This window comes from Pseudomonas sp. WS 5078, assembly GCF_012985745.1.
Classification (GTDB): Bacteria; Pseudomonadota; Gammaproteobacteria; order Pseudomonadales; family Pseudomonadaceae; genus Aquipseudomonas; species Aquipseudomonas lundensis_A.
Window position 1 is genome coordinate 112,038 of record NZ_JAAQWX010000006.1, and the last position, 113,352, is coordinate 225,389.

Sequence of the window (113,352 nt, forward strand, 5' to 3'; positions counted from 1 at the left end):
TGGTGCCCGATTACCGTGGCCGTATGGACGTAGCCCTGGACATCACGGCCGCCGAGCCGCCTGACGTGTTCAACCACAACCTCGAGACCGTACCGCGCTTGTACAAGGCTGCGCGTCCGGGCTCGGATTACCAGTGGTCGTTGACATTGCTGCAGCGCTTCAAACAAATGATGCCGCATATCCCGACCAAATCCGGCCTGATGCTGGGCCTGGGCGAAACCGATGAAGAAGTCATCGAAGTGATGAAGCGCATGCGTGAGCACGATATCGACATGCTGACTCTTGGCCAGTATCTGCAACCGTCGCGCAGCCACTTGCCGGTTCAGCGTTTCGTGCACCCTGACACCTTTGCCTGGTTCGCTGAGGAAGGTTACAAAATGGGTTTCAAAAACGTTGCTTCCGGACCGCTGGTTCGTTCGTCGTACCACGCGGATGAGCAGGCCAAACTGGTCAAAAACATGCTGGTCAGTGAGTGACTCCATGAATAGCCGGTTCACCGCGCAGGTGTCTTACAAGGCTCACTGCGCGGTGCCCGCGCTGCGTGCTGGCGGGGTGATCGGCCTGATCGCCCCGGCAGGCCCCGCCGAACTCGATCTTCACCTTGCCACCCAATGGATACAGGCACGCGGTTATCAACTGCGGGTCTTTCCGGGGGTATGGGAAAAAGACGGTTACCTGGCGGGCGCTGATACCACCCGACTGCAGGACCTGCACGACGCCTTTGCAGATGACTGCATTGACGCGATTTTATGCATGCGCGGCGGCTATGGCAGCCCGCGTTTACTCGATGGCATCGACTTCGAGTGCCTTAAGCGCCATCCCAAACCGTTTATCGGCTACAGCGACATTACGGCGCTGCACCTGGCAATCACCCGTTATGCAGGCTTCGTGACTTTTCACGGGCCGATGCTTAATGCCGACTTGTTGGGCAATAAACAGGCGCCGACTGAAACCTCACTGCTGGACATGATCAGTGGCCGACAAGCCGCCGTTTTGACCCATCCCGCCGCCTTTGCGTTGACCACCGTGGCGCCGGGTGTGGCCAGTGGGCGATTGCTGGGCGGCAACCTGGCCATGATCTGCGGCACGCTTGGCACCGCATTCGAGCTGGACGCAGACGGCATCATTTTGTTCATTGAAGACGTTAACGAACCGCTGTACCGGATTGATCGTTTGCTGACCCAGTTGCGGCTGGCAGGCAAGTTGGCACAGGTTCGGGGCGTATTGGTGGGGGATGTGGCCGGGGTGGACCCTCAGGCGTTGATGCGACTGATCGGGCAGGAACTGGGGCCTCTGGGTATCCCAGTACTCGCTGGTTGGCGCAGCGGGCATTGCGACCCGAACCTGACCTTGCCAATGGGCGCGCACGTGCGTCTGGATGCAGATAAACAGCAGTTGGTGTTAGAGCAGGACGTCGTTTCCATCGCGCCGTGACCCTCTCCCTGGGGGAGAGGGTCGGCCTGAAAGCCGCTTATTGTTGGCGCAAACTCTCCAGCAACTTGTGCGAAGGGTAGCCATCAGCGGGCCAGCCCAGCGCTTGTTGCGCGCTGCGAATCGCCTTGCGGGTATTTGCCCCGATAATGCCGTCAGCCTTGCCTGCGTCGTAATTGCGGTTGCTCAGTAACGTTTGCAGCTCGACGCGTTCGCTGCGGCTGAGTGGGCGCTCATCTTTAGGCCAATCACCTTTGATGACGCCACCGCCATTAAAGCGCTCAGACAGCAGGCCCACAGCCAGCGCATAAGATGAAGAGTTGTTGTAGCGCAGGATGGCACGGAAGTTATCCAGCACTAAAAATGCCGGTCCCCTGTACCCGGCGGGCAGCAACAAAGTGGCGCTCAGTTGTTCTGAGCCGCTTGCAGTCACAGGCACCTGAACCCCAAGCACCTGCCATTCGCTGACACTTTTACGCACCGTGCCGTCCGCCAATGCGTAGTCAAACCCGCTCGGCAGGTCGACTTCAAACCCCCAAGGCTGGCCTTGTTTCCAGCCGGAGCTTTGCAGGTAGTGGGCCGTGGAGGCCAGCGCGTCTGCCGAACTGTTCCAGATATCCCGACGACCATCGCCGTCGAAATCCACCGCATGGGTTTCATAGGTGGTGGGGATGAATTGGGTCTGGCCCATAGCCCCGGCCCATGAGCCGAGCATTTTCTCGGGCGAGATATCGCCTTCTTGAATGATCTTCAGCGCAGCGATCAGTTGGCTTTGGGCGAACTCCGGGCGGCGACCTTCATACGCCAGTGTGGCCAGGGAGCGGATCACCGATTTGTTGCCTTGAAAGGTACCGAAGTTACTTTCCATGCCCCACACCGACACCAGTGCCTGACGATCAACACCGTAGCGCTGTTCGATACGGGTCAGCAGCTCGGCATTTTGCTCCAGCAATCGCTGGCCATTGCGCACGCGCAGCGGAGAAAGGGCGCCGTCGAGGTATTCCCACACCGGGCGGCTGAATTCGGGCTGGCTACGGTCAGCCTTGATGACACCCATGTCGGGGGTGATGTCTTTGAAGGCGTTATCGAAAACCAGCGGGTTGATCCCGGCCTTCAGGGCTTGCGCACGGAAGTTGGCTTGCCATTCGCTGAAGCTTTGGGCGGGCTGGATTTCAAGGTTGTCTGCAACTGGCGCGCTGGTAATCACCGCGGGCGCGGGAGGCGTCACAGGCAGGGGTTGAGCATCGGCTGCGGTGGGTTTCTCTGCGCAGGCGACTAAAAGGATGACGCTGGAAGCAGCAATCAGTTGGCGCATCGGCCAACGGCGTTTATGACTTAAGGGCATGCGCAGGTCCAGGTAATGCGAATCAGATGCAGACCTTAACATTCCCGCCGTCAGGCAGCCAGAAAGTAAAAAGCCTCCCGGTCTCTCGACTGGAAGGCTTCGCGGCGGTAGCTGCCTTTGCCTTTGGCGGGGCGTTCCTGACGGCTGCGGAACAAGGGTTGGGCGACGATGGATTTGGCCTTGTTGGGGCGCTTGCTCATGGCAATGATTCTCGCTGGGTTGAACAAGCGCAAATCATCGGCCAGATTGTTTGATCTGTCCAGCGGGTGTTACGTGCGGGCGTTGACAGGCACCTGGGTGCTTTTACAGCGGCTACCTAGAGCAGTTGGTTATTCCGCTGGCAAATTCAGACGTTGCCCACACATCAGCAGCGCTAATCGGCTGAGGCTGCTCCAGGCAGAGCCTGCGGCTTGCCCCTTGATCTGTGCATCGATGCGTTGCGCGTCCATCAACAGTTGCGCCCAGCGCTGCGCCGAATAACGTTGCAGGGCTTTGCTCATCAGCGGTTTACGCTTGTCCCACACGGGCGGGCGTGCCTGGCTGAACGCCTTGTCCAACGGAGTGCCCTGGCTGTATTGCAGGGCAATGTTGGCCAAGACCCGTAGCTCGCGAGCCAGCGCCCAAAGGATCACAGGTGGCTCGACGCCTTCACCGCGCAAGCCTTCCAGCATGCGCAACGCATGGGCTGCCTCACCGTTGAGCACCGCGTCCACCAGCCCGAACACATCAAAACGGGCGCTGTCGGCTACCGCGGCTTGCACGGTCTCGACAGTGATCTGGCCATCTTCAGCCATGAGTTTGAGCTTTTCGATTTCCTGAGCGGCTGCCAGCAAGTTGCCTTCCACCCGTGCGGCAATCAGTTCCACTGCATCATGGGTCGCCGCCAGTCCTGCCTGCGACAGTCGCTGACGAATCCATTGGGGCAATTGATTCGCGTCCACCGGCCAGATCTGTACGAACTGAGTGTGGGCGCCTTCAATCAGCGCCTTGCCCCATTTGGTTTTCTGCGCGCTGCCATCGAGTTTTGGCAGGCTGATCAGCAGCAGGGTGTCTTCTGCGGGGCGCGAGCAATATTCGATGAGGGCTGCTGCGCCTTTGTCGCCGGGCTTGCCGGACGGCAATCGCAACTCTAGCAAGCGTTTTTCAGCGAACAACGACATGCTTGCGCCTGCCTGCAGCAACGAGCCCCAGTCGAAACTGGCGTCGGCACTGAATACTTGACGCTCATCAAACCCTTGTTGGCGGGCGTTGCTGCGGATGGCGTCTGCGGCTTCCTGACACAGCAGCGGGTCGTCGCCGCTGATGATGTAGACGGGCGACAGGCTGCCTTGCAGGTGTTTGGCGAGTTGGGCGGGGGCGAGTTTCATAGGGCTTGATAGATGACGGGGCGCCTGAGCGCCCCGCATACTTTATTGCTCAGGGACTTCGAGGGGCGACTGCTGAGGGATCGCATCTTGCGCCTGACGTGCAGCTTCGATGGCCTGGGCTTCAGCCTTGGCTTTCTCATCAGCCACTTGTTGCAGCTTGGCCAGTTGCTCAGGAGTCAGTTGCTCCAGGCGCAGCACCATCTGTTGCACCAGCTCGCGACGCATTTCAGTGTTGACCATGGCCGCTTCCTGGCCAGAACCGGTGATGTTGCTGCTGTCTTGCAGGTAGACCTTGTGCACTTCGATCTTGTTGTTGAGCAACGGCAAGTTGTGATCGCCACGGATTTCGTAGTTCAGCACTTTGGTCAATTCGTATTCCACCGAGCCACCGTTGCCGGCATAGCTGGCAGCGCGCTGGGTGTCTTGCTCGTTGGTGAGGATCAAGTGGTAAGGCGCAGCGGAGGTGATTTTCACGCCGCTGTTTTCCAGCACTTGTCGCAACTCACGCACGGTATCGCCGTAAGCGTTACGGGCTGTTACGTCGAGTTCGGTAATCGACAGCTGATTGGTGCCGGTGCCACGCAGCTGAAAACCGCAGGCGCTCAGCAAGACTGCGAGGCCCATCACCAGCAAGTTGCGTTTGATCATGTGTTGCTCCCCTTGAAACCAGATGGGCCGACGGAGCGGCCCGGAAGGTTTTGTTGGGCGCCCGCACTCAAGGCGGGCGCCTGTTCCAATTTAGCTGGCGACGATATTAACCAGTTTGCCCGGCACGACGATCACTTTACGGATGGTCAGACCATCGGTGAAACGCAGTACGTTTTCGTTGACGCGGGCAGCCGCTTCAATTTCTTCACGGCTGGCACCGGCAGGCATTTCGATCTGGCCGCGCAGTTTACCGTTAACCTGAATCACCAGTTGCAGCGTGTCCTGTACCAACGCGCTTTCGTCCAGCGTCGGCCAAGGTGCGTCGATGATGGCGCCGATGTGACCCAACCGATTCCACAGCTCATGGCTGATGTGCGGGGTGATCGGAGCCAGTAACAGGGCAACGGTTTCCAGGCCTTCCTGCAACAGGGCGCGGTCTTGCTCGGTAGCTTGCGGGGCTTTTTCCAGGACGTTCATCACGGTCATCACTTGCGCAACGGCGGTGTTGAATTTGTGGTGCTGGCCTACGTCCTGGCTGGCTTGCTTGATGGCCTGGTGAATGGCGCGACGGATGACTTTTTGATCGTCATTGAGCGAGCCGATGTCCAGTGCAGCGGGCAGGCCCTGACTGACGTGAGCTTGCGCCAGACGCCATACACGCTTGAGGAAACGGTGCGAGCCTTCTACGCCGGAGTCCGACCATTCAAGGCTGGCGTCAGGTGGCGACGCGAACATCATGAAGAGGCGGCAGGTATCGGCGCCGTACTGCTCGATCATGTATTGCGGGTCAACACCGTTGTTCTTGGACTTGGCCATTTTTTCAGTGCCGCCAATTTCAACCGGCAGGCCATCGCTGATCAGCTTGGCGCCGATGATTTTGGCCTTGCTGTCACGCTCCAGCTCGACGTCTGCCGGGTTGAACCAGGTCAGGGCGCCGTTGGCTTCGCGACGGTAATACGTTTCTGCAATCACCATGCCTTGGGTCAGCAGGTTCTTGAACGGCTCGTTGGAGCTGACCAGGCCTTCATCGCGCATCAGTTTGTGGAAGAAGCGTGCGTAGAGCAGGTGCAGGATGGCGTGCTCGATACCGCCGATGTATTGGTCGACCGGAAGCCAGTGGTCGGCAGCGGACTTCTCGACCAAACCGCCCTCATAGTGAGGCGAGGCATAGCGTGCGTAGTACCACGACGACTCGACAAAGGTGTCCATGGTGTCGGTTTCACGCTTGGCCGGCGCGCCGCATTTCGGGCAGCTGCATTCGTAAAATTCCGGCATGCGGGCCAATGGCGAACCGGCGCCATCGGGTACGACGTCTTCAGGCAAGACGACCGGCAATTCGTCTTCCGGCACCGGTACGTCCCCGCAGCTGTCGCAGTGAACGATCGGGATCGGGCAACCCCAATAGCGCTGACGGCTGATGCCCCAGTCGCGCAGGCGGAACTGGGTGCGCGATTGGCCCAGGCCTTTGGCCGTCAGGGCAGCTTCCATGGCAGTGAAGGCTGCGTCGAATTCCAGACCGTCAAACTCGCCGGAATTGATCAGTGGACCGTGTTCGTTGTACGCGTCCTGCCAAGGCGCAGGGGAGGCGTCGCCCGCGCTGGTGCGAACGACCGACTTGATCGGCAGGCCGTATTTGGTGGCGAATTCGAAGTCGCGCTCATCGTGCGCCGGCACAGCCATTACCGCGCCGTCGCCGTAGTGCATCAACACATAGTTGGCGACCCACACCGGAAGTTTCTCGCCGGTCAGCGGGTGTTCAACGAACAGCGAGGTCGGCAGGCCCTTTTTCTCTTGGGTCGCCATGTCGGCTTCTGCCACGCTGCCGCCTTTGCATTCAGCGATAAACGCTTGCAGCTCGGGGTTGGACTGCGCCGCCTGAGTGGCCAGCGGGTGCTCGGCAGCCACGGCCACGTAGGTGGCGCCCATCAGGGTGTCAGGGCGGGTGGTGAAGACCTTGAGTGTGCCTTCTTCGCCGATGGAGTCGACGTCGTAAGGGAACTGGACTTCCATGCCGCGGGATTTGCCGATCCAGTTGCGCTGCATGGTCTTGACCTGTTCAGGCCAGCCCGTCAGCTCGTCGAGGCTTTCAAGCAGCTCATCGGCATATGCCGTGATCTTGAAGTAGTACATCGGGATTTCACGCTTTTCGATCAGCGCACCCGAGCGCCAGCCACGGCCGTCGATCACTTGCTCGTTGGCCAGAACGGTCTGGTCCAGCGGGTCCCAGTTCACGGTGCCGTTTTTACGGTAAATCACGCCTTTTTCGAACAGGCGAGTGAACAGCCATTGTTCCCAGCGGTAGTAATCCGGCTTGCAGGTGGTGATTTCACGCGACCAGTCAACCGCCAGACCCAGGCTGCGCAGCTGGGTCTTCATGTATTCAATGTTTTCGTACGTCCACTTGGCCGGAGCGACGTTGTTCTTCATCGCGGCGTTTTCAGCCGGCATGCCAAAGGCGTCCCACCCCATGGGTTGCAATACGTTCTTGCCGAGCATGCGCTGGTAACGGGAGATCACGTCGCCGATGGTGTAGTTGCGCACGTGCCCCATGTGTAGCTTGCCGCTCGGGTACGGGAACATCGACAGGCAGTAGTAGGTTTCCTTGCCTGGATCTTCGCTGACTTCGAAGGACTTTTGGTTGTCCCAGAATGATTGGGCGGCGGCTTCTATTTCACGGGGCTGATATTGTTCGTGCATGGCTACTTGTACTGATAAAGGGTGGCCTAATCCTCTTCAACATACGGCCGGCTATTGTGTTGCCCGGTCAAGTTGGAGTAGGGGTTACAGGAAGTCCCGTAGCATACATGACCCCACTCTATCGAGGGAAACCCTGATTGCCTCGTCCTTCCGTTGGTCGCTGCACCGCACCGGTTTTGTGCGCGCGACTAAGCTTGCTCTCAGGGGAGATTGATTTCCTTCAATGAGGTGAACGGATGGCAAAAACGCAACGCAAAGCAACAACGTCAAAGGTGTATGAGCGTTTGATTAATCGTTTGGATGTGGCTCTTGATTCAGCGAAAACGGCAGAGCAATTACGTAACGAACACCCTGTCGAAGTGGAATTGCGAGGCTTGAGTCATGCAGAACTGGAGTTGATTAACGCGTATTTAAACCGGAGCGAACGCGAGGTGGATAGACGTTCGCATGGCAGCAGTTTTGTGCAGCAAACCCCAGCGGCAGCCAATGTCATCTGGCTGAAGGATCGGGTCAGGCAAGCCAAGGGCTAGAGCGGCCTTTTCTTCCGTGAGCCCGTGATACATGTGAGTGGCGTCACCTACGTGTCCAGGGTTGATAAAACAGGCGTTTATGTTCAAGTCACTCACGTGCCTGTTGTTGCATCGGATCAACCCCCTTAGGCTTCGGGCATCTTTGGAGATGCTCGATGCCTATTCGATATTTCGTTAAACAATTGCTTTTGCCGCCCGGCATTCTCTTGGTGATCCTTGTGCTCGCGTGGTGGCTGCGTCGTTCGCGACCGCGATTGGCCGGGGCTTTGTTTGCCGTGGGGATCGGTGGCTTCTGGTTGATGAGCCTGCCCGTGGTGGTGCAATGGAGCGCCCGCGCATTGGAGCGTGAGCCGGCACTGGCGCAAAGCGAGTGGTCGTCCTTGGCCACGCGTGCCGATGCCATTGTCGTACTGGGTTCCGGTCGCGAGCGGGGTGACCCCGCTTGGGGCAGCGATCAACCAACGGGCACAGGGCTTGAGCGTCAGCGCTATGCGGCCCGACTGGCCAAGGCTTCCGGGTTGCCGCTCTTGACCACTGGCGGCCTGCATTACGGGACGCCGCCGAGTGAAGCACAGTTAATGGCTGACTCCCTGCGCGATGATTTCGGCGTGGACGTACGCTGGAAAGAAGAGCGCAGCCGCACGACGTGGGAAAACGCACAAATGACTGCCGATCTCTTGCTGCCTCAGGGCATCAAGCGCGTGGTTGTGGTCACACAAGCGTGGCACATGCCGCGTTCGGTCTGGAGTTTCGAAAAGGCCGGGTTTGAAGTCGTACCCGCGCCGGTAGGCTTTTTAGGTCGTGACAACGCACGGCCTTTGGGCGGCTGGATGCCAGAATTCAAATCGATCTGGCAGTCCGGGCAATTGCTCAACGAAGCAGTAGGCCAAGTGGCTTACCCATTGTTTTATCGTTGATGGCCAGTGACGGATGACAGGCGACTACAGGGGGCAGTGCCTGCAGTCGCTGACGGGCGGGTCAGGCGTGCGCGTCACACCGTCTTGGCGATCCGGCTGGTAATCAGGGCCCAGCCGATCAACACCCCGCACAGGATGATCAGCGGCCATGAACGCCATTGCAGGTACGGCGTGAGGTTGTGCATCGGTACGACTTCGCCGTACAGGATCCCCTGTTCGAACTGTGGAATTTGCGCCGTGATTTGCCCATAAGGGTTAATCAGCGCGGTGACGCCGTTGTTAGTTGCCCGGATCATCCAGCGGCCGGCTTCGAGGGCGCGCATCTGTGCCATCTGCAAATGTTGCAGCGGACCAATCGAGGTGCCGAACCAGGTGTCGTTGCTGATGGTCAGCAGCACATCGCTCTTGGCCGCCAAACGGGCGGCGAACTCCGGGTACACCACTTCGTAGCAAATAAACGGTGCGATCTGATAGCCCTTGGCCTGCAGCAACGTCTGGTCCGCAGGCCCGCGAGCGAAATCGGACATCGGCAGGTCGAAGAAAGCGATCAGCCCGCGCAACACATCCTGCAACGGCACGTATTCGCCAAACGGCACCAGTTTTTGTTTCAGGTACGTGCCATCCGCTTCGCCCACGGCTGTGATGCCGTTGAAGAAGCGCGGTTCATGGCGTACTTCCTGACGGATCGGCACGCCGGTTATTAGCGCTGAGTGCCGATCGGCAGCAAAGCGGCCCATCATCGACAGGTAGCCTTCGGCGTTTTCCTTGAGCACGGGAATCGCGGTTTCAGGCCAGACGATCAGATCGACCCGTTTGGAGTTGAACGTCATGTCGCGGTACAGGGCCAGTTGTGCATTCAACTGCGCCGGGTCCCATTTCATGCTTTGTTCGATATTGCCCTGAATCGCCGCCACGCTCAGCGGATCGCCCGAAGGGCTGGTCCATGCATGGTGCTTGAGGGCCATGCCGATGCACCACGGGCCGACCAGCAGCACGGTACCCGCCGCGATGAAAGCTTTGCGTTTAGCCTGAATCAGGCGTGGCAGGTTGCACAGCAAAGCGGCGGTGAGCGCCAGCGTAAAGGAAATCAGCCACATGCCGCCCAGCGGCGCAAGCCCGGCCAAGGGGCCATCGAGCTGGCTGTAACCGGAGTAAAGCCAGGGGAAACCCGTCAGGAACCAGCCGCGGAAGGCTTCTTGCATTACCCACAGTGCGGCGAAGGCCAGTGCGTCAGCCAGCGGCGCTTCGTTGCGGCGAATCCAGCGTGCCCATAACCATGCGGGTAAAGCGAAGAACCAGGCAATGGCGGCTGTGAATGCCAGCATCAGCAGGCCCGCCAGCATTACCGACGCGCCGCCAAAGTTGTGAATGCTGTAGTAGATCCAGCTGGTGCCCGCGCCAAACAGCCCGAAGCCGAAGCACCAGCCTCGGCCTAGCGCCTGGCGAGGCGACAGGTCACGCAGGCCGAGGTAGAACAGGGCCAGGGCGACCAGTGCCAGCGGCCAGATGTCATAGGGTGCCAACGCCAGGGTGGTCAGTGCGCCGGCTACCACAGCCAGCAAGTTACCGGGCCAGCCGGGGGAGGTTATCCAGCGCATTTCAATCCTTGGTGTTGGAGGTTTAGCGGGCGATAGGCGTCAGGCGAATCAAGTGAATACGGCGGCTGTCAGCATTGAGGATGCGGAAGCGGTATGGGCCGATTTCAGTGGTTTCGTTACGTTTTGGCAAGTGCCCGAACGCACTCATGACCAGACCGCCAACGGTGTCGAACTCGTCGTTGGAGAAGTCGCTGTCGAAAAACGCGTTGAAGTTTTCGATAGGGGTCAGGGCCTTGATCAAGAAATCACCGCTTGGCAGCGGCTTGATGTAGCTGTCTTCTTCGACATCGTGCTCGTCTTCGATGTCGCCAACGATCTGTTCCAGAACGTCTTCAATCGTTACCAGGCCGGCCACGCCGCCGTACTCATCAATGACGATGGCCATGTGGTTATGGTTGGCCCGAAACTCGCGTAACAACACGTTAAGGCGCTTGGACTCGGGAACAAACGTCGCCGGACGCAGCAAATCCTTGATGTTGTACTTGTCGCCGTTCTCTTGAAGGATCAGCGGCAGCAGGTCTTTGGCCAGCAACACGCCGAGCACGTCGTCGTGGCTTTCGCCGATCACCGGATAGCGCGAGTGCGCAGCGTCGATGATCGCCGGGAGAAATTCGCGGGGTGTCTGAGTCGCCTTGATGCTGATCATCTGCGAGCGCGGCACCATGATGTCCCGTACTTGCAGGTCAGCCACTTGAATGGCGCCTTCGACGATGGCCAGCGCTTCGCTGTCCAGCAGTTTGTTCTGATGTGCTTCGCGCAGCAGCTCAAGCAGCTCCTGACGGTTTTTCGGCTCATGGGCAAAGGCCTGGGTCAGCTTACCCAACCACGACTTTTGCCCGTTGCTCGATCGGTCTTCGCTCATAGCGATTTACTCGTATCCCTTGGTAGTTTCAGTGGTGTTAATCAGTTTTCGTCGTCTGCATACGGGTCAGGATGACCCAGTTCTGCTAGCAACGTTCGTTCCAGTGCTTCCATTTCTTCTGCTTCGTCATCGTCTATATGGTCGTAACCCAGAAGATGCAAGCAGCCATGAATCACTAGATGGGCCCAATGGGCCTCAAGTTCCTTACCTTGTTCAGCGGCTTCGCGCTCAACCACGGCGACACAGATCACCAGGTCGCCAAGTAGCGGGATATCGAGGAATTCGTCGGGCACATCGGCCGGAAAAGACAGCACATTGGTGGCGTAGTTTTTACCGCGCCATGTGTTGTTCAGTTCACGGGCTTCCTCTTCGTCCACCAGACGGAGGGTCATTTCCGAGTCGGCGGTGCGTTGGCGCAAGGCCAGTTCGCACCACTGGCGGAACTGGGCTTCGTCCGGCGTGCAAGCCTCGGTCGCCCTTTGCAGGTCAAGCTCAAGCATCGTGGCGGTAATCCTTGGCGGCTGGCAGAGCGGCCAGTTTGTCGGCAGCTTCCTGCTCGTAGCGGCCATAAGCCTCCACGATGCGTTGCACAAGCGGATGGCGCACGACGTCTTTGGACTGGAAATGCGTAAAGCTGATGCCCGGTACGTCCTTGAGCACTTCAATGACATGGTTGAGCCCGGATTTGGTGCCTTTAGGCAGGTCGATCTGGGTAATGTCACCGGTGATCACGGCGGTGGAGCCAAAGCCGATACGGGTCAGGAACATCTTCATTTGCTCGACAGTGGTATTCTGGCTCTCGTCGAGGATGATGAAGCTGTTGTTCAGCGTACGGCCGCGCATGTAGGCCAGCGGCGCGACTTCAATGATCTGGCGCTCGATAAGCTTGGCGACGTATTCAAAGCCGAGCATCTCGTACAGGGCGTCATATAAAGGACGCAGGTACGGGTCGATTTTCTGCGACAGGTCGCCAGGCAGGAACCCGAGCTTTTCACCCGCTTCGACAGCCGGGCGGACCAGCAAAATGCGGCGGATTTGCTCGCGCTCAAGGGCGTCCACAGCACAGGCCACGGCCAGATAGGTTTTACCTGTGCCTGCCGGTCCGATACCGAAGTTGATGTCATTGCCCAGGATTTCTTTGACGTAGCGCTGCTGATTGATCCCGCGAGGGCGAATCATGCCCTTTTTGGTGCGCAGCGAAACGCTGGGATCGGCCACGGGATTGCTGGCCAGATCTTCGACGGCAGATTCTTGCAGGAACAGATGCACCATGTCCGGCGAAAGCTCGGTCGCTTTGGTTTCGCGGTACAGACGGCGCAGCAGCTGTTCTGCCGAAGAGGTGATTTTAGGGTCGCCGATCAATTCGAATTGATTGCCGCGGTTGCGGATTTCGATGGCCAGACGCTGTTCGATCAAACGTAAATGCTCGTCGAAAAGCCCGCACAGATTGGCGAAGCGGCGAGCCTCAAAAGGCTCGAGGAGAAAACGATGTGGTTCGATGGGTGCGTTCAAAGTCGTTTTTAGCCGCCCTGAGGCAATTGAGATGGTTTGAAGGATAACGCTAGCAGGTCATGGACGAAAGGGCTTACTGATACCACGTAAAATCTGTAGTCGCTGACGCCCGCTGTGAGTGCGCGCAAGGCGTAAGCACACCTTTAGCATCGAAGGCCGTGAGGATCCTGGGTCAGCGACTACAAATAGGTTCAGTTCAGCAGCGAGCCCCGCAGCGAGTGGGGTTGAGCGGCATCGATATGCACATCGGCAAACTGGCCAATCAACTGCGGGTTATCGCAGCGGAAGTTGACGATGCGGTTGTTCTCGGTGCGCCCTTGCAGTTCGCCGGGGTCTTTTTTCGAGTAATCCGTCACTAGAATCCGCTGGACGGAGCCCACCATTTGTCGGCTGATCTCGAAGCCTTGCTGGTTGAGGCGATGTTGCAAAGCATTCAGACGCTCCTTCTTGCGCTCTTCTGGCGTCTCGTCAGCCAAATCGGCGGCCGGGGTGCCCGGGCGCTGGCTGTAAACGAAGGAGTAGGAGAAGTCGAAGCCGACGTCTTCAATGAGCTTCATGGTTTGCTCGAAGTCTTTTTCTGTTTCGCCCGGGAAGCCGACAATAAAGTCCGAACTGATGCAGATGCCCGGCACGGCTGCCCGCAACTTGCGCAGCTTGGACTTGTATTCCAGTGCGGTGTGGTTGCGCTTCATTGCCGACAGAATGCGGTCCGAGCCCGATTGCACCGGCAAATGCAGGTGCTTGACCAGTTCCGGGACTTCAGCGTGAGCCTGGATCAGGCTGTCGGAGAACTCCAGCGGGTGTGAGGTGGTGTAGCGAATACGCTCGATCCCGTCGACGGCAGCCACCACGCGGATCAGCTCAGCCAGATCGGCCAGACGACCGTCTTCGGTCAGGCCGCGATAGCCGTTCACGTTTTGTCCGAGCAGCGTCACTTCACGGACGCCGTTTTCGGCCAGGTGGATCACTTCGGCCAGTACATCGTCGAATGGTCGGCTGACCTCTTCACCGCGGGTGTAAGGCACCACGCAGAACGTGCAGTACTTGCTGCAGCCTTCCATGACCGAGACATAGGCGCTTGGGCCATCGATGCGCGGTTCCGGCAAATGGTCGAATTTTTCGATTTCGGGGAATGAAACGTCGACTTGCGGCAGCTTGGTGATGCGCGCCGCATCAATCATTTCAGGCAGGCGGTGCAGGGTCTGCGGACCGAACACCACGTCCACGTATGGGGCGCGGTCCCGGATCGCCGCGCCTTCCTGGCTCGCCACGCAGCCGCCGACGGCAATCACCATTTCCGGATTGGCCAGTTTCAGCTCGCGCCAGCGGCCCAGTTGCGAATAGACCCGGTCCTGGGCACGTTCGCGGATGGAGCAGGTGTTGAGCAGGATCACATCAGCGTCTTCGGCGCGCGCCGTGACTTCCAGGGCCTGATGTTCACCCAGCAGATCGACCATGCGTGAGCTGTCGTACTCATTCATCTGGCAACCGTGGGTTTCGATGTAAAGCTTCTTGGCCATGGGTGTTCATCAAGTGGTTCAAAGAACCGCGCATTATAGGGGGCATGACCGTTGCTTCCTAGCGCTGTGCGTCTGGAGGCTATGCTATAGTTCGCGCCCTCTTTTATACCTTCAGATGTTTACCCGCCCACCATGACCAAACGTGAAGCTCCAATCTACAAGGTGATTTTCCTCAACCAGGGACAGGTGTTCGAGATGTACGCCAAACAGATCTATCAAAGTGATCTGTGGGGTTTCCTGGAGGTAGAAGAGTTCGTCTTCGGTGAGCGCACGCAAATGGTCGTCGACCCGAGTGAAGAAAAACTCAAGGCCCAATTCGAAGGCGTGGTGCGCAGCTTTGTGCCGATGCATTCGATCGTGCGCATCGACGAAGTAGAACGCCTGGGCACGCCGAAAATCAGCGAAGCGCGGGGCGTAGGCAATGTGATGCCGTTCCCGTTTCCGATGCCGGAGAAGTAAAGCTTCTGCTGGAATGGCAGCTTCCTTCCTCTTGTAAAGCCTGGGCGCTTTCAATGCGTCCAGCGTCGGTGCAATCGAATACGAAAGCAATTTGCAGCGGATCCTGTGTAACGGGTGGATATTAATGTTCGCCGTACAAGGAGCGGCCGGTTGAGTTGTTATATAAGAATATGCCTATTGATATTTAGTACTCGTCCGGCGGGAATATTTATCGCTGTGACGCTGTTTGAGCCTATTCTTCGATTGTCTGTTGCGTGGTCGTTGTTTGGTCTTCGCACTGTCAGTGTTTAGTGTGGTGGCTCTCAGAGTGCGTTGTTAAACGTCAACGCAAAATGATCGCTGCATGGGGTGTCGAAGATGCGCTATGAAGAACACATGCGCCGCGCCTTTTTTTCTCTCACCGTTAGCCGGTTTGCACCTTATTGCGGCATTACTTTTTTACTCGCTATGGTTGCCCATAATCAGGGAAGTGATTTGGCATTTGTCGCGTATGTGTTGGCTGTTTACTCAGTCGTGGCGGTGATGATCTCTATGTCCCTGGCAGCAACGGGTAATTTAATTGCCGGGCATGTCGATAGCCCACTCGAAAAAAAGAGTCTCTTCCGTGGAGGTTTCAGTGCCTCAATAGTGATGGCCTCTTTGGCGCTCATTATTAGCTGTGCGATTTACAGGCTAGCGGATTATTTACCTGGTGCTCGCATGGGGGCTGATAAAGTGGCAGCGTTATCCTCTATCTATATAGGGGCCATCCCTCTATTGGTCATAAATACGTTTCTTCATTTTTTTCATGAGGCAAGTGGCGCTGCACGACGGTGTTCGATGATTAAGGCAGGTGTAACAGTTTGCGCGTGCGCGTATTTGTGTGGGGTGTTATATGTCGTTAAGGGCGACTCTTTTATCTATTGGGCGATGGGGTATTTTTTGCTGAATGAAACGCTATTGCTGATCGCTTTGCTGCGATTGTCGACACGGCGTGAACTTGGTTTCTCACCCCTTTACTGCAAACGCACTATGAGGAATGTCGCGGTGCTGGGTATACCTATAGCACTGGGGATGGCAGGGCAGAAGTTGTATTTTTTCTTATTGAATGAAAGGTTGGCGGGCTTGATGTCAGTGCTGGTGGCTCAGTTGTCGGTGTATATGTCAATGATCGGTTTTATCATGATTCCTGTTATTGCTTACTGTCAGGCACACAGTCTTTATATCAGTCGGTATGCTGAGAAAAGTTCGGGTTCCTATATAAAAGGTCAGCTAGGGTTGATGGTCGTGATGGTGGTAGTGCTTGGCGGGTTGTTGATGGCAGGCGACACGCTTTTCTTTTGGGTGGGAGGGGAGGTGGTGGTATTTGATCGTGAGGCCTTTCTGTCCACCAGTGCCCTTTTTCTTACGGCCTCAGTCCTTTCCCTCAGCACGTCTCATCTGCGCGGGCTATGCGACACCCTGGCGCCTCAACTCATGATGAATGTGGTGATGCTAAGTGTGTTAGTGCCGATCATTTACTTCGTCAATGCGGGCTCTGCGGATATCCATTTCTATCTTCGATTGCAAAGCGCAGGCCTTCTTGCAGGATTCATACTCCTTCAGCTACGTATCCGGCAGAAACACCTAAAAATCCTCAAGCCAAACACCGCTTGAACCTCAAGGCAGCGGTGAAAACGGCGAGCGGGCGTCCGTTGATTGCAGTTCCATCAGGTACTTGCGGAAGATCTGTCCCAGCACCTGGGTCGCGGTCTCGAGCTGGTCGCGCGGCATTTGCTCGGCCACCTCGTCGGCGGTGTCCAGCGCATCTTCTGCGCCGTTCACGGCCGCCATTTTCAGCACGATGTACGCCTGAATATTGTTGGCCGGTACGCCTTCACCCTTATAGAACATGGTGCCCAGTTTGAACTGAGCCATGGCGTGGCCTTGCAGCGACGCTTGTTCGAAGTAGCTGAGGGCTTGATTGAGGTCGCGCTTGGGGTTGTTGACGTCGTAGTAGAACTCGCCCAACTCGTATTGGGCTTCTGCATCCCCGTTTTTCGCAGCTTGTACGCACGCGCCAAGCGCCTCTTCCAGATTCTCTGGCTGAGTATTGAGGGTGCAGCGACCCATCGCCGGGATCAACAACGAGTTACCGCCTGCCTGAGCAAGCAACGGCTGTAGGAGCAACAGGCAGCCCATTGCAAGGGCGCGGCCGGTGCGGTTCATGGGAATCGACGTACCTCTGAAAGACGGGCGGGCCCGACCAAGGGATGTATAGGCGCGCATTATGAAATAAGCCGAGGCAACCTTACAAAGTCTTTACTCGTTTTTCTGCTGCGCGAACGTGATATCGGTTGATTTAAGACGATTTTGGACGAGTGGGTTAAAAGATCAGTGCATTACGGACATAAAAAAACGACAAGGGCCACAACCCTTGTCGTTTTTGCGGATCACTTCAGTGCGGCGAATGCGCGTTCTGCGGCGTCCAGGGTCAGCTTCAATTCGGCCTCACCGTGGGCAATCGAGGTGAAGCCCGCTTCAAAGGCACTCGGCGCCAGGTACACGCCGCCTTCGAGCATCAAGTGGAAGAAACGCTTGAACAGGTCGGCGTCGCTGGCCATGACGTCGTCAAAGGTGACGATGTCGTCCGCGCCGCTAAAGTACAGGCCGAACATGCCGCCTGCCTGGGTGGTAACGAATGGAATGCCCGCAGCATCCGCACGTTGTTGCAGGCCGTCGAGCAAACGCGTGGTGAAGTCAGTGAGTTCAGCGTGGAAGCCAGGGCGGCTGATCAGGCGTAGCGTGGTCAGGCCGGCGGCCATGGCCAACGGGTTGCCCGACAGGGTGCCAGCTTGATAGACCAGGCCCAGTGGCGCGATGCATTCCATGATTTCGCGCTTGCCGCCGAAGCAGCCCACCGGCATGCCGCCGCCGATGATTTTGCCGAAGGTGCTCAAATCAGGTGTCACGCCGTAGTGCGCCTGGGCGCCGCCGAGTGCGACGCGGAAACCGGTCATCACTTCATCAAAAATCAGCACCACGCCGTGCTTGTCGCACAGGCTACGCAGGCCTTGGAGGAAACCCGGTGCCGGTGGCACGCAGTTCATGTTGCCCGCCACGGGCTCTACGATGATGCAGGCCACGGTGTCCCCGACGTCTGTCAGCAGTTTTTCCACGGCGTTGATGTCGTTGAAGGTGGTGGTCAGCGTGTGCTTGGCGAAGTCGGCCGGCACGCCGCCCGAGCTCGGGACGCCTTGCGTCAGCGCGCCTGAGCCGGCCTTCACCAGCAGGCTGTCGGAATGCCCGTGGTAGCAGCCTTCAAACTTGAGGATGTTGTCGCGGCCGGTATAGCCACGCGCCAAACGGATGGCACTCATGGTGGCTTCGGTGCCGGAGCTGACCATGCGCACCATCTCCATCGACGGCACGATGGCGCACACCAGATCCGCCATTTCAGTTTCCATGGCTGTCGGGGCGCCGTACGACAGGCCGTGCTCCAGTTGCGCACGCACGGCGTCCAGAACATCCGGGTGGCTGTGGCCCAGAATCATCGGCCCCCACGAACCCACGTAATCCACGTAGCGTTTGTCGTCTTCGTCCGTTACGTAGGCGCCTTCGGCGTGTTTGAAAAACAGCGGGGTGCCGCCGACGCTCTTGAAGGCCCGTACCGGCGAGTTCACACCGCCGGGAATGTGTTTTTGAGCGTTGGCAAACAGGGTTTCGGAACGAGACATGGTGGGTTCTCTCTGAATCAGGATTCGGTAGTTAACGTGACAACAAATCGTTGAACGCACGGGCGCGGCGGGTAACAGCCTGCGCCGTTTCGGCGCCAAACAGGCCGTGCACCACGGCCAGCAGGTCTGCGCCATGCTCGACCAGTGGCGCAGCGTTCTCGAGGGTAATGCCGCCGATCACGCAAATCGGCAGAGTGAGCTGCGCACGCGCCTTATCGAGAACCTCCAGCGTTGCGGTCGGCGCGCCGGGCTTGGTGCTTGAATTGAAGAAGCGCCCAAACGCGACATAACTCGCGCCTTCTTTGGCGGCCTGTTGAGCCAGTTCGATCTGACTGTGGCAGGTCGAGCCAATGATCGCATTTCGGCCCAGCAAGGCGCGGGCCGGGGTGAGCGGGCCGTCGGTTTGACCGAGGTGCACGCCCACTTCCAGTCGAGCCGCCAGTTCGGCGTCATCGTTGATGATCAGGTGTGCTTTATAGCGTTCGCACAGATTGCGCAACGCCTCTGCTTCGCGCAGGCGGCGCGCGTCATCCGTACTTTTGTCGCGGTATTGCAGCAGGGTCAGGCCGCCATCAAGAGCGGCCTCCACGTAGGCCAGGAATCTGCCTGCAAGCAGTTGGCTGTCAGTGATTGCGTAAAGTCCGCGCAGTTTCATGGAGCGAGCCTCTTGAGTTACGAGCAGAAGTCCAGTGGCAAGCGGCGCGGCACAAATTGCCCCTGACCCAATTGCTCGGCATCACGCAAGGTGCGCCATGTGTAGTTGAGCGCGGTTTCAACCGCGCTGACCAACTGCTCGCCGATGGCCAAACGCCCCGCGAGGGTGCTGGCCAGCGTGCAGCCCGAACCGTGATAACTGCCAGGTAAGCGATAGCAGGTAAACGTATGACGACTGCCGTCGCGGCTGTACAGGCGGTTATGCACTTCGTGTTCATCGCCGTGCCCGCCGGTAATCAGCAGGTGCTTGCAGAACGGCAGGAGTTTTTCTGCGCACTCGTCGGCGCTGCCCTCGGGCAGTTCGGCCAAAATGCGGGCTTCGGGCAAGTTAGGCGTGGCGATCGTGGCCAAGGGCAGCAGGCGTTCGCGCATGGCGAACCCCACTTCGTCCTTACCCAGACGCCCGCCACCGCCTGCGCGCAGCACCGGGTCGCAGACCATCGGTACCTGCGGATGGGCCTTGAGCAGCTCGACGACGGTGTCGACCATTTCTAAAGAGCCGAGCATGCCGAGCTTGAAAGCGGCCACGTTGGAGTCGCTGAGTACGGCAGCGGCTTGCGCCAGCACCCACTCACGGTCCAGCACGCGGAAATCGCTGACGTTAACGGTGTTCTGCACAGTCAGGGCAGTGACCACCGGAGCGGCGTGACAACCTTGAGCCAGCAGGGCTTCGATATCTGCCTGCAAGCCGGCGCCACCACTGGGGTCATGGCCGGAGAGACAGAGGACAACAGGGCGAGAGCTGTAGATATTCATGGTGCGCGAGCTTACCACCAAACCGTTTTTGCGGGCGGCTCGGGGTGTGGCAATTTTTCTTACATCAGTTTCGGTAAAAACTACCGTATCAGATTGTATTTTTTCATTCGAAAAATCGCTGTGAAGCTTGGTCTAGACGCTCTGCAATGAATGTTTACGTGATGTGTATTTGCCATCAACTGCTGTGCTAGAGTGACCCTCAAACGAATAACAGGTAATGCTGGTTTACGTCGTCTCAAAGGGAAAGGAGGCCCAAAGACGCAATCGGGCAGGCCATTTTGGGGCTGTATGCGCTATTTTTTTATTTTCTTGATGGGCTGGCTGCCAGCGCTGGCCAGCGCGATCACCTTCGACGAAACCACTCAACGCCTGCCCTTGGGCCGTGAGATGCACGTCTATGAAGATGTGGCCGGGCAAGCGACCATCGCTGATATCGTGGCCCATCCTGAGCGTTTGCAACCCCATACAAAAGACACCTTGAACGCGGGCTACTCGCATTCAGTGTTCTGGCTCAAAGTCGATTTCAACTATCAGCCGCACGACCCGCAAGCCAGCACCTCATGGCTGCTGGAGCTGGCTTACCCGCCGCTGGACCACATCGACCTTTACCAACAAAACGCTGCGGGTGCATTCGAACTGACGCACAGCACCGGCGACGCAATGCCGTTTGACAGTCGCCCGGTCAAAGAAAACAACTACCTGTTCGAGCTGAATTTCTCCCCGGGCCAAACCCAGACTGTGTACTTGCGTCTGGCCAGCGAAGGCTCAATCCAGGCCCCGTTGACGCTGTGGTCCGCCAAGGCTTACCTCGAAGACCAGCCCGTGCGCATTTACATCCTTGGCCTGATCTACGGCGTGCTGCTCGGGATGCTGGTGTACAACCTGTTTATCTACATCAGCGTGCGCGACACCAGCTACCTCTATTACATCTTCTACATTGCCTCGTTTGGCCTGTACCAACTGTCGGTCAATGGCGCCGCGGTGCAGTACTTCTGGCCTGACAACCCGTGGTGGGCCAATGCGGCGACCCCGTTTCTGATCGGCTCGGCCGCCTTTTTCGGCTGTCAGTTCGCGCGTACCTTCCTGCACACTGCCAGCCACAGCCGCTGGCTTGACCGGGCGCTGATGCTGTTGATGGGGATTGGTGCGCTGGTCATGGTGCTGGCACTGACCACCAGTTATGCGATCTCGTTGCGGTTGGCCACCGGGCTGGCGCTGGCCTTTATCTTCACCATTTTTGTTGCCGGGATTGTGGCCTGGTGCCGTGGCTTGCGGGTGGCGCGTTATTTCGTCATCGCCTGGACCGCTTTTTTACTGGGTGGGCTGGTCAACACCTTGATGGTGCTGGGCTACCTGCCGAATGTGTTCCTCACCATGTATGCCAGCCAGATCGGCTCGGCGATTGAAGTCGGGCTGCTGTCGCTGGCGCTGGCGGACCGGATCAACGCCATGCGCGATTTGCAGGCACGCACCCTGCAGGAGTCCGGGCAAAAACTGGCTGCGATGAACCAGCAACTGGAGCGCACCAACCAGCTCAAAGATGAGTTTTTGGCCACTGTGACCCATGAGCTGCGGACGCCCATGAATGGCGTAATTGGGTCACTGGAGTTGATCAAGACGCTGGACATGACGCCTGAACTTGAGCTGTACACCCACACCGCGCAAGGCTCGGCCAAAGAAATGATGGGCATGGTGAATGGCATTCTGACATTGACCGAGCTGCAAGCGGGTCGCCTCAGTGCCTGTACCGAGCGTTTCAGTCTGAGCGAGCTGTTGCAGGGCTTGCACGAACAGTTCAGTCCCAAAGCGCACGTCAAAGGGCTTGCTTTCACCCATGAGGTGGCCCGCCATCTCCCGGATCAGTGGCTGGGCGATGCCGCGAAGATCCGGCAGTGTCTGGAGTGCCTGCTGGATAACGCCATCAAGTTCACCCACAAGGGCGGTGTGGTGCTGCGCGTGACGGGCAAAACCGCCGGGCCGGGGCGCTGGAGTCTGGCATTTACCGTGATCGACAGCGGCATCGGGTTTGTCCACCAGGAAGAAGCCGAGCTGTACCAGCATTTCTTCCAGGTAGATGGCTCCATGACCCGGGAATATGGCGGTTTGGGCATTGGACTGGCGATTTGCCGGCGCTTGGTTGAGCTGCTGGGCGGCCGCCTGACTCACCATTCGCAACCGGGGCAGGGTTCGCAGTTTCAGCTGTCCCTGGAGATGGAGTCGCCGCTGGAAACAGCGCAAGTCGTCCAGATGCCGATGCGTTTACCGGGGCAATATGTCGTCTTGCTGGTGGAGGACAACCACGCCAACTCAGCGGCGTTGCGCGGCATGTTGCTTAAATTGGGTTACCGGGTGTTAACCGCAGAAAGTGGTCAGGTGGCGATCGACACGTTGCGCCGTGAGCGTGTCGATGCGGTATTGCTGGCGTGCCCGTTCAGCCACGTGTCCGGCTCGTCCTTGGGCAGCCAGCTTCTGACACTGGCCGCGTGCGCGCGGTTGCCGGTGCTGGCGCTGTTTGAGTCCGAGGCGGCTGCTCAGCATGCACGGACGCAGGCCGAAGGTATTACCGATTTCCTGATCAAGCCGCTGCGTTTCGAAGACCTGCAACAGGCCCTGGTACAGCGGCTGTTAGCCGGGCATGAGGACAAAAGCGTCGATTTTTAGGCGCTTATGCCCCTTGTGAAGGTGGCGATGCGTGCTTCACTGGCTCCATTGGCATGATTCCCAGGAGCCCGCGCAATGAATCTTCATCAGTACGCCGAAACCCACGAAGTCACCAACCAGCCGCCCTCACTGGACGGCGTTAACCTGTATCGCATCGATCAGCCGCTGCAAGCCTGGGGGCAGCGGTTTGGCGCTGGCTGGGCGCAATCGCGCATCGATGAATACGGCGCCCTGGCCGGTGGCCCGTTGATGACCGCGGGCTTTCTGGCTAACGAAAACAAACCGGTGTTTGTCAGCCATGACCGTTTTGGTCATCGGATCGATCTGGTGGAGTTTCACCCCGCGTATCACGAGCTGATGCGCACCGCGATTGAACATGGCCTGCCGTCGTTGCCCTGGACTGACCCGCGCCCCGGTGCCCACGTAGCCCGGGCGTCCATGACGTACCTGCATACCCAGGCCGAAGCCGGCAGTGGTTGCCCGCTGACCATGACCTTTGCCAGCGTTCCGGCGTTGCGTTTGCAGCCGGATGTGGCGCAGATCTGGCTGCCCAAAGTACTCGCAACCGAATACGACCCGCGCAACGTCGACATCAGCCAGAAGGCCGGTGTCACGCTGGGCATGGCCATGACCGAGAAACAGGGTGGCACCGATGTCCGCGCCAATACGACCCGTGCCTTTGCGGTCGGCGCGCCGGGGCCGGGGCAGGCCTATGAGCTACTGGGCCACAAATGGTTTTGTTCGGCGCCTATGTGCGATGGTTTCCTGACGCTGGCGCAAACTGACAAGGGGCTAAGTTGCTTTTTACTGCCGCGCCATCGCCCGGACGGCACCCGCAACGCGTTTTACATCCAGCGCCTGAAAAACAAGCTCGGCAACAGCTCCAATGCGTCCAGCGAGGTTGAGTTTCGCGGGGCGCTGGCCTGGATGCTGGGTGAAGAAGGGCGTGGGGTACCGACCATCATCGAGATGGTCGCCATGACCCGGTTTGATTGCATGGTGGGCTCCAGCGCCTTGATGCGTCAGGCATTGACCCAGGCCAGTCATCATTGTGCGCACCGCAGGGTGGGCGGCCGGGTGCTGGCGGACCAGCCGTTGATGCAAAACGTGCTGGCGGACCTGGCGCTAGAAAGCGAAGCCGCACTGGCCTTGAGTTTGCGCATGGGCCAGGCACTCGATCATCCCGACGACCCGCAGCAGGCGAAGTTCTCGCGTCTGGTGACCGCCGTGGGCAAGTACTGGATCTGCAAACGGGCGCCCGCGATGATCAATGAAGCCGCCGAATGCATGGGGGGCGCGGGGTATGTCGAGGACAGCATTCTGCCGCGTCTGTACCGCGAAGCTCCGGTCAATTCAACGTGGGAGGGCTCGGGTAACGTGCAGTGCCTGGATGTGTTGCGCGCCTTGTCCAAAGAGCCGGGAGTGCTGGATGCGTTGTTTTTGGAACTCGGTGACGGGCATGGCGACCGGCGACTGGCGCAGCACATCGTGCAGCTCAAGACGGCGTTCATGGACACGGGTGACATTCAATACCGGGCGCGGCAACTGACAGAAGACATCGCGTTGGGGCTGCAGGCGAAATTGCTGCTGGAAGCTGGAAACAGCGACGTGAGTGACGCCTTCATTGCCAGCCGCCTGCAAGGCAGCGGCCGAACCTATGGCGCCTTGCCTCGCGGGTTGAATGTCGCGGCCATTGTGGCGCGGTCAACGCCGCACGTGGGTTGATTGCTTGGTCACGGCCTTCGCAACCTGTAACGGGCTGTGTTTTGCTCAGTGATGCAGGCAAGATAACGGCCTGCCCGTTCAGAAGACAGGATGCTCATCGTGACTGAAGCTTTTATTGTCGTCTCCACCGCTGAAGAGGCTGTCGACCGCCTCGCGGCCTTGCATGAGCGCGCGACCACGGCGTTAAGCCTGGCACTCAAGCGTTATCTCAAAGACCGTATTGAGCCGTCTGCCGAAGAGCGCGCCTTGTTTCGTTACCCGGAACTGCGCTTGACCTACCGCTTCCATGGCGAAGTGCCTGCAACCACGCGCGCGTATGCCAAGGTGCAATTGCCTGGCACCTACAGCGTGACCGTCACCCACCCCGCAGCGTTCCGTAATTACTTGCTGGAGCAGTTGGTGCCGCTGATGCGCGATTTCACCGTTGAAATCGAAGTGGGCGTCAGCCAGCAAGACATCCCTTACCCCTACGTGGTTGAACAGGGCGATGAACTCGCCGGCTCTGGCGTGACCGCCGCCGCGCTGGCCCGTGTGTTCCCGAGCACCGATTTGTCGGCCGCCACGGATGGCATCGCTGACGGCCTGTATGACTGGGAAAACACCGACCCATTGCCGCTGGCGCTGTTCGATGCCGCCCGCGTCGATTTCTCGCTGCGGCGTCTGGTGCATTACACCGGCAGCGACTGGCGCCATGTTCAGCCATGGATTCTGTTGACCAACTACCACCGCTATGTCGACCAGTTCATCCTCCACGGCCTTGAGCAACTGCGCGATAACCCGCGTTTTGTGCGCATGGTTCTGCCGGGCAATGTGCTGATCGAAAAGTCCATGGATTACGGCGAAGCGCAGGCGATCGCGGCCGGTGTGGTGTGGCACCGCTACCAAATGCCGGCGTATCACTTGCAGGCCAGCGATGGTCATGGCGTAACCCTGGTGAACATCGGCGTCGGCCCTTCGAATGCGAAAAACATCACCGACCATTTGGCGGTTCTGCGTCCGCACTGCTGGCTGATGATCGGCCACTGCGGGGGTCTGCGTCAGTCGCAGACCATTGGCGACTATGTGCTGGCCCATGCCTACATGCGCCGCGACGGCATTCTTGATCGCGTGGTGCCGCCGAACATTCCGATCCCGGCCCTGGCCGAAGTGCAAATGGCGCTTCAGGAAGCCGCGGCGCAGGTCACCGGCGAGCATGGCGATGAGCTGAAAAAGCGGTTGCGCACCGGCACTGTGTTGACCTACGACGACCGTAACTGGGAGTTGCGCTGGGCGCAGGAGCGCCCGCTGATCAACCTGTCTCGCGCTGTGGCTGTGGACATGGAAAGCGGCACCATCGCCGCGCAAGGTTACCGTTTGCGCGTTCCGTATGGCACGTTGCTGTGCGTCTCGGACAAGCCGTTGCACAGTGAAATCAAATTGCCCGGTTCGGCCAACGCGTTTTATGAGCGTGCTGTCAGCCAGCATCTGAAGATCGGCATTGCCGCCGTGGACTTGATGCGTAATCAGTTGCACGCATTGCATTCGCGCAAATTGCGCAGCTTCGACGAACCGCCGTTCCGTTGATCGGTGATGGTCATTTAGCGATCAGGCGGCTAGCATTGCCCGCCCTGATCGCTAGATGTCCGGTTTGCCATGTCCCGTCCTGCTCGTCCCGGCCCACGCCGCCCGGCGTCTAAAAGCCCTCAAGCACACACCACCGGTCGTCGTGTGGCCAAGGCGCCACCTGCTGAACCCAAGCTGTACCTGTTCAACAAACCGTTCGATGTACTGACGCAATTCAGCGATGAAGGGGGGCGGGCGACGCTCAAGGACTTCATTCCCATCCCCGGCATTTACCCTGCCGGACGGTTGGACCGGGACAGTGAAGGGTTGCTGCTGCTGACCAATGATGGCCAGTTGCAAGCGCGGATTGCGGACCCGAAACATAAGCTACCCAAGACGTATTGGGTGCAAGTGGAGGGCGAACCGACCCCGGAGCAGTTGCAACAGCTGCGCGAAGGGGTGGTGCTCAACGATGGCAAGACGCTGCCAGCCGAGGCGCGGGCTCTTGAAGAACCGCAGTTATGGCCGCGCAACCCGCCCGTGCGTTTTCGCAAAAGCGTGCCCACCGCCTGGCTGGAACTGGTGATTCGCGAAGGGCGTAACCGTCAGGTCAGGCGCATGACCGCCGCTGTCGGTTTACCGACGTTGCGGCTGGTGCGCGTGCGTATTGGCGACTGGAGCATCGAGGGGCTGGAGCAGGGGCACTACAGGGAAGTACCGGCACGGCTATAGCGCGCCAGACTCAATCAAGCCGATCACCACACTTTTGATGATGAACGCGGCCACACCCAGGCCCAATACGAAAAACAGGATAAACGAGCCGAAGCGCCCGGCTTTGGACTTCTTCGCCAGATCCCAGACGATAAAGGCCATGAACATGATCAGGATGCTGACCAGAATCGTCATCATCCACTCTTCAAATACGGCAGGATCCATCAGTGTTCTCCAGCGTCATCGGGGGTGAAAAGCCGAGCGAGTATACGCCAATGCCCGCTGCGGATATTGACCTGTAGCGGCTGGCGAGCAGCGGTCAGGCACGGTTTACGTCCGCAAATGCGTGAGCGGCAACTCGGTGCTGTTAAGCACCTGATTGAGCACAAAACTCGAACGCACGCTGGTCACGCCCTCGATCCGGGTCAGATGCCCCAGTAGCAGCTGTTGATAGTGGTCCATGTCCGGCACCACGATTTTCAATTGATAGTCCGCGTCAACCCCGGTCACAAGGCTGCATTCCAGCACTTGCGGCAGGCTGCGGATGGCGGATTCAAAGTTCTCGAAACGCTCCGGGGTGTGACGGTCCATGCCGATCAGTACATAAGCGGTCAGGCTCAACCCCAGCTTTTTACGGTCCAGCAACGCGACCTGACGCGAGATGTAGCCATCGTCTTCAAGTTGCTTGACCCGTCTTGAGCACGGCGAAGGCGAGAGGCCGATGCGTTCGGCCAGTTCCTGATTGGAGATGCGTGCATCACGCTGCAATTCCGCCAAAATACTCAAGTCGTATCGGTCGAGTTTGCTCACGAAGTAACCCTTTGTCATAACTATTGCGTGAAAGTATCCACCTTAAGTCAAAAATTGCGCAAGTAATGTTTTATTGAGCAATCTTCGCAATCGTGTGCCGTCTCTACAGGCCTATGCTTTACACCAGAATCACTGCCCGGACATAGAGTCCACTGCGGCCCGCCGAATCAGGCCAGCCGCGGCCGCCAACCCCACAGGGTTGCCCCGGCCCCCGGGCTACGCACTGTCCAGAAGACGGCGCGAGGTGAGCCAACACCACACGTGTTGAGCCAGGACGAAAAAATTCAAAGGGCGGCCGACGGGTCGCCCTTTTTTATGCCCAAAAATAAGTGCCGGACCTGCTAACCTGCCGCCGAACCGGTTCCCGGATTTCCAGTCTTATGCGTACGCCCCAACCTGCAGTGAGGAACATCATGAAATCGCGTTTCTGGCGTTTGGCTGTCGTCAGTGTGCTCAGTGTCGGTGTCAGCGCTCAGTTGTTGGCTGATGAGCGGGGCGAAGGCAACCCTCAGCAAGGTCGTCCCGGTGGCGGTGAGCATCGCCCTCAAGGGCAAGGGGGCCAGACCCCTTCGCGACCGGAACACAATCAGCAGGCTGGCGGCCATGGCCAGCCGCAAGGTGGCCAATGGCAAAGCCGTCCTCAAGGCGAAAACCCGCAAGTGCGCCCGTCACCGCCCGGCAGTCACCTGAGCATCCAGCCACGGCCTGATGCCGTGCAGCAGACTCAGCCTCCACGGCAAGGTCACTATCAGGATATTCCGCGCCGTCCCGGCGACTATTCCCAGTGGCAAGGACACTCACGGCCCAACGACGGCCCAAACCCCGGCTTCAACAACGGGCGTCCCAATGGCCACCCTTGGCAGGGCAGGCCGGACGGGCATGGCAACGGCTGGGGAGCGGGGCCGCAGTATCGGCCCGGCTATATAGTTGACCGCTTTCCCGACCGTCATTGGCAAGTGCCTTACCGCGGGCAGGACTATTTATACTCTGGCGGTTATTGGTACCGCCCCCACGGCCCGCGTTACGTCGTGGTGCAGCCGCCCTACGGGATTCGCGTAGGTTATTTGCCCGATTATGCGCGTGAAGTGTGGATTGGCAGCTCGCTGTTATTTCTCGCAGCGGGTGCCTATTACGCCTATCAGCCCGCAACACAGGACTACATCGTGGTGCCACCCCCTGCGCCCGTCCCCGTGGCCGCGCCGCAACCGGTGAGCAACGGCTACGACGTCGTGGCGTATCCCGCCAGTGGCCAGACACCGGCGCAAGTGGATCAGGATCGCTACGACTGTTACCGCTGGGCCGTGGACCAGAGCGGCTTTGATCCGGCCCGCGTCACGTACGCGCCTTCACCTGCGGTGGTGCAAACCTACCGGCAGGCCCAGGGCAACTGCCTGAGCAGTCGCGGTTACCAGGTCACCTACTGATCGTTGGGTTTGACCACTTCCTGCGGGTCGGCGTGCACCAGCACTTCGGCCTGTGGATAAACGCTTTCGATTGCCTCGGCGGCGCGGTCACTGAGGCCATGAGCCACTGAGAGCGACAGTTCGCCCGGTAACTCCAGGTGCAATTGCACGTACCAGATGTTGCCCGAGATCCGCGTACGCAGGTCATGGGCGCCGAGGACGCCAGGCACGCTGCACGCCAGTGCCAACATGCGCTCGCTGACTTCTGTCGGTAACTCTTCATCCATCAACACGGAAAAACTCTGACGGGCGATTTGAACCGCGCTCCACAGGATATAAGCCGCAATACCCAGACCAAACCACGCATCCAGTTGCGGCCAACCGAAGCTGGCCATCACCAGCGCGACCAAAATACTGCCATTGAGCAACAGGTCGGAGCGGTAATGCAGTGAGTCGGCGTGCACCGCGTTCGACCCGGTGGCCTTGACCACACGGTGTTGCAACGCCAGCAGCGCCACGGTCATTACCAGCGAGAACACAATCACGCCAATGCCGATCCATGGTGCGCCAATAGGCTCGGGGTTTTTCAGGCGCTCGATGGCCTGGAACGCAATCAGCACGGCGCTCACGGCAATAAACAGCGCCTGAGCCATCCCGGCGAGGGACTCGGCCTTGCCGTGGCCGTAGCGGTGATCGTCGTCGGCAGGGCGCAAGGCGTAATGCACGGCCAACAGGTTGAGAAACGATGTCACGCCGTCCAGCAACGAGTCGGTCAACCCGGCCAGCATGCTGATCGAGCCGCTTAGCCACCAGGCGATGGCCTTGGTGACGATCAAAATACCTGCCACTGCCACCGATGCGCGGGTGGCGAGGCGTAACAGGCGTGCGTGTTCCGTGCTGCTGGTCATGAACGTTCCTTGTGTCAGGCGGCGGGGGCAAGGCCGTAAAGGGCCAATTGCTGCACGCTGCCTGTGTGCTGGATCAGGCGCGGATCGTTGAGTGGAAAGCTGCCGCCCAGTTCACGTTCCAGGAGGGTTTGCAGCTTGCTGTTATCCACCTTGCCGTCCGCGCCGATGGCTTCTTGCAGTTTTTCCGGGGCGATCTGCGCGGTCTTGCCTGGCGGGAAGTAAATCGCGCCGGTGGCAAAGTCGACGCCAAAGGCAATCAGGCCCGGGATCACATAAAACAGCAAGCCCACGGCATCCAGCACGGCAATCATCGGATCGATCTTGCCGTCAATCTGACCCCGGCGGTCAGGGAAGAAAATACTGCCGCAGGCAGTCAGTTGAGTGAACAGGGCTGCAATCACAACGCCACCAATCACACGCGAAGACATACGCATAGCAAAACCTCATAAACGTTGAAGGGCCAAACCCAACACTAAGACGGTGCTTAATGCCGAACTGTTCGCCGTTATACTCGCCGCACTGTTCTGGAGCCACCATGATTTCTCTGCCGATTGATGAAGTTTTACCCGCGCTGCGCCTTGCCTTGGCTGAACGTCACGAAGCGGTGCTCGAAGCACCGCCCGGCGCCGGTAAAACCACTCGTGTCCCTCTGGCCTTACTCAACGAGCCGTGGCTTGCGGGGCAGAAGATTGTGATGCTCGAACCCCGACGGCTCGCCGCCCGCGCCGCGGCCGAACGGTTGGCCAGCGAACTGGGCGAAAAAGTCGGCGAGACCGTGGGCTACCGCATTCGCCTCGACAGTAAAGTCGGCCCCGATACGCGCATTGAAGTGGTCACCGAAGGCATTCTCACCCGGCGTTTGCAACAGGATCCGGCGCTCGAAGGTGTCGGTCTGCTGATCTTCGACGAATTCCATGAGCGTAGTCTGGATGCCGATCTGGCGTTGGCCCTGAGCCTGAACGGCCGTGAGTTGTTTCGTGACGAGCTGCCGCTGAAGATCTTGCTGATGTCGGCGACGCTTGAGGGCGATCGGCTCGCCAGCGTGCTCAATGACGCGCCTGTGTTGCGCAGTGAGGGGCGCATGTACCCGGTTGCCATGCGCTGGGGCCGGCCGTTTGTGCCCGGTGAGTTCATCGAGCCACGGGTGGTCCAGACCGTGCTGGAAGCCATCAACGATGAGACAGGCAGTCTGCTGGTGTTCTTGCCGGGTCAGGCAGAGATCCGCAGGGTTTATCAACAGTTGGCACAAGCGCTGGAATCGCGCAGCGACATCCTGCTGTGCCCGCTGCACGGTGATCTTGAGCTGGGCGCGCAACGGGCGGCTATCGAGCCTGCGCCTGCGGGCCAGCGCAAAGTGGTGCTGGCCACCAATATTGCGGAAACCAGCCTCACCATCGACGGCGTGCGCGTGGTGATTGATGCCGGGCTGGCGCGTGTCCCGCGGTTTGACCCGGGCAGTGGCATGACCCGCCTCGACACGCAGCGTATTTCCCGCGCCAGCGCCACGCAACGGGCTGGCCGCGCCGGGCGACTTGAGCCGGGCGTGTGTTATCGATTGTGGTCTGAAGACCAGCATGCGCAGTTGGCGGCCTATGGCAGTGCCGAGGTCTTGCAGGCCGATCTCGCGGGGTTGGCGCTGCAATTGGCGCGCTGGGGCGTGACCCCGCACGAGCTGATTTGGCTCGATGTGCCGCCATCGTCCAGTTATGCACAGGCGCAACAGCTGCTGGAACGCCTGGGTGCCTTGCAGCGGTCGTCGAATCAAGGCTGCACCCTGACGGCACATGGCGAGGCAATGGCCGAGTTGCCGGCGCACCCGCGTATCGCGCACTTGTTATTGCGCGGGCAGGCATGGGGGCTGGCGGACATGGCCTGTAACGTCGCAGCGCTGCTGGGTGAGCGAGATATTCTCCGCGGTGCCGGTGCCGATCTGCACAGCCGTTTGGCTTTGTTGGCCGCAGAGGCACGCGCGACGCGGGGCGGGCAGGGCGGCGTACAGCGTGCCAGACAACTGGCGCGCCAGTACCGAGCGCAGTTACGCGGCAAACCGACGCGCCCGGTGGCTGATCCCGAGCACCCGCGCTGGCTCGGTGCCTTGCTGGCCTTGGCCTATCCCGACCGCATTGCCCAGCAGCGCAAGCCCGGCGGTGCCGAATACCGTCTGGCCAATGGCCGGGCCGCGCTGTTCAGCGAGGTCGATGCACTGATGAAGCAGCCATGGCTGGTCATTGCCGACCTGGGCAGCCGTCAGGGACAGCGCGAAGAACGCATTTACCTGGCGGCAGAATTTGATCCCGCGTTACTCGACGGTGTGCTGAGTGAACAGGTCAGTGTGGTCGATCAATTGGACTGGGACGAGCGCGAAGGCGTACTGCGCGCAGAGCGTCAACGTAAAGTGGGTGAGCTGGTGCTGAGCCGCGAACCGTTGACGGGCCTTGATGAAACGGCGCGTTCCCGGGCATTGGTCAATCTGGTACGGCGCAAGGGCCTGGAACTGTTGCCGTGGACGCCTGAACTGCGTCAATGGCAAGCCCGGGTAGGGCTGTTGCGTCAGTTGGACCTTGAGGCCCACGGCCAGAGTGACTGGCCGGATGTCAGTGATGCGGCGCTCTTGACCAGCCTGGAAGACTGGCTGGCGCCGTACGTGGGGCGTGTCTCGCGGCTCAGCCACTTCGCCAGCCTCGATTTGTCGAGCATTGTGCACAATTTGCTGCCGTGGCCGTTGCCGCAACGGCTTGAAGAACAGGCGCCGCATCACATCAAAGTGCCATCTGGTTCATCGGTGCGACTGGACTACAGCGAACACCCACCGATTTTGGCGGTGCGTCTGCAAGAACTGTTCGGGTTGGCGGATACCCCGCGGATTGCGGGTGGGCGGCAGGTGGTCAAGTTGCACCTGTTGTCGCCGGCGCGACGTCCGGTGCAGGTGACCCAGGACTTGGCCAACTTTTGGCGCAGCACCTATGCCGAGGTCAAGAAAGACCTTAAAGGACGTTATCCCAAGCATTACTGGCCCGACGATCCACTCGTTGCCGAAGCCACGGCGCGCATCAAACCCAGAAAAACGTAGCCGCCCACGGGCGGCCTCGATTCAATCCAGCGGCAGCAAAAAGCGGCCTGTAACTGGCAAGTGGTCGGAGAGGGTGAGCGTGTCTTCCTGCCGCACGTAGCCCTCGATGCGTTTGAGTTTCGGGCTGTAAAACAGGTAGTCGAGGGTACGGTCGGGCTCCTCGACACGCGGATTGTTCGGGAAGTGCGTGAGCCACAGTTCGCGGTCGATGCCGGTCGCTTCAGGGTTGCTGGGAATCATTGGGTACTTTTCCCACAGCAAATGCAGCTCGCTGTCAGGCGAGTAACCTGTGCGCAATTCGGCTGGCAGGCGCAGGAACTGGCCGATAGGCAGCAAGTTGAAGTCCCCGCCGATCAGCCAAGGGGTGCCATACCCCTCAAACTTGTCCACCACCGCAGCGGTCGCTTGCATTTGTCGAAGCAGGTTACTGTTGTTCTGCGTCGGGCGGTCGAGTTGGGTATTGATGGCCACCAATTGCCCGCCATCGTTCAGGGGCAGGTAGCTGACCAGCAGGGCGGGTTTGGGTTGAAACTGGCGGCTGACGAAATTGGCCTCGGCCACCGGTAATTGCACGCGCTCGGCGTGTTCGATCTGGAAGCGGCTCAGCGTCACCAGGGTGCGCCCGACACTGCCGAAAATATGCCGGTCGGGGACGAAGTCGGCTTTCCAGGTGAATGCTTGCGCGCTGCAGGGGTAAAGGTCGATCAGGCGTTCCTGCAACAGTTTTAACTGATCCTGATAGGCACTGGCCTTGGCGTTTTGGTCGACCTCTTGCAGCAAGACCAGATCGGGCTTTTCATCGCGGATGATTCGCGCCACCTGATCCAGGCTGAAAGCCATGTCTTCGCGGTTGGGCCGGGTATCCGGCCCGCTGCCGTCGCTCAGGTTGTACCAAAACACATAACGCTTGCCCGCCAGGTATTGCACGTTCCAGGTCATGACCTTGAGCGCCTGACCGGGCACCAGCACCGGCGCATTGGCGGGGCAACTGACAGTCAGTACCTCTTTGGCCTCCGGACGCCACGTCAGGCTGTAGATCAGGCATGCCAACAGCGCTGCTGTCAGCAAGAAACCCACTACGGTATTACGCAAAAGACGTGACATGGACTCGGCTTATAAAGGTTGCAGTGAAGGCAGAGCATACGCGCCCCATGCGCGGCATCCCACCGTCTAAGTTGTAGGTGAACCTTCTATTACTTATCGGAAGTTTCTCGAATCAGCATAAATAAACGGAAGAGGACCACCGATAAAAACAACTGCAAGAAGCTGTTGATGCTTTCGAGCACCAATGACAACACCGGATTTTCGGCCCGCGGGTACACCGAAAACCCTGTTTCCTTGAGCAGCATCAAGGGTCCGAGTACCGCCAGAATGCACACGAAGATGCGCCAGAAGTGGCCCCGGCTCAGTTCAAAACTCGACTTCAAGGCGGCCAGCGGCGGTTTGTCGCGCAGGACCAGTTGGTATTCGGCAAAGGCAAACACTACGGTCAGGTAGATCCCGGGCACAAAGAACATCGACAGCCCCAGCACGATGAGCAGGGTGCTGATGGCCGCCAGCAACGCGAACTTTGGCCACAGCTGCAACGCTCTGGCCAGCAGGTCACGGTTGCGCGGGCTTTCGCCACGGCTACGCGCGTCGAGAAACAGGATCAGGGCCGCGGTGTAGATGGGGTACACCAGCAAGCCGACGACCAACCCGTAGCCGGGTGACGCATCCGGCCCTGTGGCATGGTCGACGAGTTGTTGCAGCACGGCTTCAAGAATCACCAGCGGCAAGCACAGCGTCGCAATCTGGCCCAGGTTGCGCTGGAAGAAGTACAGGGAGTCGCGAATAACAGTCAGCGGATTCATGGTTCGGTATCAGCATTCAAAAGCGGTGCGCCACTTTAACCGATCAGGCCCGGCATCAAGCAAATGCAAGTGTTTAAGTTGCTGTAAGACGCAGGCGGTATCGGGCGCGGCGGGCGGTTTATCCACGCAAACCTTACGCGGGCTGGCATACTGCCCCCCTTGTTTTCAGTCGTGCGCCCATTTGCCTGGACGCCTTGAGGTGTCCCCTGTGAAAAAAATTGCAGTCTTTGCAGATGTGCAGAACCTCTATTACACGGTTCGCCAGGCGTATGGCTGCCATTTCAATTACGCCGCCCTGTGGGCCGATATCAGCCAACGCGGTGAGATTGTTGAAGCCTATGCGTACGCCATCGACCGTGGTGACAGCAAACAGCAGCAGTTTCAGCAAATTTTGCGCAACCTCGGTTTCACGGTGAAGCTCAAGCCTTATATCCAGCGCAGTGATGGCTCGGCCAAAGGCGACTGGGACGTGGGCATCACCATCGACATCATGGACGCCGCGGCCAATGTGGATGAAGTGGTACTGGCCTCGGGCGATGGCGATTTCGACCTGCTGCTCGAGCGCATTGCCAGCAAGCACGGGGTCGAAACCGTGGCTTACGGCGTGCCGGGCCTGACCGCCAACTCCTTGATCCGCGCGGCCACGCGCTACGTGCCGATTGAAGGCAATTTGCTGCTCAAGTAACGCTCATTTTTTACAGGATTGACCCCGTTTGGAACGTATCGCCGTCATCGACTTTGAAACCACTGGCATTTCCCCGAGCAGCACGTGCCGGGCCACTGAAATCGCTGTGGTGATTCTGGAACAGGGCCGCATTGTCGACCGTTACCAGAGCCTGATGAATGCAGGCGTGCGCGTGCCGGGTTTCATCGAGCAGTTGACGGGTATCAGCAACGCCATGTTGCGCACCGCGCCATCGGCCGAACAGGTGATGAACGAGGTCAACGAATTCGTCGGCATTACCCCGTTGCTGGCGCATAACGCCGCGTTCGACCAAAAATTCTGGGACTTCGAGATGGGCCGCATCAAGCGTACCCGCTTGCAGAACTTTGCCTGCTCGCTGCTGTTGGCGCGGCGTTTGATGCCCGCCGCGCCCAATCACAAGCTTGGTACGCTGACCACGTTTGCCGACCTGCCTCACACCGGCAAGGCGCACCGGGCGATGGCCGACGCCGAAATGGCCGCCAACCTGACCGCACATCTGGCCCGGCAACTGCGCGAACACCACGGTCTGCGTGAGCTGAATCACGATTTGCTGTGCAGCCTGCAAAAAGTGCCGGCCGCCAAGATCAATGACCACCTCAAGCGATACCGCGGTTTCTGATTGTCAGCCTGCGGCTGCAAAACGGTAAAAGTGTACGGCCACTTTTCATGCATTCTGTTACTTCTGCTCCACCCGCCACTTGTCTAGACTCCCAGGTCCCCTGCCTTTGCCTTTGAGCTGAACCATGCCTGCCGCACGTCGTTTCCCGTTGCAATTGATCGGTGCTTTTTTCGCGTTGTATGTGATCTGGGGTTCGACCTATCTGGTGATCCGTATTGGCATTGAGTCCTGGCCGCCATTGATGATGGCCGGGGTGCGTTTCCTCGTGGCGGGCAGCTTGATGTATGCGTTCATGCGCTGGCGCGGATCCCCACGCCCAACGTGGGTACAGTGGCGTTCGGCAGCAATGATCGGCTTTTTGCTGTTGGCTTGCGGCAATGGTGGCGTGACGCTGGCTGAGCATTCGGGCGTGGCCTCAGGGGTGGCAGCGTTAGCCGTGGCCACTGTGCCGCTGTTCACCTTGCTGTTCGGCTATTTTTGGGGGGCACGCAATACCCGGCTGGAATGGGCCGGGATCGTGCTCGGGTTGATCGGTATTGCCATGCTCAACCTCGGCTCCAACCTGCAAGCCAGTCCGCTGGGGGCGGCGATGATTTTATTCGCAGCGGCGGCATGGGCGTTTGGTTCGGTCTGGAGCCGCCATTTGCCTCTTCCTGCGGGGCCAATGGCCAGCGCTGCAGAAATGCTCACTGCCGGCGCTGTGTTGCTCATTGGCAGCCTGGTGAGTGGGGAGCGTCTGACCCATATGCCGACGGCTGCCGGGTGGGGCGCCTTACTGTACCTGGTGTTTTTCGGCTCGATCATCGCCTTCAGTGCTTACATGTATTTGCTCAAAAACGTACGTCCGGCAGCGGCCACCAGCTACGCCTATGTCAACCCGGCTGTGGCGGTGATGCTCGGCATCGCCTTTGCGGGCGAGACCATCGGTTTCGAAGAGTGCCTGGCGATGGCGGTCATCATCAGCGCTGTGGTGTTGATCGGGTTGCCGCAGTGGCGCAAGCAGAAACCCGTCTGAATTAGGGTAAACTGCGCGCCATTGCAACGTATGCACCCACGCGCTGACCTTTTTCGACGGTATCCCCATGACATTCGCCTCCCTTGGCCTGATCGAACCCTTGCTGCGCGCCCTTGAGACGCTCGGCTACCAGACCCCGACCCCGGTTCAGGCACAAGCCATTCCCGCCGTGCTGGCGGGGCGCGACCTGATGGCCGCCGCCCAGACCGGCACCGGTAAAACCGGTGGCTTTGCCCTGCCGCTCTTGCAGTCGTTGACCATGGAAGGCCCGAAAGTCGCCAGTAACGCCGTGCGTGCGCTGGTGCTGGTGCCGACCCGCGAGTTGGCCGAACAGGTTCACGAAAGCATTCGCCAGTACGCCGAACACCTGCCCCTGAGCACCTACGCGGTGTATGGCGGCGTCAGCATCAACCCGCAAATGATGAAAATGCGCAAAGGTGTTGATGTGTTGGTGGCCACGCCGGGTCGGTTGCTTGATCTGTATCGCCAGAAAGCGATCAAGTTCAACCAGCTGCAAACCCTGATTCTGGACGAAGCCGATCGCATGCTCGATCTGGGCTTCAGCGAAGAACTGCGTGACATCTACCGCGCCTTGCCAAAAAAGCGTCAGACCCTGTTGTTCTCGGCCACGTTCTCGGATGCGATCCGGGCGCTGGGCGAGCAAATGCTCGATAACCCGCTGAGCATTGAAGTCAGCCCGCGTAACGTTGCGGCCAGCAGCGTCAAGCAATGGGTGATCCCGGTCGACAAGAAACGCAAAGCCGAGCTGTTCCTGCATTTGCTGCGCACCCAGCGCTGGAAGCAGGTGCTGGTGTTCGCCAAAACCCGCAATGGCGTAGATGACCTGGTGGGCAAACTGCAAGCGCTGGGCATCAACGCTGACGGCATCCATGGCGATAAACCGCAGGCAACGCGTCAACGGGCGCTGGATCGCTTCAAGGCCAGTGACGTGCAGATTCTTGTGGCCACCGACGTGGCGGCCCGTGGTCTGGACATCGAAGACCTGCCGCTGGTGGTCAACTTCGACCTGCCGATCGTGGCCGAAGACTACATCCATCGCATTGGCCGTACCGGCCGCGCCGGTCAGAAGGGCGAGGCGATTTCGCTGGTGTGTGCCGATGAAGTGAACATGCTCTCGGCCATTGAGATGCTGACTCGCCAGACCTTGGCGCGTCATGAAGAGCAGGACTTCGAGCCTGAGCACCGCGTGCCCGAAACGGATGCCTCGGGTCAGGTGATCAAAAAGCCGAAGAAGCCTAAAAAGCCGAAAACCTCAGGCGGTGGCGGTAAGCGTAACCTGGGCAAATGGGTCGATAGCGGTGAAGTGGCCCCGGCCGAACCGACGGTCAAGCCTGTGCGTAAAGTACCCGTGTTCAATACGGGCCCGCGCAAACGCAAGTAAGGTTTTAACCGCTACCTCGGGCTGCCGGGTAGCGGTTTAATTCAGGCCTGATGGTGCAACCAGCTTAATACCCCCAACCCGGCGGCGCGGCCACTGGCGAAACAGCCGGTGAGCAAATAGCCGCCAGTGGGCGCTTCCCAGTCCAGCATCTCGCCTGCGCAGAACACCCCCGGCAACTGTTTGAGCATCAAATGCTCGTCCAGCGCCTCAAAGGGTACGCCGCCTGCGCTGCTGATGGCCTCGTCCAGCGGACGTGGCGTGATCAGTTGCAATGGCAGCGCTTTGATCGCACGCGCCAGTTGGGCAGGGTTCGTGAAACATTCGGCGGGGGCCAATTCGCGCAGCAGCGCTGCTTTTACTCCGTCCAGCCCGAGCTGGCTGTGCAGATGCTTGCTCATCGAGCGTGAGCCGCGCGGTTTGGCCAGCGCCTTTTCCACGTTATCCACAGCCTTGCCCGGTAACAGGTCGATCAGAACCGTGGCTGCCCCTTGCTGGTTGATCGCTTCTCGAATCGGTGCCGACCACGCGTAAATCAGGCTGCCTTCTATACCACTGGCCGTGATCACGCATTCACCCAAACGCGGGCTGTGATGCTCCAGTGCGAGGGCGATATTTTTCAGCGGCGCACCGGCGAATTTGTTGCGCAATACCTCGCTCCAACCTGCCACCTCAAACCCGCAGTTGCTGGGTTGCAGCGGCGCCAGCGCGACACCGCGCTCAGCCAGCAGCGGCATCCACGCCCCATCGGACCCGAGCCGCGCCCAACTGCCGCCTCCCAGTGCCAAAACCGTTGCGTCGGGGGTGATGTGTTTTTCACCTTCCGGGCTGTCGACGCGCAATGCGCCATCGGGCAGCCAGCCTAACCAGCGATGGCGGGTGTGGATAACGACACCGGACTCGCGCAAACGCTTGAGCCAGGCGCGTAAAAGCGGCGCGGCTTTCATGTCGGTGGGGAACACCCGGCCCGAGCTGCCAACGAAGGTCTCGATCCCTAGCCCGTGAATCCACCGGCACAGCGCATCGGCATCAAAGGCACGCAACAGTGGCGCAATCTGTGGCGCCCGTTCGGCATAGCGTGAAAGAAAGGCAGGGTACGCTTCGGAATGGGTGATGTTCATGCCCCCGACCCCGGCCAGTAAAAACTTGCGCCCAACCGACGGCATGGCGTCGTACACATCAACGCGCACACCCGCCTGACTCAGCACTTCTGCGGCCATAAGGCCCGCCGGGCCACCGCCAATAATGGCAACATGAGGGGGAAGGGAAGTGATGGCGTCAGTCATGGCAAGCTGCAAATCGGCGAAATAAGCGGCGCATTCTACCTGACTGCGCAAACCCGTAGTCGCTGCCCAGGCATGAGGCCGTGATCGGCCATCACGTCGCGTTAATTACTCACCGCGACGTCACGGCTCACGCGCCCGGTGCAGAGCGGCCCGGCAGCGGTTTTAGCCTGTGGCGACTGGATCTGTATGAAAAACACACAGCGCCTTGCAGGCCCCGTTCTGTATGGGCTGCAAGGGCTTTCACTCAGGTTATCCACAAGCAGCTCCACAGGCATTGTGGGTAATTAATCGCAGCCCATTGAGCGCCAGACGCTGTGCGCGCTGTGATGCAAAATCCCATGGCGGCGCGCGAGCGCTTTACGGTCTTTGCTGTAGCCACCGCCGATTACCCCGACCACCGGTATGTCACGGCCCAGACAATGGCGCAGGACGGCTTCGTCACGCGCCGCGAGGCCTGCGTCAGTCAGTTTCAAATACCCCAACGCGTCATCCTGGTGGACATCGACCCCGGCGTCGTACAACACCAAGTCCGGCTGGTACAGCGGCAATAAGTAATTCAGCGCTTCATCCACTACTTGTAAATAGGCCGCATCGCCCATACCCATGGGCAGGCCAATGTCCCAGTCGCTTTGCGCCTTGCGCGCCGGAAAGTTCTTTTCGCAGTGCAGCGAAACAGTAACCGCCTCTGGCGTAGATTCCAGAATGCGGGCCGTGCCATCACCTTGGTGCACGTCGCAGTCAAAAATCAGCACGCGACTTACGCGCCCGCTTTCCAGCAAATAACGGCTGATGACTGCCAGATCATTGAAGATGCAAAAGCCCGCAGGGTGATCGTAGTGCGCGTGATGGGTGCCACCGGCCAAGTGGCAGGCCAAGCCGTGGCTCAATGCCTGTTCCGCGGCGAGCAAGGAGCCGCCGACTGCGCGAATCGTGCGCCGCGCCAGGGCTTCGCTCCAGGGCAGGCCCAGACGACGCTGATCTTCACGCGCCAGCTCGCCCGCCATGTAGCGCTCGATGTACGCCGGATCATGGGCGAGGGCGAGGATATCCACAGGGCATAGCTCGGGGCGAAGCAGGTCGGTGTCCCGGGTCAGCCCGGTTTCCACCAGGTGGTCGCGCAGCAGGCGGAATTTATCCATTGGGAAACGATGCTCGGGCGGGAACGCCGGGCTGTAGTCATCGTGATAAATCAGCGGTAAAGGCATGGGGATTTCACGTCGGAACGAGCGCCGGATCTTAACAGCGCGGTACACTGCCCGACAGATGAAAAGCCCGGTCATCAATCGGAGGGGTTTGATGGAGCAAATTCAGGAGCTCGAAAGTGCCCGTCTGCGCTTGCGTCCCTGGCGCGACACGGATCTGGCAGAGTTCGCTGCCATGTGCGCCGATCCCCAGGTCATGCGGTATTTTCCGGGGCTGCTTACTCGCCTCGAAAGTGCTGCCATGATTGGCCGTATTCGCGGTCACTTTGCTGAATATGGTTACGGGCTGTGGGCACTGGAGCGTAAAGACACGGGTGCGTTTATCGGCTTTACCGGTTTATGGAACGTCGGGTTCGATGCACCGTTCACGCCGGCTGTCGAGATTGGCTGGCGCCTGGCGCCCGAACATTGGGGGTTGGGCTACGCCAGTGAAGCCGCCTGGGCAGTGTTGCGCTGCGCGTTTGACCGACTGGCGCTGGATCAAGTGGTGTCTTTTACCACCGAGGCCAATTTGCCTTCGCAAAAAGTGATGCAGGCCATCGGTATGCAGCGTGACCTGGCGGGAGATTTTGAACACCCGAAGCTCCCGGAGGGGCATGCATTGCGGCCCCACGTGCTGTATCGGATCAGTCGGGCGCAATGGTTGGAAACACTGCACGGATAAGCAGGCAAATGACTTTCAAGTTGTAGGTTAGGCGGCGAGTGCCGAATTTTGTTTGACCGTCGCAGCGAAGATTGCGCCGGTATTGCTCTGTGTGAGGAAAAACTGAATGAGCCAAGTGTTGGATGATCTGGTCAATTTGCTGACCCTGGAACCGATCGAAGAGAACCTCTTTCGCGGCCGCAGTCAGGACTTGGGCTTTCGCCAGTTGTTCGGCGGTCAGGTGCTCGGCCAATCGTTGTCCGCCATGAGCCAGACGGTTGAAGACGTCCGGCACGTGCATTCGATGCATGGTTACTTCCTGCGGCCCGGCGATGCCGGACTGGCCGTGGTGTATCAGGTCGACCGGGTGCGCGATGGCGGCAGCTTCAGCACGCGCAGGGTGACGGCGATCCAGAAGGGCCAGCCGATTTTTACCTGCAGCGCGTCGTTTCAATACGATGAAGGCGGATTCGAGCATCAGATTCCGATGCCCCAGGTGGTCGGCCCTGAGAATCTGCCCTCCGAGCTGGAGCTGATCCGTCAGCGCGCGCACCTGATTCCTGAGGCCATGCGCGAAAAACTGCTGTGTGCCAAACCCATCGAATTCCGTCCGGTGGTGGGGGAAGACCCGTTCAACCCCAAGGTCTGCGACCCGATCAAGTACGTCTGGTTTCGGGCCGACGGCGCGCTGGCCGATACCCCCGCGCTGCATAAGTACCTGCTGGCTTACGCCTCGGACTTCGGCTTGCTGACCACCTCGCTGCTGCCTCATGGCAAAGGCGTGTGGCAAAAAGACATGCAAGTGGCCAGCCTCGACCACGCCCTGTGGTTCCACGCAGACCTGCGTGCTGACGACTGGTTGCTGTATGCCATGGACAGCCCTTGGGCAGGCAACTCCCGTGGCTTCTCCCGCGGCAGCGTGTATAACCGCGCCGGGCAGTTGGTGGCATCGGTCACTCAGGAAGGTTTAATTCGCCATCGCAAGGACTGGGCATGACGCTAAAAGATGTAAAGCATTGGGTGTTCGACATGGACGGCACGCTAACCGTGGCGGTGCATGACTTCCAACTGATTCATCGCGAACTGTGTATCCCGGACGATGAAGACATCCTTACTCACCTCGCCGGTTTGCCGCCCGCCGAATCGGCCGAAAAGTACGCCTGGCTGCTGGAGCACGAGCGTGAGCTGGCGCTGGCCTCGAAAGCGGCCCCTGGCGCGGTCGAGTTGGTTCTCGATCTCGTCGAGCGCGGCGTGCGTTTAGGCGTGTTGACCCGCAACGCACAGGAACTGGCGCGCATCACCCTCAAGGCCATCGGTCTTGAGCAATGTTTCGCGGCTCAAGACGTGTTGGGGCGTGACAACGCAGCGCACAAACCCGACCCCGATGGCCTGCTGAAACTGGCCAAAGCGTGGAACGTTGAGCCTGCGCAGATGGTGATGGTAGGGGATTTCCGTTTTGACCTTGAGTGCGGGCGTGCTGCTGGCAGCAAGACTGTGCTGGTCAACGTCCCTGAAAACCCGTGGCCCGGTCTGGCCGACTGGCACGCCAGGGATTGTTTTGAACTGCGGCGTTTGTTGGCCTGACCTCGGCCAGTCTCACGTGTCACATGCGCAGCCCGATAGCCGCTACTTGTCAGCGGCTTTGCGGGTTGCGATATTTTTAAAACCGTTACAGGCTCGGTGCGGAAAAGGTGTCGCACTGATTAATGTCGCCATGCGCGAAACCGGTCTTGAACCACTTCACCCGTTGCGCCGAAGTACCGTGGGTAAAGGAGTCTGGCACTACGCGCCCTTGGCCTTGTTGCTGCAAACGGTCATCACCAATGGCGTTTGCCGCGTTCAGCGCTTCCTCAATGTCACCCGGCTCCAGCCAGTTCAAGCGTTTTTGCGCAATGCTGGCCCACACGCCTGCCAGACAGTCCGCTTGTAATTCCTGACGTACCAGCAAACCGCCATCGCCTTTCATGGGTTTGCCTTGCTGACGGGCCATTTGCATTTTCGACGATACGCCCAACAACGTTTGCACGTGATGGCCCACTTCATGGGCAATCACATACGCCTGGGCAAAATCCCCTGCGGCTTGAAAGCGCTGAGCCATCTCCTGGAAAAAGCTCATGTCCAGGTAGACTTTCTGGTCGGCTGGGCAGTAAAAAGGTCCGCTGGCGGAGGAGGCAGAGCCGCACGCCGAGTTGATCTGACCACTGAACAACACCAGGGTCGGGTCTTTATAGGTGCGGCCAGACTGCTGAAAGACCTGACGCCATGTGTCTTCGGTGTCGCCCAGCACGGCACGCACGAACTCGGCTTGTTGATCGTTGGCAGGCGGCGCATGGCCTGTTTGTTGCGAGACCTGCGGCGATGATTGCTCCGTCAACTGGCCGCTCAACTGCCCGAGAATTTGCAGGGGGTCCTGCCCGGTCAGCAAGCCGAAACCGACGATGACCACAACGGCCATCAGGCTCAAGCCTTTACCGCCCCCGATGCGCATCCCGCCGCCGCCTCCGGTACTTTGATCGCGCACGTCTTCCACGTTGTCGCTACGCCGGCCTTTTTTCCAAAGCATGGAGGTTTCCTCTATCAATCGTTTTCATAAGTGTTGTTGCTGACGGAGGGCTGCGCCAGCCCGGCTGTCAGACGCTCTTGCACAGACCGCGGAGTGTGGCACTTAGTGCTATGACGCCGCAGTGATAAGTTCAGGTAGATGGCAGTCACCCTGAGGGTCAATCGAAAAACATTCTCGAGAAAAACTAAAAGGGGCCGCTTTCCTTCATGCTCCAGGGAGCCGGTTTTTCGGGGATGGATCTCAGCGGCTTGTTCCTCGGGGAAGTGACCTGCCTAAGGTTGAGCATGGACGAAAAGCTCAAATCGACAACTCACTCTGTTTCCTTTGCGGCAAGCCAAGAAACCCTGGTAGAAGCCGAGGATGAACGGGCAAGGCATGGAACCCCATGCAAGGGTCGGAAAACAGCGCAAGCCCTGAAGCAGACGCTTTTCACGCTGCCCTGACGGGGTCAGGGCATTGGTCGTCTCAACGTGATTGAGGGACTGGCCTCCGTTGCAGCTTCACGCTGAATTGAAATTTCTGACGGCTTATTACAGACGTATCGTTCTAGATCGTTGGCCTATGTCACGCAGTGTCTTCAGACGCATGCCTCAGTATTTTTCTGCGTATTGACGAAAGGCTTGCTGCGAAGCGTCAAGAAAGACGTCACTGCTGACGCTTAACCAGAGAATAGCCAAGGCCCCGAACAGCGGTGGGCGGTGCTGGGCGGTTAGGGTTTGGCCGTAAGAAGTGGCAGTGGAGTCCCCGAGCGCAGGGTGCAAACGACGTTAAAAAACGTACTCGGCGGAGTGCCGGGGCAGGGGGAAGGTTTTACGAACGCTTCGCGTCCGATTACAACCTCGGGGCTCTTGAGCGACGACAGGTGAGCTTGTGTAGTCGCTCAAGAGCCCCGAGGTTTTTTACAGCCGCTTACCGGCGAACCAGCAGCACACCGGATTCCATGTGGTGGGTCCACGGGAATTGGTCAAACACCGCGCAACGCTCGATGCGGTGGGTGTCGTGCAGTTGGGCGATGTTCTCGGCCAGGGTCAGCGGGTTACACGAGATATACAGAATGTTGTCGAAGCGTCGGGTCAGTTCGCAGGTGTCCGGGTCCATGCCAGCACGGGGCGGGTCAACGAACACACTGCCAAAGTCGTAGCTTTTCAGGTCAATGCCCTGCAAACGCCGGAACGGACGCACTTCATTCAGCGCCTCGGTCAACTCTTCAGCCGACAACCTGACCAGCGTGACGTTATCCACAGCGTTGTCGCTGAGGTTGTTGAGCGCGGCATACACTGAGGTCTTGCTGATTTCAGTGGCCAGCACTTTGCGCACACGGGTGGCCAGCGGCAAGGTGAAGTTGCCGTTGCCGCAATACAGCTCCAGCAAGTCATCCGAACGCTCGCCGAGCGCCTCGTAGGCCCAATTGAGCATCTTTTGGTTCACCGTGCCGTTAGGCTGGGTGAACGCGCCTTCAGGCTGTTGATAACTGAAGGTGCGACCTGCCACCTCAAGTTTTTCCACCACATGATCGCGCCCGATCACGACACGCTTGCCTTTGGAACGGCCAATCACGCTGATGTCGAGGTCTTGAGCCAGCTGTTCGGCTGCCTGTTGCCAGTGCTCATCCAGCGGGCGGTGGTAGCACAACGTGACCATCGCATCGCCTGCGAGGGTGGTCTGGAACTCCACCTGAAACAGCTTGTGGCTCAACGCGGAGCTGGCTTTCCAGGCGGCCTTGAGCTGCGGCATCAACTGATTGATCCGCAGGCTGGCAATCGGAAAATCTTCGATCAGGATCGGCGTGCGTTTGTCTTCCGGGGAAAACATCGCGTAGTGACGCTCGCCGGCTTCGCGCCACAGGCGGAACTCGGCGCGCAGACGAAAGTGTGTCATCGGCGAGTCGAAGACTTGAGGTTCCGGCGCGTCGAACGGCGCCAGCAACTCGCGCAGACGGTTGGCCTTGGCCTCCAGCTCTACGGCGTACGTTGCAGAATCAAACGGCAAGGCACTCATGCGTTAAACCAACCCAATTTGACCACGAACAAGACCGACAGAATGATTAATGGCGCATTCAGCTCGCGGGCGCGGCCCGACAGCAACTTGATCACTGTCCAGGAAATGAAGCCGAAGGCGATACCGTTGGCGATGGAATACGTGAACGGCATGGCCAGCGCGGTAATGACCACGGGCGCGGCAACGGTCACGTCGTCCCATTCGATCTCGGCCAGGCCGCTCATCATCAGCACGGCCACGAACATCAGGGCTGGCGCGGTGGCGAATGCCGGTACGCTGGCGGCCAAGGGCGAGAAGAACAGTGCCAGCAAGAACATGATGCCGACCACGATGGCGGTCAGACCGGTACGGCCCCCGGCGCTCACGCCAGCAGCCGATTCGATGTAGCTGGTGGTGGTGGAGGTACCCAGCAACGAACCGGCCATGGCCGCGGTGCTGTCAGCAATCAGGGCACGGCCCATTTTCGGCATATGGCCGTCTTTGCCCATCAGGCCTGCACGCTTGGCAACCCCGATCAGGGTGCCCGAGTTGTCAAACAGGTCAACGAACAGGAACGCAAAGATCACGCTGACCAGGCCGATGTCCAGCGCGCCTTTGATGTCCAGTTGCAGGAAGGTTGGGGCCAGCGAAGGCGGCATCGACATCACACCACCGAACGCGGTCACGCCCATCAGGATAGAGGCGACGGTCACGCCCAGAATGCCGATCAGCACTGCGCCCCGAACTTTCATGGCTTCCAGCGCCACGATCACGGCAAAGCCCAGCGAAGCCAGGATGACTTTTGGTTGAGTCAGGTCGCCCATGCCGACCAGTGTGGCCTGGTTGGCCACCACGATGCCGGCGTTACCCAGTGCGATCAGCGCCAAAAACAGGCCGATACCGGCGGCAATCGCTGAGCGCAGGGGCAGCGGAATGCTGTTGATGATCCATTCGCGGATGCGAAAAATCGACAGCAGGAAGAACAATACGGCGGAAATGAAGACGGCACCCAGCGCAACTTGCCAGGTGTGACCCATGTGCAGGACCACGGTGTAGGTGAAGAAGGCGTTCAGGCCCATGCCCGGAGCCAGCGCAATCGGGTAGTTGGCGATGATGCCCATGATTGCCGAACCGATGGCGGCCGCCAGGCAGGTTGCGACAAACACTGCGCCTTTATCCATGCCGGTTTCGCCGAGGATGCTCGGGTTTACGAACAGGATATAGGCCATTGCCAGAAACGTGGTGATCCCCGCAAGGATCTCGGTACGCACGTTGGTGTTGTGTGCCTTGAGTTGAAACAGCCTTTCCAGCATGCCAGTCCCCGTGGCGCCCCCAGGCGCCGTCATTAAATCGTTTTCAACAGCAAAGCACAGACTTGTAACGCCTGAAGTTTTTCTGTCTGTCGGAAAAAGCCGCGCATCATACCAGCAGCTTCAGCGTATGGCTGCTTTGGTTTGGGTGAGCGGCGATGTTTTGTAACGTCTGGGTGACAGGCATACTGTGTGCCAGTTTTTCGGGGGGCTTATGACACGCACTATCAAATCTGTTTTGGCTTGTTTGAGCCTGTTCCTCAGCGCAGGCCTCAATGCGGCACCCGCGCTGCCCTTGAGTGCGCTCGAAGTTTTGCAGGTGGTGTCTAAGACGGGCGCGACAGAGGAGGTGCGTGGTAATGAGAAAACCCGTAGAGCGCACCATGGCGCCACTATCAAGGTGCATGTGCTGGAGCGGGGTTATGGCAGTAACCAGCCGTGGGTAACCTTCAATGGGCATGAGGTAGATGGCACGCGCACACCGGTGTGTAACCGGGGTGAGGGGCTTGTGACCTGTAATGGTGCAGGCACCACAGTGGGTTACCTCTATACCTTCACGTTTCGTAACACCGATGGCGGGTGGTTCGAGTTTACTAACACCTCGCTGGTGCCACCGCATAACCGGCTGAGTGCACGCCTCTATATAAAGTAGCTGCTCCCAATCGGTAGCGACTACAGGGCTTTTTCTTCTAGCATCCGGTCGCGCCTGGCCAACCCGGGGAACAGTTTTATCCACAGCCCGGTGACGACCAGCGTTCCGAGGCCGCCCAACACCACCGCTGGCACGGTGCCCAACCAATGAGCCGTTGCGCCTGACTCGAACTCGCCCAGTTGGTTAGACGCGCCGATAAACAGGCCATTGACCGCGCTTACGCGACCGCGCATTTCATCCGGGGTTTGCAGTTGCACAAACGATGCGCGAATCACCATGCTGATCATGTCCGCCGCGCCAAGCACGACGAGTACTGCCATTGAGAACCAGAACGATGTCGACAGCCCGAAAGCGATGGTTGCGACGCCGAACACGCCCACGGCTGTAAACATGATGCGCCCGACCTTGCGCTCCACCGGGAAACGGGCCAGCCACAGGGACATCAGCAGCGCACCGACTGCCGGTGCCGATCGCAGCATGCCCAAGCCCCACGGCCCGGTAAGCAGGATGTCTTTGGCAAATACCGGCAACAGCGCCGTCGCGCCGCCCAGCAGCACGGCAAATAAGTCCAGCGATATCGCGCCCAGCACATCCGGGTGACGGCGGATAAAGCGAATGCCCCCCAGCAGTGAGTCCAACGGGGCTTTGCCTTTGTTCAATGCCGCTTGCCGTGCAGGCAAGTTGCTCATCAACAGCGCAGCAATGAAGTACAGCGCGACGGCAGGGCCATACACCCAGACACTGCCAAAGGCGTAGAGCAAACCGCCAAACGCCGGGGCAATAATGGTGGCCGATTGTTGCGCGGCCTGTGCCGCCGCCACCGCGCGGGGGAACAGGCTGGCGGGCACGATGGAGGGCAGCAGCGCCTGTGTGCTGGGCATTTCAAAGGAGCGGGCGCTGCCCAACAGGAACGCCAGGAGAAAAATCATTTCCCGCGTGACGTTGTCGGTTGCACTGCTGATGGCCAGCGCCAGCGCAATCATGCCCTGCAGGGTTTGGCAAAGCGCAGCGACTTTGCGCCGGTCATAGCGATCCGCCACATGCCCGGTGTGCAACATAAACAGCACACGCGGAGTGAACTCAATGAGACCGACCCAGCCCAGGTCCATGACGTTGCCAGTGAGCTGATACAAGTTCCAGCCGATGGCCACGGTCAGCATTTGAAAGGCACTGGCAGTAAAGATGCGGGCAAACCAAAAGGCGATAAACGGACGGTGATGGCGAAGTAATAAAGGCGGGTGATTCATTAAACGGCCGTCACTGCGGGTAAAGGAGGTGGCGAGGTTATCATTAAGTTGTAACAAGTAATGACGCAAAAAGGGGGCCGTAAAGCGGACAAACGGCAAGCGCGAAAACCTTCCAAAACGATTACCTGCATTTCTTGCAAAGGTCTATTCCGGGGCCTGGGACATCCTGTCACGCGACAACAAACCACATTAGCCGCTCGCCAGGAATGGACTACTCTTTCAGCATTGCTTGATCCAGATCAAAACACCTCACGTTTAATCTGGAGTGGCCAGCCGGCCAGATCCCCTTCGTGTTGTGGTTGAAAGAGCGAACGCCGATTCGTGGTGCCACGGCCTGCGGGACAGTTGGATACAGGCGCCGTGCCTGTGTTCTGAACGACCTGATACCTGATAGAGGATGGCTTATGTTCGGTTTGGAGGCTTTAGATCTCGCCCGAATTCAGTTTGCGTTTACCGTATCGTTCCACATTATTTTTCCCGCCATTACCATCGGTCTCGCCAGTTACCTGATGGTGCTTGAAGGGATGTGGCTGAAAACCCGTGACGATACCTACCGCGATCTGTATCACTTTTGGTCGAAGATTTTCGCTGTCAACTTTGGTATGGGCGTGGTTTCCGGCGTGGTCATGGCGTATCAGTTCGGCACGAACTGGTCGCAGTTTTCCGACTTCGCAGGGTCTGTCACCGGGCCTCTGCTGACCTATGAAGTGCTCACTGCGTTCTTCCTTGAAGCCGGGTTTTTGGGCGTCATGCTCTTCGGCTGGAACCGCGTGGGTCGCGGCATGCACTTCTTCTCGACCGCGATGGTGGCCCTCGGGACACTGGTGTCGACCTTCTGGATTCTGGCATCCAACAGCTGGATGCAAACCCCGCAGGGCTACGAGATCATCGACGGCCGGGTGATTCCGGTGGACTGGCTGGCGGTGATTTTCAACCCGTCGTTCCCGTACCGTCTGGCGCACATGGCGACGGCCGCATTTGTGGCCACGGCGTTCTTCGTCGGTGCTTCGGCAGCCTGGCACCTGTTGCGCGGTCGTAACACACCGGCCATACGTCGGATGTTCTCCATGGCTATGTGGATGGCGCTGGTGGTTGCTCCGCTGCAAGCCTTTATCGGCGATGCCCATGGCCTGAATACGCTGAAGTATCAGCCTGTGAAAATCGCGGCGATTGAAGGTCACTGGGAGAACAAACCCGGCGAACCTACGCCACTGATCCTGTTCGGCATCCCGAACATGAAAACCGAAACCACTGATTACAAGATTGAAGTGCCGTACCTAGGCAGCCTGATCCTCACCCACAGCCTGGATAAACAAATCCCGGCGATGAAGGATTACCCGGCCGCCGACCGTCCGAACTCGACCATTGTGTTCTTCAGCTTCCGCATCATGGTCGCGCTGGGGATGCTCATGATCTTCATCGGGCTGTGGAGCCTCTGGCTGCGCAAGCGGGGCACGCTGTACGAGAACCGCTGGTTCTTGCGTCTGGTGTTGTGGATGGGACCGTCCGGCCTGATCGCCATTCTGGCAGGCTGGTTTACCACTGAGATCGGTCGTCAACCGTGGGTTGTTTACGGGTTGATGCGCACTGCTGATGCGTCCTCCAATCACAGCGTGACGCAGATGAGCATCACCCTGATCCTGTTTGTGCTGGTCTACTTCTCACTGTTTGGTGTTGGTCTGGGCTACATGATGCGTCTGGTGCGCAAAGGTCCGGTCACCCATGAAGGGGATGAGCGCCCGTCGGGTGGTCCAGGTCAGCAACGCACGCCTGCCCGTCCTTTGTCTGCTGCCGACGAAGGCACAGAAGAAGGCTACAGCGACAGCCTGAACAAGGGGAATTGAGTCATGGGTATTGATCTGCCACTTATCTGGGCAATCATCATCATCTTCGGGATCATGATGTACGTGGTCATGGATGGCTTCGATCTCGGCATCGGCATCCTCTTTCCGTTCATCCAGGGCGAGAAAGACCGAGACGTGATGATGAACACCGTTGCCCCCGTCTGGGACGGTAACGAAACCTGGCTGGTACTGGGCGGCGCAGCGCTGTATGGCGCTTTCCCGCTGGCGTACTCCGTGGTGCTGTCGGCGCTGTACCTGCCGCTGGTACTGATGCTGATCGGTTTGATCTTTCGGGGTGTGGCCTTTGAGTTCCGCTTCAAGGCCCGGGCCGAGAAACGCCATATTTGGGACAAAGCGTTCATCGGCGGCTCTATTGCGGCGACGTTCTTCCAGGGTGTAGCGCTGGGTGCGTTCATTGATGGCATCCCGGTAGTCAATCGCCAATACGCCGGTGGCGGGCTGGACTGGCTTTCGCCCTTCACGGTGTTCTGCGGGATTGCACTGATCGTGGCGTACGCCTTGCTGGGTTGCACGTGGTTGATCATGAAAACCGAAGGCTCCCTGCAAGAACGGATGCACAAGCTGGGCCGCCCACTGGCATTGGCTGTACTGGTTTTGATGGGGGTTGTAAGCCTGTGGACACCGCTGGCGCATTCCGACATCGCGGCGCGCTGGTTCACGTTGCCTAATCTGTTCTGGTTCTTGCCGGTGCCGATTCTGGTGTTGGTAACCATGTATGCGTTGCTCAAGGCGATTGCTCGCAATGCGCATTACGCCCCGTTCCTGTTGACCCTGGTGCTGATTTTCCTGGGTTATAGCGGGCTGGGCATCAGCCTGTGGCCAAACATCGTCCCGCCTGCGATTTCGATCTGGGATGCAGCGGCGCCGCCGCAAAGTCAGGGCTTCATGCTGGTCGGAACCCTGTTCATCATTCCGTTCATCCTGGGTTACACCTACTGGAGCTACTACGTGTTCCGCGGCAAGGTGACCCACGAAGACGGATACCACTAGTCGCACGTGCCGCTGCGGCCCAAGGGTCGCAGCCATTGCTTGCAGAGGAGTGCCGAACATGGCTGGAAAAGATTATCTGAACGACGTGCAAGAGTGCGAGAAGAAGCCGCTGTGGCAACGCATTGGCTGGTTGCTGGTGATCTGGACCGCCAGTGTGGCGAGCCTGGCTGTATTTGCCCTGCTGATACGCCTGTTTATGACGGCGGCCGGCATGAAAAGCCACTGACTTCCCATCCCGTTGCCTTGCAGCACGGATTTATAACCCGCTTCGGCGGGTTTTTTTTTGACGTGGAAAACGTGGTGTTGTTGACCCTGGCGCGGCACAAAGATCTCCACGTACGGATCCGCGATCCCTCGCAAACTCACGCGCCCGGGCAGTGACGACAGTGCTTTTATTTGCGCGCTTTGAGAATCACGAACTTTGGGGTCGCTGCCACTTGTTCGACCCCCCTAAACAGCTTCGCCAGCTTGCTGTGGTAGCCCAGATGGCGATTGCCGACGATGTACAGCGCGCCCCCCACCACCAGCGCATCACGGGCCTGATTGAACATGCGCCATGCCAGAAAGTCGCCCACGACCTGCTGTTGATGGAAGGGCGGGTTACACAGCACCACGTCCAGCGATTGTGGCGCCTGACCTGCCAACCCGTCGTCAGCACGCACGATAACCTCGCGTTCACCCAATGCTGCCTGCCAGTTTTCACGTGCCGATTGCACAGCCATAAACGACTCATCGACCAACGTGTATTGGGCATCCGGATTACTCAACGCACTGGCAATCGCCAGAACGCCATTGCCACATCCCAGGTCCGCTACCCGCGCAGCCCCCAGATTTTTTGGCAGGTGTGGCAGAAACGCCCGCGTGCCGATATCCAGTCCTTCGCGGCAGAAAACGTTGGCGTGGTTAATCAACTCGATGGCGGGCTCATCCAGTCGGTAGCGGGTCGGATAAGGTGAAGTGAAAGCCTCTTTGTCTTCCACTGTTGCGCTCAACAGACGCGCTTTTTTCACGGCCAGCGAGGCCTGCACCGGGCCGATGTAGCGCTCCAACAGATCACCGGCCGCGCGGGGCAGGTGCTTGATCATGGCGCCGGCTATTACCTTGGCGCCCGGCGCCAGTTGGCCTTGTAAGCGGATCAGTTGTTCTTCAAGCAGGGCCAGGGTTTTAGGCACTTTGACCACTACGCAATCGAACGGACCGATCAGTGGCTGACTCGCCGCAATGACGGTCACGGCATTGAATGCAAACTGGTTACGGGTGAGGTTTTTTTCCAGTGCCTGAATGGCCAGGAACGAGTCGCTGCTGCTGGTGACATTCATTGAGCTGACCAGGCTGATAGCCAGCGCACCAAAACTGTCGTTAAGCACCAGAACACGGCTGCCCTTTGGCAACCCCTGTTCGGCCAGGTGATTGAGTAAATACTCGTCCGCAGCATCGAAGGCCTGTAGCGGCTCATTCTGTTGTTCAGGCTGGCGGATCAAGTGGAGATGGGCGAACGGGGTGTCGAGCACAGGCATTGGGACAAACTCTGGGGAATCGACAGCGGCATCTCTGCCCTGAAGGGCAAGAATCAACACTGGAGTCCGTGGGGTTTACAGGTGTGCGCGATTTTACTTTTTTTTGCAGGGGATTACCTGATGCGTTTATCAGGTGATGGTCTGGATGCAGACAACTCGCCGGTTTGGCTATAACAAGCCCGACTTTGTCGCTATTACCACGGCTGACGTTTTATTGCTCGCACCCATTTTGCGAATGGCACTACTGATATGGAAATTCACTGTGCGCGTGGTCAGGCTCAAGATCATGCCAATGTCAAACGCGGTCTTGCCTTCCGCCGTCCACTTCAGGACTTCGGACTCACGTGCCGAAAGTCGCATGGCTTGAGGGGGAGGCTCGTCCTGCCTGGGCAAATAGCGTGCGGTCATAGACGTGTGCAGTTGGTTGCACAACCACAGCACATGGGCGGCCTTTTCGGAAAATTCGAAGGCTGTGACCGGTGTTTTTGATCTGGCCAGGCTCAGAATACTGACAACACCCTTGTTGTCATGCACCGATTGTGACCATCCATGGTTTAACCCAAACGCACGCGTGCCTTCCCATAACTCGGGGGTGTCATGAAATACCTCTTCGCCCCAGATCAGAGGGGCGATGGACAGCTGACAGTGGATGATAATTGGGTTTCTTTGTACATAATGATTGCTTTCATAACGTGCAATAAACTCTTTTGGATAGTTAGTTATTGTTTTGCTATGCGTAGCGATATTTCCAAAGCGCGGGATCGATCGGAATAGAAAGTATTCAAAACCATACTCTTCTATCCTTTTGAGTGTGCTCTCAAAGAGTTGGTGTTCGTTTTTGTCGGTACTGCTCTGATTTTCATAAAGCCTTTGATGGGTTTTCATGAGGAGATCCTTTGCCCCTGGTTATGTGATCCAATTTGCATGACGTCCTCATAGTAGTAGAGGTTTGTAGGAAATTTCAAAGTTATTGGTCTTGTTTGTTAAATAAGTTTAATTAAGTGAATTAGTGTAAAAGCACCAGTATCGACAAGCGATACCTGGTGAGCCCGCACGATAGAACTGTTCCAATATAGGGAGTACGAGCTAGCGTATTTTTGACGCCATTTATTAATGTTTTTTCTGGCGAAGAACAGGCATCAAGCGCAGGTGGCATATTGGGTGTGCGCCCTATTTAAAGTGTTTATTTAAAACGGACGTTACAGAGGCGGCGAAAGGCCCTCCCAATCGTCGGTGTTCCTGATGCCGACTTTGCGCGACACTAGGGCACGAGCCAATGGAGTGCACCATGACTGCCAGCGCAGAGAAATTTACCCGCCAAACCCTGCTTGAAGTTCGCCCTTTGACCCCGAGCCTGTTTACCCTGCGCACCACGCGGGATAAGGGTTTTCGCTTTACGGCAGGCCAGTTTGCCCGGCTGGGCGTGACCAAGGCTGACGGCACTACGGTCTGGCGTGCGTACTCAATGGTGTCTTCGCCGCATGATGATTTCCTCGAATTTTTCTCCATTGTGGTCCCGGGTGGCGAGTTCACCAGTGAGCTGAGCCGTCTGGAAGCGGGCGATACCCTGCTGGTGGATCGGCAGGCATTTGGTTATTTAACCCTTGATCGGTTCGTGGATGGCCGCGACTTATGGTTATTGGCAACCGGTACAGGGGTCGCGCCATTTTTATCAATCCTTCAGGACTTTGAAGTGTGGGAGAAGTTTGAGCGCGTTATTCTTGTTTACAGTGCGCGTGAAAAAAAAGAGCTGGCTTATCAACCTTTGATTCAACAGTTAATGCAGCGAGATTACTTGGCTGAACATGAGCACAAGTTTGTCTATGTGCCTGTTGTGACGCGTGAAAAAGTGGCAGGTGCATTAAATGAGCGAATGACATCACTTATTGGAAGTGGTGAGTTAGAGCGTGTTGCGGGTGTAGCGTTAACGGCTGAGCATTCCCGGGTGATGATATGTGGCAATCCGCAAATGATTGACGATGTGCGCACGTTGTTAAAACAAAAAGAGATGCGCTTGAGTTTGGCCCGCAAGCCGGGGCAAGTAGCGGTCGAGAACTATTGGTAACCCTGAAACCACGTAACGTTTAAATAAAAACGGCGCCTGATGGCGCCGCTCGTGTTAACGCCCGGTTTAAGGGCGGTTGTTTTGCAGCTTGAGCAAGTCACGAATCTCACCCAGCAACTCTTCTTCTTTGGTCGGAACGGGAGGGGCACTGGGGGCCACGGCCTCTTCGCGCTTGAGGCGGTTGATTGCCTTGACGCCCATGAAGATGGCAAACGCCACGATGATGAAATCGATCACGCTCTGGATGAATTTACCGTAGGCAAGCACGACCGCCGGTGCATCACCCGCAGCCGCTTTGAGCGTTATGGCCAGGTCGGTGAAATCCACGCCACCGATTAACAAACCCAAGGGAGGCATGATCACGTCGCCGACGAAGGATGAAACGATTTTGCCAAACGCGGCGCCGATGATAATACCGACGGCCATATCGACCACGTTTCCTTTGACCGCGAAGGCCTTGAACTCACTTATCACGCCCATAGGTTATTCCTTGTTACAGATGAGGTTGGTTAACGCAGTGTAAATCAGCCTTGCGGATCTTGCCCGACTGGCTGTTTAGCGCTACGCCTTCGTTATCGACACGCTCAGTCCTCTTTAGTTTTCAAACCACCTTCAACGTCCGCCAATACGCGAGTCAGACGCTCAACTCCAGGCTTATTTCTTAATGGGTGGCTTGAGCGCTTTCTATTTAGAATTTGCCCCGCAGACCTCTAGCCTTGGCTCAGTGCACGTTGGTGCGCCTAATAAATAGAGGATCTACGCATGACCACCTCCCTTGGCTTCGGAATGTTTTCACACAGACGCTTGCTGTGTGTTGTGAGTGCCAGCCTGTTATCGGCTTCTGTCCATGCAGCCACGTTGACCCGCGATAACGGTGCTGGCGTAGGCGATAACCAAAATTCGCAAACAGCCGGGGCCAATGGCCCGGTGTTGCTGCAAGACGTCCAGCTGCTGCAAAAACTCCAGCGCTTTGACCGTGAGCGCATCCCTGAGCGGGTCGTTCACGCCCGTGGCGCGGGCGCTCACGGCACATTTACGGTGACCAACGACCTCAGCGATCTGACCAAAGCCAAAGTGTTTGCTGGCGGTGAAGTTACACCGGTATTTGTGCGTTTCTCGGCAGTGGTTCATGGCAACCACTCCCCCGAAACCCTGCGCGATCCGCGCGGTTTCGCGACCAAGTTCTACACCGCTGACGGCAACTGGGACCTGGTCGGCAACAACTTCCCGACGTTCTTTATCCGTGATGCGATCAAGTTCCCGGACATGGTGCATGCCTTCAAGCCTGACCCGCGCACCAACTTGGACGATGACTCACGGCGTTTCGATTTCTTCTCCCACGTACCGGAAGCGACCCGCACCCTGACTGAGCTGTACTCCAACTCGGGCACGCCAGCCAGTTACCGTGAAATGGACGGTAACGGTGTGCACGCTTACAAACTGGTGAATGCCAAAGGCGACGTGCGCTATGTGAAGTTCCACTGGAAAAGCCTGCAAGGGCAGAAAAACCTTGATCCCAAACAGGTGACCGAGGTTCAGGGCAAAGACTACAGCCACATGAGCAATGATCTGGTTACCCACATCAAAAAAGGCGACTTCCCCAAGTGGGACTTGTACGTGCAGGTCCTCAAGCCTGAAGACCTGAAATCCTTTGATTTCGACCCACTGGATGCGACCAAGATCTGGCCGAATGTGCCGGAGCGCAAAGTGGGTCAGATGGTGTTGAACCGTAACCCGGGCAACGTATTTCAGGAAACCGAGCAGGTTGCCATGGCGCCCGCCAACCTGGTGCCGGGTATCGAACCGTCTGAGGACCGTCTACTGCAAGGCCGAGTGTTCTCTTACGCTGACACGCAAATGTACCGTTTGGGTGCGAACGCCCTGCAATTACCGATCAACGCACCCCGTGTAGCCGTCAACAACGGCAACCAGGATGGCGCGATGAACCTCGGTCACTCCACCTCAGGTGTGAACTACCAGCCTAGCCGTCTGGAACCTCGTGAAGAGCCAAAAGCCGCGCGTTACAGCGAGATGGCTCTGTCGGGAACGACCCAGCAAGCGAAGATCGTGCGTGAGCAGAACTTCAAGCAGGCGGGCGACCTGTACCGCTCATTCAGCAAGAAAGAGCGTCAGGACCTGATTGAAAACTTCGGCGGCTCGTTGGCGACAACGGACGATGAAAGCAAGCACATCATTCTGTCCTTCCTCTATAAGGCTGACCCTGAGTACGGGACCGGCGTGAGCAACGTGGCCAAAGGTGATCTGGCACGTGTCAAGGCGCTGGCTGCCAAGCTGGTGGACTAATACGCACACCCTGTAATTGCTGCTCGGCAGTGATTGCAGGGTTTACCTCCGGGGAGGTCGCAACCATGCGTTTTTTTATACCGTTCGCGCTGCTGTGTATAAGTGTCTGCGCCCAGGCCGATGAACCTGATATGCACGTACAGCTTCAGGATTATTACTTCGATGCTGCACGGCGCGGCGATGTGGCAATGCTCGATACCTTCATTGAGTCGGGGTACGCCCTCGACACTCAGGACAGCAAAGGCTACAGCGCCTTGATTCTGGCGGCGTATCACGGTCAGTCCGATGCCGTTGAGCATTTACTGGCTGCCGGTGCCAATGCCTGTGTGCAAGACAAACGCGGTAACACGGCCCTGATGGGCGCCATTTTTAAAGGCGAGCTGAAAATTGCCCGCCGGTTGCTGGCTACCGATTGCAACCCGGACCAGCGCAACCATGCAGGCCAGACTGCCGCTATGTACGCGGGCCTGTTCAAACGCGTCGAATTGCTCAACGATTTGACCCGTCAGGGCGCCGATCCGAATGCCGAAGATCCGTTGGGCAACAGTGCCGCTCGGCTGGCCAGAGGCGAAATCCGCATGCCGGCGGCGCGCTGATCCTGGCCGAGTGGGCTATCATCGCGTTTTTTCCGTGGAGTTCAGATGGCCAAGCCCAAGCGCATTTACGGCTGCACCGAGTGCGGTGCAACGTTTCCCAAGTGGGCCGGACAGTGCGCCGAGTGCGGTGTCTGGAACACATTGGTTGAAACTGTTGTAGAGAGCGGGTCTGCGGCACCGCCGAGCGGCCGTACCGGCTGGACCGGGCAGCAAGCCCAGCTCAAAACCCTGGCTGAAGTCAGCATTGAGGAGATTCCGCGTTTTTCGACGGCGTCCGGGGAGCTGGACCGCGTGCTCGGTGGCGGGCTGGTCGATGGCTCCGTGGTGTTGATTGGCGGTGATCCGGGTATCGGCAAATCCACCATCCTTCTGCAAACCCTCTGTCACATGGCTACGCGCATGCCTGCGCTGTATGTCACGGGGGAAGAATCCCAGCAGCAAGTGGCCATGCGCGCCCGCCGCCTGGGGCTGCCGCAGGACCGTCTTAAGGTGATGACCGAGACGTGCATTGAGAGCATCATCGCCACGGCCAAGCTCGAAAAGCCCAAAGTCATGGTGATTGACTCGATCCAGACCATCTTTACCGAGCAACTGCAATCGGCTCCGGGGGGCGTTTCGCAAGTGCGTGAAAGCGCGGCGTTGCTCGTGCGGTATGCCAAGTCCAGTGGCACGGCGATTTTCCTTGTCGGCCACGTGACCAAAGAAGGTGCGCTGGCCGGTCCGCGCGTACTGGAGCACATGGTCGACACCGTGTTGTACTTTGAAGGCGAATCCGATGGACGTTTGCGCCTGCTGCGCGCAGTGAAAAACCGTTTTGGCGCCGTCAACGAATTGGGCGTATTCGGTATGACCGACAAAGGCCTGAAAGAAGTGTCCAATCCTTCAGCGATTTTCCTGACGCGCGCGCAGGAAGAAGTGCCAGGCAGTGTGGTCATGGCGACATGGGAAGGCACCCGTCCGATGCTGGTCGAAGTGCAGGCGCTGGTGGACGACAGCCACATGTCCAACCCGCGGCGCGTGACATTGGGTCTGGACCAGAATCGGTTGGCCATGTTGCTGGCCGTTTTGCATCGCCATGGTGGCATCCCGACCCACGATCAAGACGTGTTCCTCAACGTGGTAGGCGGGGTGAAAGTGCTTGAAACGGCATCTGACCTGGCTTTGATGGCGGCGGTGATGTCGAGTTTGCGTAATCGGCCGTTGCCTCACGACTTGCTGGTATTTGGCGAAGTCGGGCTGTCTGGCGAAGTGCGCCCGGTGCCGAGCGGGCAGGAGCGCCTCAAAGAAGCGGCCAAGCACGGTTTCAAACGCGCCATCGTGCCCAAGGGCAATGCCCCGAAAGAGTCGCCACCGGGCTTGCAGATTATCGGCGTCACGCGTCTTGAACAGGCGCTGGATGCACTGTTTGAGTAGCGTTATTCATCTGTGATCAAGGCTTTTAACTCGCGCTGAAGCAAGTCTTGATCGCCCAGATTCAGTTCGACCAATCGACGCAGGTTGCCGATCGACTCGGAGTCGATGCGGGTGCATTCAAAACCCAGTTGGTGGGCCTCGGTGTGGGCCAGGTGCACGACCATGATGATGTGCGTTTCATTGCTGAGGTGGATGTCAGCGGTAAATTCAGGGGTTGGGGCGGGGCGCCAGTCCTGCGGCTTCTCAATCAGCAACCCTTTGAGCGACACATCCAGCAGTTTGACTGACCAGTGCAAAGGTCCCTGACTGATCCGGGTCTGGGCATCAAAGGCAATACGGGTAAAGCGCCGACGTTCTTCAGGCTGTTCAGGCATGGTCAAACCCTCTGGGCATGGGTGAACTATAGACCCGATCCACCCATTGCCCGTGATGAAAAAAACCTTTCGAAGAAGGCTCTAGACCAACGTCAGGGGGTGGTCTTTAGTGCTGGGAGCGCTAAACTCCGGAAGCAGTCCTTCTTGTCCAACTGGCCGGAATATAAAAATGAATAATAAAAATAGCTTGCTCCGCCACATCCCGTGGCTGGTGCTGGCAATTGTAGGCGCCTGCGCCCTTGGCGTCGTGGCATTACGTCGGGGCGAGGCAATCAACGCCTTGTGGATCGTGGTGGCAGCGGTTGCCATCTATCTGGTTGCTTATCGTTACTACAGTTTGTTTATCGCCACCCGGGTGATGCAGCTGGACCCGAGCCGGGCAACGCCTGCGGTGGTCAACAACGACGGTCTGGACTATGTGCCGACTAACAAACACATTCTTTTCGGTCACCACTTTGCCGCCATCGCAGGCGCCGGCCCCTTGGTCGGGCCGGTATTGGCTGCGCAAATGGGGTATCTGCCCGGCACGCTCTGGCTGATTGCCGGTGTCGTGCTTGCGGGTGCGGTGCAGGATTTCATGGTGCTGTTCATGTCCACGCGTCGCAATGGCCGCTCGCTGGGCGACATGGTGCGCGAAGAAATGGGCAAGGTGCCGGGCACCATTGCGCTGTTTGGCTGCTTCCTGATCATGATCATCATCCTCGCGGTGCTGGCACTGATCGTGGTCAAAGCCCTGGCCGAAAGCCCGTGGGGCATGTTCACGGTAATGGCCACCATCCCGATTGCGATGTTCATGGGCATTTACATGCGCTATATCCGCCCGGGCCGCATCGGTGAAATCTCCATCATCGGCGTGCTCCTGCTGCTCGGCTCGATCTGGCTGGGGGGCCAGATTGCGGCCGATCCTGAGTGGGCGCACGTGTTCACCTTCACGGGTGTGCAAATCACCTGGATGCTGATCGGCTACGGTTTTGTAGCGGCGGTGTTGCCAGTGTGGCTGGTGCTGGCTCCACGCGATTACCTGTCCACCTTCCTCAAAATTGGCACTATCGTGGCTTTGGCGATCGGCATCCTGATCACCATGCCCGAGCTGAAAATGCCGGCGGTTACCCAATTCATCGACGGCAATGGCCCGGTCTGGAAAGGTGGCCTGTTCCCCTTCCTGTTCATCACCATTGCCTGCGGTGCGGTCTCGGGTTTCCATGCGCTGATTTCGTCGGGCACTACGCCCAAGTTGCTGGATAACGAAACCAACGCCCGTTACATCGGTTATGGCGGCATGTTGATGGAGTCGTTCGTGGCCATCATGGCGATGGTTGCCGCCTCGGTCATCGAGCCGGGCGTGTACTTCGCCATGAACAGCCCGGCTGCCATCGTGGGGTCGGATGTTGTCAGCGTTGCACAAACTGTCACCAGCTGGGGGTTTGCCATTACCCCGGATGCACTGACGGCGCTGGCTAAGGACATCGGTGAAACCACTGTCCTGGCACGTGCGGGCGGTGCACCGACCCTCGCGGTGGGTATCGCGCAAATCCTGCACCACGTGCTGCCCGGCGAAAATACAATGGCGTTCTGGTATCACTTCGCTATTTTGTTTGAGGCCTTGTTCATTCTGACGGCAGTCGATGCCGGTACACGTGCCGGACGTTTCATGCTGCAAGACTTGCTCGGCAGCTTTGTCCCCGCGCTCAAACGTACGGAATCGTGGCCTGCCAACCTGATTGCCACGGCCGGCTGTGTGGCGATGTGGGGTTACCTGCTGTACCAGGGCGTAATCGATCCGCTGGGCGGCATCAACACCTTGTGGCCACTGTTTGGTATCTCCAACCAGATGCTGGCAGGTATCGCGTTGATGCTGGCCACGGTCGTGCTGATCAAAATGAAGCGCCAGCGTTACATCTGGGTGACCATGTTGCCAGCGGTCTGGCTGCTGATCTGCACCACTACCGCAGGCTTCATCAAGCTGTTCGATGCCAACCCGGCAGTGGGTTTCCTGGCGCTGGCGAACAAATACAGCACAGCGCTGGAAGCCGGCCAAGTGATCGCCCCGGCGAAAAACATCGACCAGATGCAACACGTGATTATCAACGCGTACACCAACGCGGGTTTGACCGTGCTGTTCCTGTTCGTGGTCTTCAGCATCCTGTTCTATGCGCTCAAAGTCGGCATTGCCGCTTGGGGCACCAAAGAACGTACCGACAAAGAAGCGCCATTCCAGGCCATGCCGCAAGAGTGACTGAGGGCTGCAAACATGTTCAACGACCTGAGTCGCCTCGGTAAATACCTCGGTCAGGCTGCGCGCCTGATGGTCGGCATGCCTGACTACGACACGTACGTCGAGCATATGCAAACCAAACACCCGGACAAGCCGGTAATGAGTTATGAGGCGTTCTTCCGCGAACGCCAGGAGGCCCGTTACGGCGGCAAGGGTGGCCCCAAGTGTTGCTAACCCGATAGCCCTTGTGCAGGAGCGGGCTTGTTCGTGACGCCAGGGTGTCAGTCAACGATTGAGTTGAATGGCCCCTTGTTTTCGCGTACAGGCTCGCTCCTGTTGTCGTTTTTGCACATCCATCGTCAAGGAGACTGCATGTCCTCTCCCATCCCCGTCACCATCCTCAGCGGCTTCTTGGGGGCTGGCAAAACCACGTTGTTGCGTTACCTGCTCAAGGCCGAACACGGCCTTAAAATTGCTGTGATCGAAAACGAATTCAGTGATGCCGGGATCGACACCCAACTGTTGGGCGACGAGCCGGTACAAGTCATGACGCTGGCCAATGGCTGCGTGTGCTGCACCATTCACACTGACCTGACCAAAGCCCTTTACCTGCTGCTTGAGCGGCTGGACAGCGGCGAGATTGCCTTTGACCGGTTGGTCATCGAGTGCACCGGTCTGGCCGACCCGGCGCCCGTGGCGCAAACCTTTTTCATCGATGAAGAATTGCGTGAACGCTACCTGCTGGACGGCATCATCACCTTGGTAGACGCAGCCCATGCGGATGTTCATTTGACCCAGACCATCGCCCAGGCCCAGATCGGCTTTGCTGATCGCTTGCTCGTGAGTAAGTGCGACCTGGTGGACGACGCCACCTTCAAGGCCCTGAGCGAGCGCTTGACCCGCATCAACCGTCGGGCGCCGATCCGCGTGGTTGAGCACGGCAAAATCGATCTGGCCGAGTTGCTGGACGTGCGCGGTTTTAACCTCAATGCCGATTTAGGCGGCGGGGTGAGTTTGCGGCCAGTGCAGCCCGCAGCGTCGATTGATCGTATCTCCAGCCTGGTGCTGCGCACCGACAAGGCGCTGGACATCGATCGCCTGAGCGAATTCATGAATGAACTGCTTGAAAACCATGGCAAGCAACTGCTGCGTTACAAAGGCGTGCTCCATATTGCGGGCGAAGCGCGACGCCTGGTGTTTCAAGGGGTTTTGAAACTCTATGGCTTTGATTGGGACACGGAATGGACTGAGGGAGAGACGCGCGAAAGTGTGATGGTGTTTATTGCCGACGCGCTCCCCGAGGAAGAGATTCGCGAGGGTTTTGCTCGCCTCGGGAATGCGTGAGAGGGCGCTTGCCTCACGTTTCCCGCACCAAAACTGTCAGCGTGGCCCCGGCATCAGGCAGTGACAGGGCGTAAAGCGATGCACTGTGCAACCCAGCATGCAGCGCCCACAAAAAAGCCCGGCTCAAGAGCCGGGCTTTTTGTTCAGCTATTTACACTCAGTTGCCGTAAACCGGCAGCTTCTTGCAGATGGCTTTGACTTTCTCGCGAACAGCGTCGATCACGGCTTCGTTGGTGATGTCGTCCAGAATGTCGCAGATCCAGGTAGCCAGCTCGCGGCATTCTTCAACCTTGAAGCCACGGGTGGTCACAGCCGGAGTACCGAAACGCAGACCCGAGGTCACGAACGGAGAGCGCGGGTCGTTCGGCACGGAGTTTTTGTTCACGGTGATGAACGCTTTGCCCAGCGCGGCGTCGGCGTCTTTACCCGAGATGTCTTGCTTGATCAGCGACAGCAGGAACAGGTGGTTTTCAGTACCGCCCGAAACCACGTCATAACCGCGCTCAATGAACACCGAAGCCATGGCCTGGGCGTTCTTCACCACTTGTTGCTGGTAAACCTTGAACTCCGGTTGCAGGGCTTCTTTGAAGCACACTGCTTTACCGGCGATCACGTGTTCCAGCGGGCCGCCTTGCGAACCCGGGAAAACAGCGGAGTTCAGCTTCTTCTCGATTTCGGGGTTGGCTTTGGCCAGGATCAGGCCGCCGCGTGGGCCGCGCAAGGTTTTGTGGGTAGTGGTGGTCACTACGTCAGCAAACGGCACAGGGTTCGGGTAAACGCCTGCTGCGACCAGACCGGCCACGTGCGCCATGTCCACGAACAGGTAAGCGCCGACTTTGTCAGCGATGGCACGGAAGCGCGGGAAGTCCAGGATCTGCGAGTAAGCGGAGAAACCGGCCACGATCATTTTTGGCTTGTGCTCAACCGCCAGGCGCTCGACTTCGTCGTAGTCGATCAGGCCGTTGGCGTCGATGCCGTATTGAATAGCGTTGTACAGCTTGCCCGAGGACGAAACGGTGGCGCCGTGGGTCAAGTGACCGCCATGGGCCAGGCTCATGCCCAGGATGGTATCGCCGGCCGACAGCAGCGCCAGGTACACCGCGCTGTTGGCCTGGGAGCCAGCGTGCGGCTGAACGTTGGCGTAATCGGCGCCGAACAGTTCTTTGGCGCGGTCGATGGCCAGTTGCTCAACCACGTCGACGTATTCGCAGCCGCCGTAGTAACGCTTGCCCGGATAACCTTCGGCGTATTTGTTGGTCAGTACCGAGCCTTGAGCTTCCATCACCGCTGGGCTGGTGTAGTTTTCCGAAGCGATCAGCTCAATGTGTTCTTCCTGGCGCTGAGCTTCTTGCTCCATGGCGGCAAAAAGGTCGGCGTCGAACTTGGCAAGTGTCAAATCACGGCTGAACATGGCGGTCCTCAAGGATCGGGGGCAGAAAAGGAGGGCATTCTAACCCAACGGGTTTTATCTGGCATATGAAAGGCAATCATGTGGCAGACAAGTGGCTTTCAGGTACGGGGTTTTAGCGAGCTTTTGAAGCCTTACTCGAACACTGGCAGGGCTTCCTGGCTGAAATGTGCTTCAAATTGCCGCGCAGGCATGGGCCGCCCGAACAGGTAACCCTGCACTTCATCGCAGCCATGTTCACGCAGGAAGTTCAGCTGTTCGTGGGTTTCGACGCCTTCAGCGATCACGGCCAGGTTCAGGCTGTGGGCCATGGCGATGATGGCGCGGGCGATCTGTGCGTCCTGTTCACCTTCGGGCAGACCGTCGACAAAGGTGCGGTCGATTTTCAGCACATCGATGGGGAACTGCTTGAGGTAATTGAGCGACGAGTACCCGGTGCCGAAGTCGTCAACGGCAATGCTCAGGCCGAGGTTTTTCAGGCTGGCAAGGATTTGCAGCGCTTCGCTGACTTCGCGCATCAGGATGCTCTCGGTCAGTTCCAGCTCCAGACAGGCCGGGGGCAGGCCTGTCTCCTTTAGGATATTGGCAATGCGCGTGCCCAACTGGCCGTCGGAGAATTGCCGCGCCGAGATGTTGACCGAGACTTTCGGCACGCGCACTTTGGCTTGGTGCCATTGCTTGAGCTGACGGCACGATTCAGCCAGCACCCAGTCGCCCACATCCACCACCAGCCCCAGTTCCTCAAGTACCGGGATAAAGTCGCCCGGCGGCACCAGGCCACGACGCGGGTGGTTCCAGCGCAGCAACGCTTCGACGCCAGTCAGGCGCTTGCCGTCGCCGCTGAATTGCGGCTGGTAATAGAGGATGAACTCTTCCTGCTCCAGTGCATGGCGCAGGTCGCTTTCCAGTTCCAGACGTTCCAGCGCGCTGGCGTTCATGTCTGCCTGATAGAACTGGAAGTTGTTTTTGCCACGTTCCTTGGCGTGGTACATCGCCGTGTCGGCGTTCTTCATCAACTGGCTGAGTTCGTTGCCGTCCTGCGGGCTCAGGGCGATGCCGATACTGGCCGTGACAAAGAACTCGCGGCTCTCCAGCACAAACGGCTTCACCAGGCTGGCGAGGATCTGCTCGGCCACGCTGATGGCGCGGTTGAGTGCCATGTCGCGGGTCGCACGGGGTTGCAACAACAGGGTGAACTCATCGCCGCCCATGCGCGCCACGGTGTCGTCATTGTCCACGCAGGCGAGCAGGCGAATGGCCATGTCTTTGAGCATGCGATCGCCCGCCGCGTGGCCCAGCGAGTCATTGATCGGTTTGAAGCGGTCGAGGTCAAGGAACATCAGCACCACCCACGACTTGTTGCGCTCAGCCTGCTGCAGCGCGGTATGCAGACGGTCCTGGAACAAGGTGCGGTTCGGCAGGTGGGTCAGGGCGTCGTAATAGGCCAGGCGGTGAATCCGCTGTTCACTGGCCTTTCGCTCACTGATGTCGCTGAAGAAGCACACATAACTGGCTAGATCGCCTTCGTCATCGAAGACCGCCGTGATGCCGACCCACGCCGGGTAGTGTTCGCCGTTCAGGCGCTTGAGCCAGATTTCGCCTTCCCACGTGTTGTGCTGGTGCAGTTGCTTGAGTACGTAGTGCAAATGCGCTTGTTGCTGTTCATCGACGGTGAGCATGCTCGGCAATTGGTCGAGCACTTGCGACACGGCGTAGCCGCTGACCCGGCTGAAGGCCTCGTTGGCCTGCACGATATAACCCGCCGGGTCGGTAATGAGGATGGCCGAGGTCGAGTGTTCAAATACCGTGGCTGCCATGCGCAGGTCTTTTTCCGCGCGGCGCTGTTGACTGATATCGCGGCCGACCCCGAGGATGCCTTCGAACGCATCGTTCTCATCCCACACCAGTACCAGACGCAGCTCAATCGGGATCTTGCGCCCGTCGGCCCGCAGGCAATCGAACAGGAACAGTTGAGTATCGAGTTCGGTGCGCAGGGCGGCCAGTTGGTCCGGTTTGTCGAGCGCGTGGCTGACCCGTTCAATCAAGCTGTAAACACCCGCCAATTGTTGTGGGTTGGCGATGGTGGATTGCCAGCCGTGCTTGTACACCCAGTCGGTATCGAAGCCCAGTACGGTGTGAACGGAGGGGCTGACGTAGTTGAGTTTCAGCGCACTGTTGGTCGAGAAAATGACATCACTGATACTTTCGGCCAGCATCCGGTAGCGTTGTTCACTGTCGCGTAACGATTCGCTGGCTTCGATCTGGTCTGTGATGTCCTTGGCCACCCCCACGATGCGTGTGACCTGATCGTACGCGTCCCGCGCCAGTGCCTGTTCGCGGATGTCGAAGCGGCGCCACACGCCGTTGCTGTGACGAAAACGCAGATGGCATTGCAGCAGGTGCGCGTAGCCGCCATGGCGCTGTTGCTTGCGCATCAGGTGGTAATGCTCGGCGTCTTCGGGGTGCAGTAGCAGTTCCCAGAAGTAAGTGCCCATTTGCTGCAGTTCGGTGGCGTTGTACCCCAGGGTGTGGCCCAGGTGGTGGTTGCTGAAAATCATCCGCTGGCTGATGACGTCCTGCACATACAGGTGGTCGGGCACAGTGCGCACCACATCTGACCAGAAACTCTGGCGCTCCTGCAGCGACAGTTCGATGAGCTTGCGGCTGGTGATGTCGCTGATGCTCAAGATCACGGCCTGAAAATCGCTGCGATCTTGCGGCAGACGCAGCACCAGCCATAAATGTTGGTCCTGCCCCAGGGCGTCGACGAGGGTGATTTCCAGCTCAAGTTGCTGTTGATGGTTGAGCACCGCCTCGATGACTTGATAGCTAATGGCCGAGGTGTTGTTCGGGCAACCGTTGATCAGTTTTTCCCAGGCACCTTCGCACGAGTCCACGCCCAGCAACTGCAACGCCACCTGATTGACTTCCGTGATGCGTAACTGCTCACACAAATGCTGGCGTTGCACGGGGTTGTTGTTGAGCCAGTGTTTGAGCGCCGTGCTGTCATATAACTGCTCGCGCTCCAGAAAGCCCGGCAGGCTGGAGAGGTCAAGCACGCACAGGGCGACCCCGGTGCCTTCAAAAATGTCGTGATAGCGGCGGCGCCCTTCATGGGCCTGACGCTGGCGGCGGCGCATGTTAATTAGCGCGATCACCGGTAGCAGGGAAAACAGCAGACCGAGCAGGCATTTACCGATAAGCCCGGGCAACAGTTGCCCAATCACCCGCTCTTCGTTGAACAGCGCACGCAGTTGCCAGTCGCTGTGGCTCAGCGGCAACAGCGCGACCGTATCGGTCGCGTCTTGCGAGCTGAGGGTGGAGGCGGGCGTGACAGGGGCCGTGCTGTGATTCAGTACTTTGTGGGTCTGGGCATTTTCGATCAGCCAGTGCGGCCGGTCGGCCTGCCGGGTTTGTAAGGTCAGGCTGTGCAACATGTCCGGTCTCAGGCGCAGTAACCAGTAGCCGCCTGACGGGCTACCGGGTTTGGCGAGCAGCAAATAAAGGGTGCTGGCATCGCTGTTGTTGCTGAAGTAATAACTGTCGGTGCGCGTGCGCGATTGATTGTGTTTGACCCAGTCACGCAGAAAAGCCGCGTCCGGGCTGATACCGCCGCTGTCGAGCAGCACTTCGCCTTCCGGGCTGAGCAGGGCCAGGCTCTGCAACGACGGCAGCGACTGACGCATCCGGCTGACCTGGGCGCGTAACTCGCGCAGTGTGCCGGGGGGTTGTTGGGCGGGCAGCAGATTAAGCGCCATCTCCGCCCGCAGGGCCATGCTCACATTGACGTGATCCGCCAGGTCGGCGCTATAAGCGGCGCTGTATTGGCGCTGATGCTCGACCGTTGACTGAAATTGCTCGATCAGCAGCCAGAACAACATGCCCAGCAATAGCAAGACCAACGTGGCCAGCGCGCCTTTTAACGTGCCGCGCACGGGGGTGCCAAGCCATGGGCCTGGAGCACGCGCGGGGTTAGACGGTGTGACGTTGGGCAAGCTGTGATCCTGCGATTTGGCTGCAATGGTGCGATACGCACTATAAGCGGGACGCCCAAAGGGCGGCTAGCATGCCTTGGACTGTGGCAAAGTGCCAGCCCCCTGGTGGGCGCTGGTTTGCCCTGCACTGCGCATTCAGGTAGCTTTGCCGGTTACGCGGGGGCACAAGGGCTCCTACACTCAGGCTTTTTACATGAGCAGGCATTGACCCAGATCAATCCCTGTCCTTCTGCTATGGCCTGAGCCGTGCATTGCTCGCGCCTTATTCACCTGTCACTGACGCTAGGTTCACCATGGCTCAATACGTTTTCACCATGCATCGGCTGAGCAAAGTTGTTCCGCCGAAGCGGGAAATCCTGAAAAACATCTCCCTGTCGTTTTTCCCGGGCGCCAAGATCGGCGTACTCGGTTTGAACGGTTCGGGTAAATCCACCCTGTTGAAAATCATGGCTGGCGTCGACACCGAGTTCGACGGCGAAGCCCGTCCAATGCCGGACTTGAACATCGGCTACTTGCCGCAAGAGCCGCAACTGGACCCGAGCAAAACCGTTCGCGAAGTGGTTGAAGAGGCCGTGAGCGTGATCAAGGACGCGCAAGCGCGTCTGGACCAGGTCTACGCGGAATACGCCGACCCGGATGCCGACTTCGACAAGCTGGCCGCCGAACAGGCCAAGCTCGAAGCCATCCTGCAGGCAGGCGACGGTCACAACCTTGAGCGCCAGCTGGAAGTCGCCGCCGACGCGTTGCGCCTGCCAGCCTGGGACGCGAAAGTTGAACACCTGTCGGGTGGTGAGAAGCGCCGTGTGGCCTTGTGCCGCTTGCTGCTGTCGGCCCCGGACATGCTGCTGCTCGACGAACCGACCAACCACCTGGATGCCGACTCGGTCGCCTGGCTGGAGCACTTCCTGCACGACTTCCCGGGCACCGTGGTTGCGATCACGCACGACCGTTACTTCCTGGACAACGTAGCGGGCTGGATTCTGGAACTCGACCGCGGCGCCGGCATTCCTTACGAGGGCAACTATTCGGGCTGGCTTGAAGCCAAGTCCGATCGTCTGGCCCAGGAATCCAAGCAGCAGTCGGCCCACGAGAAGGCCATGAAAGACGAGCTGGAATGGGTGCGTAAAGGCGCCAAGGCGCGTCAGTCCAAATCCAAGGCCCGTCTGCAACGCTTTGAAGAACTGCAATCGCAGGAATTCCAGAAGCGCAGCGAGACCAACGAAATCTACATCCCGGCCGGTCCGCGCCTGGGTGACAAGGTTATCGAGTTCAAGAACGTCTCCAAGGGTTACGGCGATCGCGTGCTGATCGACAACCTGTCGTTCGCCATGCCAAAAGGCGCCATCGTTGGCGTGATCGGTGGTAACGGTGCGGGTAAATCCACCCTGTTCCGCATGCTGATGGGCAAAGAGCAGCCGGATTCGGGCAGCATCGAAATCGGTGAAACCGTGCAATTGGCATGCGTTGACCAGAGCCGCGACGACCTCGACGGTAGCAAAACGGTGTTCCAGGCCATTTCTGACGGTTCCGATGTCATCCGTATCGGCAACTATGAAATCCCTTCGCGTACTTACGTAGGGCGTTTCAACTTCAAAGGGGGCGATCAGCAGAAGTTCGTCAAGGACCTGTCCGGTGGTGAGCGTGGTCGCTTGCACCTGGCCCTGACCTTGAAAGAGGGCGCCAACGTGCTGCTGCTCGACGAACCGTCCAACGACCTTGACGTTGAGACCCTGCGTTCGCTCGAAGAAGCGCTGCTGGACTTCCCTGGCGCCGCCATTGTGATCTCTCACGACCGGTGGTTCCTTGACCGCGTCGCGACCCACATCCTGGCGTATGAAGATGACTCTCAAGCAGTCTTCTTTGAGGGCAACTACACCGAGTACGAAGCTGACCGCAAAAAGCGCCTCGGCGAGGCGGCTACTCAGCCGCACCGTGTGCGTCACAAAAAACTGGCCCAGTAAGGCCGGTTTGCAAAAAGCGGAGCCCCACGGGGCTCCGTTTTTTTTGCCTGTTTTGGCTGTACGTAATGGCTATTGCTGGTGCAGAAATGGGTACAAGATTCACTTTTTTGGTGCGCAAAACACAAAAAAAGTAGCGCTATTTATATAAAAGCACCATTTAAATTCAGAACTGCGACATTTTGCGCTGTCGCGGTGCGACATGAATTGATAAAGTTCCGGCCAATCTCCGTTTAACGACAATAAATTTGCCGAGACTTGCCCATGATCGAATCCGTCGACCACTTCCTTTCCCGCCTCAAAAAACGTGACCCCGACCAGCCAGAATTCCACCAAGCGGTGGAAGAAGTCCTGCGTAGCCTGTGGCCTTTTCTAGAAGCCAATCCGCATTACCTGACTTCCGGGATTCTTGAACGTATATGCGAACCTGAGCGGGCGATTGTGTTTCGTGTGTCGTGGGTGGATGACGAAGGCAAAGTGCGGGTCAACCGCGGCTTCCGTATTCAGATGAACAGCGCCATTGGCCCTTACAAAGGCGGCCTGCGCTTCCACCCGTCGGTGAACTTGGGCGTGTTGAAGTTCCTGGCGTTCGAACAAACCTTCAAAAACTCCCTGACCTCGTTGCCTATGGGCGGCGGCAAAGGCGGTTCAGACTTCAACCCCAAGGGCAAGAGCGACGCTGAAGTCATGCGTTTCTGTCAGGCCTTCATGAGCGAGCTGTACCGCCACATCGGTTCTGACGTGGACGTGCCCGCCGGTGACATTGGTGTCGGCGCCCGTGAAATCGGTTTCCTGTTCGGTCAGTACAAGCGCCTGAGTAACCAGTTCACCTCCGTGTTGACCGGCAAAGGCATGAGCTACGGCGGCAGCCTGATTCGCCCGGAAGCCACCGGTTTTGGTTGCGTGTATTTTGCTCAGGAAATGCTTAAACGCAGCGGCCAGCGCATTGATGGCAAGCGTGTGGCGATCTCGGGTTCCGGTAACGTGGCGCAGTACGCCGCGCGTAAAGTCATGGACTTGGGTGGCAAAGTGATTTCGTTGTCTGATTCCGAAGGCACTCTTTACTGCGAAGCGGGATTGAACGACGAGCAGTGGGATGCGCTGATGGCGCTTAAAAACGTCAAGCGTGGGCGTATCAGCGAATTGGCCAGCCAGTTTGGCTTGGAGTTCCTGGCCGGGCAGCACCCCTGGAACCTGACCTGCGACATCGCCTTGCCGTGCGCTACGCAAAATGAACTGGACGCTGACGCGGCACGTGCGCTGCTGAGCAATGGCTGCGTGTGCGTGGCCGAAGGCGCTAACATGCCGACCACGCTGGAGGCGGTGGACCTGTTTATCGAGGCGGGCATTCTGTTCGCTCCGGGCAAAGCCTCCAATGCGGGCGGCGTGGCCGTGAGTGGTCTGGAAATGTCGCAAAACGCCATGCGTTTGCTCTGGACCGCGGGTGAGGTGGACAGCAAGTTGCACAACATCATGCAGTCGATCCACCACGCGTGCGTTCACTATGGTGAAGAAAACGGCCGTATCAATTACGTCAAAGGTGCCAACATCGCCGGGTTCGTCAAAGTGGCCGATGCCATGCTGGCGCAGGGCGTGGTTTAAGCCGGGTCTACGCGAAGGATTTCGACCTGCAAATCCCCCGCAGGTCGAAGCCATAGCACTTCATCGCCGGGGCCTGCGCCCAACAGCGCACGGCCCAGTGGCGATCCCCAATTGATCAAGCCCTGGGTAGCATCGGCCTCATCTTCGCCCACCAGTTGCACCTGTTGCTCATTGTCGTGTTCGTCGACGAACGTCACCCTGCTGCCGATCTGCACTTTTTCTGTGGACGTGGCCGGGGCGGCGACCTGCGCACTCAGCAAGCGCTGATTGAAGTAACGCAAGTCACGGTCGAGATCAGCCAGACGTTGCTTGTCGGCATCCTCCCTTTTGGCGGTTTCGTGAGCATGCTGAGCCTGTAGCTCGCTGACTTTGGCTTGCAATAAAGCAAGACCCCGGGCGGTGACGTAATTGGGCTGGCTGCTGACCTGACGCTCAATGGGGGCATTGGCGTGGTCAGCGGCGCTGTCTTCATTTACAAACGCGCGGCTCATGGCAACTGTCCCATATGGCGATAAGGTTAAGAGCTCGCGGGCCGGTCAGGGTTCAGATTATTGCGAGCGATGAGCCCGGGCCGCGTCCACATCCTTCTCGTGTTGCCAGTCGCGTTCGCGTTGATCCCAATGGCGCTCTTGATACTGCTCACGGTCCTCGCTTTCACGCATGGCCTGACACTGACGAAAGCCGTCATCCCAGCCTTGAGCGTAGGTGGGATCATTCAAATAGCGCGGGACGTTTTTCTTGAATTCACCCGTTATCACGCCTGCTGCTTGTCGGCCGCTGCTGCAACCCTCATCAAAGCCGTCGGCAAAGGCGGGTGGATACCCTTTGGCCAGCAGCTTCTGGTGGGTGGTCTGACACCCGGCCAATACTGCAATCAGCATCCCCACCCCCACACACCTGCGCCACATAACCCACCTCATTGCACCGTTGAACGGCTGATGAGGTGAGTGTAGGCCGGGATCTGTGAGTGAGACGTCAAGCCGATGTCAATGCGATGTCAGTGATCAGGTTGAGCCCCCGAGTGTCGCGTGTTCAGCCAGCTCCTGCTGGATAAATGCCGCGACCATGGCGCGGTATACCTGCTCGGTGACGTGGGGGTTGGCACCGAGTTCCTCGGCCAATGCCCTGACCTTGAGGAAAACTTGCTCCACACGCTGTGGGGCTTTGACCGCGTTGCTGTCCTTTTTAAACCGGGCGGCCTGCGAAACATACGCCCCGCGCTGTGCGATCAAGCCGACAATCTGGCGGTCCAGTTCGTCGATGTGTGCCCGTACGTCTTCCAGGTTTTGGCACGTTATCGCCATGTGGTGAAGCTCCCTTCAGTAGTGATACCACTTCACTTCCAACATCACTTCGTTCACTGGCGAGGTCAAGTGGCTGAACTCGCGCTGAGCCGTCAGGCGTAAACCAAGGTTGCGCGACAGTTCCCATTGTTGGTTCAGGCTCAAGGTGCGGCGTATTTCTCCGTTGGTGAAGTAATCGCCTTTGGCTTCCAGGCTCAGGTTGCCGATCGGGTTGCGCCACAGCAGGCCGGTGTTAAAGCCCGCCGCTGGTGATACGAAAGCCGCAAAGTCGTTGTTGTGCTCCACGCGCACAGTGCCGAGGGCGAAGCCCAGCACGTCGTCAGCCAGTTGCCAGGTGCCACCTGCGCCGCCGTTGACATGGGTGACAAGGGTTTCATCGCCATGTTTACCGAGTACCCGCTCCAGCCCACCACCCACTTGCCATGACCAGGGTTTGAGCAAGTCATTGCGCGGGGTAAGGGAGCGGATGTTGGCCAGGTCCAACTGCTGGATTTGCCAGTGGTTGCCTTCGTACTGACGCAGTTTGAGCTGCAGGATTTCAATTTGCGCACCCAGCGGGAAGCCCGGCGCGTTGTCATTGAGGTCGTGGTAGGCCATGCGCAGGCCATATTCGGCAAAGGCCTTGTCGTCACGGCTGCCGACGCCCAATTGCCAGGTACGCGATTCGTGGCCGTTCTCTGGCAGCTCGGGTTTTTCGACGTCCAGTTCAGGGGCCGGATTTTGATTAATCGCCCGCAGCAGTTCAAAGCTGCGTTGCGAACGGTCGGTGTCCCGCTCCAGGCCGTTGGCGCGGTAACGTTCAAGGCGATACGCCGCATCGATAATCAGCGCCTGACGCGCTTTGGGCAGGGCCTTGAAGTCCGGATTCTGCAATTGTTTCTGGTCGGCGCTGACTTGCAGCACCCATTGCTGCTCCTCGGGGTCGAGTACCTTGGCGCGATCCAGCAGCTCACGTTCGCGGGAAGGCCGGTATTCGATACTCTCGACCAAACCGGCTTCCTTGACGGCTTTCACTGTGTCGGTGGGGATCGCCGTGAGGGGAAACTGGGTCGTCAGTTGCAGGCCCGGACGTGCTACTTGCAGCAACTCAAGCAGGCGATAAGAGCAGTTTTCATCGAAGAAGAAGTAATCGAACTGGATCTGTTTCAGCTCCCACACGTGTTCGACCATGCGCCGGGTTTCTACGGGCGTCAGGTTCAGGCGGTATTCCCACAGGTCACGGTTTTCGAGACTGCGGTATTCCGAGAGTTTTTCCTGATACGGCACCAGCGCGAACAGGCCCGGGTAGCCACCGGCCAGTCCTTTCCACGCGTACAGAATGCTGTTGTCGGAGCCTTCAATGTAGGCGCCAAAGTTGATCGCGTAGCTCAGCAGTGCGGTCTTGTTGCTTTGCACGTCTGCCTGATCGATGCGCAGCAACGTGTGGCCGAACATTGATGACGGGCTGTTGAGGTAGGCCGCCGGGAAAATCATGACGGTGCTGTGCGGGGCCACGTCTTTGAACCATTGCGTGAACTCTGCGCAGGGGGCGGGCGGCAGGTCGTTCAGGTTCAATTGGGCCTTGAGCCAGCGGGTACGGGCCGGGTACACGCACTGCGGGTGTTTGTCCCCCAGGCTTAACGGCGAATACAGCGCCTCGACGGTGGCGCGCAGTTCGGCGTCCGGGTGTTGGGCACCGTCGGGTGCGATGAAGAATTTGTCGTCGCTGACGTAACTGCGCCAGCCGCCGAGTGTGCGGGCTTCATAATGCCCGAGGGAAATCCAGAAAGGGTCGTTGGCCAACTGCTGCAAACGTTGATTGTCGATATGGGGCGCGGCATATAACGGGGCGCAGGCACAGAGCGCCAGATAGGCAAGGCGTTTGAGCATGGTGGGCAACTGTTGTCAGACAAATAGAAATGAAGCAGAAGAGTACCCGCTCCGAAAGGAGCGGGCAGGTCTCATTTACGCAGCAGTGGCGTATTTGGACAGGCGTGCATCACTTTTCAGGACGGCCAGGGTGTTGTTGTGAACGTCATCTGCGGTCACGTCAGCTTTGCTGAAGATCTGCTGGAAGTGTTCGTGGGTGACAGCAGCAAAATGCTCGCGGTCTTCAGGGGCTACACCCAATACCACCGCGTAGGTGGTCAGTGCTTCGCCGTTGCCTTTAGCCATGTCTTCGGACAGCTCGTTCATCATGCCATTCATGGCAATCCACGATTTGCCGCCGTAAGTCAGCGCGTCTTTGGTGGTGCAACCGTTGGTGCCGGATGTCATGCCGAAGGTAGCGTTGCCGGAAGTGCCGTTGGTGGTAGACGCCAGGAAGTGGGCCGGTGTGCCGCGCTGGCCTTCAAACAACATGTTGCCCCAACCGCAGTTTGGGCCACCGGGTGCCTGAGCCATGGCATTGAGGGAAACAACAGTGAAGAGAGTACCGAGAAGAATCCGTTTCATAGCTTTGTTCTCTATGTGTGTGCAACCAATGGACAAGGGTGTCTGGCCCTGAAGCGCCAGTACGGGCCAGTTATGACTTCCAGCCGCGTAACACCTTGGAGTCTAGGCACGTTCTGCAGGTTCCGTCTTTTTTTGTAAAACAATCATTGATCAAGCGCAGTTTTATCCCGCAAATGCAGGCCCTCCGGAATTCACGCATCGTGCGCCTTGCCAGTGGCGTACAGCCAGCGCCAGAATGCTGCCATCTGCCCCGCCCGATGTAAGGAAGCCCGATGCCTGATCCTGTTGCTGCCAGCTTGCGTTTAGCGCCTGATGCGCTGACCCGTCCGTTTTCCGCTGAACAGTTCAGCTTCTCTACCACCAATGATCTGGAGCCTTTTCGCGGCATTCTCGGCCAGGAACGTGCGGTCGAAGCCTTGCAGTTTGGCGTGGCCATGCCGCGTCCGGGTTACAACGTCTTTGTGATGGGTGAGCCCGGCACCGGGCGTTTTTCATTCGTCAAACGCTACCTCAAGGCCGAAGGCAAGCGCCTGAAGTCCCCCAGCGACTGGGTATACGTCAACAACTTCGATGACCCGCGCGAGCCACGGGCGCTGGAGTTGCCGGCCAGCGGCGCCGGGGCGTTCATCGCTGATATCAATGGGTTGATTGATAACCTGCTGGCGACGTTCCCGGCGGTGTTCGAACACCCGACTTATCAACAGCGCAAAAGCGCCATCGACCGGGGCTTTAACCAGCGCTATGACCGTGCGCTGGATGTGATCGAACGGCTGGCGCTGGAAAAAGGCGTGGCGCTGTACCGCGACAGCAGTAATGTCGCCTTCACGCCAATGAGCGATGGCAAGGCGCTGGATGAAGCCGAGTTTTCACAGTTGCCGGAAGAGGAGCGCGAGCGTTTTCACGAAGATATTTCGCAGCTCGAAGAGCGTCTCAATGAAGAGCTGGCGAGCCTGCCGCAATGGAAGCGTGAGTCCAATAACCAGCTGCGCCACCTGAACGAAGAAACCATCACCCTGGCGCTGCAACCGTTGCTGGCGCCTTTGTCGCAGAAGTACGCCGAGAACGGCGCGGTGTGTGGTTATTTGCAGGCCATGCAGGTGTACCTGCTCAAAACCGTGGTCGAGCAGTTGGTTGACGACAGCAAGACCGATGCCCAGGCGCGCAAGCTGCTGGAAGAGCAGTACCTGCCGAGCCTGGTTGTCGGTCAGCCCATGAGTGGCGGCGCCCCGGTGGTGTTTGAGCCGCACCCGACCTATGACAACTTGTTCGGCCGTATCGAATACAGCACCGATCAGGGCGCGCTGTACACCACGTACCGTCAGTTGCGACCGGGTGCGCTGCATCGCGCCAATGGTGGTTTCTTGATCCTGGAGGCCGAGAAGATGCTTAGCGAGCCGTTTGTGTGGGATGCGCTCAAGCGCGCCCTGCAATCGCGCAAGCTGAAAATGGAGTCGCCGCTGGGCGAGATGGGCCGTCTGGCGACCGTCACCCTGAGCCCGCAAGTGATCCCGTTGCAGGTCAAGGTCATTATCATTGGCGCCCGTCAGCTGTATTACACGCTGCAAGACCTCGACCCGGACTTCCAGGAGATGTTCCGGGTGCTGGTGGACTTCGATGAAGACATCCCGATGGTCGACGAAAGCCTTGAGCAGTTCGCACAGCTGCTGACCACGCGCACGTCTGAAGAAGGCATGGCGCCTCTCACCGCCGACGCAGTGGCGCGACTGGCCACGTATAGCGCGCGGTTGGCGGAGCATCAGGGGCGGTTGTCGGCACGCATCGGTGATCTGTTCCAGTTGGTCAGCGAGGCGGATTTCATTCGTCATTTGGCCAACGATGAGATGACCGACGCCGGGCACATCGAACGTGCGCTCAAGGCCAAGGCCACCCGTACCGGTCGCGTATCGGCGCGGATTCTCGATGACATGCTGGCGGGTATCATCCTGATCGACACCGATGGCGCTGCTGTCGGTAAATGCAACGGCCTGACTGTACTGGAAGTGGGGGATTCAGCGTTCGGCGTGCCGGCGCGGATTTCGGCCACGGTGTACCCGGGTGGCAGCGGAATCGTCGACATTGAGCGCGAAGTTAACCTCGGGCAGCCGATTCACTCCAAGGGGGTGATGATCTTGACCGGGTATCTGGGCAGCCGTTATGCACAGGAGTTTCCGTTGGCGATCTCGGCCAGTATCGCGCTGGAGCAGTCTTACGGGTACGTGGACGGCGACAGTGCGTCACTGGGCGAGGCATGCACGTTGATTTCTGCGTTGTCCAAAACGCCGCTCAAGCAGTGTTTTGCAATTACCGGTTCGATCAACCAATTCGGTGAAGTGCAAGCGGTGGGCGGGGTCAACGAGAAGATTGAAGGCTTCTTCCGTCTGTGTGAGGCCCGTGGGCTGACCGGCGAGCAGGGCGCGATCATTCCCCAGGCCAACGTGGCCACCTTGATGCTCGACGAAAAAGTGCTGCAGGCCGTGCGCGAGGGCAAATTCCACGTGTACGCGGTGCGTCAGGCGGACGAAGCCCTGAGTTTGCTGGTAGGTGAGCCTGCGGGTGAGCCGGATGCCGAAGGCCAGTTCCCGGAAGGCAGCGTGAATGCGCGGGTGGTCGAACGCCTGCGGGTGATTGCGGAAATGATCAGCGATGAGGATCTCAAGGAGGCTGAAAAAGAACTGATCGCCGAAACCCTGGCGGCTAAAAAAACCGTCTAGAGCCCTCTGCGGTGGTTACGCGTTTTACCCTCCGTTGGTCACGGCGCCTTTGCGGGCGCCGTTTTTCTTCTATTCTCAGCTCAAGGACCTCCACTGTCGTCACTGGAACGATGCAGCCCGTTGTGTGCGGCTGAATACAGGAACCACCGAGGGTCGCCGCCATGTCGCGCAACCTTTGTCTTACCCGCCAATGCCTGGGACTGGTCACGCGTATTGAATGCAGCGTACGCCCCCTCGCAGGGGGCACCGGTATGTGGACGTTATTGTTTGCTGCCGGTCTGGCGGGCGAGCAGCCCACCACGATCAAGTCCCAAGGCCCGTTTCCCGGCCCGTTTGCGGCTGAAACCATTCTTGAATCCATCGTCGAAAGCTTGACGCTGCATGGCTATGAGCTAGCGGACGATCCGCAGATCTGGTGCCTGCATGTGCAGGCCCAGTTGCGGCAAATCAACGGAGCGCGCTGTCACGCGTCTCGTTGATGGCAGGGTTCAATGGGGCGGACTGACGTCGGGCACCTTGTCGAGCTTGACCTCAAAGCCATACTCCACAGGCGTCAGGTCAGTGCGGGCATAGCTTTCCAGTTGGGTCGGCTGGCCATAGAAGTAATGCACGTCAAATAGCGCAGGGCCTTCTGCTTCCGCGCTGTGGCTGACGGCCAGCACTTCTTTCAGGTAGTTGCCGGTGTCGTCCTTGGCGTAGAAGCGCCATGCATCCGACGGGAAGGCCTTTTGATCGACTATGAGTGCGTTGCCCTTGAGCTCCAGCCCTGTGGGCAGGTGCTCAATGCTCAGCGTCTGTTTGTCTACGGCGGCGATGTACATCGGCATTGAGCCAATGGCATAGGCCGGGGTTTCCGGGAACAAGTTCAGGTCGTAGGTGATAACGCCGGTATGCGGGTCCACATCGAACGCTTCTTCTGGCAGCTCCAGCGGCTCGCTGCGTTTGCCATTGTCGTCTTCAGCGAAGAACGTGACCGGGGCATCGGAGGCGTCGGAGGCGTCGGGCAGCGTGCCGACCAACTCGTCATTGAAGGTCGGCGGGTGGCTGAACTCCAGCGTCGCTGCGCTGGCGTCGTCAATGGACTGGGTGATGATCACGGTCTTTATGAAGTGCTCAGGGTCGAGGTTGGCGTTTTTCAGGTACGCGGGCGCCTGGTCGTCGTACACCACGACCGAGAGCGGCAGGGGCTGAACCTCCTTGCTGGTCATGTTTTTATCGAGCCGTCGCACGGGCAGGTCGAGGGCTTTGCGGGTCACCGTGGCGCTGGAGAAGTCCATGACGCTGATGTCCAGCGCGTCGACGTTGCCGTTGAAGTAAACCTTGCTGTAGTGATTCGGGTGTTGTTGCTCAAAGGCTTTTTCTTCGTCTGCCAACTGCCGTTCGAACGCTTCGCTCCAGGCGGTCTGCTTGAGCATCTCGGCCAGTTGTTGCTGGTAAAACGCCAGTTGCTCGGCATTTTCGTTGATCGAGCCTGCGCGCGAGAGAAATTGGCCTGATTGATCGCGGGCCTGGATGATCAAGGGGTTCAGTTCAGTGTCGCCCACGGCCTTGGCGGGCGCGGCGCTGTTGCGGATCTCGACTTCAGCGAAGTTGTTGCCCAGCGCCAACAGGGTCACGCTGATGGTGCCATCGGTCCGTGTCTGGCCCACGTCTTTGCCGTTGAGCTTGAAATGTACGACCTTGCCCGGCGCAATGACTTCTACCTTGCCATGCAGCATCACCGGTTGCGGCTGCTGGACGTTTTCGGTTTCAACCCCGTCGATGTAAGGGTAGGTGACGGTCAGGTCGTCCGGGTTGCTCAGGTTGGCGCTGGAGGGGCTCAACTGAATGCCGGGATCGGTTTCGGACCACTCGGGCTGGAACGGCACGTCTTGCTTATTGCTCAAGGTGACGGATTGCCATTCCAGTGCGTGGGGGAAAGGGAATTCTGAGGCGCTGTTGATCGGGAAGGGGAACACGGGCTCCAGGTCCGTCAGGTAGTCTGAACTGGCATTTTTGCGCAGGACAAACAGGCCGTTGATGTAAGTGTCCGTCAGTGCCTGAATGCTGGGGTAGTGATTGAGCAGCGCCAGATCGTCGGTGGTGTATTCGGTTTCAACCGGTTTGTCTTGCAGTTTGAGCCGCGCGCGCTCCAACAGCAGCAGCGACCCGCCGAGGTCCGCTACGGCATCTTTCAGTTGTTGGTCTTTGATGGTGTCGAGGTTCTGTTCGAATTGGGCGGTTCTTTCTTCCAGGTTGGCGAGCGGGTGTTGGTCATCCGGTGAGCAGCCTCCCGTGGCGAGCAGCGCCAATGAGAGTCCGAGACCAGCCAAGGGGAATCGCAGATCCATTCTTCAGGTTTCCTGTCCGTAAACGATGCCGAGTAGGTGGACACTAGCAGAAAAAGTTTTTACAGACTGTGTCCGGGGCTTTATCTCTGGTGAATTCCCGCTGATATACTCGCGCCCATTTTTTTACTTCCTGTGAGTTTCAATGGAACGCTTTATCGAAAATGCAATGTACGCCTCGCGCTGGATTCTGGCGCCGATCTATTTTGGTTTGTCGCTTGGCCTGCTGGCGCTGGCGTTGAAATTCTTCCAGGAAGTGTTTCACGTAATCCCGAACGTGTTTGCGCTATCTGAGTCGGACTTGATCCTGGTCATTCTGTCGCTGATCGACATGGCGCTGGTGGGCGGTCTGCTGGTCATGGTCATGATTTCGGGTTATGAGAATTTCGTCTCGCAACTGGATATCGACGAGCACAAAGAGAAGCTCAGCTGGTTGGGCACGATGGACTCCACGTCGCTGAAAATGAAAGTCGCGGCATCGATTGTGGCGATCTCTTCGATCCACTTGCTGCGGGTGTTTATGGACGCGCGCAACATCGAGCCCCAGTACCTGATGTGGTACGTGATTATCCACATGACATTTGTGATCTCGGCGTTTGCTATGGGGTATCTGGACAAGATCACCAAGCACTGAGGTCAGGCGGGCCATTAGCGCCTACATAACCCGGGCTGCGAAGGCTTTGGGGGCTGTGTTAGTCTGCTCGCCCTTTTTTTGTTCAGGGCGTGTGGGTCAGTCGTTCAGTTGACTGGCCTGCAACGTCCCACAGCGGAGCAGTGTTATGTCCGAAGTAAATCTGTCGACCGACGAAACCCGCGTCAGCTACGGCATTGGCCGTCAGTTGGGCGACCAGCTGCGCGATAACCCGCCACCGGGCGTTAGCCTGGATGCCATTCTGGCAGGCTTGACCGACGCGTTCGCCGGTAAAGAAAGCCGTGTAGGTCAGGAAGAAATGTCCGCCAGTTTCAAAGTGATCCGCGAGATCATGCAAGCTGAAGCGGCTGCCAAGGCTGAAGCTGCAGCGGGCGAAGGCAAGGCTTTCCTGGCTGAAAACGCGAAGAAAGACGGCATCACCACCCTGGCTTCGGGTCTGCAATTCGAAGTTGTGACAGCAGGTGAAGGCGCCAAGCCATCCCGTGAAGACACCGTGCGTGTTCACTACCACGGCACCCTGATCGACGGCACTGTGTTCGACAGCTCTTACGAGCGTGGCCAGCCTGCCGAGTTCCCGGTCGGTGGCGTGATTGCTGGCTGGACTGAGGCCTTGCAATTGATGAACGCTGGCAGCAAATGGCGCATCTACGTGCCGAGCGAACTGGCTTACGGCGCCCAAGGCGTTGGCAGCATCGCTCCACACAGCGTGCTGGTATTCGACGTTGAGCTGCTGGACGTTCTGTAAGAACCCCACGGTTTAGCGGTAATGACGGGTTGTTGGCTGGCCCGTCATTACACCGTTGGCTTCATAGTTCTATTTTGGCCAGATGCTCATGGGCGTCAGCCGAACCGACAGGGCGCAACGCCCGGGCGTAACAGAACAGAAACAGGTTGCGCACCATCTCTTTGAGCACCACCGGCTCGTTTGAGTTAAGCCCTGAAAAATCCAGGTCTCCCTGATCTTGCAGTTCATTCAGCGCGTCTTCTTCCAGAACAGCACACACTTCCCCGGTTTCCCGATGCAGGATTCGCAGATAGGGATGTGGTCGGTCCAGCCAAGCGTCAATTAAATAAGTCATGGGTGTCTTCTCCTTGATGGATATCAATGAGAATAATTCCTATTCAATTAATAGCAAGTGCCTATTGGCGGATTGGCGTGTTTTCTGCGATCAGGTTGCTACCGGTCAAAGTAACTGGCTCTTTGATATCGCGTGTCGAGTCGGGTAGAGGCAGGGGCAGGGAGGAGGGGAAACAACCCCTTCCTGCGCCAGGCGCAGGAAGGAATGGCAACAGAATCAGACTTTGCGCACGAACTCGGACTTGAGCTTCATTGGGCCGATGCCGTCGATTTTGCAGTCGATATCGTGATCGCCATCGCACAAGCGAATGTTCTTGACCTTGGTACCAACTTTAACCACCAGCGAGGTGCCTTTAATCTTCAAGTCCTTGATCACGGTGATGGTGTCGCCATCGTTCAGGACAGTGCCAGCGGAGTCTTTGTAGACTTTTACGTCGCTGTCGACTTCTGCTTCAGCGTTGGCAGACCACTCATGGGCGCATTCCGGGCAGACCAGCTGAGCGCCGTCTTCATAGGTGTATTCGGAATTGCATTTCGGGCAGGGTGGCAAAGTGCTCACTTGCGCTCCTTAAAAGTCAGGATGGCTAAAAGGCGCGCATTGTATAGGGTTTTTTCGGCGGGCGGGGAAAGTGCGGCGGGATGGACTTGCAGTCACTGCCCAAGACCCTCGTGTGAAGGTCTTGGGAGGCGGGAGCGGTTTGCGGTGTGTGGATCAGTGTGTGCGTGCGACCGCGAACTCGCTCAGTTCGACCAGCGCGTCGCGGTATTCGCTCGGCGGCAGGGCTTCAAGGCAGACAATGGCGCGTGCAACGAAATTGCGGGCCAATTGTGCGGTGTATTCCAGCGAGCCTGAGGCTTCAACCGCGGCGCGGATGCTTTCGAGGTCTTCAATCCCGCCTTTCTGGATGGCCTGGCGAACCAGTGCGGCTTGTTCCGGCGTGCCTTCGCGCATGGTGTAGATCAAGGGCAGCGTCGGCTTGCCTTCAGCCAGGTCGTCACCCACGTTCTTGCCCAGGGTTTCGGCATCGCCACGGTAGTCGAGCAGGTCGTCCACCAGTTGGAAAGCCACGCCCAAGTGATCGCCGAACATGCGCAATGCTTCGCTTTGCTCGGGTGTCGCACCGGCCAGAGCGGCTGCGCTGTGGGTCGAGGCTTCAAAGAGCATCGCGGTTTTGCCGCGGATGACTTCCATGTAGGTCTCTTCGGTGGTGCTGGCATCGCGCACTTTTGACAGTTGCAGTACTTCGCCTTCGGCAATGATGCGCGTCGCTTGCGACAAGATCTTCATCACCGGCATCGAGCCCAGCTCAACCATCATTTCGAAGGAGCGCGAGTACAGGAAGTCGCCCACCAGCACGCTCGGCGCGTTGCCCCATGTTGCATTGGCGGTCTTGCGGCCACGGCGCATGCCGGACATGTCCACCACGTCGTCGTGCAGCAGGGTGGCGGTGTGCAGGAACTCGATCGTTGCCGCCAACAGACGCAAGTCATCGCCTTCGCGGCCCAGTGCCTTGCCACATAGCAACACTAATAAAGGACGCAGGCGTTTGCCGCCGGCCGAAGTAATGTAGTCGCCGATTTTTGAGACCAGCGGTACGCGTGAAGTCAGCTGCTTCTTGATGATGCCGTCGACGGCGCTAAAATCGTCCGCCACCGCGCGGTAGAAAGCTTGGGGTTGCATCAGCGACAGGTGCTCCAGAAGGGTTGCGCGGCATGCTAGGTCGGGGGGGATGGCCTGTCAAGGCACGATGGGCGGCCCCTTGCAACGTCCTCTTGCCTTGCGTACAATCGCGCACCCTGAACTTCCTGGGCAGCACCTGCCTTACGCAATTGCACTTGGGCCGTTCCAGCCCCATGCAGCCATGCCAGCCAATACCTTTACCTATAAAGCGCTGGGTGAGCAGGATTATCGGAGAAATACCATGTCGTATGCAGTAATCGTTACTGGTGGCAAGCAGTACAAAGTAGCTCCAGGTGAATACCTGAAGATCGAAAAATTGGAAATCGCTACCGGCGAATCCGTAACTTTTGATCGCGTTCTGTTGGTCGCCAATGGCGACGACGTGAACATCGGCGCTCCAGTTGTTCCTGGCGCCACTGTTGTGGCTGAAGTGATCTCCCAAGGTCGTCACGATAAAGTCCGCATCATCAAGTTCCGTCGTCGTAAGCACCACATGAAGCGTATGGGCCACCGCCAGTGGTACACCGAGATCAAAATCACCGGTATTCAGGCTTAATTTCAGCCTAATTCCTCACTAGGAGAATTGACTCATGGCACACAAAAAAGCTGGTGGTAGTACCCGTAACGGTCGCGACTCAGAAGCCAAACGCCTTGGCGTGAAGATGTATGGCGGCCAGGCTATCGTTCCAGGCAACATCATCGTGCGTCAGCGCGGTACCCAATTCCACGCTGGCTACGGCGTTGGTATGGGCAAAGATCACACCCTGTTCGCGAAAGTGGAAGGCGTGATCAAGTTCCAGGTTAAAGGCGCCTTCGGTCGTCGCTATGTAAGCATCGTTCCGAAGACTGAAGTCGTCGCAGCGTAATAGCTTGGTAGCTGGAAGAGCCCTGTCTTGCGACGGGGCTTTTTCGTTTGTGGGATGAGTCTCTTGCAAAACTGTTTGTATGGGCTGCTGGCGCTGGATTTAACGGTCGTTGATTGAGGTCGCTGCGCTCATTTTTGCAAGAGTCTTATGTCTTATGTTTATCGGCTCGTCCTGATGACGAGAGGCGTTTTGTTATGAAGTTTGTTGATGAAGTATCGATCAAGGTAAAAGCGGGCGACGGTGGTAACGGTTGCATGAGTTTCCGTCGTGAGAAATTCATCGAAAACGGTGGTCCTAACGGTGGTGATGGGGGCGATGGTGGCTCGATCTATATGGTCGCCGACGAAAACCTCAACACCCTGGTTGACTACCGTTATACCCGTCACTTCGATGCCCAGCGCGGCTCGAACGGCGGTAGTACCGATTGCACCGGGCGCAAGGGTGATGACCTTATCCTGCGCGTGCCAGTCGGCACGACCGTTATTGATGCAGGCACGCAAGAAGTGATTGGCGACCTGACCAAGGCCGGTCAAAAGCTGATGGTGGTTCAGGGCGGCTGGCACGGCCTGGGCAACACGCGTTTCAAGTCCAGTACCAATCGCGCGCCGCGCCAAACCACGCCGGGTAAGCCGGGTGAGCAGCGCGACTTGAAGCTTGAGTTGAAAGTGCTGGCTGACGTCGGTTTGCTGGGTTTGCCGAATGCCGGTAAAAGCACCTTTATTCGTTCAGTGTCTGCGGCCAAGCCCAAGGTGGCGGATTATCCGTTCACCACGCTGGTACCCAACCTGGGCGTGGTCAGTGTCGATCGCTGGAAAAGCTTTGTCATTGCTGACATCCCGGGGCTGATCGAAGGCGCTTCTGATGGCGCGGGCCTGGGGATTCGCTTCCTCAAGCATTTGGCGCGTACCCGTTTGCTCCTGCATCTCGTGGACATGGCGCCGGTTGAAGGTTCGGAAAGCGCTGCGGATACCGCTGAAGTCATCGTTAACGAGCTGACCAAGTTCAGCCCGGCGCTGGCTGATCGTGATCGCTGGCTGGTCTTGAACAAGTGCGATTCTCTGCCTCAGGAAGAGCACGACGCAGTTGTGAAAGAAGTGGTTGATCGTCTTGAGTGGACCGGTCCTGTGTATGTGATTTCGGCTATTGCCAAAATCGGCACCGACAAGCTGTGCCACGACATCATGCGCTACCTCGAAGATCGCGCAGACCGCCTGGCCAATGATCCTGCCTACAAGGAAGAACTGGCCGAGCTGGATCAGCGCATTGAAGACGAGGCGCGTGCACAGTTGCAGGCGCTGGATGACAAGCGTGCCTTGCGTCGCAGTGGCGTGAAGAGCGTCCATGACATCGGTGACGATGACTGGGATGAAGAAGATGTTGAAGACGACGATGGTCCGGAAATCATTTACGTCCGCGACTGATTCGTTGCAGTAAACTACAGCGCCGCTCAATTGAGCGGCGTTTTAGCATCTACGAAACGGTAATCACAAAAATTCCACGGGTAGCGCTCGGTCGCGCTGCTCTCAGGCATAGGTTGGAAGATGATGCGGAGCAAGGTGACAGGTGCGCAGCGTTGGGTCGTCAAGATTGGCAGCGCACTGCTGACGGCGGATGGCAAAGGTCTGGATCGTGCGGCAATGGGTGTTTGGGTCGAGCAAATGGTGGCCCTGCATGAAGCCGGTGTTGAGTTGGTGTTGGTGTCTTCGGGCGCAGTGGCGGCCGGGATGAGCCGCTTGGGCTGGACGGTGCGACCGAGTGCCATGCATGAATTGCAAGCGGCGGCTGCCATCGGTCAGATGGGCCTGGTGCAGGCTTGGGAGTCGAGTTTCGCCGAGCACTCGCGGCACACCGCGCAAATTCTGCTGACCCATGACGATTTGTCTGATCGCAAGCGTTACCTGAATGCCCGCAGTACTTTGCGTGCCCTTGTGGAGTTGGGCGTAATCCCGGTCATCAACGAAAACGACACGGTGGTGACCGATGAGATTCGTTTTGGTGACAACGACACCCTGGCGGCACTGGTTGCCAACCTGGTGGAAGCTGATCTGTTAGTAATCCTGACCGACCGCGACGGCATGTTTGATGCTGATCCGCGCAATAACCCTGACGCGCAAATGATTTATGAGGCGCGCGCGGATGACCCGGCGCTGGACGCAGTGGCGGGCGGTACGGGGGGTGCGCTGGGGCGTGGTGGTATGCAGACCAAGTTGCGGGCGGCTCGTTTGGCGGCGCGTTCCGGGGCGCACACCATTATTGTGGGTGGGCGTCTGGAGCGGGTGCTGGATCGTCTTAAGGCGGGCGAGCGCATTGGCACCTTGTTGTCGCCGGAACGCGGCATGTTGGCAGCCCGTAAGCAGTGGCTGGCCGGGCATCTGCAAACACGCGGTACGCTGGTGCTGGACGAGGGGGCTGTCGCGGCACTGTCGCAGGGCAACAAGAGCTTGCTGCCTGTGGGGGTGAAGGCGGTTCAGGGTGGCTTCCGTCGTGGGGAAATGGTGGTGTGTGTCGCGCCGGACGGCCGTGAAATTGCCCGTGGGCTCGCCAACTACAGTGCTGCGGAAGCGCAAAAAATTATCGGGCAATCGTCGGATGCGATTGTCAGCTTGTTGGGTTATATGGCGGAGCCTGAACTGGTTCATCGCGATAACCTGATTCTGGTTTGAATGTGAGGTTTGAATGCGCTTGATTAAAGGGTTGCTGGGTTTGATGTTGGCGATGCCGTTACTGGCTTCGGCGGAAGAGATTGGTACGGTTTCAACCGTGTTTAAGCTGGTTGGCCCTAACGACCGCATTGTGGTCGAGGCGTTCGATGATCCCAAGGTAGAGGGCGTGACCTGCTATCTGTCCCGCGCTAAAACGGGGGGCATGAAAGGGGGGTTGGGGTTGGCAGAGGACCGTGCTGAAGCTTCGTTGGCATGTCGTCAGACGGGTCCGATCAGCTTCAAGGGTGATCTCAAGGACGGTGATGAAGTCTTTAAGGAGCGCACGTCGCTGGTGTTCAAGACCATGCAGGTGGTGCGATTCCTTGACAAGAAACGCAATACGCTGGTGTATCTGGTCTACAGCGATCGCCTGATTGAGGGCAGTCCACAGAATGCTGTAACGGCAATTCCGATCCTGCCGTGGCCGCATCAGTAGTGCTTATAAAAAGCTGCGATTCACGCAGCTTTTTTTTGCCTGTGAGCTTGTGGTGGGGGCGGGGTAGTGAATCCTGGGTATAAATCGCAGGCAATAAAAAACCGACCCTGAGGTCGGTTTTTTAAAAAGCTTAACGCTTAAGCGGCGGTCGCAAGGTTCAACGCCTTGACGTGGCCATTCAGACGGCTCTTATGACGAGCAGCTTTGTTCTTGTGGATGATGCCTTTATCGGCCATACGGTCGATAACAGGAACAGCCAGAACATAAGCAGCTTGTGCTTTAGCGGCGTCTTTTGCGTCGATGGCTTTAACTACATTCTTGATGTAGGTGCGAACCATGGAACGCAGGCTGGCGTTGTGGCTGCGACGCTTCTCAGCCTGTTTTGCACGTTTTTTGGCGGAAGGTGTGTTGGCCACCGTCGAGCTCCTCGAAAGACTTTAGAAAATAGCAAACAAAATAGGCCGCGAATCATGCCGATGACGTGAAGGCTTGTCAAGGGCGTTTGATACGATCCGCTGAGTGGTTGATCGAGGGAGACGGGAGATTTATTTCCGGCGCTTGACCTGTAAACTCGCGAGCTTGGCTCTGTGCTGTTGCGGCGCGCAGTATCGCATAAGTGGACGCTTTGTTCGCCTGCTCTTTTTCTCTATAGGCAAAAACTCTTTCAATGAATTTGCTCAAGTCGTTGGCTGCCGTCAGTTCCATCACCATGATTTCAAGGGTTTTGGGCTTTATCCGAGACACAATCATTGCTCGCACGTTTGGCGCCGGGATGGCCACGGATGCGTTCTTCATTGCCTTCAAACTGCCCAACCTGTTGCGCCGGATCTTCGCAGAGGGGGCCTTTTCTCAAGCGTTCGTGCCGATTCTCGCGGAATATAAAAATCAGCAAGGCGAGGAAGCGACCCGTACGTTCGTGGCCTATGTGGCCGGTTTGCTGACCCTGGTGTTGGCCATTGTCACGATTGTGGGGATGCTGGCTGCGCCTTGGGTAATCTGGGCGACGGCGCCGGGATTTGCCACCACCCCGGAAAAATTCCAGCTCACCAGTGACATGTTGCGGGTTACTTTCCCTTATATATTGCTGATTTCACTGTCGTCCTTGGCAGGAGCGATTCTGAACACCTGGAACCGTTTCTCGGTTCCGGCGTTTGTGCCGACGTTGCTTAATGTCAGCATGATTATTTTTGCGTTGTTCCTGACACCTTATTTCGATCCGCCCGTGATGGCCCTTGGCTGGGCTGTGTTGGCCGGTGGTCTGGCGCAGTTAGTGTTTCAACTGCCGCACCTGAAAAAGATCGGCATGCTCGTGTTGCCCCGCCTTAATCTGCGCGATACCGGGGTGTGGCGGGTGATGAAACAAATGTTGCCGGCGATCCTGGGTGTTTCAGTCAGTCAGATCTCTTTGATCATCAACACCATCTTCGCGTCCTTTTTGGTGGCCGGGTCTGTGTCGTGGATGTACTACGCCGACCGTTTAATGGAGCTGCCGTCGGGTGTGCTGGGCGTGGCGCTGGGGACAATCCTTCTGCCAACCCTGTCCAAGACCTACGCCAATAAAGACCGTCATGAGTATTCTCGGATTCTCGACTGGGGGCTGCGTCTGTGTTTCGTGCTGGTTTTGCCTTGCGCACTGGCACTGGCCATTCTGTCCGAACCGCTGACGGTTTCATTGTTTCAGTACGGTGAATTCAGTGCCCATGATGCCGTGATGACCCAGCACGCCCTGATGGCTTACTCGGTGGGTTTGCTCGGGATTATTTTGATCAAGGTGCTGGCCCCAGGCTTTTATGCTCAGCAAAACATCCGTACGCCGGTGAAAATTGCCGTTTTCACGTTGATCGTGACCCAGTTGCTGAACCTGGTATTCATCGTGCCGTTGCAACATGCGGGCCTTGCACTGGCCATAAGCGTGGGGGCGTGCATCAACGCCGGCCTGCTGTTTTGGCAATTGCGCAGTCAAAAGCTGTTTGTGGCGCAGCCAGGCTGGGCCAAGTACCTGTTCAAACTGGTGTTGGCTGTGGCCGTGATGTCGGCCGTTCTACTGGGCTTGATGCAATTGATGCCCGCTTGGGATCACGGTCATATGCTGGAGCGCTTTCTGCGTTTGGGGGGACTTGTTGTCGCTGGGGTGCTGGCGTATTTCGGTATGCTGCTGGTCTTGGGCATGCGTTTGAAGGATTTCGCCCGCAAGTCCCTTATGTAAGGTAATCGCCGGTCAGACGTGTGTTTTATCGTATTGACTGAATTGCCTTGCGCTGTTGCCTGTTGTAGCAGGCTGGGTGTGGTTATAATCGGCCACTTTATGAGCAAGAAGCGCGTTATGCAGCTGGTTCGAGGCCTTCACAATCTGCGGCCCCAACATCGGGGCTGTGTCGCCACTATTGGCAACTTTGACGGTGTACACCGTGGTCACCAGGCAATCCTGGGCCGGCTGCGTGAACGTGCGCTGGAGTTGGGTGTGCCCAGCTGCGTGGTGATTTTTGAACCCCAGCCGCGCGAATTCTTTGCCCCGCAGACCGCGCCGGCACGTCTGGCGCGTTTGCGCGACAAACTGCAGCTATTGGCTGATGCCGGTGTAGATCGGGTACTGTGCCTGGCGTTCAATCAGCGTTTAAGCAAACTCAGCGCCGCCGAGTTTGTTGACACGATTCTGGTTAATGGCCTGGGTGTGCAACACCTTGAGGTTGGGGACGATTTCCGCTTCGGGTGCGACCGGGCAGGGGATTTCGATTTCCTGCAACAGGCTGGCATCATCCAGGGTTTTACCGTCGAGGCGGCGCAAACCGTTGAGCTTGACGGCATGCGCGTCAGCAGCACCAAAGTGCGTGATGCCCTGGCCAATGCCGATTTCGCCCTTGCCGAACGTTTGCTCGGGCGCCCGTTCCAGATTGCCGGGCGGGTACTACACGGGCAGAAACTGGCGCGTCAACTGGGTACGCCAACGGCCAACGTTCAGCTAAAGCGTCGTCGAGTGCCGCTGACCGGGGTCTACCTGGCCAGTGTCGAGATTGACGGCAACACTTGGTCCGGCGTCGCCAACATTGGCGTGCGGCCCACCGTTTCAGGGGATGGCAGTGCCCATCTTGAAGTACATCTATTGGATTACGCCGGTGATCTGTATGACCGGCGTCTGACCGTGGCATTCCACCACAAGCTGCGTGATGAGCAGCGTTTCGCCTCCCTGGAGGCGCTCAAGACGGCGATCAATGCGGACGTCGCCGCCGCCCGAGCCTATTGGCTGGGTCAACCGCTTAAAAAGAGCCTGAAATGACCGACTACAAAGCCACGCTAAACCTTCCGGACACAGCCTTCCCAATGAAGGCCGGCCTGCCACAGCGCGAACCGCAAATTTTGCAGCGCTGGGACAGCATTGGCCTGTACGGGAAGTTGCGCGAGATTGGCAAGGATCGTCCTAAGTTCGTTCTTCATGACGGTCCTCCCTACGCCAACGGCACGATCCACATCGGTCACGCGCTGAACAAGATCCTCAAGGACATGATCATCCGCTCGAAAACCCTCGCCGGATTCGATGCGCCGTACGTGCCGGGCTGGGATTGCCACGGTTTGCCGATTGAGCACAAGGTTGAAGTGACTCACGGCAAAAACCTGCCTGCGGATAAAACCCGCGAGCTGTGCCGTGCCTACGCCACTGAGCAGATTGAAGGGCAGAAGTCCGAATTCATCCGTTTGGGTGTGTTGGGTGACTTCGCCAACCCGTACAAAACCATGGATTTCAAGAACGAAGCCGGTGAAATCCGCGCTTTGGCTGAAATCGTCAAGGCGGGCTTCGTGTTCAAGGGCCTTAAGCCTGTGAACTGGTGTTTCGACTGCGGCTCGGCACTGGCTGAAGCTGAAGTTGAATATCAGGACAAAAAGTCCGCGACCATTGACGTGGCGTTCCCGATTGCCGACGAAGCCAAGCTGGCTGAGGCTTTCGGCCTGGCTGCATTGAGCAAACCTGCATCGATCGTGATCTGGACCACCACCCCGTGGACCATCCCGGCCAACCAGGCCCTCAACGTGCACCCGGAGTTCAACTACGCGCTGGTCGACGTCGGTGACAAGTTGCTGGTTCTGGCAGAAGAGCTCGTCGAAGCCTGCCTGGCCCGTTACAACCTCGAAGGTTCGGTCATTGCCACCACGACCGGTGCCGCACTTGAACTGATCAACTTCCGTCACCCGTTCTATGACCGTCTGTCGCCTGTTTATTTGGCCGAGTATGTCGAACTGGGCGCCGGTACGGGCGTTGTTCACTCCGCGCCGGCCTACGGCGTAGACGACTTCGTGACCTGCAAAGCCTACGGCATGGTCAACGATGACATCATCAATCCGGTTCAAAGCAATGGTGTGTACGTGCCGTCGCTGGAGTTTTTCGGCGGCCAGTTCATCTGGAAAGCCAACCCGGCCATCGTTGAAAAGCTGACCGAAGTCGGTGCGCTGATGCACACCGAAACCATCAGCCACAGCTACATGCACTGCTGGCGTCACAAAACCCCGCTGATCTACCGTGCAACCGCGCAGTGGTTCATCGGCATGGACAAAGAGCCGGTTGCTGGCGATACCTTGCGCACCCGTGCGTTGCAGGCTATCGAAGACACCCAGTTCGTTCCGGCATGGGGTCAGGCGCGCCTGCACTCAATGATCGCCAATCGCCCGGACTGGTGCATCTCACGTCAGCGCAACTGGGGGGTACCGATCCCGTTTTTCCTGAACAAGGAAAGCGGCGAGCTGCACCCGCGCACTGTTGAAATGATGGAAGAAGTGGCCAAGCGCGTTGAGCTGGAAGGCATCGAAGCCTGGTTCAAGATGGACGCTGCCGAACTCTTGGGCGATGAAGCGCCGCTGTACGACAAGATTTCCGACACGCTGGACGTGTGGTTTGACTCCGGCACTACGCACTGGCACGTGCTGCGTGGTTCGCACCCGATGGGTCACGAAACCGGCCCTCGGGCCGACCTGTACCTGGAAGGTTCCGACCAGCACCGTGGCTGGTTCCACTCCTCGTTGCTGACCGGCTGCGCCATCGACAATCACGCGCCTTATCGCGAACTGCTGACCCATGGTTTCACCGTGGACGAGGCGGGTCGCAAGATGTCCAAATCCTTGGGCAACGTGATTGCGCCGCAGAAAGTCAACGACACACTGGGCGCCGACATCATGCGTCTGTGGGTCGCTTCGACCGACTACTCGGGCGAGATCGCGGTTTCCGACCAGATCCTGCAACGTAGCGCCGACGCCTATCGCCGTATCCGTAACACTGCCCGCTTCTTGCTGTCGAACCTGACCGGTTTCAATCCGGCCACCGACATCCTGCCTGCCGAAGAAATGCTGGCACTGGATCGTTGGGCTGTGGATCGCGCACTGTTGCTGCAACGCGAGCTGGAACTTCACTACGGTGAATACCGCTTCTGGAACGTGTACTCCAAAGTGCACAACTTCTGCGTGCAAGAGCTGGGTGGCTTCTACCTCGACATCATCAAGGACCGTCAGTACACCACGGGCGCCAACAGCAAGGCCCGTCGTTCATGCCAGACCGCGTTGTTCCATATCTCCGAAGCGCTGGTGCGCTGGATCGCTCCGATCCTGGCGTTCACTGCTGACGAGCTGTGGCACTACCTGCCGGGCGAGCGTAACGAGTCCGTGATGCTCAATACCTGGTATCAGGGCCTGACCGAGCTGCCTGAAGGGACCGAACTGGACCGCGCTTATTGGGAGCGGATCATGGCGGTCAAGGTCGCGGTCAACAAGGAAATGGAAAACCTGCGCGCGGCCAAGGCCATTGGTGGCAACTTGCAGGCCGAAGTCACCTTGTTCGCTGAAGACGAACTGGCAGCCGACCTCACCAAATTGAGCAACGAGCTGCGCTTCGTGCTGATTACCTCAACAGCCAGCGTTGCGCCGTTTGCATCGGCCCCGGCGGATGCGGTGGTAACTGAAGTGCCCGGCCTGAAGCTCAAAGTGGTCAAATCTGCTCACGCCAAGTGCGCCCGTTGCTGGCATTGCCGCGAAGACGTCGGCGTGAACCCTGAGCATCCGGAAATCTGCGGTCGCTGCGTGGACAACATCAGCGGCGCCGGTGAGGTACGTCACTATGCCTGATGCCCGCACTGCCGGGCGCTTCGGGCGCCTGAGCTGGCTGTGGTTGACCCTGCTGGTCCTGGTCATTGACCAGGCCAGCAAGGTCTATTTCGACAGCGCATTACAGATGTACCAACAGGTCGTGATCATTCCGGATTACTTCAGTTGGACGTTGGCCTACAACACGGGTGCGGCCTTCAGCTTTCTGGCTGACAGTGCCGGTTGGCAGCGATGGTTGTTTGCCCTGATTGCCGTGGTGGTCAGTGCCGTACTGGTGATCTGGCTTAAGCGCCTGGGACGTGATGACACATGGCTGGCGATTGCACTGGCTTTGATTCTCGGCGGGGCCTTGGGCAATTTGTATGACCGCGTTGCCTACGGCCATGTCATTGATTTCATTCTTGTGCACTGGCAAAACCGCTGGTATTTCCCTGCATTCAACTTTGCCGACAGTGCAATCTGTGTGGGTGCTGTGATGCTGGCACTGGATATGTTCAAAAGTAAAAAGTCCGGAGAACCCGTTCATGACTGAGCCTCGTATTGGCCAGAACACGGAAGTCACCCTGCATTTCGCTTTGCGCCTGGAGAATGGCGACACGGTCGACAGCACGTTCGACAAATCCCCGGCTACTTTCAAAGTGGGTGATGGGAGCCTGTTGCCCGGTTTTGAGGCTGCGATTTTCGGTTTCAAGGCAGGTGACAAGCGGACACTGGAGATTCTTCCGGAGAATGCGTTCGGTCAGCCCAACCCGCAAAATGTGCAGATCATTGCGCGTTCGCAGTTCAAAGACATGGAGCTGTCGGAAGGTTTGCTGGTGATCTTCAATGACGCGGCAAACACCGAGTTGCCGGGCGTGGTCAAGGCGTTTGACGACGAGCAGGTCACCATCGATTTTAACCATCCGTTGGCAGGTAAAACCCTGACCTTCGAAGTGGAAATCCAAGCTGTCAAAGCGCTGTAAATCCAGTGCCCGGCTTCGGCCGGGCCTGTTTGGCATTATCTTTCTGCGCGTCCCACGAGGCCTAGCATGCACATTAAACTCGCCAACCCCCGTGGTTTTTGCGCCGGGGTGGACCGAGCGATTGAGATCGTCAATCGCGCTCTGGAAGTATTCGGCCCGCCTATCTATGTTCGCCACGAAGTGGTGCACAACAAATTTGTCGTCGAAGACCTGCGCTCCCGCGGAGCGATCTTCGTTGAAGAGCTGGATCAGGTACCGGATGACGTTATCGTGATCTTCAGCGCCCACGGCGTTTCTCAGGCCGTACGCAGTGAAGCCGCCGGGCGCGGCCTGAAGGTGTTCGACGCGACGTGCCCCTTGGTCACCAAGGTTCATATCGAAGTGGCCCGCTACAGCCGTGATGGCCGCGAATGCATCCTGATTGGCCACGCCGGTCACCCGGAAGTTGAAGGCACGATGGGGCAGTACGACGCCAGTAATGGCGGCGCTATCTACCTGGTTGAGGACGAAAAAGACGTCGCCAATTTGCAAGTGCGCAACCCTGAAAAACTGGCGTTCGTGACACAGACCACGCTGTCGATGGATGACACCAGCCGGGTTATCGATGCACTGCGTACGCGATTTCCGGCCATTGGTGGCCCCCGTAAAGATGACATCTGCTACGCCACGCAAAATCGCCAGGACGCGGTAAAGCAACTGGCTGACGAGTGCGACGTTGTGCTGGTAGTGGGCAGCCCAAACAGCTCTAACTCCAACCGCTTGCGCGAGTTGGCAGAGCGCATGGCCACCCCCGCCTACCTGATCGATGGCGCTGAAGACATGCAAAAAAGCTGGTTCGACGGTGTAGAACGCATTGGTATCACAGCGGGTGCCTCGGCTCCGGAAGTGCTAGTGCGCGGCGTGATTCAGCAATTGCACGCCTGGGGTGCCACGGGAGCGGATGAGTTGGCTGGCCGCGAAGAGAACATCACCTTTTCCATGCCCAAAGAATTGCGGGTTCGCTCCATTACCTAAGCCATTGCACACAAAGCCTGCGCAGATTTTTGGTTGCGCAGGCTGATTCTCCCGCTTTTTGCCAGCACGATCTGGTAATGGCTTAACGCTTCTTTCACCTGGCAAACATGCAGGGTGCCCGCCTGGAAACCTCCCGCACTTAATAATGGCTCGCCCAGCGGGTTGAATCGCACGTAGTGTTTGACCGGCGAATTACCTGCTACGGGTATCAGGTTCCTGTTCTGTTTTTCAGCCAGCACCGGGTTATTTTCATCGGTATGGCCCTGGCCGCTCTCGTCAAGAATCACTCTCCACCCATTACTCCAGTCATCATCCAGCGCGTGAATCACCACGTACTGATGGCGTATCAACGCCTCGCTGCGTGCCTTGCGCAAGCTGTTGGCCAACTGCTCGGCCGTGGTCTGGCGACGTTGTTGTTCCGTAAGCGTGTGATAGGCCGGGCTGGCGAATTGGGCTGTGATGGCCACGATCGACAGGGTAATCACCAGCTGAATCAAGGTCATCCCTCTTTGATACACCGGGTCCTCCCTGGGCTTTTTTGTGGTGAGCACGCTTAGGTATAGCGGCTACGACGGGGCCGCCACGTATAAAACGTCGGTTCAATAGTTGCCCAATATGTATGTCGTGGTTTTACAGGTAGAGCACGTACGCTGGCGAATATTCCTTCGATTTGGTTCACCTGTTTCTGACCTGTGAACCCCTGACGCAGGTCTAGGCTGTGATCATGACGGCGCAGGACGTGCCGTTAAAACAGGTGCGCAGGGATGAATCACCAGAGTCGAGGCTGCAAACAGCAACAAGCTGGCATGACCCTGATTGAAGTGCTGGTAGCTGCACTGATTTTAGGTCTCGGTTTACTAGGGGCTGCAAGCGCACAAATCAATGCCTTGAAGTACACCGACAGCGCGCGCATGAGCACGCAGGCCAGTTTTATTGCATACGACATGCTGGATCGAATGCGGGCCAATGCCACAGGTGACTATCGCTTTTCAGGCGTTGATGTTGCCACTTCCACTTCCACTCCCACTTCCACTTCCAGCGTTGCAGGGATCGTCGGTCAGGATCTGAGTGATTTCAAGCGCAACATACGCGCCTTCGGTGGGGAGAGCGCACGCGGCGTGATTTCAGTGAGCGATCGTCAGGTCAGTATCAACATTTACTGGGATGACTCGCGTGCTGAGAAAAAAGACGCCGCCTTTCAATCCTTCACCCTCACCGGCTATCTGGCCGACCAACAGGCTGCGCGTAAGCCATGAGACAGGCTGACGCTGGTTTTGGCTTGATTGAGCTGATGATTGCAATGACCTTGGGCTTGCTGCTGGTTCTGGGGATGACTCAGGTGTTCTTGAGTGCCCGTCAAACCTCTCTGGCTCAGACTGCGTCCGCTCAACTACAAGAAGATGCGCGTTATGTGTTGAGCAAAATAGCTCAGGAAATTCGCATGGCTGGCATGTTTGGCTGCTTGCCGTTGACGCAAATAATCAATGCGCCTGCCGCCTTTGGAACACCTGTTTCGTGGCAGGGAGCTGCACGTTCAGGAACGTTGCAAATGATTAGCGCAGATGTGGGGCCTCAGTCCGGCAAGCCTGACTGGACGGTTGTGACGGACTGCAAAAACCATGCGCAGGCTTTTGCTGGCGCGCAGACAGGATTGGGGCCTGGAGACATCGGCTTTGCGGTGCGTCGCATTGCATATCGTCATGCGGGGGGGCAATTAAGGAGCGGTTCCACTAACGCCGTGCTTCTGGACAATGTAGTCGCGTTCGACGTGAGCTTTGGTATGGCGGACTCCGTCGGGTCCAACGCGGTTGTGCGCTATGAGTACAGCCCTGCAGATGCCGCGAGCATTCGCAGTGTACGTATGGTCTTGACCTTGAGAGATCCGCGATCCCATGTAAAAGACCAGACCTACCACGTGGTAGTCGCCGTTCGTAACCGGCTGGGGTAAGGAGACGTATGCTGCCAGTGTTAGGGACGCAAAAAGGAATGGTGCTGTTGGTCAGCTTGGTATTTTTGATGCTGCTGGGGTTTTTGGGGCTATCTGCGATGGAAAGCGCCGCGCAGCAAGAAAAAATGGCGGGAGCAATACGGGTCGCCAATCAGTCATTTCAGGGGGCTGAAGCGGCGATGCATAGAGGGGAATCGTGGCTGCATGGGCAATGGCCAGGCATGACGGAGTGCAACACACCGACGCGCTGCGCTCCGCCAGCAGAAGTACGTACTCGACGGTCACCGGGGTTAGATCCTCAGTCAGGTATTAACTGGATGCAAACTGAGCATGGCTTGTATGGCATCCAGTTTCTGGGGCTTAGCATCCCGCGTTCAGCGTCCGAAACGAGCGGTTCTGTCTATTTGTATCGAATAACAGGGATTGGTCTGCGAGCTCAATCCCGGACGGTGCTCGAAACCCTTTATGCCCGCCACCAGATGGCGCAAGGGGAGGGGGCAGTTCCTGTTCAACGCTTTCGTCGGGTCATGTGGCGACAAATTCAATAGGAAGTGTATGCATGTTTAGGCCCACAGCAGGTTTTACCATGATCGAAATGATGATCGTGGTGGCGATCACCGGTATCCTTGGCGCCTTTGTTTATCAGCTTTACAGCGATTACATAAAGCGCGTGCACCGTTCTCAAATCGTGGTGTTGCTCTCTGAGCAAGCCCAAAGTCTAGAGCGGTTCTATACGAAAAACGGGTTATATAGCGGTCTGCCGGACATCAGTGCCGGCAATGACAACTACAGCATTACGTCAGACCTTTTAGACCATGCTTTTTTACTGACGGCTATACGGAAGGACGGCTCGCCCATGGCGAATGATTCGTGTGGGAACTACACGTTGGCGCATACCGGTCTGACAGCGATAACCCAGGCGGCCCCGGGCCTCACCGCACAGCAGTGTTGGGGGCGCTGACCTATTACTTTTGAATAAGGGCTGGACTGATAGATGGCTAGGCACCAACGGGTAGTGATTGTCGGAGGCGGAGTAATCGGCCTGCTGACTGCGTTTAATCTGGCCGCAGAAGTCGATCAGGTAATTCTGCTGGAGCGCGGTGGTGTCGGTCAGGAGTCTTCCTGGGCGGGCGGCGGGATCGTTTCGCCGCTTTATCCATGGCGTTACACCCCGGCCGTAACAGCGCTGGCCCACTGGTCCCAGGATTTTTACCCGCATTTGGCTGAACGTTTGTTGGTGACTACCGGGCTGGATCCGCAAGTGCATACGACGGGTCTTTACTGGCTTGATCTGGACGACGAGGCTCAAGCCCTGGCGTGGGCCCGGCAAGCTGGCAGGCCTTTGAGTTCGGTAGATATTGCGTCGGTCGAGAGCCATGTGCCGGTATTGGGCAGCGGTTTTTCCCGTGCTATTTACATGAAGGACGTGGCGAATGTACGGAATCCGCGGTTGGTTAAGTCACTAAAAGCGGCTCTGCAAGCGATGCCCAATGTCTCGGTCCACGAACAATCCGAGGTTCTGGGTTTTGTCAGGGAGGGAGAGCGGATTACGGGCGTCAATACGGTTAAAGGCTCCATATTGGGTGATGCCGTGGTATTGGCTGCCGGGGCCTGGAGTGGTGAACTGCTCAAGCTTTTGGATCTTGAGTTGCCCGTCGAGCCGGTCAAAGGCCAAATGATTTTGTACAAATGCGCTACGGATTTCTTGTCATGCATGGTGTTGGCGAACGGCCGCTACGCCATTCCACGTCGCGATGGCCATATCCTGATTGGTAGTACGCTGGAGCACGAGGGGTTCGACAAGACCCCAACCCAGAACGCGCTCGAGAGCTTGAAGGCGTCGGCCGTGGCGTTGATTCCCGCATTGGCGGATGCCGAGCCCGTTGCGCATTGGGCCGGATTGCGTCCGGGATCACCGCAGGGCATCCCGTATATCGGGCCGGTTCCCGGCTTAGAAGGGCTCTGGCTGAACTGCGGGCATTACCGCAATGGGTTGGTATTGGCGCCAGCATCGTGCCAGTTGTTTGCAGATTTGATGCTGGAGCGCACACCTATCATTGACCCGGCTCCGTACGCCCCTGCAGGGCGACTCTGAATAATTGCGTCTGCCTGGCAGCCTTGTGTTGCCAGGCTGAGACAGCAGTTGCTCAGCCTTTACTTGGGCCTTGCTCCAAATGGTTTTGGGTGCAATACCATTCTTGCCGTTGGCTCAGGGCGCGATCCCGGGGCAAGTGAACACCGCAATGGGCACAGCGCACCATCGGTTGGGCGCTGGGGGTACCCGGTTTTTGGGTGGTTGTAAGGCCCGATTTGTATTTGCGCCACAACCACACACCCGCAGCAATCAAGGCAACCCAGATCAGTAAACGAAACATGGCTCATCGCTATTTGAGAAAAGATGCGCCAGTTTAGCCAAGGACCTGTAAAGCGCCCAGCAACAAATGCGACGCAAAAAAAAGAGCCCCGGAAGGCTCTTTTTTTGGGTTTGACGATTAGTCGAAAAGACCGAAGGTCATGTAGCTGAACCATGAGCGGCTGGTGTCTTCCGTCTCTGGCGCTTCGATGATATTACCGTCGGCATCTTTAGGTTTCAGCTCGGCAGGAATGGCATCTTTTGCATCCTGGAATTGCTTCTGCACGTCCTGGTTGGCGCGGGTTTCACCCGGTGGCAGAGGCGTACTGGATTCAATCAGGCCCAACGTTGCCTTGCTCAACCACGAGCGGTTGTCGGCTTCGGACACTTGAGGCACAAACTGACCGTCAACCAGGCTTGGGTGGTTCGGGTAGTTGTCTTTGAGCACTTCGAGGCTGGTGTCAGCCAGTTTGTCGAGGTGCAGGCGCTGGTAAGACTCAACCATCACTGCCAGGCCGTCAGCGACCGAGGGCGTTTCCTGGAAGTTTTCAACCACGTACCGGCCACGGTTGGCCGACGCCACATAGGCCTGACGGGTCAGGTAGTAGTGCGCCACGTGGATTTCGTACGCAGCCAGCAGGTTGCGCAGATAAATCATGCGCTGCTTGGCATCCGGGGCGTAGCGGCTGTTGGGGAAGCGGCTGGTGAGCTGGGCAAACTCGTTATACGAGTCACGGGCCGCACCGGGGTCACGCTTGGTCATGTCCAGCGGCAGAAAGCGCGCCAGCAGGCCAACGTCCTGGTCAAACGAAGTCAGGCCTTTGAGGTAGTAGGCGTAATCAACGTTCGGGTGCTGGGGGTGCAGGCGGATAAACCGCTCTGCGGCGGACTTGGCAGCTTCCGGCTCGGAGTTTTTATAGTAGGCGTAGATCAGTTCAAGCTGAGCCTGGTCGGCATAGCGGCCGAACGGGTAGCGTGACTCAAGTGCCTTCAGTTTGGCGGTTGCACTGGTATAGCTGTGGTTGTCCAGATCGGCCTGTGCCTGCTGGTACAGCTCGACTTCGCTGAGGTTTTCGTCAACGACTTCCTTTGTCGACGAGCAAGCGGCGGTCAGTGCGAGGATGGCGATCAGCAGCAGGTGTCTCACTTGCATGGCGGCTTGCGTCCCTATGACGGCCGCTGTCTTGGGCGAGGCCGTCCTGTTATGATGAGCGCCCCGTGAAAAGCCTCGGGGCAAAAGACGCCGTATTTAACCACAAGCGCGCAGCCGAAACCAAAGGCTTGGCGCCGTCCTGATGAGCATGTCCGAGAAAATACTACTTCGCGCAGAGGTGCCGTCCGAATTGGGCGGCCAACGCCTCGATCAAGTCGCCGCACAATTATTCGCTGAGCACTCGCGCTCGCGCCTTTCCGCCTGGATCAAAGACGGCCGCCTCACTGTGGACGGAGACGTCATACGTCCCCGTGACATCGTGCATGGTGGCGCCATCTTGGAGCTGACTGCAGAGCAGGAAGCCCAGGGTGAGTGGATCGCCCAGGACATTCCCCTCGACATCGTTTACGAAGACGATGACATCCTAGTGATCAACAAACCTGCGGGTTTGGTGGTGCACCCGGCTGCGGGGCATGCTGATGGCACTTTGCTCAATGCGTTGCTGCACCACGTACCGGACATTATTAATGTGCCGCGTGCGGGGATCGTGCATCGCCTCGACAAAGACACCACGGGTTTGATGGTGGTCGCCAAGACCATTCAGGCGCAGACGCAGTTGGTTGCTCAATTGCAGAGCCGCAGTGTCAGCCGGATTTATGAGTGCATTGTTATCGGTGTCGTCACCGCCGGGGGCAAGATCGATGCGCCCATCGGCCGTCACGGCCAGCAACGCCAGCGCATGGCGGTAATGGAAGGTGGCAAGCAAGCGGTGAGTCATTACCGCGTGCTTGAGCGCTTCCGTTCCCACACCCATGTGCGCGTTAAGCTGGAAACCGGGCGTACGCACCAGATCCGTGTGCATATGTCTCACATTAACTTCCCGTTGGTCGGAGACCCTGCCTACGGCGGTCGTTTCCGTATCCCGCCGGCAGCCAGTGTAACCATGGTCGAGTCCTTGAAAAACTTCCCGCGTCAGGCGCTGCATGCGCGTTTCCTGGAGCTGGATCATCCGACGACCGGTAAACGCATGAGCTGGGAATCTCCGCTGCCTGACGATTTTGTCTGGTTGTTGACGCTGCTTAAGCAAGACCGCGAGGCGTTCATCGGATGAGCGCGTTCCTGATCCCTGACTGGCCTGCGCCGGCAGGCATCAGGGCCTGCGTAACCACCCGTGCGGGCGGCGTCAGTCAGGCGCCGTTCGACAGCTTCAATCTTGGCGATCATGTCGACGACGATCCGCATGCCGTTGCTCTGAATCGCCAGCACCTGACCCGCACCTGTCGCGTACAGCCCGCCTGGCTTAGCCAGGTCCACGGGGTTGTGGTTGCGCCTGCCGATCCCTCGCAGATCGTTGAGGCGGATGCCAGTTGGACTTCAACGCCGGGCATTGCGTGCACGGTTATGACGGCCGACTGCCTGCCTGCCCTGTTCTGCAACCGTGCGGGTACGCGCGTGGCTGCAGCGCATGCAGGCTGGCGCGGGCTGGCAGCCGGGGTGCTTGAAGCTGCGGCACGTAGCCTTCATGTTGAGCCTCAGGACATAGTGGTCTGGCTTGGTCCGGCCATTGGCCCCAAGGCATTTGAGGTCGGTGGCGAGGTGCGTGATGTTTTTATTAACGACATGCCCCAAGCCGCCTCGGCGTTCGTGCCAAGCACTCATCCCGGTCGCTATATGGCTGATATCTATGAGCTGGCGCGCCTGCGTCTGGCGCGTTGCGGTATTGATGCCGTGTACGGCGGCGGGTTTTGCACGGTGACCGACCCGCGTTTCTTTTCCTACCGCCGCAGCCCGCGTACGGGTCGCTTCGCTTCACTGGTCTGGATCGAAACACCGTCCAGCTGATCTGTGTCATTTGTCATACGCTTGAAACTCCCAGAATTGCCCGCATCTACTAAGGTATCTGGCAGGTTTCTTCATTCAGGAGTTTCCATCCCTCCGGCCTGCTCATAAGGAAGGTGACGAATGCGTATAGATAGATTAACCAGCAAGTTGCAATTGGCATTGTCCGATGCTCAGTCATTGGCTGTCGGCCATGATCATCCGGCGATTGAGCCAGCGCACTTGATGCAGGCATTGCTGGAGCAGCAGGGCGGCTCGATCAAGCCATTGCTGATGCAAGTCGGTTTCGATGTAAACAGCCTGCGTAAAGAGCTGACCAAAGAGCTCGATCAACTGCCAAAAATTCAGAATCCGACCGGCGACGTCAACATGTCGCAGGATTTGGCGCGTCTGTTGAATCAGGCGGACCGTCTGGCGCAACAAAAAGGCGATCAGTACATCACCAGCGAAGTCGTATTGCTGGCCGCCATGGACGAAAACAGCAAGTTGGGCAAGTTGTTGCTGGGGCAGGGCGTTAGCAAAAAAGCGCTTGAAAACGCCATCAATAATTTGCGCGGCGGTGAAGCCGTCAATGACCCCAATGCTGAAGAGTCCCGTCAGGCGTTAGACAAATACACCATTGACCTGACCAAGCGCGCCGAAGAAGGCAAGCTCGATCCGGTGATTGGTCGTGACGATGAAATTCGCCGCACCATTCAAGTGCTGCAACGCCGGACCAAAAACAACCCGGTGTTGATCGGCGAGCCTGGTGTGGGTAAAACCGCGATTGCCGAAGGTCTGGCTCAGCGCATCATTAACGGCGAAGTGCCTGATGGCCTTAAAGGCAAACGTCTGTTGTCGCTGGATATCGGTGCTCTGATTGCAGGTGCCAAGTTCCGGGGTGAATTCGAGGAGCGCCTGAAAGCGCTGCTGAACGAGCTGTCTAAACAGGAAGGTCAAATCATCCTGTTCATTGACGAACTGCATGTCATGGTCGGCGCCGGTAAAGGCGAAGGAGCCATGGATGCGGGCAATATGCTCAAGCCAGCGTTGGCGCGGGGCGAGTTGCATTGCGTGGGTGCAACCACGCTCAACGAGTACCGTCAGTACATTGAAAAGGATGCTGCCCTTGAGCGCCGCTTCCAGAAAGTACTGGTCGACGAGCCAAGCGAAGAAGACACCATCGCGATCCTGCGGGGCTTGAAAGAGCGTTATGAAGTGCACCACAAAGTCGCGATTACGGACGGTGCCATTATTGCAGCGGCCAAGCTGAGCCATCGCTACATCACGGATCGGCAGTTGCCTGACAAAGCGATTGACCTGATTGACGAAGCTGCCAGCCGCATTCGCATGGAAATCGACTCCAAGCCTGAAGTGCTGGACCGTCTGGAGCGCCGCCTGATTCAGTTAAAGGTTGAAGCGCAGGCGCTGAAGAAAGAAGAAGACGAGGCTGCGAAAAAACGGCTCGAAAAATTGCAGGAAGAAATTGAGCGCCACGAGCGTGAATATTCTGACCTCGAAGAAATCTGGACTTCGGAAAAAGCCGAAGTGCAGGGCTCTGCCCAGATCCAGCAAAAGATCGAGCAAGCCCGCCAGGAACTCGAAGTGGCACGTCGCAGCGGTAATCTCAACCGCATGGCCGAGTTGCAGTACGGGATCATCCCGGATCTGGAACGCAGCCTGCAAATGGTTGATGAGCACAGCAAGACTGAGAACCAGTTGTTGCGCAGCAAGGTGACTGAGGAAGAGATCGCTGAAGTTGTGTCGAAATGGACCGGTATTCCTGTGTCCAAAATGCTCGAAGGGGAGCGCGACAAGTTGATGAAGATGGAAAGCTTGCTGCACGAGCGCGTGATTGGTCAGGACGAGGCCGTGGTGGCCGTGTCCAATGCCGTGCGTCGCTCACGTGCTGGCTTAAGTGATCCGAATCGCCCAAGCGGCTCGTTTATGTTCCTTGGCCCAACCGGTGTGGGTAAAACCGAGTTGTGCAAGGCGTTGGCCGAGTTCCTCTTTGATACTGAAGAGGCGATGGTGCGAATCGACATGTCCGAGTTCATGGAGAAACATTCCGTGGCTCGACTGATCGGTGCTCCACCAGGCTATGTGGGTTATGAAGAAGGTGGCTATCTGACCGAGGCCGTACGGCGTAAGCCTTACTCGGTGATCCTGCTGGATGAGGTTGAGAAGGCTCACCCGGACGTCTTCAACGTGTTGCTGCAAGTGCTTGAAGATGGCCGGTTGACTGACAGCCACGGTCGCACGGTTGACTTCCGCAATACCGTGATCGTGATGACCTCCAACCTGGGCTCTGCACAGATCCAGGAGTTGGTGGGCGATCGTGAGGCGCAACGTGCGGCAGTGATGGATGCGGTGAGTACTCACTTCCGTCCGGAGTTTGTGAACCGGATCGACGAAGTGGTGATCTTCGAGCCTCTGGCCCGTGATCAGATCGCTGGCATTGCCGAGATCCAGTTGGGTCGCCTGCGCAGCCGTCTGGCTGAACGCGACCTGAGCCTGGAGCTGAGCCAGGAGGCTCTGGATAAGTTGATTGCGGTTGGTTACGACCCTGTGTATGGCGCGCGTCCTCTGAAACGTGCAATCCAGCGCTGGATCGAAAACCCGCTGGCACAACTGATTCTCTCGGGTCAGTTCCTGCCGGGAACCACCGTGGTTGCCAGCGTCAAAGACGACGAAATCGTCTTTGCATAAGGCCTGTTATCGGTGCTTTGAAAGGGGCCTCGCAGTGCGAGGCCCCTTTTTTTGGTTTTTTTTACATAGGGTGTTGATCTGTAAGGAAAACGCGAGTAAAGTGCGCCCCGCAGTCAGTCACCCGCAACGACAACTTGGCCCAAACCAAGGCGTCGGTTAGAAGAGCTAAATCATTGTCTTCTAACGAAAAAAAAGGGTTGACAAGGGTTTTAAAGGTTGTAAAATGGCCCGCCTCAGAGACGACAACGCAGAGATGCGCTGAATTCAACGAGAATTGCAAAGAGTTACAAAGTAGTATTGCAACACCGTTGTAGATTGAAATATGTAGTTCCGCGATAGCTCAGTTGGTAGAGCAAATGACTGTTAATCATTGGGTCCCTGGTTCGAGTCCAGGTCGTGGAGCCATTTTCAAGCCGGGGTATAGCGCAGTCCGGTAGCGCGCCTGCTTTGGGAGCAGGATGTCAGGAGTTCGAATCCCCTTACCCCGACCATTTTTGGGTCGTTAGCTCAGTTGGTAGAGCAGTTGGCTTTTAACCAATTGGTCGTAGGTTCGAATCCCACACGACCCACCATTTTTGGCTCCAGTTCGCTGGGGTTAGATCTTAAGATCAGAGGCCAAAAGCGCTGATCGCAGAAGGCGCCTCTTTGAAGGTGCCTTTTTTTTACCGGGGTATAGCGCAGTCCGGTAGCGCGCCTGCTTTGGGAGCAGGATGTCAGGAGTTCGAATCCCCTTACCCCGACCATTTTCTGCCCGGCAGTAATGGGTGTAGAAAATAAGGTGCTAATGCCAGTTGCATTAGCTGCCATGAAAAAAGCGTCCTTAGGGACGCTTTTTTTTTGCTCATGAATTTATCGTGATGCCGTGTCGGTGCTCTGTAACTGTGACAAACCCTGGGCACCCCGGGCCGATCAGGTTTTAGCGGCTTTGTCGTCGGCATCCTGCAAATCCTGCAAAGCTGCCGAATATTGATCTGCCTCGGCCTTCGGCACCATCTGCCATGAGGGTTTGCGCAGGGCATAGAAGACAAACGGCGGGGCGCCTGCCACGATCAATCCCAGCAACAAAATCCCTGCGTATTCAAAAAACGGCATGCTGCTGAAGTTATTCGGTGGAATAAAACCGAAGATCAAGGCCACGCACGTTGAAAACAACCCCAGGTAGCACCAGCCATGCAGCCCCTTGAGCACGTAACCACGTTTAACAGTGGGCTGGGTTTTGCGTAGCTTCATGGCGGACATAAACATGAATACGTAAATGATCAGGTACATCAATGCCGCCATGGCGCTGATCATCCAGAACGCATCGGATACGTTGTCGATGAAGATGTAAATCGTCGAAAGCAACGTGACGATAATGGCCTGTAAATACAAAATGTTTTTTTGCACGCCTTTGCTGTTCACTTTTTGCATCACCGGTGGAAGCATTCCCGCCTTACCCACAAACAGCAGGCCGGTGGAGGGTCCGGCCGTCCACGCGAGTACGCCGCCCAATGCGCCAATGATCAGCAAAATGGCCATGATAGGCGTGGCCCAAGGCATGTTGAACCCTTCGAAGAAGGCTGCGTATGCCTGAATAACGCCCGCAGTCAGGCTCGTCGAATCCGCCGGCACGACCAATGAAATCGCCACAGTCGGCGGGATGAACACCAGCAGAATCATAAAAAAGGCTAGCAGAATGGCGCGTGGCATTTCTTTTTGCGGGTTACGCAATTCGCGCGCGTGAATGGCGTTCATTTCGATACCGGCAAAGGCCAGGAAGTTACTCACAATCAACACCAGGCCAGTGATGGCGCCGGTGAATTCACGCCACAAATCCGGATGCAGATTGTGCGCGCCGGTTTTGACGGTGGAGTGTGTGTCGAAGATGGCCGGAATCAATGCATCCCAGGTCAGAGGTGCAGCCGATTTGTGCCCCAGCACCAGCCAGGCCACGCCCAGCAGAACCAGTAAAGCGGCGGGCAGGGCCGTACCCAGAAGCATGAACCACGACGTCAGCTTGGACAGGGTTGTCAGCCCGTTAAGGGCAACAAACGTCGACAACCAATACAGAACAATGATGACCGCAGCCGTGAACACCCCGCTCTTGGCCAGTTCAGGGTTGATCAGGTAGGCCATGGTACTGGCACCGAACCCAAGCACAATCGGGTACCAGACCACCACTTGTATCCACATGAACCACATGATGAAAAAGCCGGGGCGGTCGCCGTAAGCTTGCCTGACCCAGCCATAGATGCCTCCGTTCCAGCCGGTTCCCAGTTCAGAGGCGACCAGTGAGACCGGGATGAAAAACAGCAGCGCCGGGATGACATAGAGAAAAATTGAACCCAGGCCGTAAACCGCCATGCTTGGCAATGAGCGGATACTGGCAACAGCCGCAACCATCATGAAACAGATGGTTAACCATGACATGTAAGTTTTAGCTTTACTGGTGGTAGCCATATTGCCTCCCTTCTTGCGCGTCAGTGCAGCAGGCTCAAATTGAGCGTGCGGCTAAGGTGTTCAGCAGCCAGTTGGCCACGAACGCTGTTGCCCGCAACATCCAGCGGCGGGGCAAATGCTGCAATCGCGCAGACCCCCGGAACCACCGCGAGAATCCCGCCGCCAACCCCGCTTTTGCCAGGTAGCCCCACCTTGTAATACCAGTCGCCCGTCGTGTCATAGAGGCCATTCATGGTCATTTCAGCCAGAATGGGCGCCACGGTTTTGGCAGCGATCACCTGCTTGTACGTCACGGGGTTGACCCCGCCATTGGCCAGTGTTGCTCCCATCGTGACCAAGTCATGGCAGGTGATCGCAACCGAGCACTGGCGGGTATACACATCGCACACCTCCATCGGGTCGGCATACATATAGCCGTAGCTTTGAAGCAGCCAGGCAATGCCGCGATTGTGCTGATTGGTCGAGGCTTCAGAGGCGTACACCTCTTCATTGACGACCAGATCGCGTCCGGCAAAAGCGTTGTACGTGGAGTGAATTTGCGTCCAGCGCTGGGTCGAATTCTCGGCCTTGAGCAGGCTGACCGTTGCCATGGCCCCGGCGTTGACGAAGGGATTGAGCGGTCGTCCTTTGTGCAGCTCTAGTGCCACAACAGAGTTGAAAGGTTCGCCGGTCGGATCGCAGCCAATTTTGCTGCGCAAGGATTGCGGCCCGATGTCATCCAGTACATGGGCGAGGGTAAACACCTTTGAAATCGACTCGATGGCAAAGGCGTAATCGGTGTCGCCGACCTCGGCATGGGTGCCGTCACAAAACATGATGCTGATGCCGAACAGATTGGCAGGGACAGACGCCAGGTACGGAATGTAACTGGCGTTTTTTCCGTGGTGATTGCTGGCAAAACGTTGATGGGCTTCGTGCAGTGCGTGGGTCACTGATCCGTCAACCGTGAGAGGTTGTGTTTTCATTGCGCTCGCTCCGTGCGTACGTTGAGTCGCCGGGAACTATAGGACGGAATTTCCGGACATGCCCGCAGGCAGGGCAAAGTCAAAATGCTTGTCTATGCTCTTAGCCCAACGCTGAGCCAGTGAAGAGGAGGTCGGCCAGCCAAGGTCCATTATTCAAGGAGAGCTCCCATGGCGCTGCACCGCATCAAACGTCATACCGGCACTGATCCTGTCTTTGGTTCTTCGGCATTGGCTCATGCCGCGGCTACCAAACGTTTTCCCGACGCCGAGCAGGCTGCGCGTGAGGTTTATCAGCTTGTGCACGACGAGCTGTATCTGGACGGCAACGCCCGCCAAAACCTCGCGACGTTCTGCCAGACCTGGGAAGAGGATGAAGTGCACAAGCTCATGGACCTGTCTATCGACAAGAACATGATCGACAAGGACGAATACCCTCAATCCGCCGAACTCGAAAGCCGCTGCATTCACATGCTGGCGGATCTGTGGCATTCGCCGTCGGCTGCAACCACCATCGGTACGTCGACAGTCGGTTCCAGCGAGGCCTGCATGTTGGGCGGGCTGGCAGCATTGTGGCGTTGGCGGGCCGCTCGCAAAGCAGCGGGCAAACAGGCCACGACACCGAATATGGTCTGCGGGCCGGTGCAAGTGTGCTGGCACAAATTTGCGCGTTACTGGGATGTTGAAATCCGCGAGGTGCCCATGTCGGACGGGCAATGGTTCATGACGCCAGAGGACATGCTCGAGCGCGTCGATGAAAACACCATTGTTGTGGTGCCGACCTTTGGTCAAACCTTTACCGGCCTGTATGAAACCGTGAAGCCGTTGTCCGATGCGCTGGACGATCTGGAAAAGCGCAAGGGCCTGAACGTTGCCCTTCATGTAGACGGCGCCAGTGGCGCCATGCTTGCGCCGTTTTGCGCGCCGGATATTGAGTGGGATTTTCGTTTGTCGCGGGTGAAATCCATCAGCACTTCCGGGCACAAGTTCGGGCTCGCGCCCTTGGGGGCGGGGTGGGTCGTGTGGCGGGATGTGCAGGATCTTCCGGAAGGGCTGATATTCCACGTGAATTATCTTGGGGGCGATATGCCGACTTTCGCCCTTAATTTTTCCCGCCCGGCCGGGCAGATCATCGCCCAGTACTACAACTTTTTACGCCTGGGCCGTGAAGGGTATGAACGCATTCACTCGGCGTGTTACGAAACGGCGCAATTTTTGGCCCGTGAACTGGTGAAAATCGGGCCGTTTGAAATGCTCTATAACGGCGACCCTCAATTGGGCATCCCGGCGCTGACCTGGCGATTAAAACCCGGCGTTGAAACCCATTTCTCGCTTTACGATCTGGCAGACCGTTTGCGGGTGAGGGGCTGGCTTGTACCGGCGTACAGCCTTCCGGCCAACGTTGAAAACGTCGTTGTACAACGGATTCTGGTGCGTCAGGGGCTGTCGATCGACATGGCTAAATTGCTGTTGGCGGACTTTGAGCGGGACATCAAGTTCTTTGACGAGCATGCGCCACACGGTTTCAAAGGCCGTGAAGCTGAAGCGGGGAATCACGCAGGACGCTGATTTGTCCGAACTGCCGCAGGCTGCGAGTCTTACCCGCGCAGCCTGCGGTTATTGCACACAAATTTAAAGCCGGATTAGTGCAGTTTCAGACGCGGTTCAGTGCCGCGTCCGATCCGACTGCCCAGTATCAGCATCAACGTTCGGAACGTGCCGTAGAGCGCCATTTGGTGCATACGGTACAACGAGATATAGAACATCCGCGCCAGCCAGCCCTCCAGCATGACTGTGCCCATCAGGCTGCCCATCAAGTTACCCACAGCCGAGAAACTCGACAGCGAGATCAGCGAACCGTAATCGCGGTAGTGGTAATCGGGCAGGTCAGATTTGCCTTCAAGGCGCATTTTTAGCGATTTGGCCAGCAGCGATGCCTGTTGATGAGCCGCTTGCGCGCGAGGCGGCACCATCCGGTCAGTGCCCGGTTGCGGGCAGGCTGCGCAGTCACCGAAAGCAAAGATATTGTCATCGCGGGTGGTTTGCAGGGTTGGGCGCACGACCAGTTGATTGATACGGTTTGTCTCCAGCCCCGCAATGTCCTGCAAGAAGCCTGGTGCACGAATGCCCGCGGCCCACACCTTCAAGCTTGCAGGAATCACCTGGCCTTCTTTGGTGATCAGGCTATCAGCGGTCACTTCGCTCACGGCCGAATTAGTCAGGACAGTAACGCCCAGTTTTTCCAGGGTTTTATGCACAGGCCCGCCGATGCGCTCGGGCAGCGCCGGCAGTACGCGTGGCCCTGCCTCGATCACAGTGATGTGCATGTTTTCCGGCTTGATACGGTCCAGACCATACGCCGCCAGCTCATGGGCCGCATTGTGCAGCTCGGCCGCCAACTCAACACCCGTTGCCCCCGCACCCACGATGGCCACGCTGATGTTTTCAATGGTGTCTGTTTGCCCGGCGTGCGCACGCAGGTAATGGTTCAGCAATTGCTGGTGGAATTTTTCGGCTTGTTTGCGCGTGTCCAAAAACAGGCAATGCTCGGCTGCGCCTTTAGTGCCGAAGTCGTTGGTGGTGCTGCCGACTGCGATCACCAGGGTGTCATAGCTAAGCTCGCGGGCAGGCACCAGTTCTTCGCCTTTTTCGTCGAGGGTTGCCGACAATGAGATCTTTTTCAGCTCACGGTCCAGACCACTCATACGGCCTAGCTGGAACTCG

General features: G+C 58.0%; 104 protein-coding genes and 4 tRNA genes (2 of these 108 running past the window's edge). 60 read left to right on the forward strand and 48 right to left on the reverse strand.

Annotated elements, in window-relative coordinates; all coding sequences use genetic code 11:
• Together lipA and HBN68_RS10430 are read left to right on the forward strand one after the other, a co-directional pair.
• Positions 1–476, forward strand: partial view of a lipoyl synthase gene (gene lipA, locus HBN68_RS10425; RefSeq protein WP_094992169.1) — the 3' end only. The gene continues 565 nt to the left of window position 1, outside the view; only the last 476 of its 1,041 coding nucleotides appear in the window; its start codon lies beyond the left edge, outside the window; it ends in the stop codon at positions 474–476.
• Positions 477–480: 4 nt separating this feature from the next.
• The gene (locus HBN68_RS10430) at positions 481–1,434 is read left to right on the forward strand and encodes an LD-carboxypeptidase (protein ID WP_169963971.1); all 954 of its coding nucleotides are present in this window, start codon (positions 481–483) and stop codon (positions 1,432–1,434) included.
• A gap of 37 nt (positions 1,435–1,471) precedes the next feature.
• On the opposite strand, the gene HBN68_RS10435 is transcribed toward HBN68_RS10430, so the two are convergent.
• The 5 genes from HBN68_RS10435 to leuS form a co-directional block, all read right to left on the reverse strand.
• The gene (locus HBN68_RS10435; RefSeq protein WP_094992171.1) at positions 1,472–2,776 is read right to left on the reverse strand and encodes a lytic murein transglycosylase; all 1,305 of its coding nucleotides are present in this window, start codon (positions 2,774–2,776) and stop codon (positions 1,472–1,474) included.
• Between the two features lie 50 nt (positions 2,777–2,826).
• The gene (gene arfA, locus HBN68_RS10440) at positions 2,827–2,976 is read right to left on the reverse strand and encodes an alternative ribosome rescue factor ArfA (RefSeq protein WP_003444166.1); all 150 of its coding nucleotides are present in this window, start codon (positions 2,974–2,976) and stop codon (positions 2,827–2,829) included.
• Between the two features lie 129 nt (positions 2,977–3,105).
• Positions 3,106–4,143, reverse strand: a complete 1,038-nt coding sequence (holA, locus tag HBN68_RS10445) for a DNA polymerase III subunit delta (protein ID WP_169963973.1) — start codon at positions 4,141–4,143, stop codon at positions 3,106–3,108.
• Between the two features lie 42 nt (positions 4,144–4,185).
• A complete protein-coding gene (gene lptE / locus HBN68_RS10450; protein WP_094992173.1) occupies positions 4,186–4,791 on the reverse strand; it encodes an LPS assembly lipoprotein LptE in 606 nt (201 codons plus the stop codon).
• A gap of 90 nt (positions 4,792–4,881) precedes the next feature.
• On the reverse strand, positions 4,882–7,488 hold the full coding sequence (gene leuS, locus HBN68_RS10455; protein ID WP_169963975.1) for a leucine--tRNA ligase: 2,607 nt from the start codon (positions 7,486–7,488) through the stop codon (positions 4,882–4,884).
• A gap of 236 nt (positions 7,489–7,724) precedes the next feature.
• Between leuS and HBN68_RS10460 the strand changes: the two genes are divergently transcribed.
• Positions 7,725–8,018, forward strand: a complete 294-nt coding sequence (locus HBN68_RS10460; protein ID WP_094992175.1) for a hypothetical protein — start codon at positions 7,725–7,727, stop codon at positions 8,016–8,018.
• 155 nt (positions 8,019–8,173) lie between these two features.
• Complete coding sequence (locus tag HBN68_RS10465) at positions 8,174–8,935, forward strand: YdcF family protein (RefSeq protein WP_094992176.1); 762 nt, start codon at positions 8,174–8,176, stop codon at positions 8,933–8,935.
• Positions 8,936–9,009: 74 nt separating this feature from the next.
• On the opposite strand, the gene lnt is transcribed toward HBN68_RS10465, so the two are convergent.
• From lnt to miaB, 5 genes are all read right to left on the reverse strand, one after another.
• Complete coding sequence (lnt, locus tag HBN68_RS10470; RefSeq protein ID WP_169963978.1) at positions 9,010–10,533, reverse strand: apolipoprotein N-acyltransferase; 1,524 nt, start codon at positions 10,531–10,533, stop codon at positions 9,010–9,012.
• A 22-nt stretch (positions 10,534–10,555) separates the two neighbouring features.
• Positions 10,556–11,395: an HlyC/CorC family transporter gene (locus HBN68_RS10475; RefSeq protein WP_094992178.1), complete on the reverse strand. Its 840-nt coding sequence runs from the start codon at positions 11,393–11,395 to the stop codon at positions 10,556–10,558.
• 41 nt (positions 11,396–11,436) lie between these two features.
• Complete coding sequence (gene ybeY, locus HBN68_RS10480) at positions 11,437–11,895, reverse strand: rRNA maturation RNase YbeY (RefSeq protein WP_169963980.1); 459 nt, start codon at positions 11,893–11,895, stop codon at positions 11,437–11,439.
• On the reverse strand, positions 11,888–12,907 hold the full coding sequence (locus HBN68_RS10485) for a PhoH family protein (protein ID WP_169963982.1): 1,020 nt from the start codon (positions 12,905–12,907) through the stop codon (positions 11,888–11,890). The genes ybeY and HBN68_RS10485 overlap by 8 nt, the downstream gene beginning before the upstream one ends.
• 191 nt (positions 12,908–13,098) lie before the next feature.
• Positions 13,099–14,427, reverse strand: a complete 1,329-nt coding sequence (miaB, locus tag HBN68_RS10490; RefSeq protein WP_094992181.1) for a tRNA (N6-isopentenyl adenosine(37)-C2)-methylthiotransferase MiaB — start codon at positions 14,425–14,427, stop codon at positions 13,099–13,101.
• Positions 14,428–14,559: 132 nt separating this feature from the next.
• Between miaB and HBN68_RS10495 the strand changes: the two genes are divergently transcribed.
• Positions 14,560–14,886 carry a DUF1820 family protein gene (locus tag HBN68_RS10495; protein WP_094992182.1) on the forward strand — a complete coding sequence of 109 codons (327 nt, stop codon included), beginning with the start codon at positions 14,560–14,562 and terminating at the stop codon, positions 14,884–14,886.
• Between the two features lie 357 nt (positions 14,887–15,243).
• Entirely contained in the window at positions 15,244–16,521 is a 1,278-nt protein-coding gene (locus HBN68_RS10500; RefSeq protein WP_169963984.1) for a hypothetical protein, read from the forward strand.
• A gap of 3 nt (positions 16,522–16,524) precedes the next feature.
• Here HBN68_RS10500 and HBN68_RS10505 read toward each other — a convergent pair whose 3' ends face one another.
• From HBN68_RS10505 to HBN68_RS10520, 4 genes are all read right to left on the reverse strand, one after another.
• On the reverse strand, positions 16,525–17,073 hold the full coding sequence (locus HBN68_RS10505; protein ID WP_094992184.1) for a tetratricopeptide repeat protein: 549 nt from the start codon (positions 17,071–17,073) through the stop codon (positions 16,525–16,527).
• A gap of 224 nt (positions 17,074–17,297) precedes the next feature.
• A complete protein-coding gene (hemL, locus tag HBN68_RS10510) occupies positions 17,298–18,581 on the reverse strand; it encodes a glutamate-1-semialdehyde 2,1-aminomutase (RefSeq protein WP_169963986.1) in 1,284 nt (427 codons plus the stop codon).
• Between the two features lie 31 nt (positions 18,582–18,612).
• Positions 18,613–19,236, reverse strand: a complete 624-nt coding sequence (gene thiE / locus HBN68_RS10515) for a thiamine phosphate synthase (RefSeq protein ID WP_094992186.1) — start codon at positions 19,234–19,236, stop codon at positions 18,613–18,615.
• Between the two features lie 17 nt (positions 19,237–19,253).
• Positions 19,254–20,051, reverse strand: a complete 798-nt coding sequence (locus HBN68_RS10520) for a hydroxymethylpyrimidine/phosphomethylpyrimidine kinase (RefSeq protein WP_169963988.1) — start codon at positions 20,049–20,051, stop codon at positions 19,254–19,256.
• Between the two features lie 288 nt (positions 20,052–20,339).
• Here HBN68_RS10520 and HBN68_RS10525 point away from each other — a divergent pair, with 288 nt between their 5' ends.
• The 4 genes from HBN68_RS10525 (at position 20,340) to HBN68_RS10540 (ending at position 26,711) form a co-directional block, all read left to right on the forward strand.
• Positions 20,340–22,712, forward strand: coding sequence for a hybrid sensor histidine kinase/response regulator (locus tag HBN68_RS10525; RefSeq protein ID WP_169963990.1), 2,373 nt, complete (start codon positions 20,340–20,342; stop codon positions 22,710–22,712).
• Between the two features lie 75 nt (positions 22,713–22,787).
• Positions 22,788–24,437: an acyl-CoA dehydrogenase family protein gene (locus tag HBN68_RS10530; protein ID WP_169963993.1), complete on the forward strand. Its 1,650-nt coding sequence runs from the start codon at positions 22,788–22,790 to the stop codon at positions 24,435–24,437.
• A gap of 90 nt (positions 24,438–24,527) precedes the next feature.
• Entirely contained in the window at positions 24,528–26,000 is a 1,473-nt protein-coding gene (gene amn / locus HBN68_RS10535) for an AMP nucleosidase (RefSeq protein ID WP_169963995.1), read from the forward strand.
• Positions 26,001–26,144: 144 nt separating this feature from the next.
• Positions 26,145–26,711 carry a pseudouridine synthase gene (locus HBN68_RS10540; protein ID WP_169964094.1) on the forward strand — a complete coding sequence of 189 codons (567 nt, stop codon included), beginning with the start codon at positions 26,145–26,147 and terminating at the stop codon, positions 26,709–26,711.
• Here the strand turns inward: HBN68_RS10540 and HBN68_RS10545 are convergent.
• Together HBN68_RS10545 and HBN68_RS10550 are read right to left on the reverse strand one after the other, a co-directional pair.
• A complete protein-coding gene (locus tag HBN68_RS10545) occupies positions 26,706–26,915 on the reverse strand; it encodes a DUF2788 domain-containing protein (protein WP_047273525.1) in 210 nt (69 codons plus the stop codon). The two genes, HBN68_RS10540 and HBN68_RS10545, sit on opposite strands and share 6 nt — an antisense overlap.
• A 105-nt stretch (positions 26,916–27,020) precedes the next feature.
• Complete coding sequence (locus HBN68_RS10550) at positions 27,021–27,518, reverse strand: Lrp/AsnC family transcriptional regulator (RefSeq protein WP_169963997.1); 498 nt, start codon at positions 27,516–27,518, stop codon at positions 27,021–27,023.
• Positions 27,519–27,913: 395 nt separating this feature from the next.
• On the opposite strand from HBN68_RS10550, the gene HBN68_RS10555 reads away from it, so the two are divergent.
• Entirely contained in the window at positions 27,914–28,924 is a 1,011-nt protein-coding gene (locus HBN68_RS10555) for a DUF6515 family protein (protein WP_169964000.1), read from the forward strand.
• On the opposite strand, the gene HBN68_RS10560 is transcribed toward HBN68_RS10555, so the two are convergent.
• Both HBN68_RS10560 and HBN68_RS10565 read right to left on the reverse strand, forming a co-directional pair.
• A complete protein-coding gene (locus tag HBN68_RS10560) occupies positions 28,918–29,811 on the reverse strand; it encodes a cation diffusion facilitator family transporter (RefSeq protein WP_094992192.1) in 894 nt (297 codons plus the stop codon). The genes HBN68_RS10555 and HBN68_RS10560 overlap by 7 nt on opposite strands.
• Positions 29,812–29,825: 14 nt before the next feature.
• Positions 29,826–30,245: a polyribonucleotide nucleotidyltransferase gene (locus HBN68_RS10565; RefSeq protein WP_094992193.1), complete on the reverse strand. Its 420-nt coding sequence runs from the start codon at positions 30,243–30,245 to the stop codon at positions 29,826–29,828.
• A 101-nt stretch (positions 30,246–30,346) separates the two neighbouring features.
• Here HBN68_RS10565 and hrpB point away from each other — a divergent pair, with 101 nt between their 5' ends.
• Positions 30,347–32,881: an ATP-dependent helicase HrpB gene (gene hrpB / locus HBN68_RS10570; protein ID WP_169964002.1), complete on the forward strand. Its 2,535-nt coding sequence runs from the start codon at positions 30,347–30,349 to the stop codon at positions 32,879–32,881.
• Positions 32,882–32,902: 21 nt separating this feature from the next.
• On the opposite strand, the gene HBN68_RS10575 is transcribed toward hrpB, so the two are convergent.
• Both HBN68_RS10575 and HBN68_RS10580 read right to left on the reverse strand, forming a co-directional pair.
• Positions 32,903–33,985, reverse strand: a complete 1,083-nt coding sequence (locus tag HBN68_RS10575; protein ID WP_094992195.1) for an endonuclease/exonuclease/phosphatase family protein — start codon at positions 33,983–33,985, stop codon at positions 32,903–32,905.
• A gap of 89 nt (positions 33,986–34,074) precedes the next feature.
• Entirely contained in the window at positions 34,075–34,734 is a 660-nt protein-coding gene (locus HBN68_RS10580; protein WP_169964005.1) for a YciC family protein, read from the reverse strand.
• 208 nt (positions 34,735–34,942) lie between these two features.
• On the opposite strand from HBN68_RS10580, the gene HBN68_RS10585 reads away from it, so the two are divergent.
• The 4 genes from HBN68_RS10585 to HBN68_RS10600 all read left to right on the forward strand — a co-directional run bounded on the left by HBN68_RS10585 (position 34,943) and on the right by HBN68_RS10600 (position 38,476).
• Positions 34,943–35,419 (forward strand): NYN domain-containing protein, encoded by a 477-nt coding sequence (locus HBN68_RS10585; RefSeq protein ID WP_047279101.1) that lies wholly within the window; start codon positions 34,943–34,945, stop codon positions 35,417–35,419.
• Between the two features lie 28 nt (positions 35,420–35,447).
• Complete coding sequence (locus HBN68_RS10590) at positions 35,448–36,059, forward strand: 3'-5' exonuclease (protein ID WP_169964006.1); 612 nt, start codon at positions 35,448–35,450, stop codon at positions 36,057–36,059.
• A 124-nt stretch (positions 36,060–36,183) separates the two neighbouring features.
• A complete protein-coding gene (yedA, locus tag HBN68_RS10595) occupies positions 36,184–37,074 on the forward strand; it encodes a drug/metabolite exporter YedA (protein WP_094992198.1) in 891 nt (296 codons plus the stop codon).
• A gap of 67 nt (positions 37,075–37,141) precedes the next feature.
• The gene (locus HBN68_RS10600) at positions 37,142–38,476 is read left to right on the forward strand and encodes a DEAD/DEAH box helicase (RefSeq protein ID WP_169964008.1); all 1,335 of its coding nucleotides are present in this window, start codon (positions 37,142–37,144) and stop codon (positions 38,474–38,476) included.
• A gap of 41 nt (positions 38,477–38,517) precedes the next feature.
• On the opposite strand, the gene HBN68_RS10605 is transcribed toward HBN68_RS10600, so the two are convergent.
• Positions 38,518–39,759, reverse strand: a complete 1,242-nt coding sequence (locus HBN68_RS10605; protein ID WP_094992200.1) for a TIGR03862 family flavoprotein — start codon at positions 39,757–39,759, stop codon at positions 38,518–38,520.
• A gap of 284 nt (positions 39,760–40,043) precedes the next feature.
• A complete protein-coding gene (locus HBN68_RS10610) occupies positions 40,044–40,964 on the reverse strand; it encodes a histone deacetylase (RefSeq protein WP_094992201.1) in 921 nt (306 codons plus the stop codon).
• A gap of 91 nt (positions 40,965–41,055) precedes the next feature.
• Here HBN68_RS10610 and HBN68_RS10615 point away from each other — a divergent pair, with 91 nt between their 5' ends.
• The 3 genes from HBN68_RS10615 (at position 41,056) to HBN68_RS10625 (ending at position 43,188) form a co-directional block, all read left to right on the forward strand.
• Positions 41,056–41,625 (forward strand): GNAT family N-acetyltransferase, encoded by a 570-nt coding sequence (locus tag HBN68_RS10615; RefSeq protein ID WP_094992202.1) that lies wholly within the window; start codon positions 41,056–41,058, stop codon positions 41,623–41,625.
• A 106-nt stretch (positions 41,626–41,731) separates the two neighbouring features.
• Entirely contained in the window at positions 41,732–42,601 is an 870-nt protein-coding gene (locus HBN68_RS10620) for an acyl-CoA thioesterase II (protein WP_169964011.1), read from the forward strand.
• The gene (locus HBN68_RS10625; RefSeq protein WP_169964012.1) at positions 42,598–43,188 is read left to right on the forward strand and encodes an HAD family hydrolase; all 591 of its coding nucleotides are present in this window, start codon (positions 42,598–42,600) and stop codon (positions 43,186–43,188) included. The genes HBN68_RS10620 and HBN68_RS10625 overlap by 4 nt, the downstream gene beginning before the upstream one ends.
• An 85-nt stretch (positions 43,189–43,273) precedes the next feature.
• On the opposite strand, the gene HBN68_RS10630 is transcribed toward HBN68_RS10625, so the two are convergent.
• The 3 genes from HBN68_RS10630 to HBN68_RS10640 all read right to left on the reverse strand — a co-directional run bounded on the left by HBN68_RS10630 (position 43,274) and on the right by HBN68_RS10640 (position 47,457).
• Positions 43,274–44,167, reverse strand: coding sequence for a neutral zinc metallopeptidase (locus HBN68_RS10630; RefSeq protein WP_094992205.1), 894 nt, complete (start codon positions 44,165–44,167; stop codon positions 43,274–43,276).
• 909 nt (positions 44,168–45,076) lie between these two features.
• Positions 45,077–46,165 (reverse strand): tRNA (uridine(54)-C5)-methyltransferase TrmA, encoded by a 1,089-nt coding sequence (gene trmA, locus HBN68_RS10635; RefSeq protein ID WP_169964014.1) that lies wholly within the window; start codon positions 46,163–46,165, stop codon positions 45,077–45,079.
• Positions 46,162–47,457, reverse strand: coding sequence for an NCS2 family permease (locus tag HBN68_RS10640; protein ID WP_169964016.1), 1,296 nt, complete (start codon positions 47,455–47,457; stop codon positions 46,162–46,164). Before HBN68_RS10640 ends, trmA begins: the two co-directional genes overlap by 4 nt.
• A 211-nt stretch (positions 47,458–47,668) precedes the next feature.
• On the opposite strand from HBN68_RS10640, the gene HBN68_RS10645 reads away from it, so the two are divergent.
• On the forward strand, positions 47,669–48,106 hold the full coding sequence (locus HBN68_RS10645) for a DUF4879 domain-containing protein (RefSeq protein ID WP_169964018.1): 438 nt from the start codon (positions 47,669–47,671) through the stop codon (positions 48,104–48,106).
• A 20-nt stretch (positions 48,107–48,126) separates the two neighbouring features.
• On the opposite strand, the gene HBN68_RS10650 is transcribed toward HBN68_RS10645, so the two are convergent.
• A complete protein-coding gene (locus HBN68_RS10650) occupies positions 48,127–49,353 on the reverse strand; it encodes an MFS transporter (protein ID WP_169964020.1) in 1,227 nt (408 codons plus the stop codon).
• Positions 49,354–49,757: 404 nt separating this feature from the next.
• On the opposite strand from HBN68_RS10650, the gene HBN68_RS10655 reads away from it, so the two are divergent.
• From HBN68_RS10655 to HBN68_RS10665, 3 genes are read left to right on the forward strand one after another with little or no spacing between them, the layout of a single operon-like run.
• Positions 49,758–51,197 carry a cytochrome ubiquinol oxidase subunit I gene (locus tag HBN68_RS10655; RefSeq protein WP_094992210.1) on the forward strand — a complete coding sequence of 480 codons (1,440 nt, stop codon included), beginning with the start codon at positions 49,758–49,760 and terminating at the stop codon, positions 51,195–51,197.
• 3 nt (positions 51,198–51,200) lie between these two features.
• On the forward strand, positions 51,201–52,208 hold the full coding sequence (gene cydB / locus HBN68_RS10660) for a cytochrome d ubiquinol oxidase subunit II (RefSeq protein ID WP_094992211.1): 1,008 nt from the start codon (positions 51,201–51,203) through the stop codon (positions 52,206–52,208).
• A gap of 58 nt (positions 52,209–52,266) precedes the next feature.
• A complete protein-coding gene (locus HBN68_RS10665) occupies positions 52,267–52,434 on the forward strand; it encodes a DUF2474 domain-containing protein (RefSeq protein ID WP_094992212.1) in 168 nt (55 codons plus the stop codon).
• Positions 52,435–52,600: 166 nt separating this feature from the next.
• On the opposite strand, the gene HBN68_RS10670 is transcribed toward HBN68_RS10665, so the two are convergent.
• Both HBN68_RS10670 and HBN68_RS10675 read right to left on the reverse strand, forming a co-directional pair.
• The gene (locus HBN68_RS10670) at positions 52,601–53,725 is read right to left on the reverse strand and encodes a methyltransferase (RefSeq protein WP_094992213.1); all 1,125 of its coding nucleotides are present in this window, start codon (positions 53,723–53,725) and stop codon (positions 52,601–52,603) included.
• 168 nt (positions 53,726–53,893) lie between these two features.
• Complete coding sequence (locus tag HBN68_RS10675; RefSeq protein WP_169964022.1) at positions 53,894–54,610, reverse strand: autoinducer binding domain-containing protein; 717 nt, start codon at positions 54,608–54,610, stop codon at positions 53,894–53,896.
• Positions 54,611–55,013: 403 nt separating this feature from the next.
• On the opposite strand from HBN68_RS10675, the gene HBN68_RS10680 reads away from it, so the two are divergent.
• The gene (locus HBN68_RS10680; RefSeq protein ID WP_094992215.1) at positions 55,014–55,790 is read left to right on the forward strand and encodes a ferredoxin--NADP reductase; all 777 of its coding nucleotides are present in this window, start codon (positions 55,014–55,016) and stop codon (positions 55,788–55,790) included.
• 66 nt (positions 55,791–55,856) lie between these two features.
• Here HBN68_RS10680 and mscL read toward each other — a convergent pair whose 3' ends face one another.
• Positions 55,857–56,270: a large-conductance mechanosensitive channel protein MscL gene (gene mscL, locus HBN68_RS10685; protein ID WP_094992216.1), complete on the reverse strand. Its 414-nt coding sequence runs from the start codon at positions 56,268–56,270 to the stop codon at positions 55,857–55,859.
• Between the two features lie 282 nt (positions 56,271–56,552).
• Between mscL and katB the strand changes: the two genes are divergently transcribed.
• The 3 genes from katB (at position 56,553) to radA (ending at position 60,103) form a co-directional block, all read left to right on the forward strand.
• A complete protein-coding gene (gene katB / locus HBN68_RS10690; protein WP_169964024.1) occupies positions 56,553–58,094 on the forward strand; it encodes a catalase KatB in 1,542 nt (513 codons plus the stop codon).
• A 65-nt stretch (positions 58,095–58,159) separates the two neighbouring features.
• Positions 58,160–58,690: an ankyrin repeat domain-containing protein gene (locus HBN68_RS10695; RefSeq protein ID WP_094992218.1), complete on the forward strand. Its 531-nt coding sequence runs from the start codon at positions 58,160–58,162 to the stop codon at positions 58,688–58,690.
• Positions 58,691–58,735: 45 nt separating this feature from the next.
• Positions 58,736–60,103, forward strand: a complete 1,368-nt coding sequence (gene radA / locus HBN68_RS10700; protein ID WP_047292009.1) for a DNA repair protein RadA — start codon at positions 58,736–58,738, stop codon at positions 60,101–60,103.
• A 2-nt stretch (positions 60,104–60,105) separates the two neighbouring features.
• On the opposite strand, the gene HBN68_RS10705 is transcribed toward radA, so the two are convergent.
• On the reverse strand, positions 60,106–60,477 hold the full coding sequence (locus tag HBN68_RS10705) for a PilZ domain-containing protein (protein WP_169964026.1): 372 nt from the start codon (positions 60,475–60,477) through the stop codon (positions 60,106–60,108).
• A gap of 169 nt (positions 60,478–60,646) precedes the next feature.
• On the opposite strand from HBN68_RS10705, the gene HBN68_RS10710 reads away from it, so the two are divergent.
• The 3 genes from HBN68_RS10710 (at position 60,647) to yjiA (ending at position 64,036) form a co-directional block, all read left to right on the forward strand.
• Positions 60,647–62,713 carry a carbon starvation CstA family protein gene (locus tag HBN68_RS10710; RefSeq protein WP_094992220.1) on the forward strand — a complete coding sequence of 689 codons (2,067 nt, stop codon included), beginning with the start codon at positions 60,647–60,649 and terminating at the stop codon, positions 62,711–62,713.
• Between the two features lie 15 nt (positions 62,714–62,728).
• Entirely contained in the window at positions 62,729–62,926 is a 198-nt protein-coding gene (locus tag HBN68_RS10715; protein WP_010448516.1) for a YbdD/YjiX family protein, read from the forward strand.
• A gap of 138 nt (positions 62,927–63,064) precedes the next feature.
• Positions 63,065–64,036, forward strand: a complete 972-nt coding sequence (gene yjiA / locus HBN68_RS10720) for a GTPase (RefSeq protein WP_169964028.1) — start codon at positions 63,065–63,067, stop codon at positions 64,034–64,036.
• Positions 64,037–64,193: 157 nt separating this feature from the next.
• On the opposite strand, the gene glyA is transcribed toward yjiA, so the two are convergent.
• Positions 64,194–65,447 (reverse strand): serine hydroxymethyltransferase, encoded by a 1,254-nt coding sequence (gene glyA / locus HBN68_RS10725; RefSeq protein WP_094992222.1) that lies wholly within the window; start codon positions 65,445–65,447, stop codon positions 64,194–64,196.
• A 131-nt stretch (positions 65,448–65,578) separates the two neighbouring features.
• Positions 65,579–69,325: a bifunctional diguanylate cyclase/phosphodiesterase gene (locus HBN68_RS10730; protein ID WP_262373505.1), complete on the reverse strand. Its 3,747-nt coding sequence runs from the start codon at positions 69,323–69,325 to the stop codon at positions 65,579–65,581.
• Between the two features lie 407 nt (positions 69,326–69,732).
• Here HBN68_RS10730 and ettA point away from each other — a divergent pair, with 407 nt between their 5' ends.
• Complete coding sequence (ettA, locus tag HBN68_RS10735; protein ID WP_047273569.1) at positions 69,733–71,400, forward strand: energy-dependent translational throttle protein EttA; 1,668 nt, start codon at positions 69,733–69,735, stop codon at positions 71,398–71,400.
• A 261-nt stretch (positions 71,401–71,661) separates the two neighbouring features.
• On the forward strand, positions 71,662–72,999 hold the full coding sequence (gene gdhA / locus HBN68_RS10740; protein ID WP_094992224.1) for an NADP-specific glutamate dehydrogenase: 1,338 nt from the start codon (positions 71,662–71,664) through the stop codon (positions 72,997–72,999).
• Here the strand turns inward: gdhA and HBN68_RS10745 are convergent.
• The 5 genes from HBN68_RS10745 to HBN68_RS10765 form a co-directional block, all read right to left on the reverse strand.
• Entirely contained in the window at positions 72,996–73,490 is a 495-nt protein-coding gene (locus HBN68_RS10745) for a GreA/GreB family elongation factor (RefSeq protein ID WP_094992225.1), read from the reverse strand. The genes gdhA and HBN68_RS10745 overlap by 4 nt on opposite strands.
• 57 nt (positions 73,491–73,547) lie before the next feature.
• Complete coding sequence (locus HBN68_RS10750; RefSeq protein ID WP_169964032.1) at positions 73,548–73,907, reverse strand: hypothetical protein; 360 nt, start codon at positions 73,905–73,907, stop codon at positions 73,548–73,550.
• A 96-nt stretch (positions 73,908–74,003) separates the two neighbouring features.
• Positions 74,004–74,303 carry a chorismate mutase gene (locus HBN68_RS10755; protein WP_094992227.1) on the reverse strand — a complete coding sequence of 100 codons (300 nt, stop codon included), beginning with the start codon at positions 74,301–74,303 and terminating at the stop codon, positions 74,004–74,006.
• A 15-nt stretch (positions 74,304–74,318) separates the two neighbouring features.
• On the reverse strand, positions 74,319–76,172 hold the full coding sequence (locus tag HBN68_RS10760; protein ID WP_094992228.1) for a DUF4105 domain-containing protein: 1,854 nt from the start codon (positions 76,170–76,172) through the stop codon (positions 74,319–74,321).
• A gap of 75 nt (positions 76,173–76,247) precedes the next feature.
• Complete coding sequence (locus tag HBN68_RS10765) at positions 76,248–76,736, reverse strand: DUF3015 domain-containing protein (protein ID WP_019411892.1); 489 nt, start codon at positions 76,734–76,736, stop codon at positions 76,248–76,250.
• Positions 76,737–77,008: 272 nt separating this feature from the next.
• Here HBN68_RS10765 and HBN68_RS10770 point away from each other — a divergent pair, with 272 nt between their 5' ends.
• Positions 77,009–79,447, forward strand: coding sequence for an ATP-binding protein (locus HBN68_RS10770; protein ID WP_094995114.1), 2,439 nt, complete (start codon positions 77,009–77,011; stop codon positions 79,445–79,447).
• 161 nt (positions 79,448–79,608) lie between these two features.
• On the forward strand, positions 79,609–79,926 hold the full coding sequence (locus HBN68_RS10775) for a hypothetical protein (protein WP_094995113.1): 318 nt from the start codon (positions 79,609–79,611) through the stop codon (positions 79,924–79,926).
• A 9-nt stretch (positions 79,927–79,935) separates the two neighbouring features.
• Here the strand turns inward: HBN68_RS10775 and HBN68_RS10780 are convergent, their stop codons facing one another.
• A complete protein-coding gene (locus HBN68_RS10780) occupies positions 79,936–81,777 on the reverse strand; it encodes a hypothetical protein (protein ID WP_169964034.1) in 1,842 nt (613 codons plus the stop codon).
• A 142-nt stretch (positions 81,778–81,919) separates the two neighbouring features.
• On the opposite strand from HBN68_RS10780, the gene HBN68_RS10785 reads away from it, so the two are divergent.
• Positions 81,920–82,408 carry a TIGR00645 family protein gene (locus tag HBN68_RS10785; protein ID WP_047273583.1) on the forward strand — a complete coding sequence of 163 codons (489 nt, stop codon included), beginning with the start codon at positions 81,920–81,922 and terminating at the stop codon, positions 82,406–82,408.
• Positions 82,409–82,553: 145 nt separating this feature from the next.
• On the forward strand, positions 82,554–83,171 hold the full coding sequence (locus tag HBN68_RS10790) for an FKBP-type peptidyl-prolyl cis-trans isomerase (protein ID WP_047273586.1): 618 nt from the start codon (positions 82,554–82,556) through the stop codon (positions 83,169–83,171).
• 61 nt (positions 83,172–83,232) lie between these two features.
• Here the strand turns inward: HBN68_RS10790 and HBN68_RS10795 are convergent, their stop codons facing one another.
• From HBN68_RS10795 to HBN68_RS10805, 3 genes are all read right to left on the reverse strand, one after another.
• Positions 83,233–83,505, reverse strand: coding sequence for a hypothetical protein (locus HBN68_RS10795; RefSeq protein WP_094995111.1), 273 nt, complete (start codon positions 83,503–83,505; stop codon positions 83,233–83,235).
• 216 nt (positions 83,506–83,721) lie between these two features.
• Positions 83,722–84,063, reverse strand: coding sequence for a zinc ribbon domain-containing protein YjdM (locus tag HBN68_RS10800; RefSeq protein ID WP_094995110.1), 342 nt, complete (start codon positions 84,061–84,063; stop codon positions 83,722–83,724).
• A gap of 153 nt (positions 84,064–84,216) precedes the next feature.
• On the reverse strand, positions 84,217–85,185 hold the full coding sequence (locus HBN68_RS10805; protein ID WP_169964036.1) for a polyprenyl synthetase family protein: 969 nt from the start codon (positions 85,183–85,185) through the stop codon (positions 84,217–84,219).
• 241 nt (positions 85,186–85,426) lie between these two features.
• Here HBN68_RS10805 and rplU point away from each other — a divergent pair, with 241 nt between their 5' ends.
• The 5 genes from rplU (at position 85,427) to HBN68_RS10830 (ending at position 89,189) form a co-directional block, all read left to right on the forward strand.
• Positions 85,427–85,741, forward strand: coding sequence for a 50S ribosomal protein L21 (gene rplU / locus HBN68_RS10810; RefSeq protein ID WP_007901869.1), 315 nt, complete (start codon positions 85,427–85,429; stop codon positions 85,739–85,741).
• A gap of 34 nt (positions 85,742–85,775) precedes the next feature.
• Complete coding sequence (rpmA, locus tag HBN68_RS10815; protein WP_047273595.1) at positions 85,776–86,051, forward strand: 50S ribosomal protein L27; 276 nt, start codon at positions 85,776–85,778, stop codon at positions 86,049–86,051.
• A 194-nt stretch (positions 86,052–86,245) separates the two neighbouring features.
• Entirely contained in the window at positions 86,246–87,472 is a 1,227-nt protein-coding gene (gene cgtA / locus HBN68_RS10820; RefSeq protein WP_047273596.1) for an Obg family GTPase CgtA, read from the forward strand.
• Between the two features lie 123 nt (positions 87,473–87,595).
• Entirely contained in the window at positions 87,596–88,714 is a 1,119-nt protein-coding gene (gene proB / locus HBN68_RS10825; protein ID WP_094995115.1) for a glutamate 5-kinase, read from the forward strand.
• A 13-nt stretch (positions 88,715–88,727) separates the two neighbouring features.
• Positions 88,728–89,189 (forward strand): CreA family protein, encoded by a 462-nt coding sequence (locus tag HBN68_RS10830; protein WP_047273598.1) that lies wholly within the window; start codon positions 88,728–88,730, stop codon positions 89,187–89,189.
• A gap of 137 nt (positions 89,190–89,326) precedes the next feature.
• Here the strand turns inward: HBN68_RS10830 and rpsT are convergent, their stop codons facing one another.
• A complete protein-coding gene (gene rpsT, locus HBN68_RS10835) occupies positions 89,327–89,605 on the reverse strand; it encodes a 30S ribosomal protein S20 (RefSeq protein WP_003443902.1) in 279 nt (92 codons plus the stop codon).
• 251 nt (positions 89,606–89,856) lie between these two features.
• Here rpsT and murJ point away from each other — a divergent pair, with 251 nt between their 5' ends.
• The 6 genes from murJ to ispH all read left to right on the forward strand — a co-directional run bounded on the left by murJ (position 89,857) and on the right by ispH (position 97,246).
• On the forward strand, positions 89,857–91,395 hold the full coding sequence (gene murJ / locus HBN68_RS10840; protein WP_094995108.1) for a murein biosynthesis integral membrane protein MurJ: 1,539 nt from the start codon (positions 89,857–89,859) through the stop codon (positions 91,393–91,395).
• Between the two features lie 117 nt (positions 91,396–91,512).
• The gene (gene ribF, locus HBN68_RS10845) at positions 91,513–92,463 is read left to right on the forward strand and encodes a bifunctional riboflavin kinase/FAD synthetase (protein ID WP_169964038.1); all 951 of its coding nucleotides are present in this window, start codon (positions 91,513–91,515) and stop codon (positions 92,461–92,463) included.
• The gene (gene ileS, locus HBN68_RS10850; RefSeq protein ID WP_169964040.1) at positions 92,460–95,291 is read left to right on the forward strand and encodes an isoleucine--tRNA ligase; all 2,832 of its coding nucleotides are present in this window, start codon (positions 92,460–92,462) and stop codon (positions 95,289–95,291) included. The genes ribF and ileS overlap by 4 nt, the downstream gene beginning before the upstream one ends.
• The gene (gene lspA / locus HBN68_RS10855; protein ID WP_094995105.1) at positions 95,284–95,802 is read left to right on the forward strand and encodes a signal peptidase II; all 519 of its coding nucleotides are present in this window, start codon (positions 95,284–95,286) and stop codon (positions 95,800–95,802) included. The genes ileS and lspA overlap by 8 nt, the downstream gene beginning before the upstream one ends.
• Entirely contained in the window at positions 95,795–96,232 is a 438-nt protein-coding gene (fkpB, locus tag HBN68_RS10860; RefSeq protein ID WP_094995104.1) for an FKBP-type peptidyl-prolyl cis-trans isomerase, read from the forward strand. The genes lspA and fkpB overlap by 8 nt, the downstream gene beginning before the upstream one ends.
• Before the next feature lie 66 nt (positions 96,233–96,298).
• Entirely contained in the window at positions 96,299–97,246 is a 948-nt protein-coding gene (gene ispH / locus HBN68_RS10865; protein WP_094995103.1) for a 4-hydroxy-3-methylbut-2-enyl diphosphate reductase, read from the forward strand.
• On the opposite strand, the gene HBN68_RS10870 is transcribed toward ispH, so the two are convergent.
• The gene (locus HBN68_RS10870; RefSeq protein ID WP_169964043.1) at positions 97,243–97,749 is read right to left on the reverse strand and encodes a GspH/FimT family protein; all 507 of its coding nucleotides are present in this window, start codon (positions 97,747–97,749) and stop codon (positions 97,243–97,245) included. The two genes, ispH and HBN68_RS10870, sit on opposite strands and share 4 nt — an antisense overlap.
• Positions 97,750–98,010: 261 nt before the next feature.
• Here HBN68_RS10870 and pilV point away from each other — a divergent pair, with 261 nt between their 5' ends.
• From pilV to thiO, 5 genes are read left to right on the forward strand one after another with little or no spacing between them, the layout of a single operon-like run.
• Positions 98,011–98,502 carry a type IV pilus modification protein PilV gene (gene pilV, locus HBN68_RS10875; protein ID WP_169964045.1) on the forward strand — a complete coding sequence of 164 codons (492 nt, stop codon included), beginning with the start codon at positions 98,011–98,013 and terminating at the stop codon, positions 98,500–98,502.
• Positions 98,499–99,194, forward strand: coding sequence for a prepilin-type N-terminal cleavage/methylation domain-containing protein (locus HBN68_RS10880; protein WP_094995100.1), 696 nt, complete (start codon positions 98,499–98,501; stop codon positions 99,192–99,194). The genes pilV and HBN68_RS10880 overlap by 4 nt, the downstream gene beginning before the upstream one ends.
• 8 nt (positions 99,195–99,202) lie before the next feature.
• Positions 99,203–99,742 (forward strand): PilX N-terminal domain-containing pilus assembly protein, encoded by a 540-nt coding sequence (locus tag HBN68_RS10885; protein WP_262373504.1) that lies wholly within the window; start codon positions 99,203–99,205, stop codon positions 99,740–99,742.
• 11 nt (positions 99,743–99,753) lie between these two features.
• On the forward strand, positions 99,754–100,155 hold the full coding sequence (locus tag HBN68_RS10890) for a type IV pilin protein (protein WP_094995098.1): 402 nt from the start codon (positions 99,754–99,756) through the stop codon (positions 100,153–100,155).
• A gap of 33 nt (positions 100,156–100,188) precedes the next feature.
• Positions 100,189–101,289, forward strand: a complete 1,101-nt coding sequence (gene thiO / locus HBN68_RS10895; protein WP_169964047.1) for a glycine oxidase ThiO — start codon at positions 100,189–100,191, stop codon at positions 101,287–101,289.
• 52 nt (positions 101,290–101,341) lie between these two features.
• Here thiO and HBN68_RS10900 read toward each other — a convergent pair whose 3' ends face one another.
• Positions 101,342–101,569: a PP0621 family protein gene (locus HBN68_RS10900; RefSeq protein WP_094995096.1), complete on the reverse strand. Its 228-nt coding sequence runs from the start codon at positions 101,567–101,569 to the stop codon at positions 101,342–101,344.
• Positions 101,570–101,686: 117 nt separating this feature from the next.
• A complete protein-coding gene (locus HBN68_RS10905; protein WP_169964049.1) occupies positions 101,687–102,700 on the reverse strand; it encodes an outer membrane protein assembly factor BamD in 1,014 nt (337 codons plus the stop codon).
• A 148-nt stretch (positions 102,701–102,848) separates the two neighbouring features.
• Between HBN68_RS10905 and rluD the strand changes: the two genes are divergently transcribed.
• The 7 genes from rluD (at position 102,849) to HBN68_RS10940 (ending at position 107,970) form a co-directional block, all read left to right on the forward strand.
• Positions 102,849–103,811: a 23S rRNA pseudouridine(1911/1915/1917) synthase RluD gene (gene rluD / locus HBN68_RS10910; protein ID WP_047279261.1), complete on the forward strand. Its 963-nt coding sequence runs from the start codon at positions 102,849–102,851 to the stop codon at positions 103,809–103,811.
• Entirely contained in the window at positions 103,808–104,542 is a 735-nt protein-coding gene (gene pgeF, locus HBN68_RS10915) for a peptidoglycan editing factor PgeF (protein WP_169964051.1), read from the forward strand. The genes rluD and pgeF overlap by 4 nt, the downstream gene beginning before the upstream one ends.
• A 120-nt stretch (positions 104,543–104,662) precedes the next feature.
• Positions 104,663–107,227 carry an ATP-dependent chaperone ClpB gene (gene clpB / locus HBN68_RS10920; RefSeq protein ID WP_094995093.1) on the forward strand — a complete coding sequence of 855 codons (2,565 nt, stop codon included), beginning with the start codon at positions 104,663–104,665 and terminating at the stop codon, positions 107,225–107,227.
• A gap of 329 nt (positions 107,228–107,556) precedes the next feature.
• Positions 107,557–107,632, forward strand: a tRNA-Asn gene (locus tag HBN68_RS10925).
• Positions 107,633–107,641: 9 nt separating this feature from the next.
• Positions 107,642–107,718: transfer RNA gene (locus HBN68_RS10930), tRNA-Pro, on the forward strand.
• Between the two features lie 5 nt (positions 107,719–107,723).
• Positions 107,724–107,799 (forward strand) — tRNA-Lys (locus HBN68_RS10935).
• 94 nt (positions 107,800–107,893) lie between these two features.
• Positions 107,894–107,970, forward strand: a tRNA-Pro gene (locus HBN68_RS10940).
• A 166-nt stretch (positions 107,971–108,136) separates the two neighbouring features.
• Here HBN68_RS10940 and HBN68_RS10945 read toward each other — a convergent pair.
• Together HBN68_RS10945 and glsA are read right to left on the reverse strand one after the other, a co-directional pair.
• A complete protein-coding gene (locus HBN68_RS10945; RefSeq protein WP_094994980.1) occupies positions 108,137–109,666 on the reverse strand; it encodes an amino acid permease in 1,530 nt (509 codons plus the stop codon).
• Between the two features lie 20 nt (positions 109,667–109,686).
• Complete coding sequence (gene glsA, locus HBN68_RS10950; RefSeq protein ID WP_094994981.1) at positions 109,687–110,631, reverse strand: glutaminase A; 945 nt, start codon at positions 110,629–110,631, stop codon at positions 109,687–109,689.
• Positions 110,632–110,799: 168 nt separating this feature from the next.
• Here glsA and HBN68_RS10955 point away from each other — a divergent pair, with 168 nt between their 5' ends.
• Positions 110,800–112,197, forward strand: a complete 1,398-nt coding sequence (locus HBN68_RS10955; RefSeq protein ID WP_169964053.1) for a glutamate decarboxylase — start codon at positions 110,800–110,802, stop codon at positions 112,195–112,197.
• 74 nt (positions 112,198–112,271) lie between these two features.
• On the opposite strand, the gene HBN68_RS10960 is transcribed toward HBN68_RS10955, so the two are convergent.
• On the reverse strand, positions 112,272–113,352 hold the 3' portion of the coding sequence (locus HBN68_RS10960; RefSeq protein WP_169964055.1) for an NAD(P)/FAD-dependent oxidoreductase. The gene runs 221 nt beyond the window's last position; only the last 1,081 of its 1,302 coding nucleotides appear in the window; its start codon lies beyond the right edge, outside the window; its stop codon occupies positions 112,272–112,274.

Coding starts and splice junctions, on each gene's coding strand:
- HBN68_RS10715 (WP_010448516.1), top strand. CDS start 62,729: ATGTTCAACGACCTGAGTCGCCTCGGTAAATACCTCGGTCAGGCTGCG.
- HBN68_RS10610 (WP_094992201.1), bottom strand. CDS start 40,964: ATGCCTTTACCGCTGATTTATCACGATGACTACAGCCCGGCGTTCCCG.
- pilV (WP_169964045.1), top strand. CDS start 98,011: ATGAATCACCAGAGTCGAGGCTGCAAACAGCAACAAGCTGGCATGACC.
- HBN68_RS10525 (WP_169963990.1), top strand. CDS start 20,340: ATGCGCTATTTTTTTATTTTCTTGATGGGCTGGCTGCCAGCGCTGGCC.
- HBN68_RS10870 (WP_169964043.1), bottom strand. CDS start 97,749: ATGACCTTGATTCAGCTGGTGATTACCCTGTCGATCGTGGCCATCACA.
- HBN68_RS10500 (WP_169963984.1), top strand. CDS start 15,244: ATGCGCTATGAAGAACACATGCGCCGCGCCTTTTTTTCTCTCACCGTT.
- HBN68_RS10885 (WP_262373504.1), top strand. CDS start 99,203: ATGCTGCCAGTGTTAGGGACGCAAAAAGGAATGGTGCTGTTGGTCAGC.
- cgtA (WP_047273596.1), top strand. CDS start 86,246: ATGAAGTTTGTTGATGAAGTATCGATCAAGGTAAAAGCGGGCGACGGT.
- HBN68_RS10890 (WP_094995098.1), top strand. CDS start 99,754: ATGTTTAGGCCCACAGCAGGTTTTACCATGATCGAAATGATGATCGTG.
- HBN68_RS10565 (WP_094992193.1), bottom strand. CDS start 30,245: ATGCGTATGTCTTCGCGTGTGATTGGTGGCGTTGTGATTGCAGCCCTG.
- HBN68_RS10770 (WP_094995114.1), top strand. CDS start 77,009: ATGCCTGATCCTGTTGCTGCCAGCTTGCGTTTAGCGCCTGATGCGCTG.
- HBN68_RS10630 (WP_094992205.1), bottom strand. CDS start 44,167: ATGCTTTGGAAAAAAGGCCGGCGTAGCGACAACGTGGAAGACGTGCGC.
- HBN68_RS10625 (WP_169964012.1), top strand. CDS start 42,598: ATGACGCTAAAAGATGTAAAGCATTGGGTGTTCGACATGGACGGCACG.
- HBN68_RS10945 (WP_094994980.1), bottom strand. CDS start 109,666: ATGGCTACCACCAGTAAAGCTAAAACTTACATGTCATGGTTAACCATC.
- glsA (WP_094994981.1), bottom strand. CDS start 110,631: ATGAAAACACAACCTCTCACGGTTGACGGATCAGTGACCCACGCACTG.
- HBN68_RS10460 (WP_094992175.1), top strand. CDS start 7,725: ATGGCAAAAACGCAACGCAAAGCAACAACGTCAAAGGTGTATGAGCGT.
- yedA (WP_094992198.1), top strand. CDS start 36,184: ATGCCTGCCGCACGTCGTTTCCCGTTGCAATTGATCGGTGCTTTTTTC.
- HBN68_RS10790 (WP_047273586.1), top strand. CDS start 82,554: ATGTCCGAAGTAAATCTGTCGACCGACGAAACCCGCGTCAGCTACGGC.
- cydB (WP_094992211.1), top strand. CDS start 51,201: ATGGGTATTGATCTGCCACTTATCTGGGCAATCATCATCATCTTCGGG.
- glyA (WP_094992222.1), bottom strand. CDS start 65,447: ATGTTCAGCCGTGATTTGACACTTGCCAAGTTCGACGCCGACCTTTTT.
- holA (WP_169963973.1), bottom strand. CDS start 4,143: ATGAAACTCGCCCCCGCCCAACTCGCCAAACACCTGCAAGGCAGCCTG.
- HBN68_RS10750 (WP_169964032.1), bottom strand. CDS start 73,907: ATGTGGCGCAGGTGTGTGGGGGTGGGGATGCTGATTGCAGTATTGGCC.
- HBN68_RS10640 (WP_169964016.1), bottom strand. CDS start 47,457: ATGCTGGAAAGGCTGTTTCAACTCAAGGCACACAACACCAACGTGCGT.
- HBN68_RS10795 (WP_094995111.1), bottom strand. CDS start 83,505: ATGACTTATTTAATTGACGCTTGGCTGGACCGACCACATCCCTATCTG.
- murJ (WP_094995108.1), top strand. CDS start 89,857: ATGAATTTGCTCAAGTCGTTGGCTGCCGTCAGTTCCATCACCATGATT.
- HBN68_RS10530 (WP_169963993.1), top strand. CDS start 22,788: ATGAATCTTCATCAGTACGCCGAAACCCACGAAGTCACCAACCAGCCG.
- HBN68_RS10475 (WP_094992178.1), bottom strand. CDS start 11,395: ATGAGCGAAGACCGATCGAGCAACGGGCAAAAGTCGTGGTTGGGTAAG.
- ileS (WP_169964040.1), top strand. CDS start 92,460: ATGACCGACTACAAAGCCACGCTAAACCTTCCGGACACAGCCTTCCCA.
- ispH (WP_094995103.1), top strand. CDS start 96,299: ATGCACATTAAACTCGCCAACCCCCGTGGTTTTTGCGCCGGGGTGGAC.
- yjiA (WP_169964028.1), top strand. CDS start 63,065: ATGTCCTCTCCCATCCCCGTCACCATCCTCAGCGGCTTCTTGGGGGCT.
- HBN68_RS10580 (WP_169964005.1), bottom strand. CDS start 34,734: ATGAATCCGCTGACTGTTATTCGCGACTCCCTGTACTTCTTCCAGCGC.
- thiE (WP_094992186.1), bottom strand. CDS start 19,236: ATGAAACTGCGCGGACTTTACGCAATCACTGACAGCCAACTGCTTGCA.
- mscL (WP_094992216.1), bottom strand. CDS start 56,270: ATGGGCGTGATAAGTGAGTTCAAGGCCTTCGCGGTCAAAGGAAACGTG.
- HBN68_RS10680 (WP_094992215.1), top strand. CDS start 55,014: ATGACTGCCAGCGCAGAGAAATTTACCCGCCAAACCCTGCTTGAAGTT.
- HBN68_RS10830 (WP_047273598.1), top strand. CDS start 88,728: ATGCGCTTGATTAAAGGGTTGCTGGGTTTGATGTTGGCGATGCCGTTA.
- miaB (WP_094992181.1), bottom strand. CDS start 14,427: ATGGCCAAGAAGCTTTACATCGAAACCCACGGTTGCCAGATGAATGAG.
- HBN68_RS10805 (WP_169964036.1), bottom strand. CDS start 85,185: ATGCAACCCCAAGCTTTCTACCGCGCGGTGGCGGACGATTTTAGCGCC.
- HBN68_RS10900 (WP_094995096.1), bottom strand. CDS start 101,569: ATGTTTCGTTTACTGATCTGGGTTGCCTTGATTGCTGCGGGTGTGTGG.
- HBN68_RS10880 (WP_094995100.1), top strand. CDS start 98,499: ATGAGACAGGCTGACGCTGGTTTTGGCTTGATTGAGCTGATGATTGCA.
- HBN68_RS10775 (WP_094995113.1), top strand. CDS start 79,609: ATGTCGCGCAACCTTTGTCTTACCCGCCAATGCCTGGGACTGGTCACG.
- HBN68_RS10600 (WP_169964008.1), top strand. CDS start 37,142: ATGACATTCGCCTCCCTTGGCCTGATCGAACCCTTGCTGCGCGCCCTT.
- HBN68_RS10955 (WP_169964053.1), top strand. CDS start 110,800: ATGGCGCTGCACCGCATCAAACGTCATACCGGCACTGATCCTGTCTTT.
- HBN68_RS10435 (WP_094992171.1), bottom strand. CDS start 2,776: ATGCCCTTAAGTCATAAACGCCGTTGGCCGATGCGCCAACTGATTGCT.
- katB (WP_169964024.1), top strand. CDS start 56,553: ATGACCACCTCCCTTGGCTTCGGAATGTTTTCACACAGACGCTTGCTG.
- lspA (WP_094995105.1), top strand. CDS start 95,284: ATGCCTGATGCCCGCACTGCCGGGCGCTTCGGGCGCCTGAGCTGGCTG.
- HBN68_RS10665 (WP_094992212.1), top strand. CDS start 52,267: ATGGCTGGAAAAGATTATCTGAACGACGTGCAAGAGTGCGAGAAGAAG.
- HBN68_RS10620 (WP_169964011.1), top strand. CDS start 41,732: ATGAGCCAAGTGTTGGATGATCTGGTCAATTTGCTGACCCTGGAACCG.
- HBN68_RS10550 (WP_169963997.1), bottom strand. CDS start 27,518: ATGACAAAGGGTTACTTCGTGAGCAAACTCGACCGATACGACTTGAGT.
- HBN68_RS10575 (WP_094992195.1), bottom strand. CDS start 33,985: ATGTCACGTCTTTTGCGTAATACCGTAGTGGGTTTCTTGCTGACAGCA.
- HBN68_RS10705 (WP_169964026.1), bottom strand. CDS start 60,477: ATGCCTGAACAGCCTGAAGAACGTCGGCGCTTTACCCGTATTGCCTTT.
- trmA (WP_169964014.1), bottom strand. CDS start 46,165: ATGAGTGCCTTGCCGTTTGATTCTGCAACGTACGCCGTAGAGCTGGAG.
- HBN68_RS10755 (WP_094992227.1), bottom strand. CDS start 74,303: ATGGCGATAACGTGCCAAAACCTGGAAGACGTACGGGCACACATCGAC.
- amn (WP_169963995.1), top strand. CDS start 24,528: ATGCTCATCGTGACTGAAGCTTTTATTGTCGTCTCCACCGCTGAAGAG.
- arfA (WP_003444166.1), bottom strand. CDS start 2,976: ATGAGCAAGCGCCCCAACAAGGCCAAATCCATCGTCGCCCAACCCTTG.
- HBN68_RS10780 (WP_169964034.1), bottom strand. CDS start 81,777: ATGGATCTGCGATTCCCCTTGGCTGGTCTCGGACTCTCATTGGCGCTG.
- HBN68_RS10650 (WP_169964020.1), bottom strand. CDS start 49,353: ATGAATCACCCGCCTTTATTACTTCGCCATCACCGTCCGTTTATCGCC.
- HBN68_RS10495 (WP_094992182.1), top strand. CDS start 14,560: ATGACCAAACGTGAAGCTCCAATCTACAAGGTGATTTTCCTCAACCAG.
- HBN68_RS10695 (WP_094992218.1), top strand. CDS start 58,160: ATGCGTTTTTTTATACCGTTCGCGCTGCTGTGTATAAGTGTCTGCGCC.
- HBN68_RS10670 (WP_094992213.1), bottom strand. CDS start 53,725: ATGCCTGTGCTCGACACCCCGTTCGCCCATCTCCACTTGATCCGCCAG.
- HBN68_RS10745 (WP_094992225.1), bottom strand. CDS start 73,490: ATGAGCCGCGCGTTTGTAAATGAAGACAGCGCCGCTGACCACGCCAAT.
- rpmA (WP_047273595.1), top strand. CDS start 85,776: ATGGCACACAAAAAAGCTGGTGGTAGTACCCGTAACGGTCGCGACTCA.
- hrpB (WP_169964002.1), top strand. CDS start 30,347: ATGATTTCTCTGCCGATTGATGAAGTTTTACCCGCGCTGCGCCTTGCC.
- HBN68_RS10710 (WP_094992220.1), top strand. CDS start 60,647: ATGAATAATAAAAATAGCTTGCTCCGCCACATCCCGTGGCTGGTGCTG.
- HBN68_RS10645 (WP_169964018.1), top strand. CDS start 47,669: ATGACACGCACTATCAAATCTGTTTTGGCTTGTTTGAGCCTGTTCCTC.
- ettA (WP_047273569.1), top strand. CDS start 69,733: ATGGCTCAATACGTTTTCACCATGCATCGGCTGAGCAAAGTTGTTCCG.
- rluD (WP_047279261.1), top strand. CDS start 102,849: ATGTCCGAGAAAATACTACTTCGCGCAGAGGTGCCGTCCGAATTGGGC.
- ybeY (WP_169963980.1), bottom strand. CDS start 11,895: ATGCTTGAGCTTGACCTGCAAAGGGCGACCGAGGCTTGCACGCCGGAC.
- HBN68_RS10520 (WP_169963988.1), bottom strand. CDS start 20,051: ATGAATATCTACAGCTCTCGCCCTGTTGTCCTCTGTCTCTCCGGCCAT.
- HBN68_RS10655 (WP_094992210.1), top strand. CDS start 49,758: ATGTTCGGTTTGGAGGCTTTAGATCTCGCCCGAATTCAGTTTGCGTTT.
- lptE (WP_094992173.1), bottom strand. CDS start 4,791: ATGATCAAACGCAACTTGCTGGTGATGGGCCTCGCAGTCTTGCTGAGC.
- pgeF (WP_169964051.1), top strand. CDS start 103,808: ATGAGCGCGTTCCTGATCCCTGACTGGCCTGCGCCGGCAGGCATCAGG.
- HBN68_RS10560 (WP_094992192.1), bottom strand. CDS start 29,811: ATGACCAGCAGCACGGAACACGCACGCCTGTTACGCCTCGCCACCCGC.
- rplU (WP_007901869.1), top strand. CDS start 85,427: ATGTCGTATGCAGTAATCGTTACTGGTGGCAAGCAGTACAAAGTAGCT.
- HBN68_RS10675 (WP_169964022.1), bottom strand. CDS start 54,610: ATGAAAACCCATCAAAGGCTTTATGAAAATCAGAGCAGTACCGACAAA.
- HBN68_RS10905 (WP_169964049.1), bottom strand. CDS start 102,700: ATGCAAGTGAGACACCTGCTGCTGATCGCCATCCTCGCACTGACCGCC.
- HBN68_RS10430 (WP_169963971.1), top strand. CDS start 481: ATGAATAGCCGGTTCACCGCGCAGGTGTCTTACAAGGCTCACTGCGCG.
- gdhA (WP_094992224.1), top strand. CDS start 71,662: ATGATCGAATCCGTCGACCACTTCCTTTCCCGCCTCAAAAAACGTGAC.
- HBN68_RS10545 (WP_047273525.1), bottom strand. CDS start 26,915: ATGGATCCTGCCGTATTTGAAGAGTGGATGATGACGATTCTGGTCAGC.
- ribF (WP_169964038.1), top strand. CDS start 91,513: ATGCAGCTGGTTCGAGGCCTTCACAATCTGCGGCCCCAACATCGGGGC.
- fkpB (WP_094995104.1), top strand. CDS start 95,795: ATGACTGAGCCTCGTATTGGCCAGAACACGGAAGTCACCCTGCATTTC.
- leuS (WP_169963975.1), bottom strand. CDS start 7,488: ATGCACGAACAATATCAGCCCCGTGAAATAGAAGCCGCCGCCCAATCA.
- hemL (WP_169963986.1), bottom strand. CDS start 18,581: ATGTCTCGTTCCGAAACCCTGTTTGCCAACGCTCAAAAACACATTCCC.
- HBN68_RS10760 (WP_094992228.1), bottom strand. CDS start 76,172: ATGCTCAAACGCCTTGCCTATCTGGCGCTCTGTGCCTGCGCCCCGTTA.
- lnt (WP_169963978.1), bottom strand. CDS start 10,533: ATGCGCTGGATAACCTCCCCCGGCTGGCCCGGTAACTTGCTGGCTGTG.
- thiO (WP_169964047.1), top strand. CDS start 100,189: ATGGCTAGGCACCAACGGGTAGTGATTGTCGGAGGCGGAGTAATCGGC.
- HBN68_RS10555 (WP_169964000.1), top strand. CDS start 27,914: ATGAAATCGCGTTTCTGGCGTTTGGCTGTCGTCAGTGTGCTCAGTGTC.
- HBN68_RS10505 (WP_094992184.1), bottom strand. CDS start 17,073: ATGAACCGCACCGGCCGCGCCCTTGCAATGGGCTGCCTGTTGCTCCTA.
- clpB (WP_094995093.1), top strand. CDS start 104,663: ATGCGTATAGATAGATTAACCAGCAAGTTGCAATTGGCATTGTCCGAT.
- HBN68_RS10605 (WP_094992200.1), bottom strand. CDS start 39,759: ATGACTGACGCCATCACTTCCCTTCCCCCTCATGTTGCCATTATTGGC.
- HBN68_RS10465 (WP_094992176.1), top strand. CDS start 8,174: ATGCCTATTCGATATTTCGTTAAACAATTGCTTTTGCCGCCCGGCATT.
- HBN68_RS10615 (WP_094992202.1), top strand. CDS start 41,056: ATGGAGCAAATTCAGGAGCTCGAAAGTGCCCGTCTGCGCTTGCGTCCC.
- HBN68_RS10730 (WP_262373505.1), bottom strand. CDS start 69,325: ATGTTGTTCTGGCTGCTGATCGAGCAATTTCAGTCAACGGTCGAGCAT.
- radA (WP_047292009.1), top strand. CDS start 58,736: ATGGCCAAGCCCAAGCGCATTTACGGCTGCACCGAGTGCGGTGCAACG.
- HBN68_RS10765 (WP_019411892.1), bottom strand. CDS start 76,736: ATGAAACGGATTCTTCTCGGTACTCTCTTCACTGTTGTTTCCCTCAAT.
- proB (WP_094995115.1), top strand. CDS start 87,596: ATGCGGAGCAAGGTGACAGGTGCGCAGCGTTGGGTCGTCAAGATTGGC.
- HBN68_RS10785 (WP_047273583.1), top strand. CDS start 81,920: ATGGAACGCTTTATCGAAAATGCAATGTACGCCTCGCGCTGGATTCTG.